A 115343-nucleotide genomic window follows, 5' to 3' on the forward strand; every position below is an offset into this window, starting at 1 on the left:
TAGTGTGACGTAGGTTACCAGCGGGTCACTTGCCCGCGGGAGTCCACGGTCCAACATGCGGTGTGGCGCACACCACATTAGCCACGGGCTGTCACCCCGTGTGTAACCGTCAGTGACAGTTCGAGCGGGGAAACAGCCTCGGATTCCGGGCATTTCAGATACCTGCGGAATGTCGCCGAAAGTCTCGTCATCTCGGCCGACTGCGCGCAGGATGGACCTCTGGACGGGCGGTCCGTCCGCGACGGGAGTGGTCCACGTGACGAACACGGTGGCGGTCGTGACCGGCGGCTCCGGCGGCGTGGGACTGGCCATGGCCAAGCTCCTCGCCCGCGACCACCACGTCGTCCTCAGCGACTGCAGCGGCGAGCGGCTGCACCGTGCCCTGGACGAGCTGGACTCGGCAGGCGTCTCGGCCGAGTCGATCGTCGCGGACGTCACGGACCGGCGCAGCGTCGAGACGCTCATGCGCGCCGCCCGCGAGGCCGGGCCCATCGCCTCGGTCGTGCACGCGCCCTCGGCGACGGCCCGACGCTCCTGCACCGAGTCCATCGTGCGCTCGCGGGTGCTGGGCACGATCCACGTCACGGCGGCGACCCTGGCCGTGGCCGGTCTCGGCACGACCCTGGTCCACGCCTCGGCTCACACCGCCGCCGCGGTGCCGGTGTCGGTGCCGCGCTGGGTCTTCCGGCTCGCGCCGGCCGACCCGGAAGGCGTCGTGACCGCGTTGACCCGCCTGGCCGATCTGGGACCGAGCCGGTGGGGCCCGGCCGCGGCCCACGCGCTCAGCGGCACCTTCATCGACTGGTACACCGCCCGCATGGCCGAGGTCTACATCGCCTGCGGTGCCCGGCTGCGCTCGGTGACCACCGAGTCCGTCCTCGAGCTGTGCCGGGACGGGCTGAGCCCGACGACCGAGCCCGAGGAGCCGGCCGCCTGAGGGTGGTCAGCCGCGCTTCTTCAGGTCGCGCCCGATGACCAGGCGCTGGATCTGGTTGGTGCCCTCGAAGATCTGCATCACCTTCGTCTCGCGCATGTACCGCTCGACGGGGAAGTCCTTGGTGTACCCGGCGCCGCCGAGCACCTGGACGGCGTCGGTGGTGACCTTCATGGCGTTGTCGGTGGCGACCAGCTTGGCGATCGAGGCCTGCCGCGAGAACGGGCGGCCCAGGTCGCGCAGCCGGGCGGCAGCCAGGTAGGTGGCCCGGGCGCTCTCGACCGCCGCGGCCATGTCGGCCAGCACGAAGGTGAGGCCCTGGTGGTCGATGATCGGCACGCCGAACGCCTCGCGCTCCTTGGCGTACCGGACGGCCGTGTCGAGCGCCCCCTGGGCGACACCCGTCGCCACGGCGGCGATGCCGAGCCGACCGGAGTCGAGCCCCGCCAGCGCGATCGCGAGCCCTTGGCCCTCCTCGCCCAGACGGCGCTCCACCGGGACCCGCACGTCGTCGAACAGCATCGTCGCCGTGGTCGAGCTCATCAGGCCCATCTTGTCCTCGGGCACGTCGGCACTGAGGCCCTCGGCGTCGGCGGGCACGAGGAAGCACGTGATGCCGGCCTCGGCGCGCGCCATGACCTTGTAGTAGTCGGCCTGACCGCCGTGGGTGGTCCAGGCCTTCGCGCCGCGGATGACGTACTCGTCGCCGTCACGGCGGGCCGTCGTCCGCATCGCACCGGGATCGGAGCCGGCGTGCGCCTCCGACAGGCAGTAGGCGCCGAGCAGCTCGCCGCCGAGCATGTCGGGCAGCCACCGCTGCTTCTGCTCGGGCGTCCCGGCGTGGTCCAGGCCGAAGCAGCTCAGCGCGTGCACGCTGGTCCCGACGCCGACGGCGGCCCATGCCATCGCGATCTCCTCGACGACCTGCAGGTAGACCTCGTACGGCTGCCCGCCACCCCCGAGCTCCTCGGCGTACGGCAGACCGAGCAGGCCCGCCCGGCCGAGGGTCCTGAAGACGTCGCGGGGGAACGTCGCCGTGCGCTCGGCCTGGTCGACGCGCGGACGCAGCTGGTCGTCGACGATCTGGCGGGTGAGGGCGATCAGGTCGCTCGCCTCGTCGCTGGGCATCAGGCGATCCACGGCCACGGCTGTCCTCCTGGGGTGTGTCGGCCCCACCAGCATGGACCACCGATCGGATGGTTGGATCGGGGCATGGACATCAGTGGAGCATCAGCCATCGTCACCGGCGGCGCCTCGGGCATCGGCGCCGCAGTCGTCCGCCGCCTCGCCGCCGCCGGCGCCCGCGTCGTCGTCGCCGACCTCAACGACGACGCCGGACAGGCCCTCGCCGCCGAGGTGGGCGGCGTCTTCATCCACGTCGACGTCACCGACACCGAGCAGATCGCCACCGCGGTCGGCGCCGCCGAGGAGCTCGCCCCGCTGCGCGTGCTGGTGAACTCGGCCGGCATCGGCTGGGCACAGCGCACGGTCGGCCGCGACGGCAGCTTCGAGTCGGCGCACGACCTCGACGCGTACAAGAAGGTCATCGCGATCAACCTCATCGGCACCTTCGACGCGATCCGGCTGGCCGCCACGGCGATGAGCCGCACCGAGCCGCTGGAGTCCGGCGAGCGCGGAGCGATCTGCAACCTCGCCTCCGTGGCCGCGTTCGACGGCCAGATCGGCCAGGCCGCGTACTCCTCGTCGAAGGGTGGCGTCGTGGGCATGACGCTTCCCGTCGCCCGCGACCTCGCCGCCGTCGGCGTGCGGGTCAACACGGTCGCCCCCGGCCTCATCGACACGCCCATCTACGGCGAGGGCGAGGCCGCCGAGCAGTTCAAGGCCAAGCTGGGTGAGTCGGTCAACTTCCCGAAGCGTCTCGGGCAGCCCGACGAGCTGGCCAGCATGGTCCTGGAGTGCGTGACGAACTCGTACATGAACGGCGAGACGATCCGCGTCGACGGCGCCATCCGGATGCCTCCGCGCTGACCCGAGTCGGCTCGCAGGGGTGGGTGCGGTTCGGCAAGATGGACCCGTGCGTGCTCTCATCGTGATCGACCTGCAGGAAGACTTCCTCAACCCGCCGCCGCTGCGCGAACAACGCTCCGCGATCGTCCGCGCCACGCAGGAGTGGACCGACTGGGCCAGACGCCACGACGTGCCCGTCGTCGAGGTCCGTACCGTCCTGCCGCAGGACAAGCTGACGTGGGCCAGGAACATGCGCGAGGACGACCAGCCGGTCGTCCTCGAGGGCACGCACGGTGCCGAGCTGCTGGCCGAGCTCGACCTGCGTCCCGACGTGACGGTCATCAAGCGCCGCGACGACGCGTTCCACCGCACCGACCTGCTCGAGCGGCTGCACGAGCTGGAGGTCGACGAGCTGGTCATCGCCGGCGTCGTCACCGAGGCCTGCATCGCCATGACGGCGGCGTCGGCCTACGCCCACGACTTCACGGTGTGGATCGCCGAGGGCGCCGTGACGTCGGGCGACGACCAGGCCCACGAGGCGGCACTGCGGTGGCTCAAGGAGCAGTACCGCCAGGAGGTCGTGTCGCCCGAGGAGCTCGAGTCCCGCCCGGGCGACTCGGCCTGATCAGTCGTCGGCCTCGTCCTCACCCGGGCCACCGGTCCCCGGGTCGTCGGTGACGGGCAGGTCGGGCACGCCGTCGGCACCGACACCGGGCACGGTCGACGCGCCGCCGTCGGGATCGCCGCCACCTGGCTCGCCGACCTGCTCGTGCTGGGGGTCGACGGTCAGGTCGTCGGCGTCCGGTGTCTTCTTCTCAAGGTCCGGCTTGGCTTCCATCTGCTCTTCCTTCCGTCGTGCGGCGCAGCAGCAGGACTGCTCCGCCGTCGAACTGCCGACTCTCGGCGATCGTGAGACCGCGCTGTGCCGCGTCGGACACCAACTCACGGCCCTGCTCGACATCGCGCAACTGCAGCAGCGCGGCACCATCGGTGACGAGGTGCCGCACGATGACGTCGAGGCACTCACGGGCGAGGTCCAGGCCGTCGCCACCGCCGTCGATCGCCGTGAGGGGGTCCTCCGGGAACCGGGTCACGTCGCCGGACGGCAGGTACGGCGGATCGGCGAGGATCAGCGCGAAGCGCTCGTCCACCATGACCGCCTCGGACATCGTGCCGTGGCGGATGTCGCTGTCGACACCCCACGCGCGGGCGTTGCGGGACGCCCAGACGCAGGCGTGCAGGTCCGCGTCGACCTGCACGAGCGGCCGGTTCGTCCCGCTGACGGCCAGCAGCCCGATGTGCCCCGCGCCGGAGCAGACCTCGAGCACGGGACCGTCGGGCAGCTCGTCGAGCAGCTCGCGCGCCCACAGCGACTGGGCCTCGGTCCACGGCCGGGGCGTCAGGACCCGCTCGTCGTAGCCGATCCCCCGGCCCCCGAACGTCGCCAGCTGCGCCTGCGGCTCCGATGTCTGCAGCATCAGAAGACGGGCTTTCCGCCGGTGACGCCCAGCACGGTGCCCGAGACGTACCCGGCCTCGCGCTCACTGGCCAGGAACACGAACGCCCCGGCCAGCTCCGCCGGCTGCCCGGCACGACCCAGCGGGGTGTCGGAGCCGAACTGCTCGATCTTCTCCTCGGGCTGGGTGGCGGGCTGCAGCGGCGTCCAGATGGGCCCCGGAGCCACCGCGTTGACGCGGATCCCGCGCGGTCCCAGCTCGGCGGCCAGGTTGACCGTGAGGTTGTTGATCGCGGCCTTCGTGGAGGCGTAGTCCAACAGGCTCGTCGAGGGCTCGTAGGCCTGGATCGACGAGTTGTTGATGATGGACGAGCCGCGGCCCAGGTGCGGCAGTGCCGCGCGGACGAGCCACAGCAGGGCGAACACGTTCGTCGCGTAGGTCCGCTCGATGCGCTCGTCGCTCATCTGCTCGAGGCCCTCGTCGCGCGCCATCTGGAAGCCGGCGTTGTTGACCAGGATGTCGAGCCCGCCGAGCCCGTCATGGGCCTGGCCGACGACCCGCTCGCAGGTCGCGCTGTCCCGCAGGTCGGCCTCGATCGGCAGACTCGTGCGGCCCGCCTCCTCGATCAGCCGGGACGTCTCGCGGGCGTCCTCGGCCTCCTCCGGCAGGTAGGTGAAGGCCACGTCGGCACCCTCGCGGGCGTACGCGATGGCGACGGCACGGCCGATGCCCGAGTCGCCACCGGTGATGAGCGCCTTGCGCCCCTCGAGGCGGCCCGAGCCGACGTAGCTCTCCTCACCGTGATCGGGTCGGGGCACCATGGGCTCGGTCAGACCCGGGGGCTCCTGCTGCTGGGCGGGGAATCCTGCGTCCTCACTCATCTGCGCTTCCTTCCTCGTCGATCTTGGTCTTGAGCGCCTGGTGCGTCGCGTCGCACCACGGCAGCGAGGCCGACTTGCCGCAGCGGCACACGGCGCTGACCGGACGCTCGGTGCGGTGCACCTCACCGTCGGGGGTGCGCACGCCCAGGTCGCCACGGATGAGCAGCGGCCCGTTGGGGCACACCGTCAGGTCCACGCCCCGGCTCACGCCTCGACTCCCCAGCGGCGGAGCATCGCCGCGGCGAAGCGGTCCTCGAGGTCCAGACAGGTGAAGACGCCGAAGGCGACGTCCTCGGCCAGCTCGGGCTCGGCCTCGACCAGCGCCCCGGCGATGAACCGGGCCGCCGTCTGCTCGTGCACGGCGTCGGCCTCGACGTGCTCGTCGTAGTAGGCGGCCATCTCCTCGGGGAAGCCCAGCCGGCGCAGGCCGCGGGACATGCGGCGCGAGGGACCCGAGCTGGACGCCTCGAAGGCGACCAGGTGGCCCACCGCGGCACCGCGCAGCCGGCGCTGCAGGCCGAACATCGTCAGCGTCACGTTCATCTCGAGCACCTCGAGCGGGACGTCGTCGATCGCCGCGTTCTCACGCGTGTCGAGACCACAGGCCCGCATGCCCTCGGCGAACAGGCCGGCGTGCAGGCGCTCGGGGCGGCCGGCGCCGTACTCGTCGTACTGCAGCTCGGCCAGAGCGGCCCGCGACGGCCCGGGCAGTCGCGGCAGGGTCCACGCGGTCGGATCGGCTTCCTTGAGGTGGTAGATCGACCGGTACCAGAGCAGCTCGCGGACCTGTTCGGCCGTGGCCTGCCGCTGGACGTACGCGGCCAGCGAGCGGCCCTCGTCCTCGCGCACGAAGTCCAGCAGCACGTCGGGGTCGGCGGAGGCGGGAAGGCGACCCTCGGCGCGCTCGCGCAGCCGGGCCTCGAGCTCGCGCTCGATCTGCATCCGCACCGCGATCAGCTCGGGCGTCCACTCGGCATCCTGCAGGTCGGGGAAGCCCCGGTGGTGCAGCTCGTGGGCGATCCAGGCCGTCAACAGGGAGTCCTCGAGACTCGAGGCCTCGACCCGGGGGACGCGGTCCCAGGGCAGGGCCCCAGACAACGCGGCGACGGTCGCTGAGCTCAGGTCACCGCGAGGTCGCGGCAGACTGGGCACGGCGGTCCCGGCTCCCACCAGAACGGCTGTTCGCATCCATGTTCCTCTCCTCAAGACGACATCCGGGGGTGTACCCCGGCGGGCTCGTCTCATGCGGCCCTTGCGCCATGGTCTCCCGATGCATGAGGTGGCGCGAGTTGGGTACGCCCCGGGTGTCCGACACCACAGGAGGATCACCATGACCACGCCGCACCCCGAATCGCCCGCCGAGGGCCCCGATCCCGACGACCCGTCGACGAAGCCCGATCAGCCCATCGATCCCGACGAGCCCACGGTCCCCGGTCCCGAGGGCCAGCCCCAGGGAGTCCCGAACATCCCGGACAACCCGACCGACCCCGTCTTCCCGAGCTGAGGTGTCGATGATCGACGACAACCGCCCCGTGTGGGAGGTCCCCGCCGCTGTCGGACCCAGCGACGAGTTGCCCGACGCCTGCGAGGACCTCGTCATCGGGGCGGGGGTCGTCGGCCTGACCACCGCCCTGCTGCTCGCGCGGGCCGGACGGCGCGTCTGCGTGGTGGAGGCCCGCTACGTGGGCGCGGGATCGACCGGACACAGCAGCGCCAAGGTCAGCCTGTTGCAGGGCACGCGACTGTCGAGCCTGCTGAAGGACCACGACCGCGAGACCGTGCGCACCTACGTCGAGGCGAACCGCGTCGGCTTCGACTGGCTGACCGAGTTCGCCGACGAGCACGGCGTGCGGATCGATCGCCGGCCCGCCGCGACCTTCGCTGCCAGCCCCACCCAGGTCTCCTCCGCCCGGTCCGAGTACGTCGCCGCGAAGGCGCTGGGGTTGCCCGTCGAGTGGACCGAGGACGACCTGGACGTCCCCTTCCCCACCCACGGCGCCGTCGTCCTGCCCGGCCAGGCCCAGGTCGACCCGGGTTCGCTGCTGCAGGCGCTCGCCGCCGAGTACCGCGAGAACGGCGGCACCCTCGTCGAGGGCGCCCGGGTCGAGCACGTGAGCAAGGTCGGTCATCCACGCGCGAAGCTGACGGACGGCCGCGAGATCACCGCCGAGTCGATCGTGGTGGCCACGGGCGCCCCGATCCTCGACCGCAGTCTGGCCTTCAGCGACCTCGAGCCCCAGCGCTCCTACGTCGTCGCCTACGAGATGGGCAACCCGCCGCGCCTCATGGCCCTGTCGGCCGGCAGCCCGTCGGTGTCCATCCGCGACGCGTTCACCGACGACGGCCGGTCCGTCCTGCTGGTCGGCGGGTTCGGCCACGGCGTCGGCCGCACCGCCTCCGAGCGCGAGCACGTCGAGGCGATCCGCACCTGGACCACCGAGCACTTCTCCGGCGTCCAGGAGACGGCTGTCTGGTCGGCCCAGGACTACACGACCGGCAACGGTCTGCCGCGCTACGGCCGAATGCCCCGCGGAGGCGGCCGCATGTGGTTCGCCACGGGCTTCGCCAAGTGGGGCTTCACCAACGGCACCGCCGCGGCGATCGCGATCGCCCAGGACATCCTCGGCTCCCCCGTCGCGTGGATGAAGGACGTCGCCGACCACTCGTCGCCCCTCGTGTCGGTCCGTGGCCGCGCCCACATCAACGCCGGGGTCGCCCGCGAGACCGTCACCGGGGTGGCGCGGGCCGTCACCGCGGAGCGCAGGCAGCTCGAGCCCGGCCAGGGCGCGGTGCACCGCGAGGGTGCGCGGATCGTGGCCGAGTCCCGCACCGAGTCGGGAGTCTGCCGGGTCAAGGGCCTGTGCACCCATCTCGGCGGCGTGCTGCGGTGGAACGACGTCGAGCAGTCCTGGGACTGCCCGCTGCACGGCTCGCGGTTCTCGGCCGAGGGCGAGGTGTTGAACGGGCCCGCCACCCGGCCGTTGGCCCGCCTGGCCGACGAGTCGGACGACTGAGGCCGACGGTGGCCGATGCCCGGTACCTGATCGGCGTGAGCGGCTGGAGCTACCCGTCCTGGCGCGGCGACTTCTACCCGAAGGGACTCGTCCAGCGGCGCGAGCTCGAGCACGTGGCGAGTCGGCTGACCTCCGTCGAGGTCAACGGCACCTTCTACTCGCTGCAGCGGCCGACCACGTTCGCCCGCTGGGCCGAGCAGACGCCACCGGGGTTCTCCTTCGCCCTCAAGGGCAGCCGGTACGTCACCCACCTGCTGAAGCTGGTCCGCGTCGAGACCGCGCTGGCCAACTTCTTCGCCTCGGGGGTGCTGGAGCTGGGCGAGCAACTCGGCCCGATCGTGTGGCAGCTGCCGGCGACCTCGGTGTACGACCCCGACGTCCTCGGGGCGTTCCTGCGGCTGCTGCCCCGCACCATGGCCGAAGCGGCGGAGCTCGCCGAGCGGCACGACGACCGACTGGGTCCCGGCCGGGCCGTCACGCAGGCGCGCGCCGACGGTCCGATCCACCACGCACTCGAGGTGCGCCACCCCTCGTTCGCGACGCCCGAGTACGCCGCCCAACTGCGCGACCTCGACGTGGCCGGCGTGTGGACCGACGCGCCCCGCCCCTGGCCGGTGCTCGACCTGCCGTCCTCGACGATCGCCTACGCACGCCTGCACGGACACACCCGCCTGTACGCGAGTCGCTACTCGGACCGGTCCCTGGACGAGTGGGGCCACTGGTGCCGACGCCGCCGCGACGAGGGCCTCGACGTCCACGTCTATTTCGACAACGACTCCGAGGGACATGCGCCCCACGATGCCGAGCGATTGCTGGATCGCCTGCGCGCCGACTGAGCACCGCTCCTGTTGCCGACCCCCGTGGGCCGTGTGAGGCTGGAAAACGGTTGAAGCCACAGCCACTCGGTACCTCCAGCGATGCGGAGTATCCATGACTGCGTTGTACGACCACCCCCCGCTCTCGGCTGCCGACGACCTCGTGCTCGGACACCTCAGCCTCGCCACCGCCCTGGCTCGACGCTTCACCGGGCGCGGTGTCGACCTGGAGGATCTCGAGCAGGTCGCGCGCCTGGCCCTGGTCAAGGCCGCCCGCCGTTACGACTCCGATCAGGGGCCGTTCCCGCCCTTCGCCTCGGCCACGATCCAAGGTGAGCTGAAGCGTCACTTCCGCGACCGCGCCTGGATGGTGCGCCCGCCGCGCCGGGTCCAGGAGATCCAGGCGCTGATCGTGAGCGAGCAGCTCCCCGAGGTCACGTCATCGAACCTCGACCAGCTGGCCGCGCGCATCGGTGTCGAGCCCGAGGACCTGCGCGACGCGGTGGTGGCGCGCGGGTGCTTCCAGCCCGACTCCGTCGACGACATCAGCCACGGCCGTCGCGAGTTCGCGCACGCCGACGACAACCTCGACTTCCTCGTCGAGTGGATGTCCGTGGCCCGTCCGCTGCGCGAGCTCGGTGAGGACGAGCGTCGACTGCTGCACTGGAGGTTCGTCGACGGCCTCACGCAGCAGGTCATCGCCGATCGCCTCGGGATCAGCCAGATGCAGGTCTCGCGTCGGCTCTCGAAGGTGCTGTCGACCCTGCGCCACCATCCCGACCTCGCGGCGGCCTGACGGCCCCACGTCGCAGCACGCGTCCCGCCCTCTCCCACGCCAGGGAGGGGGCGTCGTCGCGCACGGTGCTTGTGGCGGCTCTCACGCCGCTCTACTATGCAACGAGTTGCAGTTGCCGTTTCCCATCGCCCTCGGAGGTCGACCATGTCCCTGCCCGCCGTCCTGCAGAACCGCCTGTCGCTCCCCGTGGTGGCCTCACCCATGTTCATCGCCTCGGGACCGGATCTGGTGATCGCGCAGTGCAAGGCCGGCATCGTCGGCTCCTTCCCCGCGCTGAACGCCCGGCCGGCGTCGCTGCTGGGCGAGTGGCTCGACCGGATCGAGGACGAGTTGGCGGGCACCGACGCCGCACCGTTCGCGGTGAACCAGATCGTGCACCGGTCCAACAACAGGCTCGAGGAGGACATGGCCACGATCGTCGAGCACCGGGTGCCGATCGTGATCACGTCGCTGGGCGCGCGTCCGGAGATCAACGACGCGGTCCACTCCTACGGCGGCATCGTGCTGCACGACATCATCAACGACCGGTTCGCCCGCAAGGCGATCGAGAAGGGCGCCGACGGCCTGATCGCCGTGGCGGCCGGCGCCGGTGGCCACGCGGGGACCCTCTCCCCCTTCGCGCTGCTCCAGGAGATCCGTCAGTGGTTCGACGGCCCCCTGCTGCTCTCGGGCTCCATCGCGCACGGCCGGTCGGTGCTCGCCGCCCAGGCCGCCGGCGCGGACCTGGCCTACGTCGGCTCGGCGTTCCTGGCCACCGACGAGGCGAACGTCGTCGACGACTACAAGCAGATGATCGTCGACAGCTCAGCCGACGACATCGTCTACTCCAGCCTCTTCACCGGCGTGCACGGCAACTACCTGCGCGGCAGCATCGAGGCCGCCGGGCTCGATCCCCGGAACCTCCCGCAGGGCGATCCGACGACGATGGACTTCGGCTCGGGCAGCACGAGCGACGCCAAGGCCTGGAAGGACATCTGGGGCGCCGGCCAGGGCCTGGGCGTGATCGACGCGACCGTCCCCGCCGCCGATCTGGTGGCCCGGCTGCGTCGCGAGTACGAGGAAGCGCGGCGGGAGCTGCTGGCCGCCGTCCCGGTCTGAACCCCGGCCGCCGCCCGGGGCGGGAGTCCTCGCCTCGAGGCGGTAGGGCAGGCTTGATCTGCAAGGACGATATCTGAGCGTAACAATTGAACGTACCGAAGCAGACAGGAATGAAGCCTGGTGAGTTTGCACGAGAAGCTCGGCAAGGTCTACGACGAAGTGCTCCACCGGAACCCCGGCGAGACTGAGTTCCACCAAGCCGTCCACGAGGTCCTCGAGAGCCTCGGGCCAGTGGTGACGAAGCACCCGGCCTACACCGACGCCGCCGTCATCCGGCGGCTGTGTGAGCCGGAGCGTCAGATCATCTTCCGGGTCCCGTGGGTCGACGACCAGGGACACGTGCAGATCAACCGCGGCTTCCGCGTCGAGTTCAACTCGGCCCTCGGCCCGTTCAAGGGTGGCCTGCGGTTCCACCCGAGCGTCTACCTGGGCATCGTCAAGTTCCTCGGGTTCGAGCAGATCTTCAAGAACTCCCTGACCGGGATGCCCATCGGCGGCGGCAAGGGCGGCTCGGACTTCGATCCCAAGGGTCGCTCCGACGGCGAGATCATGCGCTTCTGCCAGGCGTTCATGACCGAGCTGTACCGCCACATCGGCGAGTACACCGACGTCCCCGCGGGCGACATCGGCGTGGGCGGCCGCGAGATCGGCTTCCTGTTCGGCCAGTACAAGCGGATCACCAACCGCTACGAGTCCGGCGTCCTCACGGGCAAGGGCATCACGTGGGGCGGCTCCCTCGTGCGCACCGAGGCGACCGGCTACGGCACGGTCTTCTTCGCCGGCGAGATCCTGCGCACCCGGGGCGACTCCTTCGACGGCAAGCGCGTCGTCGTGTCGGGCTCGGGCAACGTCGCGACGTACGCCATCGAGAAGCTGCAACAGCTCGGTGCCACGGTCGTGGCGTGCTCGGACTCCAGCGGCTACGTCGTGGACGAGAAGGGCATCGACCTCGATCTGCTCAAGGACATCAAGGAGGTGCGCCGGGCGCGGATCAGCGAGTACGCCGACCAGCGCGACGGCGCCCGCTTCGTGAACGACTCCTCGATCTGGAACGTGCCCTGCGACATCGCGCTGCCCTGCGCGACCCAGAACGAGCTCGACGAGGCCGACGCCAAGACGCTGGCCGGTCACGGCTGCACGATCGTCGCGGAGGGCGCGAACATGCCCTGCACCCCCGAGGCGATCCGTCTGTTCGGCGAGGCCGGCATCGTGTTCGCGCCGGGCAAGGCCGCGAACGCCGGCGGCGTCGCGACCAGCGCCCTGGAGATGCAGCAGAACGCGTCCCGCGACCGTTGGTCGTTCGAGTACACCGAGGACCGGCTCGCCGAGACCATGCGCGGCATCCACGACCGCTGCCTGGCCACCGCCGACGAGTACGAGGCGCCGGGCAACTACGTCGCGGGCGCCAACATCGCCGGCTTCACCCAGGTGGCCGACGCGATGCTCGCGCTCGGTGTCATCTGACCCCTCCTCGCGAGACGACAACGCCCCGGATCCTCACGGATCCGGGGCGTTCTCGGTGTGCGCCGGGTCAGACCGACTTGCGGCGGAACTCCGGCTGGTCGATCGGCTTGGCGGCGCCGTGCGACTTCTCACTGCCGTCGTGCTCGGCCCCTTCGGCCGTGGCGTGGTGGCGCTCCTTCTTCTTGTCGAGCGCCTCGCGGAACTTGGCCTTCACATCTTCTGCGTCAGTCATTGCGGCCTCCTCAGGTTGTCTCCAACGTAGCCCCAGCACCGGCCGGAGCGACAGCCGTGTCCCTCAGTGCTGCCACCACGCGTGGTGCCTGCCAGCGGGTTTCCCTGCATCGGGCCTGCGGTAGTCGCAGACACCGCCGGGGAAGACCTGCTGCAACCGGGCGAGCTCCTCGCGGGTCGGCTTCCACGAGCCGTACAGTCCCGATCGCGCCGCCTTCGAGACCGGTTGCAGGGCGCACTTCCAGATGCCGCCCTCGAAGGGCGCGCCGGCGACGCGACGCGAACTCGAGTAGATCGGGAAGCGCTGCGTGCACTCCCCCGCGGACCGCGTGTCGATGATCCCGCTCCACACCCTCGACCCGGCCGCGATGACGTCGCCGGTGGTCGTGAAGCAGGTGTCGACGGCACGGCGCGGCTTGTTGCCCGACACCCCGCGGCGCGGATGCCTCGCGATGTTCGCCATCCACTCGTCGATCACCTCGAACGCGCGCAGGGTGGGGTCGTAGTCCTGCGCGGGACGGGCGTCGGTGAACCAGATCACCTGGTTCGACGCGTCGCCGTCGACGTTGAGCATCCGCTGACGGGTGGCGAACGACTGCTGGGTGTTGTGCATGTCCAGCTCGTCCTCCAGGTACGGACGCAGGTCGATGATCGGGATGTCGATGTCGCCCTGGAACTGCATGCCCGAGGTGTAGGCCGCACGCATCGCCCGCAGGTCCCCCTCGCGGCGAGGAGCCGGCGCGTCGCCGCCGGGACTGAGCTTCATGTTGCGCGAGCTCCACGGATCGAAGTTCTGCGGTGTCGTCGGGCCCGCGAACGGTGCCCCCTCGGTCACCATGTCCCGGGACTCCTTCCAGCTGCCGACCTTCGCGTTGAGGTCGAGGAACTCCGCCGGGGTGATGACACCGTCCTTCAGCGCCTGCAGGCCGTACTGCACGCCCACGTTGTCCCACGGCACGCGGGCGTATCCGTCGGGCCCGGTGCCGTAGACGTTCACGAGGTCGGCGAAGTGCGTCCACTCCACGCCGTCGGTGCCCTGGGCGAGCTGGTCGAGGTCGTCCACGTCGGTGAACGTCGGGTTGAGCGCCAGCGGTGTGAGCCCGAACCAGCCGGGCTTGCACTCCGACAGCGGAGGCGCCGCGGAGCCGGGCGCCCGGTCCATCACCTGGTAGCCGAGCGCCTGCATCGCACCGTACAGCTGGTTCCACTGCGCGATCTCGCCCGCGGAGAGGTTCTTGGGCTCCTTCGTGCCGTTGAGGCCGATGATCGCCTGGCGGACCTCCGGGTCCTTCCACTTCGCGTTGGTCCGGTCGGTCGCGTCGAAGTAGTGCTCCAGCAGCTCGCAGTCGCCCACGTGGATCACCTGCGTGACCATGTCGGGATAGGAGTACTGCGGGATCGCCGCGTCGATGATGCCCGGATGGTTCTGGGCGTAGACGTACTGCTGGATCGCCCCGCCCGACCCGCCCACGGCCACCGTGTAGTCGGGCACCCCGTAGGTCTCGACGGCCCGCTCCTTCAGCATGAGCGCCGTCTCGCCGCCCAACTGGAGGTTGTAGTGCGTGCTGGTCCTGGTGCCGCTGGACCACATCACGCCGTACCCCTGGCCGAGCAGCTCCGCCGGCAGCATCGCATCGTCGCTCGTGGTGCCCTGCGTGTGCCCGATCGCGACGCCGCCCTGGAAGCTGAACACCAGCCGGCGGTTCCACAGCGCCCCGTCGGGGCGCTCCGGATCGGCATCGCCGACCGGCGCCAGCACCGCGATGCTGTAGATGAAGCGGTTGATCGTGCCGCGTTCCCAGCGCACGACGAACGGCACCTGCCGCCCGTCGTCGGTGGTCGTGGTCGCGGTGTCGGCCGGCGCGTTCGCCGGGTCGTCGAGCCAGTGGAACCGATCGTCGGTCGTCGAGCGGTAGACGTACCCGATCCGGCGCTCGGCGGCACAGTTCGCGCTCCAGCCCACCGTCTGGGCCGCGGCGGTGGGATAGCCGCGCGCATCCTGCGGGTAGTCGCCGTTCGCGTCCTGCCGCGCCACCGCGATGCCCTGACGGTCCTGGTTGTCCACGATCGGCTGGCCGAGGATCTTGCGCCCGTCGAATCGACCTCGCGCCGTGGTGCAGACGAAGGGCTGCTGGTGCGGTCCCGAGAAGATGGGCCCGGCGGCCGGGTGGTTCGTGACCCGCACCGAGGCGGGGCGGGCCCCCACCCTGGCACCTCGACGCACGTCGGCACGCAGCGTGGTCCTGCCCTCGCGCAGGCCGCTCACCAGACCGACCAGCGTGCGGTCGGCGGTGAGGTCGAAGGCATCGGTGACGTCGGCCGCGCCGGCTCGGACCACCACGTCCGCGGGCCTGACCCGCCGCGGGACACGCACCTCGACGAGGGCGTCGCCGGCCGACACCTGGTGCGCCGCGCTGGACAGCACCTCGATGCGCAGGGCTTCACCGGGCCGGGCCGCTCCTTCGGCGGCGACACCGGCTCCCGCGACGAGCGCGGTCCCCGCGACCGCGACGAGGACGGGACGGACGAGACGGTGAAGAGCACGCATGCCTGACTCCCAAGGACGGCCCGAGACCACTTCCGGGCACCCTACGGTGACCTACATCACCTTGTCACCCGGGGGGGTCTCCGCCTCGCCCCGCGCGCGGCGAGCCACGCGGTACGCCGGGGCGCGCAGCCGCGTCACCCAGGAGTAGTTCCGCAGCCCGGGCAGCGGACGGCGGATCGGGTCGTACGACGGCTCCTCGTCGATCTCGTGCAGCAGCCGCAGGTGCGCGAAGCCGATCCACTCGCCCGTCCCCTCGGCACGCAGCAGCACGTACTCCTCGGGCTGCGTCTGCACGGCCGCCAGCAGGATCGGTCCGGCCGGACCGCGGTACGGCATCAGGGTCGAGGTCAGGTGCCGGCTGGACGGTCGGACGGGACGCAGCAGGAAGCGGCTGAGTCGGCCCGCGCCCGTGCTGCCCAGCAGCAGGTCGGCCCCCTGCTGATCGGGCAGCCGGATCGCCACACCCTGCAGGTCCGGCCAGCCGTGCGGCAGGCCGATCGCCGCAGACACCCGCACGAGGGCGGAATCGCGGCCCGGCTCGTCCAGCCACGGCACACCGGTGGGCAGCAGGGTGCCGACGCGGACGACCTCGCCCTGCCACACCGACCCGCGCGGGTGCAGCGGCTTCGGCGCCCGGCGCAGCGCCGACCCGACCCGCGTGGCGGCGCCCAGCACCTGACCGGCCGCCGAGGCGGCGACTCCCGTCGCGGACTCCATGACGCGGCCGTTCACGGGTGCAGCGGGGGCATCGTGCTGCCGGCGCGCTGCGGCATGCCTTCCAGCAGGGCGTTGACCGCGTCGCGGCCGGAGTGACGCGGAGACCAGCCCAGTTCGGTCCGGGCGCGGTCGGTGGACATCAGCGGGACGTGCATCAGCGCGTTGAACAGGCTGCCGGGGACCGGCAGGGCGTGCACTCGCCACGCGGCGTCGAGTCCTCGCTGGACCACCGCCGGGGGTACCTCGACGGTCTTCGCGCCCATCAGGTCGCCGATCTCGTCCCGGCGCAGCACGCCCTCCCCCGCCAGGTTGAAGGCGCCCGAGACGGGTCGCTCGACGGCGGCCGCGATGGCCCGCGCGACGTCCCCGGCGTGGACGGCCTGCAGCCTCAGTCCCGAAGGCACCGGGACGATCGGGATCCGCCGGCGATCGAGCAGGCCGGGGCGCGCCAGGGCTCCGCCGAAGATGCGGCGCTGCTCGCTGGCCGCGGAGCGCTGGAACGTGAACGCGGGCCGCAGGCGCACGACGCGGGCGTCCGCGTGCGCGGCCTCGAACGCGTCGAGCGTGCGCTCGACGTAGGCCTTCTCGCGGCAGTACGTCGCCTCGGACGCCCCGTCGGTCAGCCAGGTCTCGTCCACCGGGGTGTCGTGGTCGACCGGTGAGTACGCCGCCACCGAGGAGGCGCACACCACCGCCGGGACGCCCACCTCGGCGACGGCGTCGAGCACGCGGCGCGTACCGACCGCGTTGGTGCGCCACGTGACGTCCTGACGGTGCGTCGGCTGGAACTTCCACGCCAGGTGCACCACGGCATCGGCGCCGGTGAAGATCGTCGAGAGGTCGTCGCGCGAGACGTCGGCGGCGTGCCAGCGCACCGAGGCGGCTCCGGCGTTCTCGACCTCCGGGCGCCGTCGCGCCAGGGCGATCACCTCGTGACGCCCGTCCGCGGACAGCTCGCGCAGGGCTGCGGACCCCATGTTCCCGGACGCGCCGGTGATGACGATCTTCATGCGGGGGACGTACCCGCTCCGGGGCCCCTCACACGCCGGTCGTCCTGACCCAGTCGTCCCCGTGTCGCTCGACGAGGCCGCGCTCGGCGAACGCGTCCAGCCAGCCCTGCATCGGCCACCGGCCCCAGCGGCGCCGGAAGATCGCGCCGTTGCGGAGGATGTCGTCCAGGTGGCGGATCGGCGGACGCTCGACCGGGTGGTGCTGGTGGAAGGCACGGGCCGCCCCGGTCCAGCCGAGCTCGAGGCCCGCGGCGACGGCACACTGGGCGAAGTCGGTGTCCTCGCCGCCGTACCCGACGTACTGCTCGCAGAAGCCGCCGATGCGCGCCCACGTGTCGCGGTGCAGGGCGAAGGACAGCGACCAGAACAGGTCGGGATCGCCGCCGCGGATCCGCTCGCCGGCCGCGGGTGCCGGGCGAGCCGGATGGGGGTCGTCCCAGGACTCGAGGTCGGCCAGCGGGTAGCCGCCGGCCGGCGCCGGCGGCAGGTAGGTCACCGGTCCGCACCACAGCCGCTGCGGCTCGGCCGTGACGGCCTCGGCGTAGTCGGCGACGAGCGTCGGCGCGGCGAGGCAGTCGACGTCGAGGAAGACGAGTACGTCGGCCCCCCGGTCGATCGCCGTCTGCGCACCGAGGTTCCGCGCCGCTGCGAGCGGCAGCCCCTGAGGGCCGACGTCGATCGGCAGGACGCGCGGCGCCGGTGCCCCCGTGGGAGCCCAGTCGTGCAACCGGGGGTCGCCCATCGCCACCACGACCCGGTCGTCGGGGCACCGGGTGCTCGCCGACAGCGACCGGTGCTGGGCCGTCAGGTGCTCGTGACGGCCGTGGACCACCGTGATGACAGCGACGGAGGTCATCGGACCGAGGCCACCTGCGTGACCCGTGCGACGACCTCGGCGAAGCGCTCCGCCGCCCGTCCGTCGCACCAGGGCGCCCAGTCCCGGCCGTCCAGTCCGACGGCCCGGTCGAGCCGCTCGGCCCAGCCGGTCGACGGGAACTCGCGCTCGACCACGACGGGCCACGGGCCTGAGGCCAGGACGCCGGCCGTGGTGCGCTGCTCGTCGTGGGGCCGGGCGCCCGGGACCACGATGGCCGGGCGCCGGGCGGCGGCGACCTCGGCGATCGCGTTCTGGCCCGCGTGGGTCAGCACGACGTCGGCGTCACGGATCGAGGGGAACGGGTCGGCGAGCCACGGGCCGTCGGACCCGCCGAGGATCTCCCACTGCCACCCCGGCGTCTGGCGGCGCGCCTCGTCCAGCTGCGCCGCCGTGGGGCCTCCCCCACCGCGGCCGTTGAGCACGACCACCCGCCGGCTGGACGACGAACGCTGCGGCACCTCGTCAGGCGCGGTGAACCGCGAGAGCGCCCCCAGCGGCCGCAGTCGCTCACCGGCTCCGATCGCCATGCCCTCGGCGCTCGGCGGCCAGAACGAGACCAGCTCGGTGGAGGCGGCGTAACCCAGCTGGTGCGCCCGGTCCGACCGGTCCCCGGGCAGGACCACCGAGATCACGGGCACCCCGTGCAGTCGCGCCAGCAACGCGATCTCGACCGAGACGTCACTGACCACCAGGTCGGGGGCAGCCGCACCGATCCACGACGACACGGCGGCCATCCGGCTGCGCAGCCCGGGCTCGCCGAACGGCGCCCAGTGCAAGAAGCCCTCCGCGGTGTCACCGGCCGTCCGCGCGGTCAGGTCGTCACGGTCGAGCTCGATCCAGTCACCGGTCCACGCCGCGGGACGCGGCAGGGACGACAGCCCCGTGACAGGGACGTCGAGCGCAGCGGCCAGTGCCGTGGCCCGGTGCAGGTGACCGCTGCCGACGTGATGGACGTAGTAGCCGATCATGCCGCCGCTCGCGGGGCCAGTTGGTCGTAGAGCTCCTCGTAGCGGTCGACCATCACCGAGATCGAGCACCGCTCGACCGCGACACGCCGCACGTGCGACCGGTCGAGGCCGGCGGCGTGCTCCATCGCCCGCGCGAGGTCGGCCACGTCGTCCGGCACCGCCAGCGCGCCGACGGTCTCGTCGACGATCTCGGGCAACGCACCACGAGCGAACGCGGCGACGGGCGTGCCGCAGGCCAGCGCCTCCGCGGCGACGAGGCCGTACGGCTCGTCCCACGTCGGGGTGACGACGGCGACCCGGGCGGCGGCCACCTCCGTGCGCAGGTGGTCGTGGTCGAGGTGGCCCAGGTACGTGACGTCCCCGCCGAGCCGCGGGGCGATCTCGGCGTCGAAGTACGCGCGGTCCAGGCTCGGCCCCGCGAGCACGAGCGGCATCCCGGCCAGCCGCGCCGCGTCGATGGCCAGGTGCGGCCCCTTCTCGGGGACGATCCGGCCCGACCAGATCGCCGGTCCTCCGCCCGGGCCCTGCTGCCACCGGTCGACGTCGACACCGTTGAGGATCGTCGTGCTCGTGACGGCATGCGCCCAGGCCAGCGCCGTGAAGCGGCTGACCGAGACGAACGCGCTGTTCGCCGACGCGTAGTGCAGCGCCGACTCGAGCCAGGGCACGGGCGGCGTGTGCAGGGTCGTGACCATGGGCACGGCGAGCGTCGAGGCCATCGCGACCGGCAGGTGGTGCAGGCTGTTGTTGTGGACGACGTCGAACCGCTGTCGTCCCGACGCCGCGAGCTCCAGCATCAGCCCCAGGTAGGCGTGGTGCTCGGCCATCCAGTTCTCGGGCGTGACCGAGATGTCGGGTCGCCCGACGAAGCCCGGCGGGAACGCCTGCACGGGCAGCTGCCGCGTGCCCAGCCGCGGGTCGGAGCCCGGCGCGGCGAAGAGCGTGACCTCGTGCCCGCGCGCCGTCAGCTCATGGGCCAGCGCGTGGGTGTGGGACTCCAGCCCGCCGGCGAACGGCTCGCGGATCGGGAAGCGGCTGGAGGCGATCAGGCAGATCCTCAGGCTGCTCATGCCAGCAGCTCGCGGTACAGCCGGTCGTGGGCCCGAGCCACCTCGATCCGTTGGTCACGTCGCTCGTCCACCGATGCACCGTGAGCGGGCCGGGTCCGGTACGCGTGCCGGACGGCGTCGGCCAGCGAAGCGGCGTCGAACCGCGCCTCGTCGAACCCGAAGGACAACACGGGACCCTGGTCCGCGTAGTACCCGCAGGTCGGGGCGAGGACTGTCGTACCCAGGTCGCGGCAGGCCTCGAGCCAGCCCGAATGGCTGCCGAAACGGTACGGCAGGACCGCCAGGTCCAAACCGGCCAGGTAGTCCCACAGGTCGCGGTCGGGGAGGAAGTCGTGCACCCGCAGGTCGACGCGTCCCTCGGCGCTCGCCTGCTCCAGCCACTGCGCGATGACCGGCTCGCGGCGGGCGCCGTCGGGATCGAGCACGTCGTGGTGCCCGTTCACCTGCAGGACGGCACCGGGCAGGTCCCGGATCGTCTCGTCGAGGACCCGCAGCACCGGAAGGGGGTCCATGCTCTGGCGCAGGCTCTTGATGTGCAGGCCGATGCGGAACTCGCCCGACGTCGACGCCTCGCGCCGGCGGCGCAGGCGCGCCATCGTGTCGAGTTCGACGACGTGCGGATGCGGCAGCACCAGCGCCTCGCGCCCCCACCGGCGGGCGATCTCGGCGGCGGCACCGTCGGTCAGGGTGATGACCGCATCGGCCGCCGCCACCAGGACGCCAAGCTGCTCGTCGTGCAGTTCGCGCGTGGGGTGGTGCGGATTGCGCAGGTCGTGGGCCGTCAGGACGAGCGGCTTGCCCCGCTCACGCAGGACGCCGACGAGCCGGGACAGGTCCTCGGGCGAGCACGCGTCGAAACCGAACTGCACGTGGAACACGTCGAAGTCGGCGGTCGCCGCCCACTCCGGTCGCAGCATGACGGGCGGCCACCACTTCGTGGTGGCGCTGCGCGACGGGTGGTCCGGATCGGGATCGGGCAGGTGCACGAACGGACTCGGCCCCGACGGGGGCCGCAGGTGACGCACGTAGACGTGCGTCGAAGGGACGGAGGCGACACGCACGGTCGCACCGCCCGGCGGGGGGACCGAGCCGGGCCACGGACGATCGTCCGTGGCCCGGCTCTCGAGGGCTGACCTCGTCACGAAGTCTCCATTCAGGAGACCGCGACCGGGAAGCGATCCCAGACGCGGTGCGAGGCCATCAGCTCCTGCACCTGCGTGAACACGGACGCGGCGTCGTCACCGGTGACGACTCCGGGCAACTGACCGGAGTAACCGGCGGCCTCGAGCGCCGCCGTGCCGTCACCCCAGGCGCCGATGACCTTCGCGTGACGCCACACCTCGTCCAGCAGCAGCTGGACGCGCGGGTCGAGCGCGGGGCCGCTCGGGGCACCGCCCTTGTCGTCGCGCGACCCGTGCGAGTCGGGCGCCGGCATCGGGCGGCCGGCCAGCAGCAGGACGTCGAACTCGACCGAGCGAGCCGTCGCGAACGTGCGCTGGACCTCGATGCCACCCACCGTGCCGCCGTGCGGCCCGATGATCAACGGGACCATCCCGGCGGCGAAGATCGTCGACTTCAGGGCCTCGACCCCGCCGAGCTCACCGTCCTCGTCGACGACGATGCCGACCATGCGGCCGTCGGCCGGCCACGTGCCACCGACCTGCGAGAGCGCCGGGCTCGGCACCTCCTCGGTCAGCGGGACCGTCGGCTCCGGGGCCGGCAGGCCCAGCGAGGTCGCGACCTCGCTGCACAGCACCGGATCGATGTTGGCCAGGCACTGCAGCTGACGTGCCTTGATCGTGTTGTCGTAGCACTTGCCGAGCTCGAACGAGTACGCCCGGATGATGTGCTCCTTCTCGACCGGGCTCATGCTGGCCCAGAACAGCCGCACCTGGCTGAAGTGATCGTCGAAGGTGGCCGGGTTCTCGCGTACCTTGGTCGACTCCGCGACCCGCACGGGCAGGTCCTCGAACGCGCGGTCATCGGCACCGGCGAAGAAGGGGCAGCCGCCGTCGAGCGTGTTCGGCTTGTACGGCGCCACACCCGCGTGGTCGGCGTGCTGGTGGTACCCGTCGCGCAACATGTCGTTGACCGGCGCGTGCGGCCGGTTGATCGGAATCTGGTTGTAGTTGGGTCCGCCCAGCCGCGTGAGCTGCGTGTCGATGTACGAGAACAGACGGGCCTGCAACAGCGGGTCGTCCGTGACGTCGATGCCCGGGGGCAGGTGTCCGGGGTGGAACGCGACCTGCTCGACCTCGGCGAAGAAGTTCGTCGGGTTGCCGTTGAGCGTCAGGCGGCCGATCGGCTGCACCGGTGCCAGCTCCTCGGGCACGATCTTCGTCGGGTCGAGCAGATCGATGCCCGCGAACTCCTGCTCCGGGTTGTCCTCGAAGACCTGGATGCCCAGCTCCCACTCGGGGAACGCACCCGACTCGATCGCGTCGAAGAGGTCGCGACGGTGGAAGTCCGGGTCGATGCCGTTGATCAGCTGCGCCTCCTCCCACGTCAGGGAGTGCACACCGAGCTTCGGCTTCCAGTGGAACTTGACCAGGGACGTCGCGCCTTCCGCGTTGATCATGCGGAAGGTGTGGACGCCGAAGCCCTCCATCATGCGGTACGAGCGCGGGATGCCGCGGTCGGACATGTTCCACATGGTGTGGTGCTGTGCCTCGGTGTGCAGCGAGACGAAGTCCCAGAAGGTGTCGTGCGCGCTCTGGGCCTGGGGGATCTCGCGGTCAGGGTGCGGCTTGCCGGCGTGGATCACGTCGGGGAACTTGATGCCGTCCTGGATGAAGAAGACCGGGATGTTGTTCGCGACCAGGTCGAACGTGCCCTCGGGCGTGTAGAACTTCGTGGCGAAGCCACGCGTGTCGCGCACGGTGTCGGCCGAGCCTCGCGAGCCCAGCACGGTCGAGAACCGCGTGAACACCGGTGTGGTGACGCCCTTTTGCAGGAAGCCGGCGTGCGTGACGTCGGCGGCGGTGCCGTAACCCTCGAAGACGCCGTGGACACCCGAACCACGAGCATGCACGACGCGCTCGGGGATGCGCTCGTGGTCGAAGTGCGTGATCTTCTCGCGGAAGTGGTGGTCCTGCATGAGGATCGGCCCGCGCGGACCGGCCTTGAGCGAGTGGTCGCTGTCGCGCACGCGCGCGCCCGTCGACGTGGTCAGGTACGCCCCCTGCTGGGTGCGGGCGTTCTCGTCGGTACCTGCGGGGGCGCCGGTGGCGGTGCGCATGTCCGGGCTGCTCTGGTCGGGCTTCGGCGGCAGCGGCTCACGCGGCTCCGTCGGCTCCTCGAAACTGGCCGGCTCGGCGCCGGGGCGGCCGGGAGGCTCGGGCGTCGCCATCTCGGCGGCCTTGTCCATCGCCTTCTCGGCCGTGCTCTCGACGGCGTCCTTGATGTTCTTTGCTGCCTTGCTGGGATCCATGGACCGATTGCTCCTCAAGATTGGTTGAACCAACCTCAGGTACCCGTTCGGCGGCTATTCATGCGCCCTCGCCCGAATCATCGATCCGTGGCCGGGTACCTCCCTCACAGAAGGAGGGATCACATGACCCACGACCCGAACGATTCCCAGGACAAGGACAAGGACGAGAACGAGGAGTCCGGCACCGTCAGCGAGAGCTCGGCGGATCCCACTCCCCCCGCGACCGATGCCACGACGTCCGAGGACGTCCACGACACCCCGCAGTCGCCGACGCGACCCGACGTCGCCGACCAGTAGGCGGCCGGCGGGCCGGGCGGCTCACGCCAGGGCGAGGAAGAGCTTCTCCATCTTCTTGGCGTCGACGCTGTCCGGTCCGCCCTCGACGAGGCACTTCTGCAGGCCCGTCGCCACGAGCGCGTAGCCGCCACGGCCGATCGCCTTGTTGACCGCCGCCAGCTGGGTCAGGGCGTCCTCGCAATCCGCGCCCTCCTCGAGCATCCGGATCACCGACGCCAGGTGCCCGTTCGCCCGCTTGAGTCGCAGGGTGATGGCCTTGACCTCGTCGGGTTCCAGTTGCATCGGTCGTTCCTTCGTCGCTCGGTTTTGTATCCCCCCGGGGGGTTCTGTTATCGTACAGCACGTATCCCCCCTGGGGGTTGTTTGACACGAATCGAGAGAACCATGACCGACTCACCCACGACGGGCTCCTCCCACGGCAAGGCCGTGCTGCGCGAGCTCTCGCCCCAGCACCGTGCCCTGCGCAAGGCGATCCCCGACGTCTACAAGGGCTTCGCCGAGCTGTCGGGCGCCGCGTTCGCCGACGGCGAGCTGGACCGCAAGACCAAGGAGCTCATCGCGCTGGCCATCGGCGTCGTCGAGGGCTGCGACGGGTGCATCGCCTCGCACGGCCAGTCCGCCGCGCGCGCCGGCGCCACCCGCCAGGAGGCTGCCGAGGCCATCGGGGTCACCTTCCTCATGCACGGAGGTCCCGCGACGGTCCACGGCGCTCGGGCCTACGAGGCGTTCTGCGAGTTCGCGGACGCCATCGACGCGAACGAGGCGACCGTCTGATGTGCCGAGCCACCCCCTGCAAGACGTGCGGCAAGACCACCTGGGCCGGCTGCGGCAACCACGTCGCCGCCGTCAAGGCCACGGTTCCGGCCGCCCAGTGGTGCGGCGGCCACGAGGACCCGAACAACGACTCCTGGCTGCGGCGGCTGTTGGGGCGCTGATCGCAGTGCCGGCCGGGCCGCGCGCGGGTACCTTGGGCCAGTGCAACGCGTAGGTATCGAGGAAGAGCTGTTCGTCGTCGACGCCGAGGGCCGGCTGGTCCCGGAGTCCGACGCAGTGGTGCGAGCGCACCGCCGGCTCGATCCCGGCGAGGAGATGGACCACGAGCTGTTCCTGCAACAGGTCGAGATCCAGACCGACGCCCACGACGATCCCGGCACCCTGCGCGACGACCTGCTCATGCAGCGTTCCTCGGCCGCTGCGGCGGCACGTGCCGCGGGCTTCGGCCTCGCGGCCGTGCCGGTCGACGTGCTCGGCGGCAGTGAACCCCAGCCCACACCCGGCTCCCGGTACGCACGCATGATCGCCCGCTACGGCGAGATCGCGCGCAACGGCATGACGTGCGGCATGCACGTCCACGTCGAGGTGCCCGACCGCGACGCCGTGCGCGTCATCGACAGTCTGCGGCCGTGGACTCCGCTGCTGACGGCCCTGTCCGCGAACGCTCCGTTCTTCCACGGCCGGGACACGTCGCATGCCAGTTGGCGCGGGCACCTGTGGGACACCTGGCCGACCGCGGGCCCGGTCGAGGCGTTCGGCGACCACGAGACGTACCGCGCGATGGTGGACGGCTGGATCGCCTCCGGTGCCGCGATCGACGAGCACATGGTCTACCTGGACGCCCGGCCGGCCGAGAACTTCCCGACGGTCGAGGTGCGCGTGGCCGACGTCTGCACCGAGGTCGAGGACGCGCTCCTGGTCGCGGAGGTGACCCGCGCGCTCGTCACCACGGTCCTGTCGGAGCGCCACGAGCCCGGGACGTGGCGGCTCGAGACGCTCAAGGCGGCTCGCTGGCGGGCCCGCCACGACGGGCTGGGCGGAGCGCTGCTCGATCCCGCCACCGGCACGTTCGTGGCGGCCGAACAGGCGCTCGAGTCGCTGCTCAAGACCCTGGGCGGCGCTCTCGACGAGGCCGGCACGACCGCGGTCGTGACCGACGGCGTCCACCGCCTCCTCACCGAGGGGAACGGGGCCGTCCGCCAGCGCTCCGTCGCCGGTGAGCAACTCGACCTGGTCGCCGTCATGGCCGACCTGGTCCAGCGCACCGACCCGCAGCACTGACGGACGGACGAATCGTCAGGGCTTGAACAGCACCTTGACCGTGTTGTCGGTCTTGGCCTGGAAGTTCTTGTAGACCTCGGGCGCCTGGTCCAGCGGCACGCGATGGGTCGCGAAGTCGCCCAGGCCCAGCGGGTCGGACGAATCCTCGGCGATCGGCTTCACGTCGTCGACCCAGCGCTTCACATTGGCCTGGCCCATCTTCAGCGTCACCTGCTTGTCGAACAGGACCTGCAGCGGGACGGGGTCGACCGTGCCGGCGTAGACGCCGATCAGCGAGATCGTGCCGCCGCGACGGACCGCGTCGACCGCCAGGTTGAAGGCGCTCATCCGGTCGATGCTCGCGGTCGTCATCGCCTTGCGGGCCAGGAAGTCCGGCAGCAGGCCGACGGCGTTCTGCGCGATCGTGGCGACGGGCGAGCCGTGCGCCTCCATGCCGACCGCCTCGATGACGCCGTCGGCGCCCCGGCCGCCGGTGGCCTCGCGCACGACCTGGGCGACGTCGACCTTCGTGACGTCGTAGACCTCGGCCCCGCGGGCGGCGGCGCGCGCCATCCGCTCAGGAACGAGATCCACGGCGATGACGCGGATGCCCTCGAGCAGCGCCAACCGCACGGCCATGTCGCCGATCGGACCGAGGCCGATCACCAGGAGCGTGTCGCCCTCGCCGACCTGGGCGTACCGCAACGACTGGTACGCCGTGGGCAGCACGTCGGACAGGTACACGAAGTGCTCGTCGGTGAGGTCGGACTCGATCTTGATGGGCCCGTAGTCGGCGTGCGGCACGCGCAGGAGCTCGGCCTGGCCGCCCGGGACGGCGCCGTACAGGCTGCTGAAGCCGAACAGGGCCGCGCCCATGCCCTGGTCGCGCACCTGCGTCGTCTCGCACTGCGTCTGCAGGTCGTGGTCACACATCCAGCACGAGCCGCAGGCGATCTGGAAGGGGACGACGACGCGGTCGCCGACCTGCAGGTCGCTCACGCCCTTGCCGACCTCGACGACCCGCCCCATGGGCTCGTGGCCCAGGATGTCGCCCGGTGTCATGAACGGTCCGAGCACCTCGTACAGGTGCAGGTCCGACCCGCACAGCCCCGACGTCGTCACCTCGATGATCGCGTCGGTGTCCTGTTGGATCGTCGGATCCGGCACCTCCTCGACTCGTACGTCGCGCTTGCCCTGCCAGGTCACGGCCTTCATCTATGCACCTTTTTCGTCGAGAACGTCGGTCTCCCGGAGGTACCCATCACCGGCGGGCCTACACGGCGGCTCCCGCCGTGAGGCGTCGGCCCGAGGCGATCGGCAGCAGGCTCACGAGGAGCACTGCACCGATGAGGCCGAGACTGATCGGCCAGTTCACGGCCGGCACGACGGTGCCCAGCAGGCCGTAGGCCGCGCCGACGAGCGACGGCAGGACACAGGCCACCCCGATGACGATCGCGGTGAGCGCCACGACCATCGACTCCGTCGCGATCATCGCCAGCAGCTGCGATCGGGTGGCCCCGGTGCGTCGCAGCAGCCGGAACTCGGCCGCGCGACCGGCGGTGAGCATGACCAACGTGTTCGCCGCGACGAGCCCGCTGAACGCGAGCAGCACCAGCAGCAGCACGTCGGACAGTCGCTGGCCGTCCGCACCGGCCTCCGTGGCGCCCTGGACGTGGTCGTCGACGCTCGTGGCCACGAGGCCCTGCCGTTCCAGCGCGGCGGTGACGTCGCTCCCGGCTCCGTCGACGGACAGCACCGTCACGGGTGAGGCGGCGAGGCCCTCGATCGCGGCCGGGGCCACGATGAAGTCGCCGAAGCCCAGGCCACGGTCGTAGACGGCGACGATCGTCGCCCGCACCTCGTCGCCGGCCATCCGCAGGTCGACGGTGTCCCCCACACCCTTGAGCCCGCCGATCAGCGCGTCGCGGCTGACGGCGATCGTGGCGGCACCCGTCAGGTCGTCCAACGAGCCCTCGCGCACCACCGGGTCGACGAGCTCGGTGTCCCCGCTCAACGCGAGGACGCTCGAGGACTCCCACGCGAGGAATCCCGGCGTGCCCTCGTCGTCGTCGGTCTTCACGTCCACGGGCACGCGCGTCATCGTCGCGACCGCGTCCACGCCCGGAGTCCGGGCGACGGCAGCCGAGTCCTCGGGGCCCGACTGCTCGATCACGAGATCGGCCGAGAGCCCGTCGCGAAGCTGCTCGCCCGCGGCCTGCGTGGCCGTCATCGCGAAGCCGGTCTGCACGCCGCCGAGGGCCACGAGCAGCGCCAGCGGCACGACCGCGGTCGTCAGCCGACGCGAGAAGCCGCGCGCGTTGAGCAGCGCGAGGGTCGGCGCCGCTCCGGCCCGTCCGCCGACGAGGCTCAGGGTGCGGCTCGCGACGGTGTGCACGAGACGCGATCCGGCGACGGCCACCGCGGCGAGGAGCAGCAGTGCCGACGTGGAACCCAGGGCGCTGGCGAGGGTGCCCGCGACCACGAACGGCACGCCGGCCACCACCAGTCCCGAGATGAGCAGGACACCGGCGACGATCCGCCGGGTCCGGCCGAGGCCGGGTGCCTCGACACCGGCCTGACGCACGGCGCTCGCGGCCCCGTCCGCCACCTGACGCGACGCCAGCAGTCCGGCGGCCAACGCCGCGGGAACCAGCAGCAGGACCGTCGCGACGGGTGCCGCCAGGGAGAAGCCCAACTCGAACCCGGCGGGCACGATGCCGCTGGAGACCACCAGGTCGGTCAGCCTCGGAGCGGCCAGCAGGCCGGGAACAGCGCCGACCGGGACCGCGACGGCGGTCACGAGCAACACCTCCGCCACGACCATCGACCGCACCTGACCGGGCGTCGCGCCGATCGTGCGCAGGAGGGCGAACTGGCGGCGCCGTTGCCGCAGCGACTGCCCGAACGTCGACGCCACGAGGAACAGCGCGATCAGGACGGTCGTCCCGGCGAAGGACGTCGCGAGGGCGAGCAGCTCGCCCGCGCCCGGCTCCACCGCGCCCTGACTGCGACGGATCCCCGCCTCCACCCAGGCACCGGTGGCCGTGAGCAACGCTGAGGCCAGCACGACCACGGCGAAGCTGCCGGCGATGCTGGCCCGGTGGACGCGCGCCGCGGCGCGGGCCGAGGACCACACGATGCTCATCGGGCCAGCTCCAGCATGCGAGCCGCGACCTGCTCGGCCGTCGGGGCCACGAGCCGGTCGGTGAACCGCCCGTCGGCCAGGAACAGCACCTGGTCGGCGACCGCCGCGACCTTCGGGTCGTGGGTCACCAGCAGCACCGTCTGGGCCAGCTCGCGCGCCGACGTCACCAGCACGTCCAGCACCTGCTCCGCCGTCCGCGAGTCGAGGGCTCCGGTCGGCTCGTCCGCGCACACGATCGTCGGTCGCGTCACCAGCGCCCGGGCGATGGCCACGCGCTGCGCCTGACCTCCGGACAGCTCACCGGGAAGCCGCCGCTCCATGCCCTCGAGACCGACGGAGGCGATCAGCTCGGCCCGCCACGCAGGGTCGGGTCGACGACCGGCCAGCAGCAGCGGCAGGTCGATGTTCTCGGCGACGGTGAGGTGCTCGATGAGGTTGTACGCCTGGGCGACGAAGCCGATGCGGTCACGGCGCAGACGGGTGACCGCGTCCCTCGACAGCGTTCCCAGGTCGACGCCGCCGACGAGGACGTGGCCGCTGGTGGGCGTGTCCAGTCCGGCAGCGGTGTGCAGGAAGGTCGACTTGCCCGAGCCCGAGGGGCCCATGACCGCGGTGAACGAGCCCGGCGCCAGGGCCACCGAGACCCCCTGCAGGGCCGAGACGGTCGAGTTGCCGTCGGGATAGGTCTTGTCGACGTGGACGAACCGCACGGCGGTGTCCGATGGTGTGGTGAGCGGCGCGGTGGTCATCGCGGTCCCCTTGCGTGTCGCCGGACCCGGGTGGTCCGTGCACGTCTCACGCTAGGAACTCCGGCGCTGCCGATCGAGCCGCTTCGGGAGGTGATCGCGAGGTTGCATCCTTCGATGCAAGCCGGGTCTCAGCCGCCGCGCGGGCCGGACGGATCGACCCTCACGATGCGGTTCTGATAGGCCCAGACCACCGCCTGCAGCCGCGATCGGACCCCGAGCTTGGGCATCATCCGCGCCAGGTGCGACTTCACCGTCGAGACCTCGAGCACGAGCTCGCGGGCGATCTCCTCGTTCGACATCCCCTCGGCCAGCAGCATGAGGATCTCGAGCTCGCGCGGGGTCAGCAGGTCGTCGGCGCGATCGGCCGTCACCGGCTGCAGTCGTCGACGGCTGTTGAACTCGGCGATGATGCGGACCGTGAGCGTCTCGTCGATGGTGCCGTGCCCCTCGGCGACCCGGCGCACCGCGCGCACGATGATCTCGGGCTCGGCGTCCTTGAGCAGGAAGCCGGCTGCGCCCGCCTCGAGCGCCCCGAACACGTAGTCGTCGAGGTCGAAGGTCGTGAGGATGACGACCGGGACCTCCGGGTCGGCGTCGGGACCGGAGAGCTCGCGGGTGACGCTGACGCCGTCGAGGCCGGGCATCCGGATGTCCAGGCAGGCCACGTCGGGACGCAGCGACCGAGCCAGGTCGAGCGCTTCGCGGCCGTCGGACGCGACACCCACGACCTCGATGTCGGGCTCGGCCCCGAGCAGGGCCGACAGTCCCGCCCGCACGAGCGGCTGGTCGTCGGCGATGAGGACCCGGATCATGCGTGCTCCCCTCCGGTCGATGCCGTGCCCGGTTCGCGCGACAACGTCATGCGTACCCGCCAGCCGCCGTCGACGGACGGGCCGTACTCCAACTGCGCCCCGACGAGATCGGCGCGCTCCTGCATCCCGCGCAGGCCGAAGCCACCGCTGGATCCACTCGGGGCCACGGTCGAGGGCGCGTTGTCGACGGTCACGACGAGACGGTCGGCGGCTCGGTCGTCGACCTCGACCCGGCACCGCGCCCCGGGCGCGTGGGACCGTGCGTTCGCGAGCGCCTCCTGCACCATCCGGTAGGCGGCCAACTGGGCCAGAGGGCCGACCCCGGCGGCCGTCGGCAGCTGGTCCGAGCCGCGGAGCGTGACGAACTCGACCCCTCCGGGCGCCGCGCCGGCCTGCTCGACCAACCCGGTGACGCTCTCGATGCACTCGACCGAGGTGCGGGCGACGTCGTCGTCGCGCAGCAGGCCCACGAGGCGACGCAGGTCGTCGAGGACCTCACGGCTCTGTCCGCGGACCTCGCGCACGGCGGCCCGGGCCGCCTGCGGATCGGTCTCGATCTGCCGGTCGACCGCGGCCAGCATCACGGCGATCCCCGAGAGGTGGTGGGCGGCGATGTCGTGCAGCTCGCGGGCCATCCCCGTGCGCTCCCGGGCGATCGCGGCCTCCAGTCGGGCCTCGTGCTCGCGGACGATCGCCTCAGCCTCGTTGCGCTGGGCACGGGCGGCGGCTCGGCGTGAGGACAGGAAGGACGCCACGGCAACGGGCGCACCGACGACGAGGGCAGCCTGCGCGAGACCCTCGACGACCAGGGCCACGGGCGCATCGGCGCCGGCACCTGCGCCGATCACCGCCACCGCCACGAGGGCCGCCGACCCGAGCAGCGGCCACCGCAGCCGGGCCACGGAGCCCACCGAGACGGCGCGGTAGACCGCCACGACGACGGCGAGCGACGTCAGTCCCGGGGCGGTCTCCCCGGCGACCAGGGAGACGCCGCAGCCGATCGCCGCCACCAGCGGCGCCGTGAGGGCCGGCCGTTCCCGCGCCATGAGCAGCGCGGCGGCCTGGGCCGAGAGACCGAGCAGCAGCACCCACCAGCGCGCGTCGTCCGGGCCGGGGACGTCGCCCAGGCCCTCGCTGTCGACGGCCGCCACGACGGGCAGCGCCACCAGACCGGCGACCGCGACCAGCCAGGTGACGCCGGCGACGGCGGCATCGACGGCGCGCGGCGTCAGGCTCTGGTTCACGGGGACATCGTCCCATCGACCTAGCCGTCAAGCCCCGCCGCCGGGTAGGTCAGCCCCTCCCCCGCGATGCGCGCCCCGGCCGAGGGCTCGTGCCGCTGGCGGCGGCCGTCGGGCATCACGTGCTCGACGGGCAGGTCGTGGACCAGCATCGCCACGTCCGAGACGAGTCGCCGGTGGCACCGCCACCAGACGAACTCCGAGCACATGACGGCGACGCGTGATCGTCCGGCGAGATCGACGAGCTCGGTCATCGCGCCCTGGAACTCCGTCGTCCGGGTGTGCGCGGCGTAGGCCCGGAACGCCTCGACCCGCCACCAGGCGTCGCGGTCGTCCCCGCCCGCCGGAACGCGGCGTCGCCCGCCCAGTCGTTCCTGCCAGAGGTAGGCGATCCCCTCGAGGGGCAGGAAGACCTCGAGGGGCAGGAAGACCTCGAGGGACTCGCGCGAGAGCTCGGGGTTGCGCCGACTGCCGGGGAACCGGCGGACGTCGACCAGCGTCTGCACGCCCGCATCGCGCAGTCGATCGGCCAGTTCGGCACGCGTGGACGTGCCATGCCCGATCGTGAGCAACGGGCCCGCAGCGCTGGTCACGCCGCGGGCCCGTCACCGGGGGGAAGATCCACCGAGCTCAGCGACGCGCGGTGCGACCGGGGGTGCGACCGAGCTCACGCGCCTCACGGCTGAGCAGCACGCCCAGGCCGACCATCGCGACGGCCAGCACGAAGTGCAGCCAGTCGTCCGCCGTGTTCAGCGGGACGAAGTTGGCCTCATGGTGCTTGTCGATGAACAGGCCGTAGAGCCACAGCAGCGCGTAGACGACGCCGCCGCCGATGAGGTACGCCCGAGCGGTGCTCCACGCACGTGCCAGAGCCAGTCCGGCGATGCCGAACAGCAGGTGGACGATGTTGTGCAGGATCGACACCTGGAAGATCCCGAGCAGCTTGGCCTCGGACTCGTGGCCTGCGAACTTCATCGTGTCGTAGTCGCTGGTGATGCCCGGGATGAAGCCCAGGATCCCCACCACCAGGAACACGGCGCCGAACACTGTCGCGGCGGTCTGCATCTTGGTGGCGGTCATGGATGAGGGTGTTGCCATGATCTTCCTTCCGTTGTTGGGACGAGTCACGGGTACCCGCGACCCCCGGAATCATGCGGTTTTTTGAACAAGTTCCACCGAGCGAGCGCTCACCTCCACACCCCCGTGTAAAAGGGCGGACGCGGGGTACTCGTGGGGCAGACGAGGAGGCTTCGTGACCGGAGAACGAGTGGACCCCGCGACCCGAGGACGGTCGGCGAACACCCGATCCACCTGGGGAGGCGTGCTGATCGGCCTGGGCCTGGTGGCGTCGATCGACGAGATCGTCTTGCACCAGCTGCTGCGCTGGCACCACTTCTACGACAAGTCGACCTCCGAGGTGGGCCTGATCTCCGACGGCCTGTTGCACGCCGCCACGGTCGTGGCGATGGTGGCCGGCTTCTTCGTCCTGCTCGACGTCCGACGGGCCGGGTCCTTCGTGCCCCGTCAGGCGTGGGCCGGACTGCTGCTCGGCATGGGCGCGTTCCAGCTGTGGGACGGGACGATCAACCACAAGCTGCTGGGTCTCCACGAGATCCGCTACGGGGTCGACCTCCTGCCCTACGACCTGACGTGGCTGGTCTTCGCGATCATCCTCCTGGGCGCAGGGGCGCTGCTGCTGTGGCGCCGGCCCCCGGCGGCTCGGCGGTCGTGACCACCCACGCGGGACACCACGCGGCGACGGGCGCCGACCTCGGCGCCTGGCTCGTGCCGCTGGTCCTCGTGCTGGTGACGGCCGGGATCTACCTCGCCGGCACGTGGCGATGGAGGCTGCGCCGAGGGCGCGCGTGGGACCCCTGGCGCACCGCCGGCTGGGTCGCCGGCACGGTCGTCATCGCGCTGGCGTTGTCGCCGTTGACCGACTCCCCCACGGCCCGAGCCCACATGGTGCAGCACCTGCTCCTCGGCATGCTGGCGCCGATCGGCCTCGTGATGGGGGCTCCCGTGACCCTGCTGTTGGGCGTCCTGCGCCCGGATGCCGCGCGCGTCCTGACCGCCGTCCTGCGCACGCGCGCCTTCCACCTGCTCTCGCACCCGGTCACGGCGGCCGTGCTGAGCGTCGGCGGGATGTTCGTGCTGTACCTGACGCCGCTGTACGCGCTGTCGACCGAGAGCACGACCGTCCACCACCTCGTGCACGCCCATTTCCTCATCGCCGGGTACCTGTTCGCCTGGGCGATCGCCGGCCCGGATCCCGCGCCGCGACGGCCGGGGATGACGACGCGGGTCGTGGTGCTGGTCCTCGCCGGCGCGGCTCACGCCTACCTGGCGAAGGTCCTCTACGCCCGCGCCGGCGAGCTGCCCCCGGGTACCGACTACGCCGTCTCGGACATGCAAGCGGGTGCCCAGTGGATGTACTACGGCGGGGACTTCGTCGACATCCTCCTCGCAACCGCCCTGTTCGCGACGTGGCTCAAGCGGCGCTCCAGATCGCGCGAAGCGGTCGGTGTCGGCTCGAGCAGGGTGGGTACACCACGGACATGACCTCGCTCGCACGTCAGACCCAGGACCAGATGGGCGGCCGCCTGAGTGTGCTGACCCGTCAGAAGAAGGACCACGTCCGACTGGACCGGCTCCTGAACGAGTTGGCGGAGGCATCGCCGGGCCCGGTCGAGGATCGCGTGTTGCGGGAGATCGCCCGGCTGGTGTTCCCGCACGCCTTCGCCGAGGAGTCCGTGCTGTGGCCCGTGATGCGACGCGTGCTGCCCGACGGCGAGACGCTGACGCTCCGGGTCGAGCAGGAGCACCAGGAGGTCAACGAGCTGTGGACCTCCTTGGAGGCGCTGGCCTCCGACGATCCGCGGCGCGAACCCATCCTCGACCGGCTGACCCGCGTGCTGCAGGAGGACGTCCGGGACGAGGAGGACGAGCTCTTCCCGCGCCTGCAGGAGCGCGTCAGCGAACGGCAGCTGCAGGCCCTCGGCATCGCCTGGGAGATCGTGCGCCGGATCTCGCCGACGCGGCCGCACCCGGTGGTGGCGCGACGGCCTCCGGGGAACGCGCTGGCGGCGCTGCCGCTGACGATCACCGACCGCGGGCGCGACAACCTCGACCGGTTGGCTCAGCGATCCGAGCGGTTCCGTGATCCCGCCGAGCGCGCCGGCGCGGCCCTGGCGCGCCTGGCTGGTCGCATCGAGGACCTCCCGCTCATGCGCATCGGCGAGCGGTCGTCGACCAGCCGGCCGCCGGGAACCACGGCGCCGACCACGGCAGCAATGAACGGAGGACGGGCATGAAGGCGATGGTGTACCGAGGCCCCTACCGGGTCCGCGTCGAGGAGAAGCCCCACCCCAGGATCGAGCATCCCAACGACGCGATCGTGCGCGTCACCCGAGCGGCGATCTGCGGCTCGGACCTGCACCTGTTCCACGGGATGATGCCCGACACTCGCGTCGGAACGACGTTCGGCCACGAGTTCATCGGTGTCGTCGACGAGGTCGGCCCGTCGGTGCGCCACCTGCAGGTCGGCGACCGCGTCATGGTGCCGTTCAACGTCTTCTGCGGCACCTGTTACTTCTGCGCCAAGGGCCTGTACTCCAACTGCCACAACGTGAACCCGAACGCCACGGCGGTCGGCGGCATCTACGGGTACTCGCACACCACGGGCGGGTACGACGGTGGTCAGGCCGAGTACGTGCGCGTCCCGTTCGCCGACGTCGGCCCCACCGTGATCCCCGAGTGGATGCACGAGGAGGACGCCTTGATGTGCACCGACGCGCTGCCCACGGGGTACTTCGGTGCTCAGTTGGCCGACATCTCCCAGGGCGACGTCGTGGTCGTCTTCGGCGCCGGTCCGGTGGGCCTGTTCGCGGCGAAGTCGGCGTGGCTCATGGGCGCCGGCCGCGTCATCGTGGTCGACCACCTGAGCGACCGGCTCGAGTTCGCCAGTCGGTTCGCCCACGCCGAGACGGTGCACTTCGGGCAGGTCAACGACGTGGTCGTGCACCTGAAGAAGATCACCGACGACCTCGGCGCCGACGTCGTGATTGAGGCGGTCGGGGCCGAGGCGGACGGCAACCTGCTGCAGCACGTCACCTCGGCGAAGCTCAAGTTGCAGGGTGGGTCGCCCATCGCGCTCAACTGGGCGATCGACGCAGTCCGCAAGGGCGGCACGATCTCGGTGATGGGCGCGTACGGTCCGATGTTCAGCGCCGTGAAGTTCGGCGACGCCCTCAACAAGGGCCTGACGCTGCGGATGAACCAGTGCCCGGTCAAGCGGCAGTGGCCCCGACTCTTCGAGCACATCCGCAACGGCCACATCACCCCGCGCGAGATCATCACGCACCGCATCCCCCTCGACCACGTGGCCGAGGGCTACCACCTGTTCTCGGCCAAGCTCGACGGGTGCATCAAGCCCGTCCTCGTGCCCGCATCGTGAGGAGCTGAACGATGGCGAAGATCCCGTACATCCGTGGCGTCCGACCCGGAATCCCGACGCCTGAGGAACTGCGCGAGCGGATCCCCGGCTGGGGCGTCGACCTCGACCCGGCCGACCGCCCGTCCTACCCGCGTGAGCTGGTCGACGGCGTCCCCGACGGCATCGTGTGGGACTTCCCCGAGGAGCAGCCCGACACGTCCCCGCCGCGTGAGCGCTCGATCGAGCACGCGCGACTGACGCCCGTGTTCGGCACGGTCGCTCCCCTGCACGGCGTCCCCGGGGCCGTGCGGCGGTTCGCCTACGCGAAGTTCAGCGAGGCCCGCGCGGCGCACTGGCTGCTGCTGCTGGCGGCCGACCGGATCGAGTCGAAGCAGGCACTGTGGCAGTCGTTCTCGACCGACCGGCCCGACAGCTTCGTCGAGGAGACCGGCATCCGGGCCGAGCGTCAGTATCACGGCATCCGGTCCCGCTGGGGTCGCGGGCGCGTCGACAAGCACCAGGTGATGGATCCGGTGGTGCTGGCGCTGCCGGCACTCCTCAGCGGCTGGGTGGTCGCCCGGGTGGTGCGGCGGCTCGTCCGAGCCTGATCAACGCGCGTCTCAGGCGAGCCGTTGCGACAGCTGTTCGGCAATCTCGTTCAGGACCTTCAGCTGCGTGGCGTTGAGCTGGGTGGCGCCGTGCTCGTCGATCAGACCCTCGGCGGAGCCGAGATCGAGCGGCGTGGTGAGATCGAGGTCGCCCAGGGCGGCCACCAGCGCCTCGGTCGATTCCGTCACCAGCCGGTCGAGCTCGACGGCCGGCGTCGACTCGTCGATGAGGTCGAACCGCTCGTAGATCGAGCCGAACGCCGCCGTCACCGCGGGTTCGGCGAGACGCTCGTGGAGGTCCTCGAGCAGCCGCGACGCCTCCTCGCCACCGAGGTGCGCGAGCAGCAGCACCTGCTCCCGCTCGAGCTTGGCCATCCGTGGCGGCAGGCCGACCGCGAGCGCGGCATGGGTGGCCAACTCCGGTGGCAGGTCGGGCGAGGCACCGCCCGCGCGCAGCGCCGCGATGACGGCTCGCTGTCGCGTCAGACGGTCGATCTGCGCCGCGAGCTCCGCGTCGAGGGACGCCAACCGCGAGTCGTGGTCGGCGTCGTCGTCGAGCGGCAGGTCCTGCAGGGCGAACCCGAGGTCGGCCAGCCGCTTGATCCGGAGCACGCGGACGAGATGGCCGACGCCGTACTCGCGGTAGCCGTTGAGGCTGCGCGGGGGCTCCTCGAGGATGCCGATCTGGTGATAGTGCCGGATCGTCCGTACCGTCACGCCCGCGAGCTCGGCGAGCTCTCCGCTACGCATCGATGGTCTCCGGTTCGATCGGCCCGAGGTCGCGCAGCGCGGGGCCCACGACTGCGACGACCGATGTCACGCCCCACAGTGCCACGAAGCCGAGCGCGGCCGCAGTGAGGCTGACGTGCTCGATCACGACCGCGGCGAGCAGGATCGCTGCAGGGGCCGCCGCCGTGACGAGAGCGTTCTGGGCGCCCATCACCCGCCCGAGCGCGGTCTCCGGGACGCCGCTGACCGTCAGCAGGCCGAGCAGCGCACCGCACAGCCCGCTGCCGAGACCCAGCACGAAGCCCGCGGCGAAGAGCAGCAAGGTCGGCGGAAGCAGGCCGACGACCGTGAAGCCGAGCGACGACACCAGCAGACCGGTGGCCAGCCAGGTACGCCGCGTGAACCGGTGGGCCAGCACGACGTAGACGGCGCTGCCGACGAGCAGGCCCGCCGCGATCGAGGTCAGCACGAAACCGAGGAGCCCGGGCCGGTCGATGCGGGTGAAGTGCACCGGCAGGATCAGCGCCTGGAACGCGGACAGCACCATGACCGAGAACAGCATCAACCCGGTCACCATCGCGACGACGCGGGTCCGGGTCAGGAGTCGCCACCCCTCGACGAACTCGGCCCACGCCCCGAGCGGCTCGGTGGCGGGCACGTCCTCGGTGCGGCCGACTCGGCGCGGGATGGCGAGGGTCAGCAGCGCGGCGAGCAGCGAGGTGCCGGCGGTGATCCACAGCACCGTCGATCCCTCGAACAGGGTCATCAGCAGGCCCGCGACGGCCGGACCGATCAGCAGCGAGATGCTGCCGAGCGACTCGCGCACCCCGACGAGCCTCTCGAGGGAGAGGCTCGAGTCCCGCGCGATGCCTGGCAGGAGGGCCTCGCGCGCGGTCATCCCCGGGACGTCGCCGAGCGAACCGATGATCCCGAACAGGACGAACCAGGCGACCTCGAGTCCCGCCAGCGCGTCCACGATCGGCAGGGCCGCGATCGACGCGGCCGAGACGAGGTCCGTGAGCACCGAGGAGGTCACGCGGTTGATCCGGTCGATGACCACACCCATGAACAATCCCGCCAGCACCGCGGGCACTGCGGTGGCCGCCGCCACCCAGCCCGCCGAGATCGCACTTCCCGTCAGCTGGAGGACGATCAGCGGCAGGGCGATGGCTGCGATCGAGTTGCCGAGGACCGAGACGAAGTAGGAGCCGAGGTAGAGCACTGGTGTCCGCATGTCCCCCAGTCCAAACCCTGACGTCGCGTCATGGTCAAACCCGCTCCGTGTGGCCTCGACGACGAGGTCGCGGTTCTGTCGGTGGAGCCCACTATGTTGGGTGCATGAGTTCGAATCGTGCGGTCGTGGCCGGTGACGCGGTCCGTCGCGCGCGGGCGGTCGCCGAGTGCGAGGAGTGGGAGTTCGTCGCGTCGTTCCACTGCCAGCAGGTCGCTGAGATCGACCGGAGCGACGAGGTCCTGCTGACCAAGGAGCTGGCCCGGCGCGAGGTGACGTTGGAGTTGGCCCAGGCGCTACGGATCACCGAGCACCGGGCGTGGGCGATGGTCCACGAGGCGGCCACGATCCGCCAGAAGGTCCCCGGCATCTGGTCGTCGTTCCGGGCCGGCGACATCGACGCCGGACGGGTCTCGGCGATCGCCGACACCGCCGAACGACTGGAGACGCCCGAGGCACGTGCGGCGCTGGAAGCCTCCGCACCGGCTTACGCCGCCACCCACACCCTCACCGAGCTCCGGGCGTGGTTGCGGCGCCTGCGCGCACGCCTCGAACCGGACCAGACCCAAGCCGAGATCACCCAGGCGGTCGAGGAACGACGCGTGTCGATCACCCACAACGACGACGGCACCTCCTGGCTCAACGCACTGCTGCCCACCGGCGTCGCCGTCGCCGTCGGCGAACGACTCCGCCGAGCCGCCAAGGCACTGCCCCCGACCGATCCCGACACCGGCGAGCGGGACCGGCGCACCCGCGACCAGAAGCACGCCGCCCTGGTCGGACACTGGCTCACCTCGTGCACCGGCACCGCCACCGACATCCGCGCCGAGATCGCCATCAGCATCCCGGCGACCGACCTCGTCGGACACACCAGCGGACCCGGCATCACCCTCGACGGCGAACCCGTCACGGCCGCCTGGGTTCGCGAACTCGCCACCTCCGAACACACGATCTTGCGCCGACTCGTCCTCGACCCCCTCGGCCACGTCCTGGACACCGAGGTCCTCACCTACCGACCACCGGAGAGACTGCGCCAAGCGCTGCGATGGAGAGACGGCAGCTGTCGCGTCGCCGGGTGCCGAGCGCCCGTCCACGACACCGACCTCGACCACGCCCAGGCTTACGACGCGGGCGGTTCCACCTCCGGATCGAACCTGCGATGCCTGTGCCGCAAACACCACAACATGAAGTCCCACGGCCATCTCGACGACCGCCACCTCGACACGCCCCTGCGGCACGTCGAGCGCTACGCCATGGCCCCGGTCTGACCCGCCGATACGACCGCGCCACGCGCACCCTGCGCGTGCGGTTCCGACCCCTTGACGCACTACTCAGTACTGCTATCTACTGGTACTCAACAACACTGAGTAGTAGGAGTGACGTGGGCAAGCAGATGACCGAGATGCTCAAGGGCACCCTCGAGGGGATCGTCCTGGCGATCCTGTCGGCGCGTCCGGCGTACGGCTACGAGATCACCTCGAGGCTGCGCGACCAGGGTTTCACCGACATCGCCGAGGGCACGGTCTACGCGCTGCTCATCCGGATCGAGAAGCGCGGCCTGGTCGACGTCGAGAAGGTCCCGTCCGAGAAGGGCCCGCCGCGCAAGGTCTACTCGCTCAACGCTCAGGGAAAGCAGTACCTCGACGAGTTCTGGGAGACGTGGGGCTTCCTGGCGCAACGACTCGAACAACTCCACGAAGGAGGAAAGTGACATGACGAACCCGATCACGCGGATGTTCGGCGAGAAGAAGCAGTGGCGGCAGTACAAGACGCGCGTGGCCGCGCTCCCCCAGCCGTACCGCGCGGCGGCGGAGGCGATCGAGCACTACCTCCTGCGGGTGGGCGCGATCTTCGTGAGCGATGCCGACGGGCTGCTGCAGATGTTCGATGATCTCGCCGACCTGTTCGAGCAGAGTGCCGCTGACGGCACCCCGGTCCGCGACATCGTGGGCGACGACCCGGTCGCGTTCGTGGAGGACTTCATCACCAACTACCCCTCCGGCCGCTGGCTCACCAAGGAGCGCGAGCGGCTGAACGAGTCGATCGCGGCCGTCGAGTCATGAGTGCCATCGCCGCACGTGGGCTCCGGAAGTCCTTCGGCGAGGTGGAGGTGTTGCGTGGGGTCGACCTCGAGGTCGCGCCCGGCAGCGTCTTGGCCCTGCTCGGGTCGAACGGGGCGGGCAAGACGACGCTCGTGCGGATCCTGGCCACCCTGCTGCGCGCCGACGCCGGCGAGGTCACGGTGGCCGGATTCGACGTTGCCACCCAGGGGGCCGACGTGCGCGGGGCGATCAGCCTCACGGGCCAGTTCGCAGCCGTGGACGACGTGCTGACCGGGCGCGAGAACCTGGTCCTGGTCGCCCGGCTGCGGCACCTGCCCGACCCGGGGACGGTGGCGGACGAGCTGCTCCGGCGGTTCGACCTCACCGGGGCCGGCGGGCGTCGTGCCTCGACCTACTCCGGCGGCATGCGCCGTCGCCTCGACATCGCCATGAGCCTCATCGGCAGTCCGCCGGTGATCTTCCTCGACGAGCCGACCACGGGCCTGGACCCGCAGGCACGGCTCGAGGTGTGGCAGACGGTCAAGGCGCTCGCCGACGGAGGCACCACGGTGCTGCTCACGACGCAGCACCTCGACGAGGCCGAGCAGTTGGCCGACCGCATCGCGATCCTGCACGAGGGCCGGATCATCGCCGACGGCACGCTGGCCGAGCTCAAGCGGCTGCTGCCACCGGCGAAGGTCGAGTACGTCGAGAAGCAGCCGAGCCTCGAGGACGTGTTCCTCGCGATCACCGGCACGCCCGAGGAGACACCATGACCAAGCACTTCGTCGGCGACACCGCCGCGCTGACCGGCCGCTCGCTGCGCCACGTCCTGCGCAGCCCGGACACGATCATCACCACCACGGTCATGCCGATCATGTTCATGCTGCTGTTCGTCTACGTGTTCGGGGGCGCCATCGACGTCGGCACGGAGGCGTACGTCGACTACCTGCTGCCGGGGATCTTGCTGATCACCGTGGCCTCGGGCATCGCGTACACCGCGTTCCGGCTGTTCATGGACCTGCAGGGCGGGATCTTCGAGAGGTTCCAGTCGATGCCCGTCGCCCGCTCGTCGGTGTTGTGGGCCCACGTGCTGACCTCGCTCGTGGCGAACTTCGTGTCGCTCGCGGTCGTGGTGGCCGTGGCGCTGCTGATGGGGTTCCGCTCCGGTGCAGGCCCGCTCGCCTGGCTCGGCGTGCTGACCCTGCTGGTGCTGTTCACGCTCGCGCTGACCTGGCTGGCGGTCGTCCCCGGTCTCACTGCGAAGACCATCGATGGCGCCAGCGCGTTCGCCTACCCGCTGATCTTCCTGCCGTTCCTGAGCTCCGCGTTCGTGCCGACGGAGACGATGCCCGGCCCGGTCCGTGCCTTCGCGGAGAACCAGCCGGTGACGTCCATCGTCGACGCGATCCGCGGCCTGCTCGACCAGCAGCCGGTCGGCAGCGACTTCGTGGCGGCGGTCGCATGGTGCGTCGCCCTCCTCATCGTCGCGTACGTGCTCGCGATGGCCGTCTACCGCCGCAAGCTCTCCTGAGGATCAGCGACTGAGCCGGACAGGGCCCGGCAGCGACAGCTTGTCGGGGTTCCGCACGATGTGCATCGTCGTGACGACGCCGGCCTCGACCACGGCCGTCGCGATCGCGGTCACCTCGCCCGCCTGGCGGAACACCAGGCCGTTCTCGCCGTTGATCCACACCGTCTCCAGCCGGATGTCCGCCGGCAGCACGGCCGAGAGGAAGCGCAGCACCTTGTCGCGACCGAGGATCGGCCGACGCGCCGCGCTGGCCTTCCCGCCCCCGTCGCTGATCAGCACGACGTCCGGCGAGATCACGTCCAGCAGCTGCTGTAGATCACCCTCGGCGATGGCGCGCTGGAACCGGATCAGCACCTCGGTGCGCTCCTGCGACGTGACCTCCGACCGTGGCCGCCGCGCCGCCACGTGCGCGCGGGCCCGGCGGGCGATCTGGCGCACGTTCTCGGGCGTGCGGTCCACCGCGGCGGCGATCTCGTCGTACGGCACGTCGAAGACCTCGCGCAGGACGAAGACGGCACGCTCGGTGCTGCCCAGCGTCTCGAGGACGAGCAACATCGCGGTCGACACCGACTCGGCCAGGGCGATGTCGTCGGCGACGTCCGGGACCGTCTCGAGTGGCTCGGGCAGCCACGGGCCGACGTACGACTCGCGCTGCCGCGACAGCGTGCGCAGGCGGTTGAGGGCGAGGCGCGTGGCGATCCGGACGAGGTAGGCGCGCGGCTCCCGGACGTCCTCGCGGTCGTCCGCGCTCCAGCGCAGCCATGCCTCCTGCACCACGTCCTCGGCGTCCGCGGCCGAGCCGAGCATCTCGTAGGCCACGGTGAACAGCAGCGGGCGGTGCGCCGTGAACTCGGCGAGGACGTCGGTCACCGCGCGTCCGCCAGGGGCAGCTCGCACACGTCGCTGAAGCCCTGGCTGGCCAGGCCCGCGGCGGAGTTGAAGCGCGATCGTTGGTTCTCCACGGCCACCATCATGGTCAGTTCCACCAGCGCTTTGTCACCCAAAGCGTCGCGCAGGCCCGCGACCTGATCGTCCGTCACGGTCGGCGGCGTGGCCGTCATCGCCTCCGCGTAGGCCATGACCTCGCGCTCGAGGGGTGTGAACACGTCCGAGTCCCGCCAGCGCGGCACCTCACGCACCTTGCCCTCGTCGAGGCCCTCGCCGTGGGCGACGTAGTACCCGAAGTCCAGGCACCAGCTGCACCCGATGCTGGCGGCCGACGCCATCACCGCGAACGTCTTCAGGTGCGGGTCGAGGGCGTTCCACGTGCTCACCCGCCGCTCCCACGCCAGGACGGCGCGCAGCAGCTTCGTGTGGTGCCACATCACGGGAACGATGTCGGGGACGCGTCCGTACATGCGCCGGGTGGCCGCCGCGACGGCACGGGCCGCCGGCGAGGTCATGGGCGCGGCGGGGATGCGGAACGAGCTGGTCATGACGTCTCCTTCGTCGGACCTCGGGCGAGGTCGTTTCGACATGGAGACACCGGCCGTGCCCGTTCCGTGACACGTGACGCAGGATGGCCCCATGACGTCCTCGCCCCAGCCGCGCTGGTTCACCGACACCCAGCCCGGCCACTCGCAGTGGTTCATCGAGCGCTTCCGCACCCTCGAGGCCGAGGGGGCCGACCTGCTCGGCGAGGCCCGGTTCGCCGACATGATGGCCCAACGGGGATCGCGCATCCTCGACGCGGGCTGTGGCGCGGGACGGATGGCCGCGGCGCTGCACGCCGCCGGCCACCAGGCCTACGGGGTCGACGTCGACCCCGAGCTGATCGCCGCCGCCGAGACCGACCACCCGGGCCCGACCTACGGCGTCGTCGACCTGAGCGAGCTGACCCTCGCGGACGTCGGCGGAGCACCGATGGACCTCGTGATCTCCGCCGGGAACGTCATGGTCTTCCTCGCGCCCGGGACGGAGCTGCGGGTCCTCGAGCGGCTCTGCGCCGTCACCCGCGAGGGCGGTCGCGTGGTCCTGGGCTTCCGGCGCGAGGCGTCCTACCCCTTCGAGCAGTACGACGCCCACCTCGCCGACCTCGCCGAGCGCGGGGTCGCCCGGGTCGAGCACCGCTTCTCGACGTGGCACCTCGATCCGTTCGAGGAGGGCTCCGACTTCGCCGTCACCGTCCTGAGGCGCGGGTCGGCGCCATTGGACGTAGCGTGAGGGAAACCCACCTCGAAGGAGTCACCTGATGAAGCTGAGCCACGTCCCGCTGCGACTCGCCACCGGCGCATTCATCCTCAACAGCGGACTGTCCAAGCGGAACCTGCCTCCCGAGGCGGCCGAGGGACTCCAGGGCATGGCCGCCAACGGCGTTCCGCAGGTGAAGAGCATGGACCCGCAGACGTTCGGCAAGGCGCTCAGCGCCGGCGAGATCGCCCTCGGCGCCGCCCTGCTCACCCCGTTCGTCCCCGCGACCATGGCCGGTGCCGCGCTGACCGCGTTCGGTGGCGGCCTCGTCAAGATGTACCTGAACACCCCGGGCATGACCGCCGAGGGCTCGAGCTTCCGCCCGAGCCAGGACGGCACCGCCCTGGCGAAGGACATCTGGCTCGTCGGCGCGGGTCTGAGCCTGCTGATCAGCGGCCTGACGTCGCGCAAGTCCATCAAGATCTGAGCCGAGTCAACGCCCCTGGGAGCGCGAGAACGTCACGTGGACGACTCCGCTCTCGGGGGCGGTCTCCGTGTGCGACGCGTGGGTCACCTCGAGTCCGCGCAGGTCGTCCCACAGCCGGATGCCGTCGCCGAGGATCATCGGCGTGATGCCGACGTGGAGGTCGTCCACGAGTCCGGCCCTGAGGAAGTCCCGGGCGACGGTGGGCCCACCACCGACCCGCACGTCGCCGTCGTCCGCCACCGCCACGGCCCGCTCGAGCGCCTCCTGGGGCGTGGCCTCGATGAAGTGGAAGGTCGTCCCGTTGTCGAACCGGAGGTCGGGGAGCGACTGGTGCGTGAGGACGAACACGGGGCACCGGAACGGCGGCTCGTCTCCCCACCAGCCGCGCCAGTCGGGGTCGTCGGGGAACGTGTGCAGCCCGAACATGCCGGCGCCCATGATCTCGGCGCCGACCTGGTCGAAGTAGGCGGAGGCGTACTTCTCGTCGACGCCGGTCGTCCCGGCGCCACTGGTGTCGCCGAGGACGCGCTCACGGAAGGTGCGCGTGGCGGTGTACGCCGCGACGAGTCGCATCCAGTCCTCCCCGATCGGGTTCTCCGGTGTCCCGTCGGTCGTCGTGGCGAACCCGTCGAGCGAGATGTTCAGATCGACGCGCACCCGCATGGTCGTCTCCTCAGGTCGGTGTGCGCCCCAGTGTGAACTCCTCGGCGCCCGGTGACCAGACCTCAGCGTGGGCCGAGCAATCGCTCGGCCAGCTCTCGCGCGCGCCATGAGCGCGTCCCCGTCGTCGATGCCCCGGTGCGCGATCGCGCCCTCCAGCGGTCTGCCAGCAGGCGGCGCACCGCTCGCTTGTGGGCGCGGACCATGTCCTGCGCCGGATGGTCCGACGGCAATTCACCTGCCGCGTTGAGGAAGGCGCAACCACGATCGGTGGACACCGCGTCGTCGACGTAGGCGTCGAAGACGGCCAACGCGCGAGGGTCCGGTGCCGTCGAGAGTCGCTCCTCCACGGCGTGGATGCCCCGCCGATACAGCTCGGAGGCGTCGCTCATCCACCCACGACCCTGAGGAGGGCAGACGAAGAGCGGCCCCGGTGCGTCGGGGCCGCTCTCCGGTCAGCTCAGAAGCGCGAGAGCGGCTTCGGCGTGGCGTAGCCGAAGGTCGCGTTCTCGGCGAAGGCGTTGACCCCGAACGTGGCGTTCAGTGCATCCGCCGCGGTCTTGGTCAGCGTCAGCTTGACGGCACCGAGGTCACGGCGATCCGAGGCCCGCACCTTGAACAGGTCGACACGGCCGACGTTGCCGACGGTCCCGTTGACCCTGCCGCTCACCCGCAGGCGGGCGAGATCGATGTTGAAGCGCGACACGGTGATCGTCGCGGAGCCGGCGCTCAGGTTCAGGCCGCCGCTGTGCTTGATCCGCAGGCCCCGCAGGCGGTACCCGGTGATCGGGAACTTCGCGGCCAGCGTGCCCTTGAAGGCCCCCGCCTTCGCACCCTGGACCGGAGCAGGCGTGATGCCGGCGGTACCGATGAGGTCGTACACGGCGGGCGCGACGACCACCCGCGTGTACCCGACCTTCGTGCTGGATCGCTGGGCCGTGGCGGCCTCGGCCGGCGACCCCACGAGACCGGTCATGCCTGCTGTCAACACCAGTGCCAGCAGGGCAAGGATTGTCTTCTTCATGATTTCCCCATTTCAGCGGCCGGGACCTCCGACCTCCTATGCGTGGTTCGGTGCGGTCACCGAACCGGATGGGACAAATCCGAAGAAAAATGTGCGACAGGTCACTCTGTTTTTGGGATGAGCAGGAACGGCGTTCCGCCCACGGACCTCAGCAAGAAAAGGTCGACGAAGGTCATGCCGACGACAGTGCCGTCGGAGCCTGCACGGAGCTCGTCGCGGACCCAGCGCCACGGCCGGGGCGCGTCGGCCGCGTACTCGACCACGAGGGCGGGCTTCCCGTCGGCCAACGAGACCCCCGAAGTCAGCGTCATCGGCAGCGTCTCGGCCACGCTGCCTCCACGCCACACGAGGTTCATGCCCGCGGCGCCACCACCCGCGCGAACGAACCGCTTCCCGTACCAGTGCCGCAACCCGATCAGGCCGAGACCGACGGGCGCGATCCGGGTCAGCGGAGGGACGAACGTGGCGGCCAGGTCGCCCGCCGTGACGTGGAGGACCTCATCCACCTCGAGGTGCCGCAGCGACGACCACTCGCGCCGCAGGGACAAGGCGTTCTGCTTCATGGGCTCTCCGAGAGGACGGGACCGTCCGCCGACGGGAACCGGGACGCGAAGCGCTCGGCCAGGGCGGTGATGGTCAGGGAAGGGTTCACGCCGAGATTGGCGGGGATGACGGAGGCGTCGGCGACGTAGAGGCCGGGGTGGCCGTGGACCTCGTGGTTCGTGTCCACGACCCCGTCGGCCGCTGTCGCGCCCATCACGGCGCCACCGAGGATGTGCGCGGTGACCGACAGCCCGCCGACCGACTCGCCCAGCAGGTTCAGCGGCCGCCCACCGGAGGCCTCGGCGAAGGCGCGAGTGACCTCGTTCGCGACGGGCAGGTTGCTGGGCGGGCGCGCTCCACCGGTCAGCCTGGACCGCAGCACCCGGCGCCACGGTCGCAACGGTGAGCGGCGGTGGTCGAGGGCGAACTCGCTGTCGAGGCGCTGCATCGTCGTGAGGACGGTCAGCCGATTCAGGAAGCGGTGGGCGGTCATCAGCCGCAGCTGTCGCAACGGCGACCCGAGGATCGAGAGCACGACGCGGCGGGCGCGACGGCCGGGATCGTCGTCGTCGACCATCGGACCCAGCTGGGCGCGCATGTGCCAACCGCCCATGTAGCGGTTCTGCGTCGTGTGGGTGCGCTCGTCGGGATGGAAGTCGCTCGAGATCGTCGGTCCGCGCGAGAGGTCGTCGCCGCGGGGCTGCAGGACGGCGGTGAGCGCCTCGGAGTTCGTCCGTACGTGCTGACCCAGCTGGTCCGAGATCCGCGACAGGGCTCCGGTCTCGCGGCAGCGGTGGAGCAGCTCGACGGTGCCCAGGACGCCCGCGGCGAGGACGACCCGGCGAGCCCGGACGGTCGACTCGCGCCCGCGCTCCCACGGGTGGCGTGTCACGAGCTCGTACCCGCCGTCGACGGGTCGCACCGAGACGACCTCGGTCTCGGGGCGCACCTCGACGCCGCGCTTCTCGGCCAGGAAGAGGTAGTTGAGGGTCAGCTGGTTCTTGGCGCCGTAGGGGCAACCGAGCAGGCACTCGCCGCAGAGCCGGCAGCCCGTCCGGTCGGGGCCTTCGCCGTCGAAGTACGGGTCCGGCTCGGTGACGCCGGGGCGGCCGAAGAAGATCGCCGACGGCACCGGGCCGAACGTCGCCTCCGCGCCGACCGCCTTCGCCGCGGAGTGGAGGTGGTCGTCCATCTCGCCGTGGTGCGGGTTGGTGACCCGGCCGAGCATCCGCGCGGCGCGGTCGAGATGGGGCGCGAGCTCGGTCTTCCAGTCGACACCGAGGGCCGACAGAGCGGGCTCGCCGTAGAACTCGTCACCGGGTTCGAGCAGGACACCGGCCCAGACGATCGAGCCACCCCCGACGCCGGACCCGCCGATGATCGCCATGTGGCGGAAGATGCGCTGCCAGAAGAACCCGCGCATCCCGGCCCGCGGCGCCCAGAGATACGCGCGCGGGTCGCGCCGGGCCGCGAGCAGGTCGGCATCGCTGAGCCGGCGGCCCTTCTCGAGCACCAGCACCGAGTGCCCGGCCTCGGTCAGACGCAGCGCGGAGACCGCTCCCCCGAAGCCACTCCCGACCACGACGACATCGGCGTCCCAGCGCCCGAGAGGATCCACGCGCTCAACCTAGTGTGAGCGCGGTCACCTCGATGCCCATTCAGGCGGTCGCCAGCGCGCGAGCCTCGGCGTGGGCCTCGTCCGAGTGGTCGTGCAGTGCCGCGAAGTCGCGCAGCTCGTCACGCCCGGCCCGGGTCGCCCGCAGCGCGTTGGCGATCGCCACCAGGTCGACGACCTCCTGCAGCAGCGCGCCGACGATCGCCGGGATGACGCCGAACGCGGCGACGAGCATCAGCACGACCGAGAGGGCGATGCCGACCCAGATCGACTCCTTCGCGACCCGCAGGGTGCGCTGGCCGACCGACACCGCGACCGCCGCGCGCGAGATGTCGTCCCGGACGATGACGACGTCGGCGGACTGGGAGGCGGCGGTCGAGCCACGCGCACCCATCGCGACACCGACGTCGGCCACCGCGAGGACGGGCGCGTCGTTGACGCCGTCACCGACCATCATCACCGGGCCAGGCTCGGCGTCGCGGACGATCCGGACCTTGTCCTCGGGCAGCAGCTCGGCCTCGACGCGGGTGACGCCAACTTGGGCGGCAATGTGAGACGCGGTGAGGGCCGCGTCGCCGGTGAGGATCATCCGCTGGCGGACCCCGAGTCGGTCCAGCTCGTCGAGGGTCGCCCGGGCGTTGGCCCGGAGCCGGTCGGAGATGAGCAGGACGCCGGCGAAGACACCGTCGACGCCCACGTAGACGGCGGACTCCCCCGGTTCGAGGTCGGCGACCTCGAACCCGGTCGTGTGGTCGCGGACGAACGAGCCCTTGCCGACGACGACCTCGCGACCCTCCAACACCGCCGTCACGCCGTGGGTCGCTATCTCGCGGGCCTCCGTTGCGGGGACCAGGCGCAGTCCGCGTGCCTCGGCCGCCTCCCGGATGGAGTCGGCCAGGACGTGACCGGAGTACTGCTCGGCCGAGCCGGTGATCCGCAGCAGCTCGTCCTCGTCGAGGACCGGCCGCCCGTCCGCTCCTCGTGCCGGCCGGACCTCTAGCAGCTCGGGACGGCCGTACGTCAGGGTGCCGGTCTTGTCGAAGGCTGCGGTGCGGACCCGACCGAGAGTCTCGATCGTGCCACCGGACTTGACGATGACGCCGTTCTTGGCGGCACGGGACATGCCCGCCAGGAAGGCCACGGGAGCCGCGATCAGCAGCGGGCACGGGGTGGCGACGACGAGCACCTCGGCGAAGCGGACGGGATCGCCCGAGAGCCACCAGGCGAGGCCGCCGATCAGGTACGCGACGATCGTGAACGGCACGGCGTAGCGGTCGGCCAGCCGCACCATCGGCGCGCGAGACTCGGAGGCTTCCCGCACCAGGGAAAGAATGCGGGAGTACTGCGAGTCCTGGGCGGTCGCCGTCGCCTCGAGCACCACGGCGCGTTGGCCGTTGAGCACGCCGGAGAGGATCTCGTCGCCGGTCCGCCGGCTGACGGGAAGCGGCTCGCCGGTCAGCGACGACTCGTCGAAGCCGGCCTCGATCGCCCGCCCGTCCGAGTCGGTGGAGAGGATGCCGTCGACGGGCACCACCTCGGCAGGCCGCACCAGCAGCCGATCGCCGACGGAGATGCTCTCCATCGCGACGTCGCGCGGCGTGCCGTCGGGCAACAGCAGGTGGGCGACCTGCGGCGCGCGTTCCAGGAGAGCCGACAGACTCCGCTTCGCCCGCCCGGCCGCGTAGTCCTCGAGTGCCTCGCCGCCGGTGAGCATCAGGCACACGACCAGCGCTGCGAGGTACTCCCCGACGAGCAGGGTCGAGGCGATGGCCGTCACGGCCAGGATGTCGATGCCCCAGTGCCCGTGCAGGAGGTCCTTGACCATCCCGATCGAGACCTTGACCAGGACGACTGCGCCGAACACCGAGGCCAGCCACTGGGCGGCGTCAGGGGCTCCGAAGAGCTCGAGTGCCAGGGTGCCTGCCAATGCCGCCAGAGTGGCGACCACCCACGGATGAGCCTTGGCCAACTCCCAGGTCCTCATGCTTGTCGCCTCGCCCCCGCGCGTTCTCGGATCGGATCACCCAACATTCCAGCAGATCCACGCATCGCGGCGGTCGCCGGTCAGTTCCAAAAGGGATATTTGTCGGCGCATCTGCGTAGGTTTCCACCCGAGGTCAAGAGAGCCACCCACGCCTCCGGACAGTGGTGGCCGGCAACCGCGTCGCCCGACACGGTGCCCTCCGGAGAAGACCAGGGCCGTCCCGACCGGGACGACCAAGTCGGGCACATCCGTGCCCTCGAGAGAGGAGCCACAATGGCCGAACACCGCACCCGCGACGAACTGAACGAGTTGTTGCGCCACGCGCACTTCATCGCCGTCGGCAAGGGGCACACCGCGAGGTACGTCGAGAAGAACTACCCCGGCTGGCACTGGAACGAGCTGATCGCGATCCTTCGCATCGGCGGGGTGCTGCACAAGGACGAGAACGAGCGACTCCGGTGCGACCCGAAGGTCATCAGCATCCGGTTCGGACGTGGCTCGACGTTCCACGTCGAGTGGGACTGGATGATCCCGGATCGTCCGAGGCCCAGCTGACCCCGTGGCCGGTGCGTTCGACGCCGTCCTTCAAGTCGACCGAGGATGGAACGCGCGGCGCCCATCGCGACGTCCGTCGAACGGCATTCGGCGAAGGCTCAGGATGACAACTCGAGGATCCGCGCGCCGAGCGCCACGAGGTCCGGGTGGAGGTTTGCGGATCGAGCAGCTCGCATCGTCGCCATCTCGATGGCTTCGTCTACCAAATGGGCGTCGTCGGGTAGGAAACCCTTTCCTCGCAGCCACTTCTTGATGTTCCTCGGCGGCTGAGGAGCGGCGTCCCTTCGCCACTGGTCCAGGAGTCTGTCCCAACTCTCATCCTCACTCAGTACCGATGCCGGCTCGAGGTAGCAGATGATGTCCGGCTGGGACAGGCCGAAGAACTCGACACGGTCGAGGATCCCCAGCTCGACTGCACGCAGGGCGAACTGATGGATGAAGAGGAACGAGTCATTGGAATTGCCGAGTGAGCGGAGTTCCGCCAATACAGCAGCGCGGCTCTCCGGGTTCCCCCCTGCGACGGCCTCTTGAAGGCGTCCGAACACGTCTGTGACCAGTTCATGGTCGAGTTCGTCCAGGACGACGAGAAGCTTCGCATCGGAGTAGTCGATCAATGCCCTCGCCTCGGCAAGAGACCGAAGGCGGGTCCCGCCGTGCATCGGCAGGATCACGGCTGATCCGGAACTCAGCTCATCACTGAGGCAACCGTTGAGAACCCATTCATCGTGGATACCCTCCACGACCACCGTGACTCGAGACAGGGACCATAGATCGCCCACGTTGAGCCCGAGCCCGTCGGCCGTCGCTCGGGCAACTGTCCCGTCCGCCATGTTCAGTCGTACGGGACGCGTCACCATCGCATTCGCGCTGTCACGAGTGACGAAGCTCACCGACACGTGCGGAGACCGGAGGAGCGCCGGCGAATGCGTCGCCACCAACGCACTCGCGCCGACGTCTCGGCACATATTGTCCAATGCGGTGCCCAGGTTGGCCTCCATCGACCGGTGCAGGCCGGCCTCCGGCTCGTCACACACCAGGAGTACGGGAGTGTGACCGAATTCCTTACCGTGAGGCGGTCGGGGTCGCAGGTCCGATTGCAAGCCATCCATGTACTCGGCTAATTCTGTCGCGAAGAACGCCCAGCGCCGTTGCGCATGGGAGGCAACGGTCAAGGCGTGACCCGCCATAGTCCACCGCGCAAGGCGCCCGCTGAACCAATCGCTCGGCTCACCCCAGGCGAACGCCAACTCGAGGTCCTCCGGGAGTAGACGGTGCAACAGCGTGTTGGCACCATCGACGTACGTGTTGAAGGCATCGAGCAGATCCGGATCGATGTCGGTGGTTCCCCAGTCGAGAAGTTCACCTGTAGCGATCACGTCCTTCAACCAGTCGATGAGCTCACGCGCTCGCTCATCCATCCGGTCTGGTGAACTCACAAGATCGCCGGCGAGGTGAACCAATGAGGCGTCGACTTCGCCCAGATCGATGTCGACGGGAACCGGCAACTCCGAAGAAGGTTCCTCGATGACCGAATCAAGGGAAGACGCAGCGAGGTAGCTCGCGTCGAAGAGCTTTTGATCCGGTGAGATCGGCCGACCCGATCGCACGAGGGATGCCTCGTGCCGCCAGGCTTCCCGTTCCTCCCTGAGCGCGCGGCGCGCGTCCGGGTTGGACATCGGACACGCCAGTTTCGCCCGCCACTTACCCCGCCCCATGGCGCGCAGGGTTAACGTGCGAGCACGCACAGCCATCTCGACGAGGTCCTTGTGCGGCGCATACACCGATCCCAGATCCTGCCTCGTATGACCGGGATTGACGCGAGCGAAGTCATCAGCCTCGAGGAGATCGGCAGCCATGCTCGCCGCTAGGGCATTCACCACCAAGTCCTCGTTCGGATCGAGTTCCGGGTACGGAAGTGCGTGGTCTCGCAGACCTCGGACGACGTCCTGTTGATGCCGAAGCAGTGAGCCGGCCAAGTGGTGGACACTTGTCGACTCCCAATCGGCGAAGGTGCTGCGCAGCGGTCGCAATTCGATATGGACGTCCATGACAGAGCCCTCGAGGTCCGGGGCGTTTCCCGTCAGAGCATCGACAACCAGACCCAGGAGGTGGGTCTTTCCCGCACCGTTGAGACCGTAGAGCGCATTGACGCCGTCGCGAAACACGAAGTGCACCGGATCCTTGACACCCCCGACGTTCCCGATGGTCACGCCTAGAATGTCGTAGTAGGTACCTCGAATCGGCATCCGCCGAGTCTAGAAGCACGGGGGCCCCGCAGAGCCCCGAACGCCGCACATTCACGGAGGCGAGGGTGCCGCGCCGAGCGACGCGCCCCGCTCTCGGCGCGATGAACTCGCACCGGAAGAAGATGCGCGTCTCTCGAGAATCGCGTCGTCGACGAACCTCAGGACCGAGGGAGCATGTCGCTGGGCTCCCCTGCCCACAAGACGACGAGCTCGTCGCGTGCACGGGTGGCGGAGACGTACAACAGGGATCGCTCGCGCTGCAGAAGCTCACCGCGGTCCGTGTCAGAGAGCCCCTTCAGGAGGTACCGTGCCGGGAGTTCGTCATCGCTGATTCCGAACAACAGCACGCATGAGAACTCCATGCCTTTGGCTCGGTGCATCGTCATCACCGACGGCGCTCCCGCTCCCGCGGCCTTGTGGTCGACGGCGCGCACGTCGACACCTCTCTCGCCGAGCGCTGATACGACCCGGGCCATCTGTCGCTTGTCGCGGACCAGGATCCCGATGGTCTCCGGCGCCTTGTCGTCGTCGAGCCACGCTCGGACGACGACGGCGGCCTGGTCCAGCTCGTCCTCCAGGGACGACGTCGCGACGAGTCGGGGTGCCGGCCCGCGTCGAGCCGACCGGTAGTGGTTCGATTCCTCCTGCTCGCCTTCGGCGTCGAGGAAGGTCTCGCCTGTCAGCGTCTCCACCGCGTAGCGAAGATTCTCCGCCGTCGTGCGGTAGTTCAACGTCAACCGGCGCGATCGGCCGACGATGCCGATTCCGACCCGCCCCAGAACGACGTGCTGCCCGTAGATCCGCTGGTGTGCGTCTTCGGCAAGGAACAGGTCGTTCTTCCCCGCGCGTGCAGCGGCGCGAAGGAACTGCCAGTGGCTCGGCGTCAGGTCCTGGCCTTCGTCCACGAGGATGTGATCGAAGATGGGGCCGGTCTGCTCGAGGATCGCCGCCGCGACGGCCGCCTTCTCCGGGAAGTCGAGACTGCCGTCGATGCCCGTCCAGAATCGGTACGCCTCGACCAACGACCAGACAGCAGCACGCTTCGACCGGTTCAGTGCGGTGCCTCGCCCCGGACGTCGCGCCTTGAAATAGCCATCACGGTCCGTGATGCGCTGCGGCAGCACGACGGTCGCGTACTCGGCTTGCAGGAAAGTCGAAGTACGCAGCGTCGCGTCGAGGTCGACAGGATTGTTCTCGATGACCTCGGACCAAGCTCGGGTTGAATCCGTCACGTTCGAGATATCGCCGCTGCGCGGGCCCAGGACCCTCTCGATGGCGATCGCCCGGGTCTCGGGAACGGCCGAGGAGATGACCGCGTGGACCACCGCATCGATCCCGTTCACGTGGATCCCGCGATCTCCGGGCTTCGCCGCGAATCGCGTCTGCGGCTCGAGAGACTTGACGTCGGAGCGCAACGACTCCGCCAGGGTCTTCGTGAACGTGGTCAATAGGATCGCCGCCGACGGATCCTTCGCCTGTAGCGCCGTCGCACGGTGCACCAGCACGACCGTCTTACCCGTGCCCGCACCGCCGGAGAGTCGGAACGGACCGTTGTAATCGGACTCAACATACCGACGCTGCTCCGGATGGAGAAACGTCCGCCAGGCCGCGAAGTCACCCTCCTCGATGACCCGCCGCAGGTCGTCCTCGCCTTCGATGAAGGAGAACTGGGCGCGAGCGGCCGGGTGCTTCATCGCCTCGAGAAGATCGTCGTCCGAAACGTGTTCCTCGGCGGCGGCTTCCTCGACCGGCTCGTGAACCGTGATCGAGTACTTCTCGCGAACGGTATCGATCGCCTCGCCGGACATGAGGTCGATGAGCGCCAGTCCCTGCCACTCGACCGCCATTCCGGCGATGTCGATCAGCTCGTCCTCGGTCACGGCGGCCATCGCCCGATGCGCCACATGCCGGTCGATGCCGATCCCCTCGACGAGGTCGTCCAGGGTGTAACCCCACATGACCAGAACCGGAACCTTGTCGGGGTCCGCCACCTTCGGGGCCGCCGCATCTGCCGCATCACGGGCCTCGGCAGGCATCGTCGCTTCGATCACCTCGGCGATTCCGTTGACAGGGTTGACCTTGAGCTTCACCTTCTTCGCGCGCTCGATGGCATCGTCGTGAGGCCAGATGCCCGTGAAGACGTAGTGCGCCTCCTGGCCGCTGCCCTGCACTTTGAACAGGACCGCGCGGAATTGGATGTTCACGCGCCCCGTTCGCACTCGTGGGTCGGCGGAGTTCATGATCGGTTCGATGTGCAGGCTCGGGTTCGAGTCGTCCTGGGCGAGCTTCTCCAGGAACGAGAACGCCTGCGACTTCAACGAGCCGTCGATGTTGTACGCCCCCGGCGTCGTCACGATCTGCGGCATCAGGAAACCCCTCCTTCGACCGCCAACGCGGCGAGAACGTCATCGACGACGGCGTCGACGATCGTCCATCCCTCTTCGGACAGCTGCACGCGTTCATCGTCCGCCAGATCGACGGCGACCCCGACCCCTCGGTCGGGCCAGGCGATATCGAGCGGGATTCCGGCCTGGGTCTCGACGCCCAGCTCGGGCTTCGCGACGCCTGCCACGGCCAGCAGTCCGAGGAGCTTCTTCTCCGCCTCGGTCGCGGTGGCGTAGAGATCCTCCCATCCGGCAGGGACGTCGACGTCAGACCTGGACACGCTGGACTCGCCCGCTTCCACGAGGGATCGCGTCGTGACCGTCGTCGCGCGGGTGCGCAGGTTGACCAGGTTCGCGAACCGCAGCCACTCCCGCCAGGCGTCCTTGCGATCGATTCCGAGCATCTCTTCCCGGTCGTCGAGGACGACCGCGAGTTCGATGTCGTCCATGGCGTCGCTCGCGTGGCGCGCGACGAACGACACCGTTCCCGACGTCCAGTGCCACGTTCGGGCTCCCGTGCCCCGGGTCCCACGGCCGTCGAGCAGATCGACAGCGAGATCGGACAGGTCGTCGGTGAGTGCCGACGTCCCCTCGACCGCCGTGCCGAACGAGAACATGGGCATCCAGTTCGCCAGTCGCTCGATCCTCTCGACGTCGGGTTCGGCGATCCAGGCGACCAGAAGGTCGAGCGGTCCCTTCTCGAGTAGCTCGACCGAACTCGGGTGGAGCCTCGCCGGGGGATATGCCTTGAGCATGTCCCTCGACGCGGAGTTCCACCATGGCGGCCGCTCGCTCTCGCCTTCGAGGTCGGCCCACGAGATGCCGAGCACGATGTAGCCCGCGTCGCGCAGGTCTCGACGCTTGAGGGCGTCGTCGGCGAGCCGGTTGTTTCGGGGCGATGCGTGGTAGGTCCATCCGTCGCAGAAGATCGCGACGTCGGGCACGGGCTGGTCGCATCGCAGGAGGAAGTCCGGCTTCGAGCCCAGAACGTTCACCTGAGGTTCGAGCGTCCAGGTGCGCCCGGCGAACCTGATGATGAGCCGGTTGCCGTGAGGTCCGGGCTTCTCCGTCACATGGGCGTTCAGTGCCGACAGTCGTTCCTGCAGCACCGCGCGGAATCGCTGTTCGATCTTCGTCTCCGGGTCGAAAGCCTCCACCGGCTCCTCGGTCAGAACCCAGGAGGACGTCTCGTCCAGATCGTCGTCGGCGCTGCCGAACAGGATCTCGCGCAGGTGCCGCTCGGCGGCGACCCGCGAGACGAGCCCGCTTCGTCCCGCCGGCGCGAACGGGAGTAGACACCTGTGGCACGCGAGTCGTCCTTCGTCCGCGCACGGGCAGTCACGGACGACCGCCCACGCACGGTGCAGGACGTTCCGGAGGCCGTCGGGGTCGGCCAGATCCGCCAGGTACCCGGTACCGCCCGGGACGACGTCGTGGAGCAGCAAGGCATCGTGGTTCGCGGTCTCGGAGCCGGGAGTCGGGTCGACGATCGTCTCGACGGCGATGTGGTCCGGCGCTCCTCCGATGAGCTCTCTGAGCCCCAACAGCAGCGAGGCACTCAGGCTCGGCACCGCGTACCGGTCTCCGAGCGCGACGAGGTGGGGCAACCGAACGACGAGCCCTTCGGTGACCAGCTCCCTCGTGAGCGCGATCGCTCGCGTCCTCTCCTCCACGGCTCGTCGGTTCGGGCACCACGGCCGGTGCTCCGAGGCGGAGTTGCGCTGGGTCGAGGTGTCCAGGCGTCCGCACGACGCGCAGACGCGGAACAACCCGGCGACATAGTCGCTCCCCGCCAAGGTGCGCTGCGTGCCCTGACTCGCCGACTTGCCGACGTTGATCCATCGGATCGTCATGTCGCGCACGTGGCGCGCCCCGAACCCCGAGCTTTCGACGAACCACTGGCGGGACACCTTCTGCGGGTCGACGTCGGCGGCGACGACGACCGTGAATCTCTCGCGCACCCGCTCGTCGCGCGCGTCGTCGATGATCGCTTCGTCGCGCTTCATCTCCGAGGAGACCTTGGTCAGCTCGACGGTCTCCAGCCGCTGCTTGACGTCGGCGAATCCGACGCTTCCACAGCGCGGACACGACCCGGGCTGGTGTTCGTCCGCCTCGCTCGAATGGCCGCAGGCCGGGCACAGCACCAGGGTCCGCACCGCCTCACCGTCGTGTCCGAGATCCACGGCGTCGACCTTGATCCGGTGGCCGCGGGCGTAGAACGTGGCTCCCGGCGCGAACTCCCGCAGCGCTAGGGCCGCTCCACGGTTGAACGTCTGCGGCTCCTCTTCCCACTCACCGGTCTCGGGGTCGACCCAGCTGAGGGCCACGTCGAGAGCAACCGAGTCGTCGAACAGGGTGTAATTGGGCAGCACCCCCTGCTCCTCGAGCACGGAGATCCAGTAGATGCCACGCAGGTGCGCCAGGTTCGACCGCGCCATCTTCGAGGCCGCGCGAGCGGACCGGAACGCCGCCTTGTCGTCGCTGCTCGCGGCCGGACTCTCTGCCCTCTGCTGCAGATCGGGGAGGACCTTCTGCAGTTCGGCCGCGCGGTAGGTGAGGGTCTCGATCTCGTGCTCCCACCGGTGAGCCGCCTCGAGGAGTCGTCGGACGAGGCCACTCGTACCGGGCCCCGACGTCGGCGTCGCCCATGCGCGAAGTCCGTCAGCTGCTTCCTTCCGCAGTTCGAAGCCTGCGAGGAACGCGTCGAGGTACTGCTCGGCGTGCTCTTCGGCACGATTCATCAGCACTGCGAGGAATCCGTCCGGGTCGGCCGCGTTCATCGCCTCGACGGCCCTTGTCGGATGCGGCGCCGCCGAATCGCGCGCCAGCCGATCGGCGACGGAAGCGATGTACTGACGTCGCAGGATCTCCTCGGCGTCGAGATAGGTGGCCGGAGGACGCACATCGCCGTTGACGACCGAGAGCGGATCGCCGATCCGCGGCAGCTGGTCCCCCCGGCCGGTGACGAACGCCAGGTCGAGCGCATTGCCCGTCAGGCGCCCCGCGCGTCCGACACGCTGAAGGTACGAGGCGACGCTGCGCGGCAGGCCAGCCAGCATCACGGTCGACAGATCGCCGATGTCGATGCCCATCTCCAGGGTGGGCGTGGCGACCAGCACGTTCGGCGCGTCGGGATCGGAGTCCGACTCCTTGAATCCTTCTTCGTACCGCAGCCGGGTCTCGTCGTCGAGCTGACCGGTGTGCTCGCGCGCCACCACCCGCTGGATGTCGGCGGATTCGTACATCCGCCGATAGAAGTTGTCGCTCACCGCGACCCGCTGCAAAGAACCGAGGCACCGCGCGACCATGCACGGCGCACCGTCGAGTTGGTCGATGGTCGTCGGCGAACCCGGGACGACCGACCTGCAGGTGTCGCACACGAGCCGGATACGGCCCTGTGTCAGATCGTCGAGAACGGGCGTCGACACAACGACGGACGGCGACGAAAGCTGGAACACCTTCACCCCGGCGCCGTAGGTGTTCATCTGTACCGCGCCGTTCCTGGCGAGTCGCTCCATCAACAGCCGCCCGTACACGGAGGCTTCGGACGGCGACACCTCGAGGCACTTCGCCGCCCACCTGGCGTACCAGCTCTGAACACCGGTGACGGGATCGAGGTCCGATCCCTTCGCGGCCGTCGCCGAGCCGATCCGCGGGTAGCCGGGGGCGGCCCGGCCCGCCGGGAAGGCCGGCATGCCTCCGGCCCGGTCACGTCCGCCCCAGATGCTGTAGCGCCCTCCGTCGTCCTCCTGGTAGCGCCGGAACCACTCGTGCTCAATCGCCCCACGCTCGCGCATCCGCTCGAGGACGCCCCGCGCCCAGGCGACGAGCACGTCGTCGGGTCGCGGCTGGCCGAGTGCCTGCTGCTCCGCCTCGTCGACCGCCCACCGGGCTGCCGCCAGCAGGGTCGCCTGCGGGACGTCCACGCGCGCGGCGGCCGCCCCGGTCAGTTCGAGGGTGCGTCCGACCCTCGATTGCAGTCCGAACTCGAGCTGAACGTCGAGCAGGAGCCGACGCCGCACCCTCGACCTCACCCTCGCCGGCACATCGGCCAGCGTCGGCGCGTTCCAGAACTCCCAGAACTCCTCACGATCGGCGAGTTCGGGCGGGAGGATCCGGTAGCGACGACGCGGGTCGTCTCCGCTGCGTTCGATGATGCGGTCGACCAGCTCGTCCAGGGTCAGCTCGCCCTCGCCGACAGCATCGCGAATGACCGCGCGCATGGTCAGGCTGTGGGAGCGGCTCTGGACGAACCCCGCCCGATGGGCGGCGTCCTGAACACTGTCGGTGAAGACCAGCGCCTTCTTCTCACGCTGATCGAGTCCCGACGTGCCGAACAACGTCGACAACGTCACCGAGAGCATCGTCGCGATCGCCGACCCGAGGAACCGGATACCGTCGGCGCGCTGGCACGACGGGCAGACGTCGCCGCGCGACAGCTCGCCCGCGTCCTCCCCGCGATGGGTGAGCACCGGGAGGACGAGGCCTTCGCGCACGTCGGCTTCCTCGTCCGGCAGGGTCGCGGTCAGCCGACGCTTCGTCGAGGACAACCACATGAGGTTGTCGGCCGTGTCGGATCCCGAGATCGCCGCCTCGCCCTCGGCGGGCGCATGGATCAGTGGCCTGAAGCGCTCGTCGCCGGCGGCTTTGCGCCCGCGGATGGCTTCGTCCCCGGTCTCCAGATCGAGCCCGACCGGCGCCAGAACCACTCCCCACCCGGACCGGCCGCAGTGCCGGCAGTAGATCGCGGGAAGCACGGTGCGGTCGCCCTCGAACTCACCGTCGTCGGACCAACTGAAATGCGGAACGACCGAGACGTCTCGATCGATGCGGGTCAACTCCCGCACCCACAGGTGCAGCTCGACGGAGAGTGCCTCGCGGCCGAGAACGGCTCGCACGTGACTCAGTGCGGCGACGAACGCCAGCAGGAAGTTCTCGGCCTGCTCCCGGGTGCCGGGCAGGTCGGCGGCCAGATCACTCAGGGCGACGGCTTCGGCACTTCGCGCGGCGAGCCACCGTGTCAGCGGCAACCGACGCAGCACGGCGAGCATATGCTCCTCGGTGCCGGGCTCGAACGTGCCCGCGTCGACTTCAGGGGCTCCGAGCACGCCGAGGACGGCCTGCGCCATCGCGTACCCGTCGCCGTGATCGACGTCGCTGACGGCGTCGAGCGTCGCCTCGAGCTCACGGAGGGTCACCGGCGCGCCCGCCGCCTCGTGGCGTCCGGTCCACTCGTCGAGGGACAGTCTCGACTCGGTGACGACCGCGGCGCCGTCGAAGTCTTCGCCGAAGACCGTTCGGGCGAACTCCAGCATCGTTCCGGGATCGCCTTGATCGCCCAACGTCGCCGAGGTGGCGACCGGTGTGATCCGGCCCAGCGGACGACTGCGATCGGCTTCGCTGATCGAAGGATCACCGTCGCCCCAGTGGCTCTTGAGCGCCAGACCCAGCCGCCGCAGCAGCATCGACACGTCGGTGCCCTGCGCTCCGTCGTAGGTGTGGAACTCGTCCAGCACGAGGTACTGCAGGCTGGTAGCGCTCTGTTCCCAGATCCGCGCGTCGGCTTCGCGCAGGAGCATCTGATCGAGCATCTTGTAGTTCGTCAGCACGATGTCCGGGACGGCCGAACGGATGACGTCGCGGTCGGTGATCAACCCCTTGGCCGACACCTTGGTGCGGCGCGGGCCTTCCTGCCCGGTGTAGAGCGCGGCGGTCACGCCTTCGAGTTCGGGGTGGGACGAGATCATCGTCGCCAGTCGCCCCGCCTGGTCGTTGGCCAGGGCGTTCATCGGATAGAGAATCAGCGCCTTCATCCCGGTGACGCCGTCCCGCTTCGCCCGCAGGACGTGGTCGAGGATCGGATAGAGGAACGACTCGGTCTTACCTGACCCGGTTCCGGTCGTCACGAGTGTCGGTTCCGGTCGCGGTCGCTCCGCGCCGAGTCCGAGGCTCGTCAGTCGACGGAACGCCGCAGCCTGGTGTCCGTAGGGCGGGAAGCCCTCGTACCACTCGAGGCTGTCGCGCCAGCCGTCCTCGGCCGGCCGGAACGGCAACCGGAGACGCAGGTACGGGCCCTTGAAGATCCCGTTCGACTGATCCTCGAGGAACTCCTGCAGCGCGCGACCGGCGTCGTCGTCCGCCAGCGCGAAGGTGGTGCGCAGGTAGTCGACGAGGCCGTCGCGGACGCGGGCCGCCTGGGTGCTGGGCAGAAGCTCGCTCACGAACGCTCCTGCAGGATCTTCTCGAAGTGGGCGTAGGCCTGCCGCATGTCGGCCTCGCGGTCCAGCGTCGCGAACGGCAACTCGTAGGTGTACGTGTTGCCCGCCTGGTTCGTCGCCGTGCGCTCCTCCTCGTTGATCGCGTCGCCCTTCTTCCGCCACACGGTCAGCACCGAGTTGGGGACGAGGCGTCCGTTGCGGTCGTAGAAATACGTGTTCCGGTCGTAGCCGTAGAGCACCGAGAACTGTGTCCGGTAGATCGTGCACAGCTCATCGGCGGTCAGGCCGAGCATCAGCGCCACGATCGCGTCGATTTCGACCTGCGCCTGGCGTCGGTCCGATGCGAGTCGCAACGGCGCGCTCGTCGTCCAGTTTCTCCCGTAAGCAAGCGGGGGGCGCCCTTCGTACTCGAACCCACCGGCCCACGCATCGGTTATCCAACCCTCGTTCCACGCCCCCACCCACAAAGGCTCCCACGCGTTGGCCACACAGGTCATCCGTGCCGCTCGAAGCGTCAGGCAGTCGAGGAGTGGGTGGGTACTCACGAATGGAAGACGGCCGATCACTCCAGCTCGGATGTTCGACTTCGGCGCGACCCGGACCGCAAAGTCGAGGACAAGTGAAGACAACTTCGCCGCAATTCCCAACAAGGTCCGAACGGAACTATCGGGCACTCGAAACGAATACACGCCGTCAATATGCGCAGAACCCGGCGGGATGATTGCGGAGATGAGCGTGCGTTCCCCTGTGTTCGCCGCCATCTTTCTCCACGCAAGGCGGTAGTGGGCGCGGGCGGGGTCGCGAGCGTCGTCACCCCAGTGGGTGTAGCTCGCGTCGTAGCGTGCACGGTCGCCGCGCGGCTTGTACGAGGTGATCGGGATGGCGTCGGCGGGCAGCGTCTCGAAGTCGGTGGCCGACCAGTCCTGGTTGTGGAGCATGGTGCGGTTGGGCGACTTGTACATCGGAGTGTTCACGAACAGGTGGGGCCCTTGCAGGATGACGTCGTCCCACGAGTCAGGCCGGCCCCACTCGGAGTCGAAGAACCCCTTCGTGCGGTCGTTCTTCTCGTGCCATCCAGCGGAGAACTCGAGCCCGAGCTCTCCAAGTCGCGGCGCGGATGCCAACTTCGCGAGTACCTCTGCTGTCGATCGGTTGACGGCGTACACCATGCGCGAGCGTCGAACGGGAACGTCGTCGTTCTCGAGGACGGCGTGCCACGTCGCGAGGACGTCGTCGGTGACCGTGATGATGCGGTCGGCGTGCGGACGCAGATCCCAGTTGCCTTCCGGGTCCTTGAGCCCCGGCTCCTCACCCGAGCCATCATGCGCGTACGAGCGCGTCACGACGTCGGGGTGGTAGATGTACGTTGCCAACTCAAAACCGGGTTTGTCCTTCAACGTCCCGTACACGTGCACGCCGAAGAACGCCTTGTCGTCAATCTCGAACAACATCTGTTCATTCAGGAAGTGCCAGTGTCGACGAAGTCTCAAGTAGGTCGGCTCGCGAAGCAGCCCGGCCTTCTCATCCGTGAAGTGGGTTTCCGGGTGAATCAGCGCAATCGTTCCGATTCCCGACTGGTGGCGCCACGTCTGCTCCATGAAGCAGCGGTACAGGTCGGGCTGCAGACCCTTCAAATGCGGGTACTCGAGCGGTGAACCGACGAAGGCGGCGGTGCAGGCGACGTCCGTCGTTCCGTTGACCACCAGCTGCTCGATACCAGGGAGCGCCAACGTCTGCTCACGCTTCTCGGACACCTGGGCCTGGGTGGGCTTGACCGCCAATTGCCACCACGGGTCACCCTCTGCCAGGAGCGCGTCCACGTCCGAGCGCGGACGGACCCACGGCGGATTTCCGACCTGCAGGTCGAACCCGCCGCCGTGGAACACCGGTGCGAAGTCCAACTCCCAGTGGAAGAAGCCATGCTGCTCTGCGATGCGCTCGCAGACGACGAGCCACGGGTGATCTGCCAGGACCTTCTCGATCGGGCGGGCCTGGGCGAAGTCGAGGTCCAGCTCCTCGACCTGCCCGAGCGACGACCAGTCGCCACCGGTCTCGAGACCGAGTTGCCCCTCACCCGGGGCGCGCTTGCCCCTCGCGCTGGAGGGCGGAGTCGTACCGACGATCGCGACCAGAGCGTCGAGCCACTGGTCGAAGGTCGGCGGATCCACTCGTCGAAGCTCGCCGGCGAGCTCGACGGTGGTCAACTCGTCGGTGAGCGGCCAGAACCACAGCGCGTTCCAGGCGTCCATCACACGGCGCAGGCGCCGATAGGCACCGTCGGCGTCGGCGAGCTTCCGCTCGATCTCCTCACGAGTCACCGCACCGGTCGTCGCCTCGGCCTCCCACCCCCAGACGTCGATCGATCGGCGCACTTCACGCTCGGCGATCCGCAAACGCTCCAGCGCGATCTCCCAGAGCGTCTCCACCCGGCGCGCGACGTCCAGGAGTGCGGTCACTTCCTTCTTCGTCGGCTTGCGGAACACCGACTTGCGCCACGCCTTGAGCTCGGCGAGTGCATCGGGGGTGAGGGACTTCGCCTCCTTGGCCTCGACGGCCGAACCCCACCCCTCGGCGGGCAGGAGGAAGTGGTGGACCGATCCGGAGGTGATGTCCGAGAACGAGACGTCGCGAGGAACGTCCTTCAGCCAGGTCTTCTTCTCGACCTGACCGACGGAGTACACCGCGCGCCGCGCCCCGATGAGCGAGTTCCCGCGCCGCAGATGCAGGCCGAACCACGGCGCCTCGAGCCCTTCGACCATGGTGTCGAGCCACAGCGAGATCTCGGCGAGCTCGACGGCCGTGGAGTTGAGGTCGACGCCGTACACGTTGTGCAGCGCGATGTACGCCTTCACCCGCTGCAACTCCCGCGGATAGTCGTCCGGATCGATCCGTTCGCCGAGCTCCTCCTGACGTCGCGTCAGGTAGTGCTCGGCCAGCTGCCGAACCGCCTCGATCGCGAAGGCGCCCGAACCGAGAGCCGGCTCGCAGACGGTCAGACCGAGGATCTCTTCGGCGGTGGTTCGGTGCCCGCCCTGATCGAGCAGTTCCTCGAGAGCCTGCGAGACGGTGAACCGGGTCAACACCTCCGGCGTGTAGTACGACGCGGACTGCTGCCGTTCCCGCCCCGCCAGCCGGTAGACGAAGGTCCCTGCCCGGTGGAGCACCCGCTTCGTCTCACCCGTGTACTCGTCGGTGGTCATCACGAAGTCGGCTGCCGCGATGTCATCGGCTCGATGGACCGGTACGACCCACGAACCCTTGGAGGCGTCGCCGCCCTTGGCGACCTCGTAGAGGTCGGTCTCGGCGAAGAAGCCCGTGTAGGACATCAGGCCCTCATAGACCGCGCCCAGTTGGTTGATACCGAGCTCGGCGTAGGAGATGAACCCGCGATCGCGACCCTTGCTCTCCTTGCTCAGGAGCAGATGCCGCAGCACCTGCTGTAGGGCGTGGTTGCCGAGCTTCGTCGAGCGGATCAGATCGACGGCCGACGGCAGGAAGAGGTCCGCCCGCAGGCTCTGGAACTCCAGCCCGCTGAGTACGGAATCGTCGTCCTGCGGCACCGCATGACCCTGGTCGACCAGCGAGAACAGCACGTCGAGCGAGTCGTAGAGATGCGTTCCGTTCTGCGACCGCGGTGTGGTGAGCTCCACGAGGGTCAAGTCGCGCAACCGATCGAGGCTGTAGCCGCGGTCGTACTCGGGTGCACCGACGGGCAGCACGCCGAGCTCGGGCGACGCCTCCGCGTACAGCAGGAAGAGGACCCGGTAGAGGAAGCGCAGCGACTGCCGTGCCAGCATCTGTGCCTGGTCGGCGGGCAGCGGCTCGAGCCCTTGTTCGCGACGTCGCGCCACGACGTCGTTCGCGATGATCTCGATCGACAGGCGCACCCCCTCGCGCAGGTCCTTGGACACGCCCACGGTGTGACGTACCGACTCCTCGAGCGGTCCGGTCCACCAGATCTCGCCGTCGGCGTCCGGTGCCAGCGATGCGGCATCCAGGCAGGTCAGCGCGCGATCGACTTCGCCGCCTCGCTTGTCGTCGTTCCGCTCACAGACGAGCTGAAGATCGACCAGCAGGTAACGGCCTTCGGCCCATCGCTCCCGCTCGGCGATCAACGCCAGACGGCCCGCGAGCACCAAGACGAACTCCGGGTGGTCGGCCGAGGTGAACAGGTGCGACACCGTACGGGCGACCGACTTCAGCGACGTCGAGTCGTCGGGTTCGTAGGCCTCGAGCAGCGTCGTCTTGTCCTTGTTCAGCAGATCCTCGACCGAATCGACGGCGACGGCGTGAACGATCGCCAACGGAGCGTCGCCGGTGAGCCCTGCGGCGTGGATCCGCGATACCGGCCCGACACGGTCGCGGGTCAAGCCGGCGCGGTCGTATCCCAGGATCGACTCGATCGTCCGGTAAAGCTCGGGAAGCCGCTCGTCACGGGGCTGCAGCGTGGCGAACGTGCCGAGAAGCTGAGACCGCCGGGACGTGAAGCGGGTCCGCGTCGTGCCGTGGTCCTTGTCCTGGTCCCACAACTTCCGACGCTCGAGCACCCGCGCCTGGAAGGATTGGTTCTTGGCGTCGGTCGTGAAGTAGTGCTCGCTGATCCACGCCTCACCGACCACGAGTGCGTCGCTGACGGCCATCAGTGATCCTCTCCCACGACGACGAGCAACGGCCGGATGAGTCGCTGCTCGGGCAGCATCTCCTCGATCATGCGGCGCTCGATGGTGACGTCTTCGCGCCGACGACGCAGCGTGTCACGTTGGAACAACGTCTCGGCCTGCGCCTGCCAGGTCTGCAGGCGAGCGCTCCACGCCTTGACGCGCGAACGCGTCTCCTCGGCCGCGGCGTCGGCCATCTGGCCGATGGCGCTCTCGGCCGAGTGCACGGCCGGCCGCACCAGATCGGTCAGCGCCTCCGCGTCGCTCACCGCTCCGGTGTTGACGGTGGCGATCCGCAGCCGGTCCAGCGCGTCGGACATCGACGCCAAGGGCGTCGCGGTCGCGAAGGTGGGGTGGCCGGGGTCCGGGAACTCGACGATGACGAACGACGCGGCCACGACCTGCCCGCGACGGTTGGTCAAGCTGCCGTGGACGAGGACCGACGGGTGATCGACGTGACCACGGACGGCGAAGATCTCGTTGCGGCCGAGCGAACCGAGCGCACGGTCGCTGATCCAATCGAGGACCGGATGCAGCGGGGCGAGATAGCTCGCCTCGGGCCACAGGGACGACGAGTCGTCGGACATCGCGTCGGCCAGCACCGCGCGACCCTTCGACTGCGTGGTCGCCACCACGAAGCGCTCGACGACCTTGCGGTCGCGCAGGTACGACTGCGGCAGTACCTGCAATCTCGCTGCGAGGTCGCGCGGGGGCCGGAGCTCGGCGAGTCCGTGCTCCGGGTGCTGCTTCCACGAGACGCCGTTCGGAGCGTCGTGACCGGGGGTCTGGAACACCTCGTCGAGTGCATCGGCGAGGTAGCTCGACGCGTCCGGGTAGATCGTCGACCGTCGTTCTTCAGCCGGCGGAGCGGAGGCCGTCTGCGCGGACTGCGCGCTCAACAGTCGGGCGAAGAGATCCTCGATACCGTCACCGGCGCCGATCTCGTCGATCGACCTGACCTCGTCGTCGAGGTCGCGCTCGCGTGCGAGCACCTGGCGGATCGTCTCCTCCTCGGCCGCCTCGCTGTACTTGCCCATCAGCGATGCGGCGTCGCCCAGCGCCCGGTGCGCCTCGTGCTCCTTCTCCATCAGCTTCTTCAGGATCCGCACGTCCCCGGCGAAGTTCTCGCTGTCCGGGTCGAGCAGCAGCGTCGTGATCTGCGGACGGTGGCGCTGCCCGTACCGGTCGATACGACCGTTGCGCTGCTCGATCCGGATCAGGCTCCAGGGGATGTCGAAGTGGATCAGGTGGTGGCACTGCAGATGCAGGTTCACGCCTTCGGACGCCACGTCCCCGGTCACCAGGACGCGGATCGCCGACGACTCCTGCTTGAACGACTCGACGACCTCCTGCTGACTCTCGTCGCTGAGCCCGCCGTGCAGAACGACGACCTCGTCGGCCTTCATCCTCAGGTCGGTCGTCAGTCGGCGTTGGAGCCACTCCAGCGTGGCGACACGCTCGGCGAAGACCACAGCGCGCGTCGTCTTGCCGCGGCCGACCCCGATCTCCTTGAGATGGCGCACGAGCTCCTCGTACTTCGACGACGGCTCGACGTCCGCACGATCGGCGAGATCCGCCAAGCGCTGCAGCGCTTCGATCTCGCGGGCGGTGTCGCGAGTCGGCTCCCCCAAGCGCGCGATGCGATCGCGCACCGTGGCCTTCAGCGCGGCGGGCGACGACAGGAACGCCTTGGCTAGGGTCCACGGGAAGAGCTTCGCGTTCTTGCCCGAGTAGGGGTTCGACCCCGACTTCGGGTGAAGCCAAACCTCGTCCAACTCGACGGCGATCTCGTTCTCGATCGGCGATGCGGGGACGAGCACGTTGCGCGGCTCCATCCGTTCGGCCCACATGTCGCCGACGACGTTGGCAACCTCCGGGCTGTGCCGATGACGACGGATCACCAGACGGGCGACTTCGTCCTCGACGAGCTCGCCGTCGGGCGTCACCGCACTCGGCTCGAGCATGCGAACGAGCTCGGCGAAGGACTCGGCCTTGCCGTTGTGGGGCGTCGCCGACGCCAGGATCAGAGCGTCGCATTTGCGGGCGAGCAGACGCGCGAGGCGGTTGTTCTGCGCACTCGAGTTCGTCACGTTGTGCGACTCGTCGATGACGACCGCGTCCCACTGCTGCTTCTCCAGGTGCGCCAGGTAACGGTCGCTCTTGAGCGTGTCGATCGACACGATGACGCGCTTGTAGAACGCGAAGGGATTGCGGTTGGCGGGGAGCTTCTGGCGGATCCGCTGGATGCCGACGGAGTCGAGGCGCACGAATGGCAGCGCGAAGCGCGTCCACATCTCGTATTGCATCTGCTCGAGCACGTGTTTGGGCGTGACGATCAGGATCCGCTCGCCGCGGCCGCGGCGCGCGAGCTCGCTGAGGATCATGCCGATCTCGAGCGTCTTGCCCAGGCCCACCGCATCGGCGAGCAGGATTCGAGGTCGGATCTTTTCCGGGTCCAGCGCCTTCCTCACGGCGGCGAGCTGATAGTCGAGGGTGTCGGCGAGGCCTTCGGTCGACACCGTCAGCGCAGGTTCGGTCAACGGGACCGACGACCGGCGCATCGTGGCCTCGAGCCACAACCGAGCGCGCCGGTACTCCGGAGAATCGTCGGCGACCACACGCGCGTTCGCCGGGTCCAGGATCTCGATCGACTCCTGAGCGATGCCGGTCGCGAACACCGCCTCGGTCTCGCGCACCAGCTCGCTCAGGCCCTGAACGTGGATGAACGATCCGTCGTTCGTCGGCTCGACCTGGGTGACCAGCCATTCCTCGTCGCGCACCAGCACGACCGAACCCGGCGCGATCGTCGGGGTGCCCTCGTCTGTGACGGTCATCACGCAACGCCTGAAATCGTCGGAACCGTCTTCATGGTGCCGTTTCTATCATCGCCACCGAATCGCGAAAGACCCGCGGGCCGACGAGCGATCGCCTCATCCGCCTCCCCCGTCCCTGCCCGAAAAGAAGCCTCCCTCGTACCCGGACTCGGGCGTCCCGACCAACAGCGCCCGATCCAGGTACGTGTTGGCGAGCTCGCAACTTGTTTCGGGTACGAGGAGACACGCGTGGCACGCGGCCAGGTTCAGCGCGTCCTTACCCGACTCGGTCGACTCGATACACACGGGGTCCGTCGAGCACCACGAAGCGCGCGCGATACCCGACCTCACCACGTTCCAGAGTCGCTCGCCGTCGGCCTGGGCGGACAGGCCGCCGAGGCTTCCGGCGGAGTCGGCGGAGGCGGTGTAGATCAAGATCCCCGCCTGGTCGTCGTTCGTGTAGAGCCGCTCGCGCAGGGACGCCGCCGGGTACCCCGCGTCGAGCGCCAGCTCCTGGATCAGGACATGCGCCAGCGTGTGCAGGAGCACCCGCTTGGCCGACGCCTCAACAGCCGGCGTTCCCGTTTCTGCGGCCTTGAGGTTCAGCGCGTTCTGAAGCACCCCGACACGCTCGACGACGAAGTCGGACTCGGCCCACTGCGCGATCTCGTCCTCGTCGAAGTTCATGAAGACGCCCTCGCCGTGCACCTCGACGGCCGGCAGCCAGTTGGTCCGGTGGAGCGCCAAGGGCGCAACCGCCGAGACCGCTCCCGAGCCCTCGCCGTCGCTCGGCGCCACCCGCGAGAAGCCGTGCAGCGCTCGCACCTCGCGGAGCCGGCTGACCTGGCAGACACGTTCGAAGACGCCCCGGGCGTCCTCGGGCACGTCGGTCACGGGTAGCGACACGAACTGCTGGTGGGACGACGACTCGGGGAACCCGTCGTAGAGCGCCTTGAACTCGTCGTCGCGCAGATCCTGCTCGGTGATCTTCTCGTCTCCGAGCAGGCCCTTACGTTGAAGGACGGCCGCGACCAGATCATCCATGCCGGGTCCAGGAGGCGTCGGTTGAGCGAGCCCCACTAGAGCGGGTCGGAGGTCCTCGACCGGAATGCGCTCCAGGATCGGCCAGTACTTCCCGATGAGCTTGTGCACCTTGTCCGACCACGGCGGAATCGAGATCGCCGAACGGACCGCCGGGAACCAGACGCTCGACGAACCGCGCTGCATCGTGCGTGGCACCTCCGAGCAGGTCTCGGATTCGGACCCGTTCAGCCACGGACGGCGTCCCGTGCACTTCGTCAGCCCGAGGAGCGCCTTCCGCCCGAAAGACCCGGCCATCGTGCGCGACTTCACCCCACAGCTGCACGAGATCACGATGTCACTGAGCGACGAACTCTCGCCGCGGGTCCTCAGGCTGAGCCGATGCTTCTTGCTCACATCGAAATCGCCCTGGTGCAACCAGCGTGAGTAGGGGAACTCGTCGATGTGCCCGTTTACGCAGCTCACCACGAAACGCGAGGGGGTGAGCTGGCGGGAACAGTCCTCACAGACGTTCGCATCCCACGAGCAGAACGTGTTGTGGAAGTCCAGACGTCGACAGCTCGGGCAGTAGTGCATCTCCGGAAACCGGATGACCGGAACGTCACGGCTCTTGTACGAGCCGGACGGCGGGAGCTTGAAGGTCTGAACGCCCAGCGAGCGCGCGAGACGCGGCTCCGGGATCTCCTTGCAAAGGTCCTCTTTCCAGTCGTCGAGCCCCAGGATCATGAAGCTCTCGTCCCGCGCAGGGAAGAGTGCACCCACCCCGTAAGTCGACACCAACTGCGTGCGCCGGGACTCGGCCACGTTGTTAGCCACGGTTCGCCTTCTTCCGCTTGGAGGGCACGAGGTAGAGGAAGGACGTCGCGTCGACGTCCCGGAGGCTGGTCATCGTCGGCCAGGGGGGTTCGTCGACCGGGTAATCGAACTGGTCGTCGTCGACCACCACGCTCGCGTCCTTGAGGAGCGCGTGGGTGAAGTCCTGGCGCCACCCCGGATAACGGGTGATCTCTCCGGCCCCGGCGGCGTCGACCCACGAGCCGATGAGCTCGTCCAACTGCGTTTCCAATGCCTCGGCTTCCTCCGGGGCGATGCGGCGAGCACGCTCCAGAACGATCCTCTTGACCTTGGCGATGTCCTCGGTCCACGAGGCGATGTTGCCTGCCGCCTTGTCCTCCCCCGCGCCCGGGACGATCTGACGTACGAGCGAGACGAGCATGCCGTGCAGGCCTCGGTCGCGCGCACGAGCGGCGAACGGGGTGGCGCCCGTCGCCTCGACCTGGCGGTAGAGGGCCTGGTGATACGAGGTGAACAGCTCGTAGTGCGAAAGGTCCCGTGATCGGGCGGAGTTGTAGATCGTGAGCACGAGACCGGGGTACTTACGGCCCACGCGGCTCGTCGCCTGGATGTACTCAGCCGTTGCCTGAGGTTGACCCATGACCGCCATGAGGCCCAGACGGTCCACGTCGACGCCGACGGAGATCATGTTCGTCGCCAGGACGACGTCGGGCGAGTCCGGATCCGGGAAGCTCGTGCCGAGGCGTTCCAGAGCTGCCGGCACCTGAGTGGAGTCGATGCGTGAGGTGAGTTCGAGCGTGGTTCCCTCGAGCTCCCTCCGGTCGTGCTCGAGACGGTTCGCGATCAGCTTCAGGCGGTCGGGAACGTCGTCCTGCACCTGCATGAAGGCACCACCGAGCACGCGGAGGCTGTTGAAGTAGCCCAGAAGCGTCCAGTAGGCGTCGCGCACCGACTCGTCCGCCTCGAGCGCCTTCGCGGCATCGAGGATGGCTGCATAGACACGCACCATCAGCGTCGTGTGACTCACACTCGGCGACATCAAGCCGACGTAGAGCCGGTTACCCTTCTTCTCGGGCGAGGCCTCCACCGAGAAGTGCGAGTCGGACGCCTTCAGGCCAGACGCCGGGAACTGCCGGCTTCCGCGGTCGAACACCGCCCGGACCTGCTTCTCGGCCCGGCGGATCGTCGCGGTCGACGCCACCACCTTCGGGCGCGCGATGCGCGAGCATGCCGCATCCACGGCCGTCTCGTACAGTCCGACCATCGTGCCGAGAGGGCCACTGATCAGGTGAAGTTCGTCCTGCACGATCAGGTCGGGCGGGAGACTCGCGCCGTCCGAACCGAAGATCGACCGCGCCTGCTCCTTCCACGCCATCATCGCGAACTTGTCGACCGTCCCGATCACGAGCGACGGGCGCTCGCGGTAGACGTCGTCGTCGATCAGATGCACCGGCAGTCCGCCGTGGAAGTCGCAGTCACCGTTCGGACAGCGGACCCCGAGGCGATCCGGACCCGACAGCACGGAGTACGCGGACAGCGGCAGGTGCTCTCCACAGCTGGGACACGACAACAGCTGCCGCGGGTTGCCCTTCGACGCGAACTCCCCGCGTTCGAGGGCCTTGAGCCCGGATCGTGCGTCCTTCGCGTTGTTCGGTGTCGCCCCCTGGCCGACCCACAGGCCGAGCGACACCGGAACCGCATCGGGCATCCTCTGGCGTCGGATCGACTCCATCGCACAGATCAAGCCCGCCGCGCGTTCGAACTGCTGGATCGTCAGCAGCCGCAGGGTGTACCGCATGATGACCGAGACTCCACCCGCATACGGATCGCGCAGTCGGCGCAGGAAGATCGCGTACGCGATCAGACCGAGGTAGGCCTCGGTCTTGCCGCCGCCCGTGGGGAACCAGAGCAGGTCGACGTGGTCCCGCCCTTCCGACTCCGGATCCGTGAGGTCGGGAAGGTTCATCAGGATGAACGCCATCTGGAAGGGACGCCATTCCTGGACCGCAGCGTCGGCGGCCTCGCGACCGTTCCGTGCGACGTCCTGGCGGTAGCGCTGCAGGCGCATCGCCTCGTTCATCAGCGCGAAGGCCTCGCAGGCGGTCTCGTCCCGCAGGATCAGGGCGATGCCCGCACGCATGCGCTCGGCGGACTCGCGGGCCTCACGCAGGTGCTTCTTCGCTGCGTCGAGCAGCTCGCCCTGGAGCTCTGCCGAGTCCTGCTCCCGCTCGGCGATCCAGTCCGCGTACCCGGCCACCATCTCCTCGAGCGGCCCGACGCCGGCCTTCGCGGCCAGATCCTTCATAAGGATCGGCTGCTGTTGCGATCCGCTCGGCTCCGCCAGCGCCACCGCATAGCGTGGGACGAACGTCGTCGACACTTCGAGGACGCGTTTCGCCCCGGTGTCCCACTCGACGGCGCACCCGTGGCCGACGGCGAGATCGTGGGCGTCCCGGTAGAGCAGCGCGTACGAACCGGCCTCGTCGTCGGTCCCCTGCCCTCGTGCGACGTTCCGGTCACGGAACGCACCCTGGGGAACGCGGAGCGCGATCCGGGGCTGGAACCAGCACAGGCCGTCCTTCCTCCCCTTCGCGGGCTCCTTCGCAGTGTTGATCAGAGCGACCGTCACCGGCACGGTCCCCTCGTGCGGTCTCCGCACGAAGACCTGGAGTTCCAGCGAGTCCGCCACCTCGAACCTCGTCCGTCCCGGCTCGTCGGTCAGGATGCTGAATGTGCGCTGAACGTCGGAAGCCCTCTCCCAACGGCCGCCCTCAGACTCTCCGTATCGGGAGGCGACGACGTCGATCTCCAACTCCGGCGTCTCACGTGGATCGAGCGCGACCGTGAGTCCCATCGACGAGGGGTACTGACGACGCGCCAGCGCCACCGCAGGGTCGTAGACCGCGTCGGGACCCGTCCCCGAGGCCGTTTCGGGGGTGTCGGCTTCGACCTCCATCGTGCCCACGGACTGCGGGTGCAGGATCCCCATCACGAAACGGTCCAGCGGTGCCTCCTCGAGGACGACGTCATCGGGTCCACCGACCAGGTCGGCGACCAGGGCGTCGACGAGGCGAGCTCGCAGGTCGTACCAGGGGTCGAGTTTCGACATCATTCGTCCTCCACGTTCCAGTTCAGTCGTGCCATCCCCGTGACGACGACGCCCCGCCACAGAGACGCGACGCCCGGGGCCGAGTATTCCGGTCCACAACCGCGTGTCTCGAAACCGTCGATCCGCAGATCTTCGAGGATCGGCCAGCGACGTGTCTTGTACCCGAGGCGCGCCTTGAGGTCGAACCCGAAGTCCTCGGTCGTGACACCGATGCGCCAACCATCGTGAAAGACGTCGTAAACCGGGCGGATCAGGTCGCTCAGTGCCCTGTTGAGCGACAGCGTCAGCTCGTCACCGACGGCGATACGCTCGCGGATGTAGTCCGCGGTCGCTTCGATCCGCGCAGGGTCTGTCATGGAACGCGTGTCGGCCGGCCTGAGCTCGAACCCGTGGGTCTGGAAGTGCTTGAAGCCCTTCACGACCCAGCGGCCCGACTTCTCATCCTTGCGCAGGCCCTTCGGGACTTCGGCATCCGCGGCGAAGATGCGATCGCGCGCTCGCGTGAGCGCGACGTAGGCGGCGGACGTCTTGTCGTCACCGGCATCGCCGGGCAACCATGCCCGGGAGTCCACCAGCACGACATTGTCGAACTCGAGGCCCTTACTTCTGTGGATCGTCGACACGATCACCTCGGCGACAGGCGGTTCGAGGAGCTCGGCCGGCACGTCGCGGCGCGCCACCGCCGCCGCGACTCGGGTGGTCTCCACGACGTCCGGCGATGTGAAGCCGCGCTCCATCCGCTTCACGAGGCGCCAGGCCTCCGCGGCCGAAAGGCGTGCGTCGCCTTCCTCTTCCCAGCGATCGAAGAAGTCCGATCGGCGGGTCCTGCCTCGCTCGCGGTCGAGCGTGTCCGCCACCCACCGAGTCACTCCTCGTTGATCGGCAGAGCTTTGCAGGGCCGCCTGCACCCCGAGCTCACGCAGTCGGTCGCGGACGGTCATGGCGACTCCGTTGGTGTCGCAGAGGAACGCCGTCGTCTGCCCCTCCCAGCGCCCGAGAAACGGCACCAGATCTTCGATCGCGCCCATCGCAGGAACAGAGGCGAGCTCGTCTCGCACCGTCGACGTTCGCGTCGTGGACGTCATTCCGTCGAGCCGCGCCCCCAGCTGAGCGAATCTGCGCGCATCGTCCGATACAGCCCGGTAATTCGTCTCCAGAGCACGACGAACGGGCGCGAATCGCTGATCCAGCATCGCCAGGAACCTCGCCGACGTAACATCCGCGTCGTCGCGCAGCTGGAAGTCGTAGATCGCCTGCTGCGGATCACCGAGAACCGTGAACCCCGCGTCGACCGCTTTCAAGATCTCGAGGACGAACAGGGCACGGACGCCCACGACATCCTGAACCTCGTCGACGACGACGTGCTCGACGATCTCCAACTCGTCCGAGACCTGCCCGTCCCGCAGCAGACGCGTCGCCTGTTCGATACGCGTGTCGAACGAACCCCCTGGCTCGATGTCGAGTTCGGCGCTCGCGATGATCCGCGCCGCCAGAGCGTCCAGGGTCCTCACATTCAGCCCGCGAAGTGCGCGATCCCCGGCGGCGAACCGTCGCCGAAGCGCACTCACCGCGGCGCGGGAGAAGCTCAACACGAGGATCTCCTGCGACGCGTCGACGCCCTCCTCGTCCACGAGATGCTCGACGAGCGCCGCGACCGTCTCCGTCTTTCCGGTACCGGCGGGAGCGATGACCACCTGGCGGGTCCCGGCGTCGACTTCTGCGACGAGCTGCTGAGACGCGTCGAGACTGACCTGCCTCATCACGGACGACCAGCCCCGTTCCCGTCCTTGCGCCAGAGGTACTCGAACTCCGTGAACGCCAGGTCGGCCCCGTACTGCTCGACGTTGTCCTGCACGTTCACGATCTTGACCTTGCTCGAGCCCCCGTTGAGCGGACCGCGAAGGCCGCGACCGATCATCTGCTGATACAGGTTCGCACTGTAGGTCGGACGCGTCACGTAGACCGCCCGCACCGCAGGCGCGTCGAAGCCCTGGGCGAGAACGTTGTAGTTGGTGATGACCCGGATGCGCCCGGCCCTGAACTCGTCGATGTAGTGCCTCCGAGCGGCCATGTCGGTATCGCTCGAGATGGCCACAGCCGGGATCCCCCGGAACGTGAGGAGGGAAGCCAGGACCCGTGCGTTGTCGACCGACGTCGCGAACAGCAGAACCGTCCAGTCATCCGGCAATGACGTCACAGACCGCAAGATCGTCTCGTTGCGTTGCACGTTCGTGCCGAGCTTGACGAGAGCGCTCTTCGGGATGTCCTTGAACTTCTCGGCATCCGCGAGCTCGGAAGCACTGAGCTCGATCTCCACCCCCGGGAGGATCTCCTGCTCGACCTGCGCCAGGACGTCCATCCGCTGGAGATGTTCGTACGGGTCACCCTCGAAGGCTCCTGCATCAAGCCTGTTGTGGTCGTACCGGGCCGCAAGCTGCCGCGTCTCGGCGACATTGGTGTTCCTGAACGGCGTCGCGGTCAAGCCGATCATGGCTCGTCGATTCTTTCGCGAGCGGCCCAAACCCAGCCACCTCAGAACTTCGGTGTACATCGGCGCGACCGAGGTATGCGCCTCGTCCACGACCACCACGGTGTTGTCTGTCAGCCACTCGTACTCGGACCGCCGCTTCACGCTCAGCAGCTTCTGCGGAGTCGCGACGACGAGCTGGATCCCGATACCCGTACCCATTTCCTCGACTTCATTGGTACCCCAGAGACGCCCGATGTGGAGCGGCCTCGCCGAACCTTTGGCTCGCCAGATGAAGGACCACGTCTCCACGGCCTGGTCACAAAGCTCGTTGGTCTGCGCGATCCAGACGATCGGCCCGTCGAGGCGACCTTCGGCGATCTCCTCGACCAACGCCTGTACCGCGACTCGAGTCTTGCCGGCGCCAGTGGGCAGCGACACCAGGCCACGCGCGTCGGTGCTCTCGCCGCGAAGCATGGACCTGATGCGCTCCGTCACATGTTCCTGATAGTCGTGCAGCGGATCGAGATCCGCCGGACCGTCCACCGCGAACATCGCGGGCTTCGCGTCCTCGACGAACCCCGCATACTCCGGTGGAAAGCCGAGATCGGCCACCCATCGCCGGGTCGCCGAACCGCCGACCCATTGGGTAGGAGGCTCGAGGCCCTTCTCGTCGAGGTCGCTCTTGTAGGCAGGCAGACACCGGACGCCATGCACGGCCAGCACGAGCCGGGCGATCTCTTCGCCAGTCGGCTCTCGCCCCAGATCCGCTCGAACCGCCTCCACGGCTGCCGCGGGAATCTGTCGGACGAGTTGTTCCTCACCGATGAGCAGCGCCAGCTTCTTCTCGACCGTATCCGCGGATCGCACTCGGGCGATCGTCGCCTCGAGCTTTTGGGAGCGGATCTGATCAAGCACCGACTGGATCTCCTCGGCGGTCATGCCGAGCTGAAGCTGTTCCGAGACGCTCCGCAGGATGTCCCTGTGCTCCGTGCACGTCGTCAGGAGCGTGTCCTCGTTGAGGTAGCTCCTGACCGGTCTCGTCCTCGTGCCGTGGTTCGTGACGGTCACGAGCTCGATGGATTCGCAGATGAGCAGTTTGATCGACGCCGGCACATCCCAGAGACGCAGCTTCGGGAAGGCGTCGATCAGAACCTGAGGCTCGCCGCTCGCCTCGAACACGAGTTCCTGCTCCAGAAGCAGCTTGCCGTCTTCGAGGCCCCAGGCATCGATGAGCTGCGCGAGGTCGTCCGGATCCTCGACGAGAATGACAGGGCTGCGCTGCTCTTGAAGCGAGCGCAGATCCTCCTTCCTGCCGACCACGGCGACTTCGTCGATCGGCACCTCGCGGTCGCGATCCCCCACGGTCGCCACGAGTTTCTCCGGAGGCTCGGTCTTCCAAGCGCCCCATGCGTACAGAAGGTTTCTCCGTGTCGCCTCCCAGCCGCGAGCAACGTCGAACAGGTGATGCCAGTCCGTGAACGTCATCGAGTCGAGGTCGGGAAGGACGCCGAGCGCACCGGCGGTGCTCGGGTCCAGGTCCACGACGGGGAACACGTCACGTGGAACCTGATCACCGTCATCGGCGAGGACGCAGGATCGCGGCTGGAATGCGCCCACCCGGGTTTCGAGTCTTCCGTGCTGCCTGATCCACCAGTAGGTGGGATCCATGTACGTCTTCGGCGGGTACTGCGCCGCGGTCTGGTGTCGGACCTTCCACGGTTGACCCGAGGCGAGGCCGAGCGCGACGTTCGTCATCGCGACTCTCGACCGTTCGGACAGTCCTCGCAACGTGTCGAGTGGCCACGGGACGGGCGGTCCTTCGACGATCAACTTCTCCGGGTCCGGCTTCGGTCCCGTGAGTGACGCGATGTAGCTCTCCTTGAACTTATCCTTATAAGTCCGCATCCAGAGCTCTTCGGGAGTGTCCGAACGGAGCGTCGGCTGCGAGACCAACCCGAGGCTCTTGAGTTTCTCAAGGTCGTCTCGGTGGTACTCGATGTCCAACGTGAAGCTCTCGTCACCGCGCGACACGTGATCGATGACGCCCCCCGGCTCGAACACGGCAGCCAACGGGACGAAGGCTCCCGCACGGTTGCGCACGCGGACGCTGAGCTCCAGGGGCTGCGGAAGCTCCTCGCGGAAGATCGAGAAAACCGTCTCGTCGGAGCAGTCGCGGGACATCGCCCAGACTCGCCGCCACTCGATCTTCGTCGGCAGCTGCCCCGAGACCGCGTTCCGCAACTCGCCCGCACGATCCAGGAGCTTGATCCCGAGTTCGTCCAGTGCCTCCACCGCCGCCGGCAACGCAGCGAGCTCGGGGTGGAGGAAATTGAACCCCTCTTCGTCGCCGCTAGAGCGGACGAAGATCCGGCCTGGCCGCGCCGGGGCGAGCATCCCATCCTCGAGCATGACGACCTTCGCCGCTCTCGCCTGCTGCTTGAACTCATTCTTTCGGCTGAGGACCCGGACCAGTTCGATCGCGACCGCGGAACCGGCGAGAGTCGGCGGTTCGAGCAGTGCCTCGACCCACTCGGTGACACCGGCGATACGGGTCGAGTCCGACGACGAGATATCCGTCAGAAGTCGCTGAGCCTTCGCGCGCCGCTCGCGATTGTTGTCCACCGAATGGTGCACCCAACCGGACGGCGCGGGGTCGAGCATCGCCCACGTCGCGAGCTCGGTCTCCGTCAAACCATCGGTTTCCGTCCGCGTAGCGACACTCGGATGGATCCGCAGTGCACTCGGCACACGGAGAACACCCGACATGTCAGGCAAGGACGGGACCTCGCGCAACCGGTCGAACACCGGCCGATTGAGCACACCGTCTGCCCAGCTGCGCTCTTCGCGTCCGCGGGCGGGGAGCAGATCGAGCGCCCAGGACGGGTCGGACGAACGCTGCAGGTGAGGCCACTCGGAGGCGACGACCTCCGGCAGCACCTCGGTCAGGATCTCTTCGTTGAACGCGCCAGGTAGGAGGTGGCGACGGTCGTCCGTGAGTTTCCATGGGGCGTTGACGATCCCCGAGAGCGTCGTTCTCTCCTCCGTCGGGAAGAACGCCCAGAACCGCCCGACATGATCGCGTCCCCCGAGCGGCACGGCCCACGCGACGCTGATCGTCTCCCGGTGCGCGAGATCGCCCGCGTCCTCGAGGGCCGCTCGGCTCGGACGGTGTTCGCGCCGAGCAACCCGCCACCTGACGCTCTTGTCCTTATCCTCCGCAGCGGTGTCCGACAGGGTCAGGACGCCGTCGGCCTCCTGAGACACCGTCAGCACGCGATCGAGGACGTCGACCCGGTCACTCAACGACACCCGGCGTGCGTGCGGCGAGAACAGGAGGAACGACGCGGGGAAGCTCCGAAGATCCTCCGCGAGCGCTCCGCGACCCTCCTTCAAGGGAACCTTCACCACGGTCGTCGCCCATCGCATGAGTTCAGCGAGGACCGCGTCCTTGCGAGCGTCCGCGTCGGCGTCGAGCACCCTGGCGAGTCGCATCATCGGATACGACGGGGCGCCCGGGACGACCGTCTCGATCTCCTTCTCGGCCATCGCCCGATCGAAACCGAAGGACCCGGAGCGACTGTAGAGCGCGGGTGAGTCGGAGATCGCCACAACGGACTTGAACCCGAGCCCGAAGCGACCGATCTCGTCGCCGCGCTTCCGCGAAAGGTGCGAAGCCATCAGCGCGTGGACGCCCTCGACCGTCATCGGTCGACCCTCGTTGGCAACGTACAGCGTGTCCCGTGTCAGTACGATCTCGATCGCGCCCGGCTGGCCGAGCATCGCGTCGGCACCATTCTGGATCAACTCGTAGAGCTGCTTACGCCCGTAGCCACCCTGTGCGATGTTCGACTCGATCGCTGCGTCTTGCTCGACTCGGAGCCGATCCTCCCGGTACGTGGCCAGGCACCTGGACACCTGCTCAACGACCTCTCGCGCAACCGGCCCCTCGACCCCTGCCCACTCCCCCACGCCACAACCTTCCCCGAGTCAACACATTCCCTTTACTTCTTATCCCGTCGCGGGGGCGGTTTTGGGCGAATGCGCAAGTTTGTGACGGAAATGGTCCGGTCAGGCTAGTTGTCCAAGTGCGCGAGGATCGCGCGTGCGATCGCGCCGGCGAGCGGCGGCGGGACGGCGTTGCCGATCTGCTTGGCGATCGAGACCTTCGTGCCACACCACTCGAACTCCTCGTCGAATCCCTGCAGGAGTGCCGCCTCGGCATGGGTGATCGGGCGGTGCGCCGTGGGATGGAGGTATCTGCCCTTCTCCGGCTTGAAGAACTCGGTCCGGATGGTCACACTCGGGCGGTCGGCGTGGAGCCGGCCCATCACGTCACCGGAGCCGGAGTCGTGCTTTCGCCAGCACGGCGCTTTCAGGTCGTCGGGCAGATTCCGGCGGTTCCCGCCGGGCGGGATCTCCCGATACCGCCGCTGAGACAGTTCGGTGGGATTCCGCGTGACGTGAATGTCCTCGAGCTTGAACGGACCGGGAACCGGCCGTCCGTTCACGATCGTCGAGCACGCTGGCAGGTTCGTCTCGGTCACGTCCGTCGCCAAGCCCTGCCAAGCGTCGGCGACTGTTCGCGGAAGACTCCCATCCGGCGCGAGGAGCACCGGCTGCTCATCACGGGCCCCAAGGACGACGGCTCGTCTGCGGTTCTGAGCTGCGCCGTAGTCCGCCGCATTGACCAGGTAGGTCGCGACCCGGTACCCATCGAGGCGACCGCCCTCGGCTGTTTCCGCGATGAACTGCGCATACTCGGCGGACTTCAGAAACTGCGGGACGTTCTCCATGACGAAGTAACGCGGACGGATCTTGTCCAACGCGGTGACGTAGTGGTGCCACATCGAGTTGCGCGGGTCCTCGGGGTCTCGCTTCCCAAGTTGCGAGAACCCTTGGCACGGCGGGCCTCCGACGACGACGTCCGCCTCGGGCAGCTCGCCCTGCGCCCAGTCTGCGATGTCGCCGACATGGACGTGCTCACCGAAGTTGTGGGCGTACGTCGCCGCCGCATCGGGATCCCACTCGACCGCCGCGACCGATTCGAACCGACCTGTCGCCATGAAACCCGACGTGAGTCCGCCGCAACCAGCGAAGAGGTCGATCATCCTGAGTCGGCGCATGATGATCGCAGTCTAAGGACCGAGCCGCCGCTGGAAGCGGGAGACTCACCGGCGCCACCCCAAGCGGTCACTGGAGGAGCCGAAGGCAGCCGCTCGTCCACCGAGGAGCATCAACCGGTAGCTTCCGCTCGTGACCACTCGCCTCATGCGCCCAGGCAGCTCCATCCGTTACACCAAGGCGCTCGATACCGTCAGTCCCCTGATCGACGGTTACCCCAACTTCCACTGGCTGATGAACGACCCAGAGCGTCCCCAGGGAGCGCTACCCCGCCTCGAAAAGGGGATCGACGCTCCGGCGGCCGTTGTGGATGCCTACGACGAGGTGCGACGCCCGCTCGTCAGCTGCAGGACGAGTACCCACAAGGCTGGGACAGAGACGACGCCGTGGCACGACCGGTATGACCCCGAGACGGGGACGATCACCTACTTCGGGGACAACAAGCCAGGCTCGATGAAGCCGGCAGCCGATGCGCCGGGCAATCGGCGCCTGATCGAGACTGCGGAACTGCACGCCTCGGACTTCGAAAGCGACCGAGCCGTTGCGCCTCCGGTCCTCGCGTTCTCCTTCGGCCGTAAGGGCGTCGGAACGTTCCTCGGAGTGTGCGTGATCGACAACATCACCCTGGTACGTCAGACCGCCGGCGACGGAGGACTGTTCTCGAACTTCAAGTTCGAGCTGGCCGTGCTCGATACCGGGATCGTCGACCCGCGTTGGTTCGACGACCGACGTGACCCGTGGACGAGTACGGAGGAGTGCATGCGCCACGCGCCGATGGCCTGGCGCCTTTGGGTCGAGGCCGGTTCGGAAGCGCTGGAGGAGCTGCGCGCCGGCTACTGACTAGGTTCCCGCCGGGACGCGACGGCTCTCATGACGCGGTCGGCGATCTTGGTGGGATCGTCATGTTCCCAGGCCCTCACAACGCACCAGCCCGCATCGTCGAGGAGTCGGTTCGTCTCCTCGTCTCGGGATCGGTTGGTCGCCACCTTCGTCGCCCAGAACTCGGCGTTGGCCTTTGCCTTCGTGTGGTGCACCGGACATCCGTGCCAGAAACAACCGTCGATGAAAACGGCCACCTTCACTCGCGTGAACACCAAGTCCGCTCGACGATTCAACTGAGGCAACGGCCGAGCATCGACCCGATATCGCAAACCCTGCGCATGGACGATTCGACGAACGGCCAACTCGGGTTGCGTGTCCCGGCCACGGTTGCTTTGCATGCTGCGACGCGTCCCGGGGGACGATGCCCAGGATCGAACTTCCATGCCTCCCTGCTTACCGCAACGAGTGCATACCTGCTCCTACCCCACCCCGCCGAAACTCGTTGTGAGAGGAACGATCGAGCCTCCTAGGCCCGGTGGACCTTCCAGATGCCCATCATAAAGAGGCTGATCGCCGAGAGGATGCCCAAGGCGGTCCAGCCGACGACGGTGGCGGACTCGGTGCCGAACTCGACCGGGCCCAAGCTCAGAAGCGCGACGACGGAGCTCACCCAGGCGGCGAGGGCCACGAGCATGCCGATCGTGAGGACGATGCCGCCGAACTTCGACGGCTTGGTCTTCTGCTGGTGGGCTTGGTCCTGCGCTGATCCGACGTGCGGGACGTGCAGATGAGGCACGTGCAGTGAGAGGGCCATGATGCACTCCGATCGGTAGAGGTCGCATCGACGAGCCGATCACTTGACTGTACGCCCGCGTCCGGGCGACGCCAACAGATAAGTGGCCCGCTCCACGGTCCGATACCGGGGCCGATCCGGCTTACATTCCGGGCTCGAACACCACGTTCGTCCAGCCAGACTCGCGGGGGTCGAACGTGGCATAGGCGTCGCTCGCGGGGTGATCGCCTCGGGCGCGCGCTCCCGCTCGGACTGCTCGGCCGGCCCGTGCGTCGGCTCGGCGGACGGACCATGTTTGGGCACCGCGAGTGAAGGCCTACAGCGTGGATGACGCGATCGACACCGATGCTCTTCTGAGCCTGACGCCCACGCGCCCGGGACCAGGTGTTCACTATCACATCAGCCCCACTGTTGCCTCGATTCGGGCCCGGCGAAGGCCCCCCCGCGGATACGCTCACTTGACTCGGCTACGAGTGCAGATCATCGAAAGGTAGGTACGTCCGTGTTGGCGAACCTCGCGGAGAACTTGTCCGCCAGCTCTGACAGGGCGTTGCTTCTCGGCCTCACTGCTGTCGTGTTCGGCTTCGCCGCCTTCAAGGCGTATCGCGGTTACCAGTTGTACGGGACTCTCACCTTCGTCAGCGCCGTGACGAAGTGGACCGCGGTGGTCTCGGCGCTTCTCCTGGTCCTTCAGGTGCAGCAGGCGAGCCGGCCGTACACGCCGCCGCCGTCAAACGAGTTCGCCATCGTCCTGGGCCACACCCAGAACTCACCGCGACCGACGCTCGGTCGGGATACCTCCGAGCTCATCGAAGAAAGCCTTCTTCTGCATAAGGGCGAGACCGCCGAGGACATCCTGAGTTCCATAGCGTTCGTCTCCGCCGCCGCTCCCCCGACGGTGCTGTCCGTCGACGCGAAGGCGCTGGCCCTGAAGAGCATCGGCACCAACGCCACACGCGCGAAGCGCGACGTCCGCGACAACGCGCGTGCACTCGAGACGTTCCTCGAGACACAGAAGCCCGCCAGCAACGGCGCCGACTACCTCGGGGCTGTCATCGAGGCTTCCCGCAACCTCAGCAGCGGCGCGACCATCACCGTGATCGGCTCCGGCCTGTCGGACAGCGGGGACCTCGACTTCGCCAATGACAACCTGCTCACCTCTGCCAAGAAGCGCGAGGCGAAGGTCGAGCAACTCGCCGAGAAGTACGGTCGCGACTACCTGAGCGGGTACTCGCTGCACTTCGTTGGACTCGGCGACACCACGAAGCCTCAGGAGCGCCTGTCGCCGAAGCAGAAGGACATCGTCCGGGGCCTGTACAAAGACGTCGCCACCGCTCTCGGCGGACGCGTCCATGTCAGCACGCGCACTCAGAGTTCGACCGCCGTCGACACCGCCTTCACGGTCAGCACGACCGATACCGGGTGTGGCAACGTCGACTTCACGCTGGGCGAAGGCAAGCTCGAGTTCGTCAGCGACCAGGCGGACTTCACCAGCCCCACGAAGGCCAAGAAGGCGCTCAGGAAGGTGGTCACGGTGTACCAGGACGACCCCGCACGAGTGCGCCAGATCACCGTGGACGGCTACATCTATCTGACGTCGACGCAGCGCAAGCTCGCCGGCGCGAAGGACGCTCCGCTGTCCAGAGAGCGGGCCATCGCTGTCAAGAAGCTGTTGGTCCGCGAGGGCGTCCCCGCAAACCTGATCCGCGCTTCGGGCAAGGGCGCCGGCCCTCACAACAACGCTGATAAGCCCGGCCTCGACCGCATGGTCAAGATCAAGATCGCCCGCACCGAAAACCCGGATTGCTGACGGGCCAGGAGGAGTATTCATGTCAAGGTCGAACGTGCTCACCGATGCTGTGATCCGCAAGCGGTTGCGCCGCATTGGCAAGAGGTGCGCCAAGGACGTCAAGAAGAAAGTGCGCCGAGGTGAGCTGAGCGCCGAGTCGCTTGAGCTGCACCTTCCGATCATGGGCACCGAGTATGAGCATCTTCGGGCCGAGATCCGCAGCGCGCTGGACGGCTCGCTGACCGATCAGCGGCACGAGCGTGCGAAGCTCGCGGGACAGATCGAGAACGAGCTGAACACGCTCGGCAACGATGCGCACCGTCTGCAGCAGTCGTTCCAGACGCTGCAGAAGCTGGCGCTCGAGGCCGAGCTGGCGGATGTCGACATGCCGGCCGAGAACAAGATCACGATCGAGCCGCTGCGGAAGCGGTTCAAGGACGCGGAAAACAGGAGCGACGCATGACACCGGTCGAACCCCGTACTGATCAGGAGAGCGCCGAGGCGGCGCAGCCTGCTACCCAGACCAAGGCTTCGTCCTCCAGGACCGCCGAAATGCCGTTCTTCGCGCCAGTTGCAATCCTCGTTGCGTGTGCCGCGCTCAGCATCGCTGACCTGGCGTTCTTGAACGACGTCATCGGTCAGGTCCTCGATCTCGAGCAGCGCCCTTCGATCATCATTTCGGGGGCACTCGGCCTCGCCGGACTCCTGTTCATGATTCACCTCGGTTACAGCGAGGCGGAAGCACACCATCCGCCAGGCAAGGCCAGCAAAGTCGTCCACATCGGGATCTGGATCGCCCTGGGCGTGGCCATCTCCGCTGCTCGACTCTTCTCCGGGAAGATCCTCGAGCTCGGCAGTGAAGACGGAGTCATCCAGATGATCGGGCTAGAGGTCCGGCAGCAGGACGTCGTGTTCGCACCGATCATGCTGCTGATGTACCTCATCGCTGGCCTCGGGGCGCGGGACGCCACCAAGTCCATCTTCCTCAACACCGGGTTCCACAAGTTCAGGGAGTCACGCGCCGACAAGAAGCGAGCCGAAGAAGTCCACAAGCAGCGAGCGATGGACAAGCAGCGTGAGCGCATCGCGACCGTCCAGGAGGAGCGCGAGGCGAAGCGTCGCGAGATGGTCGCCAAGCAGGCAGAGCGCAAGACAGCCAAGTCCGCCGACGCAGAGCGCCAGCAGGAGTTGAAGCGCGAACGCGAGGCCGCTGTCCATCAGGAGAAGTTGGAGACGCTTAAGAAGCGCGAGGAGCTCGAGCGCGAGCGTCTCGAACTGCAGAAGCAGAACGTCAGCACCGAGCAGCGTGCCCTCGAGATTCAGAAGGAGCGCGCTGAGAAGCGTCGCGTCTACCACAACGCTCAGCAGAGTTACCTTCAGTTGAAGTCGGGTTTCCAAGCCCGGACGCAGCTGATCACCGAGCAGATCGCATTGATCGAAAAGCTGGACGCGGAGATCGCTGCCGTGAATTCCACGCTGGCCAACACAGTGAAGATCATCGACGAGTCGGAGAACTCTGCTCAGAACGCCGCCGCGCTGAAGATCCACGCGAAGACGAAGGAACCCGTCGCCCAGCTGAAGACGGTCATCGCGAACTTCAACGCCGAGCGGTCGCACGACTGACACCGGTGAGACAACGACGCCAGACATACCAGCGGACGACCTACGTCCCCGGCACGTCCCGGCCGCCCGTGCTCTTTTGGGCGGTCGGGGCAGTACTGGCTCTGGGTGCCGTCGCGGGAGCGGTCCTGGTGTTTGCGGACGAGGATCAGGCTGAGTCTCCCCGACCCGTTGCGGCCTCATCCCCCGCCACTTCGCCCCCCACCAGCGCGCCGATCACAACCGCCTCTGTCGTTCCCCCGCGGACAGTCCCGACACCCACACCCACTCCCACGCAGAGCAAGGCACCGACACCGACGCGACCGCCCGTCGACCTCGGTAAGCCGTACGAGGTTCTCTCCGTCACCGACGGCGACACGATCCGAGTGCTCTATGGCGGAGTGAGTGAGCCGGTTCGGTTCATCGGGATCGACACACCCGAGACGAGGAATCCGAACACTCCGGTCGAGTGCTTCGGCCCCGAAGCGTCTGACTTCGCCTCCCGCATGCTTGAGGGGAAGCGGGTGTTCCTCGTTCGAGACGGTGCGCAAGACGACCGGGACCAGTACGGCCGGCTGATGCGGTTCGTGTTCACGGCTGATGGCACGAACGTCAACGCGTTGCTCGTTCGCAAGGGATACGCCACGTTCGAGGATCGCTTCCCGATCCGGCGCGCTTTCCGTGATGAGCTGGCGCGAGCCGAAGCCAGTGCCCGGGCGAACGACCGCGGCCTCTGGGCCGCCTGCTGAGCGACAGACCACTTCCGCGCTTCGGCGCGTCCACGGTCGGCAGACTCCGGACGGTCCCGCAGCCTGAGCGAGTCTCGCGTGGGACACCCCATGGCGCGCCCGGGACCGGCATGCTTGCGCCATGACGAATCTGCACGACAACCGCTATGTCGCGTTGGCCCGCCTGGTTCGCCGCTATGGACGCTCCGACCTGCTGTCCGGAACCCAGCTCGACGAGTTCGACATCGACGACGAGACGCCGCTCGGCGACGCCGAGCGCGCGCAGGCGTTCGCGGACGACCTGGAGAAGATGGGGCCGACCTTCATCAAGCTCGGCCAGCTGCTCTCGACGCGGTTCGACCTGCTGCCGGCGTCGTACACGACCGCGCTGGAGCGGCTGCAGGACGAGGTCGAGCCGATCGACTTCGACACCGTGCGTGAGGTCGTCGAGACCGAGCTCGGCGCCACGCTCAAGGAGCGGTTCAGCGACTTCGACGTCAAGCCCCTCGCCGCGGCGTCGCTCGGCCAGGTCCACCGCGCGGTCCTGCGCAACGGGCGCGAGGTCGTCGTGAAGGTGCAGCGACCTCACGTTCGCGAGCTCGTGCGCGAGGACATGAAGGTGCTGGGTCGCCTGGCGCGCCTGGCCGACCGCCGGACCGAAATCGGGCGCAGCTTCGGCTTCGGTCAGCTGCTCGACCAGTTCCGCCGCTCGCTGGCCGGCGAGCTGGACTACCGCCGCGAGGCCCGCAACCTGGTCACCTTCGGCGAGCTGACCGCCCCGTACGACCTGCTCGTGGTGCCGCAGCCGGTCGAGCCGTACACGACCTCGAAGATCCTGACGATGGACTTCGTCGAGGGCCGCAAGGTCACCGACATCGGCCCACTGGGACTCACCGACGTCGACGCGCGCCCGATCGTCGAGCAGCTGTTCAGCGCCTACCTGCACATGATCCTCGACGCCGGGGTGCTGCACGCCGACCCGCACCCGGGCAACCTGCTGCTCACCCCCGACGGACGTCTGGCCCTGCTCGACCTCGGCATGACGGCCTCGGTCCCCCCACGCATCCAGCACGACATCATCAAGCTGCTGCTGGCCATCAGCGACGGGGACGGCGAAGAGACCTCGTCGATCCTGGCCGCCATGGGCCACCCGCTCGACTCGTTCGAGGCCGGCCCGTTCCGCAGCGACGTCGCCCACCTGGTCTCCGAGGCGATCGCCAGCGGCGCGGACGTCGCGGTCGGCGCCGTGCTGGTCGATCTCAGCCGGGTGTCCGGCGCGCACGGGCTGCGCCCGCCGGCCGAGATGTCGATGGTGGGCAAGGCGTTGCTGAACCTCGACCAGGCCACCTCACACCTGGATCCCGGCTTCTCGCCCACCGACGCCATCCGCGAGAACGCGACCGACATCTCGGCCGCCGGCCTGAAGATGTCGCCCGGCGGCATCGTGGCCGCCGCCATCGAGTCGAAGAACTTCGTGGAGCACCTGCCCGAGCGCGCGAACCGCATCATGGACTCGCTCGCCGACGGCGAGTTCCGGGTCAAGGTCGACGCGATCGACGAGCAGCGACTCCACACCGTGATCCAGCGGGTCGCCAACCGCGTCACGCTCGGCATCATCATCGCGGCCACCATCTTGGGTGCCGCCCTGATGATGCGCGTGCCGTCGAGCTGGACGGTGCTGGGCTACCCGGGCCTCGCGATGCTCTTCTTCCTGTTCGCCGTCTGCGGCGGCATCGCCATGGCGGCCTGGATCGTCATGACGGACCGCAAGGTCGCCCGCACGGACCGCACGGCCGGACCCCCGCGGCCGAGCTGATCGCGCGGAGCGCGGGAACCTGATTGACTGGCCGTGAACAAACGTTCACGCCCCAGCCCCGAACGGATCCCGTGACTGTCTCGACGTCCTCCCCGACCACCACCGCCCAGCCGCCGGAAGCCCCGAGGCGCAGCGCCGCGCTCATCGTGGCGACCCTGTCGCTGTGCGGCATCGTCGTCTCGTTGCAGCAGACGCTCCTGCTGCCGCTGCTGCCGATGCTTCCCGACCTCCTGGACGCCTCGGCGGACAGCACCTCGTGGCTGGTGACCGCCACCCTCCTGACGGGCGCGATCGCCACCCCGACCGTGACGCGCCTGGCCGACATGTACGGCAAGCGCCGGATGATGGTCCTGACCCTGGCGATCTCGGTCCTCGGATCGATCCTCGGTGCCTTCAGCGAGGACCTGGTGCTGCTCATCGTCGCTCGGGCACTGCAGGGCGTCGGCATGGCGGTCGTCCCGGTCGGCATCGCGATCATGCGTGACGAGCTGCCGCGTGAACGCATCCCGCTCGGTGTGGCGCTCATGAGTGCCACGCTCGCGATCGGCGCCGGCGTGGGACTCCCCCTGTCCGGCCTCATCTCCGAGCACCTGGACTGGCACGCGATCTTCTGGGCGACCGGCGCGGTCGGGATCGTCCTGCTCATCGCGGCCATGGTGGTGCTGCCCGAGTCCCCCGTCCGCACCCGAGGCAGCTTCGACTTCCGCGGAGCCCTGCTGCTGTCGGCCGCCCTCACCGCCCTCATGCTGGCGCTCTCCAAGGGCTCGCACTGGGGCTGGGGCTCGCCGACGACGCTGGGTCTGGTCGCCGGCGGCGGCGTGCTGCTCGCGATCTGGGTCCCGGTCGAGCTGCGGACGCCGAGCCCCCTGGTCGACCTGCGCGTCTCCTCCCGACGTTCCGTCGTCCTGGTGAACTCCGCCTCCGTGCTCGTCGGGTTCGCGATGTTCGCCAACATGCTGCTCACGACCCAGCTGCTGCAGATGCCCGAGGCCAGCGGCTACGGGCTGGGACTCGGGATCCTCGAGACCGGTTGGTGGATGGTCCCCAACGCGGCCGCCTTTGGCCTCATGGCACCCGTCTCGGCCTGGCTCACGCGGCGCTTCGGGCCGCAGGTGACGGCGTTGTCCGGCGCGCTCCTCATGGGTGTCGCCTATGCCGCACGCGTGTTCCTCAGCGACGACCTCGCCCAGGTCGTGATCGGATCGGTCGCCGTCGGCGTCGGCACCGCGATGGTGTACGGCGCGTTGCCGACGATGATCATGCGCGCCGTGCCGGTCACCGAGACGGCTTCGGCCAACGGACTCAACGTGTTGCTGCGGTCGATCGGCACCACGAGCGCCAGCGCCATCGTCGCCGCGGTCACCTCCGCGTCCGTCGTGACGATCGCCGGCGAGGAGGCGACGAGCGAAGGCGCGATCAGGCTGCTGTTCTGGCTCGCCGCGGCTGCGGCGCTGGTCGGCGCGGCCGTCCTCTTCCCGACCCTGGGGATGCAGGACTTCGCACCCGAGGCGGATCGTTCCGGGACCGCGACCTCCAGCCGTCCCAACTGCGTGGTGCACGGCAAGGTCGTCGACGCGAACGCCCGCCCCGTGCGCAACGCCGTCGTGACGGTCCTGACCATGGAGGGTGCGGCCGTCGACTGGGGCCATGCCGATTCGGACGGGCAGGTCGCGGTGGCCGTGCCCGGCCACGGTGACTACTTCATCGTGACGTCCGCCGATGGCTGGCAGCCGCGCTCGCGCATCGTCACCGTCGACGTGGAGACCGGATTGCCGCCCCTGGTGCTGCGCGATCGGCTCACCCTCGAGGGCACGATCACCGACGCGGACGGCGTCCCGATCGAGGGGGTGCTCGTGATCCTGACCCATCACGCGGGCGAGGTCGTGACCTCGACCCGCACCGACCACGAGGGGCGGTACGCGGTGCCACGGCCGCCGAACGGGCGCTACGTGCTCAGCGCCATCTGCGACACCGGAGCGACCGGCGCTCGCCCGGTCACCGTCTGGGAGGCCAACCGCACCGCGGACCTCACGTTGGGGACTCCCCTCGCATGACCGCTCCCACCGATCCGGCCGAGCTGAGGGCCGCGGTCTGGCGCGCGGCGGGCGACCTCTTCGCGCGCAAGGGCTTCGGCGAGGTGACGATCCGCGAGATCGCGGCGCTGGCCGGCACCTCTCCCTCGCTCGTCATGAAGGTGGCCGGCAGCAAGGAGCAGCTGTTCCACCGCACGGCGACGATCGCCGCACCGGAGTTGCCGGACGTTCCCGTCTCCGCACTCGGGACGGCGCTCGTCGCCGAACTGGTCGACCGCCAGCGGCGCGGAGATCTGGAGCACCTCGGCCGGGCCATCATGCTGCGCGTGAACGCCCCCGATCCCCAGTCCGTACGGACGCAGTTCCTGCACGGCTACGTCACGCCGCTCTCGGAGGTTCTCGACGGCCCACGACCGGAGCTGCGTGCCGAGCTCGCCGTCGCCGCCCTGATGGGCTTGGCGACGACCCTGCGGTTCTTCGAGTCACCCGTCCTGCTCGCCGAGCTCGACGCCGTCGAGGCCGTCTACGGTCCGGTCGTCCAACGCCTTCTCGACGGCGCGTAGCCCTCCGTCGTCAGGCGTTCGCGCGAGGTCGGCGGCGCGCGGCGCGGCGGATGACCGAGCCGGGCTTCGAGGCCAGCAGCGGGTCCCAGTCCTCGGTGATCTCGGTCAGCTTCGCCTCGTCGACGAAGACCGCGCCGTCCTTGACCTCTCGCTCGAGGTCGCGGCCCAGGATCACTCCGGCCGTCTTCATGCCGCCCCAGATCGTGGCGTTGATGCCGAACATGAACTCGGTGCTGGCCCCGCCCAGGAACAGGCCCGGGATGTGGGTCGTGACCTTCGGCCGGAACGGGCCGAGGTTCTTGAGCAGCGGCGCGATCCCGTAGCAGGAGCCGTCCGAGGTCAGGGTGAAGCGCTCCTGCGTCATCGGGGTGGACGCCTCGCAGAAGACCATCCGCTCGCGCAGGTCCGGGATCATCAGCGACGCCGTGTCCAGCACGCGCTCGGTGAGCTCGTCCTTGAGCCGGCGGTACTCCTCGTCGCGCCCGTACTCGGCGCCGCCCATCGGGTCGGCGTCGACGTTCCAGAACGCGTGCTCCTTGGGTGCCCAGCTGACCAGCTCGAGCGTCGAGTAACCGGGCGGCGCCGAGTGCGTGCCCTCCGGATCCTTCGCCGTCGGGCAGCTGATGCCGACGGGCATCTGCTCGGGGCAGCGGCCCGCCTCGACCTCGCGGTAGTAACCGTCGACGTCGTTGTTCGGCCACACCCACGCCAGCGGAGGGGTGTCGCGCTCGCGCAGGTCGACGTCGAGCGCGACGTAGACCGCGAACATCGGCTGCGTCATCTCCAGGTTCGCCAGGCGCTTGCGGAGCTTCCGCGTCAGGTGCTCGTCACCGACCAGCTCGGTCCAGGTCAGCTTGTAGTCGCCCGCTGCCACGACGACGTCGGAGCGGAACTCCTCGCCGCCGCGCAGGCGGACTCCGACGGCTCGGCCGTCCTCGATGAGGATGCGCTCGGCGCGCGACTTGGTGCGGACCGTCCCGCCGTAGGACTGGATCACGTCGGTCAGGTGCGCGCCGATCACCTGTCCGCCGCCGCGCGGGTAGTAGGCGCCGTCCTGCAGGTAGTGGTGCAGCAGGCCGCCGTGCATGACCGCGGGCGTGCGGTACGGCGGCCACGTGTAGTCGCCGTTCTCCGCGAGGATCACGGCCTGGGCGTCGGCGCTGAGCCCGCAGGCGTCCATCAGCTTGGTGATCGGGCGCAGTCCCCAGCGCAGCAGCATCCACGGCTTCAGCCGCGGCTCCTCCCCCGCCGAGATGATCCGCAGGATCCGCACGCACCGGCGCAGACCCTTCTCCTCCTCGGGGAACGCCGCGATCAGCCGCTCGAGGTACGTGTCCCACCCCGTCGGCGTGTGGAACGTCGTGCCCGGAACCATGATCCGGCAGTGGCCCTCGGGGTTCTGGCGCAGCCACTTGATGCGCTCGGTCAGCGCCAGACCGGACAACGCCGTCTGCATCCGACCGCCGGGACCGCACTCCCCCACGTAGTGGGTACCGACGTCGAACTCGAACTTGTTGCCCGCGCGACGGAAGACCTGCGTGCTGCCTCCGACGACCTGGTTCGCCTCCAGCACCAGCACCTTCGTGCCGTTCGCCGCGAGGTACGCCGCGGTCGTCAGGCCTCCGGGCCCCGCGCCCACGACGATCGCGTCCCAGGTCTCGGGACCGGACTCGGGAGTCTCGGTCGAGGGCGTGGCGGTCTGCGTCATGGGTGAATCGCTTTCGAGGGGTGATCTGGAGTCGGACTCCAGTTAACCACGTCTCACGCGTCCGACGGCTGCACGATGAGGCCCTCGAGCAGGACGAGTCCGGCCTCGATCACGGCGGTCTCCACGCGCTCGGGCGCCAACACCAACGCGTCGCGGCGCAGCGCCAGCGCGGCGACACCGTTCCATGAGCCGAACAGGAAGAACGACATCAACTCGGGATCGACGCGGCGGATCGCTCCGCTCTCGACGGCTTCGCGGATGCTCTGCTCGAACTCACGCCGGAGCTCGCCGAACCGCTCGACGACCTGGGTCTCGACGGCCGTCGTCGGACCGCGCTCCCCCGTGGCAGTCAGGTACTTCACGACCACCGGGTGGTCGAGCAGCAGCCGCAGGTAGGCCACGCCGACACCGGCGAACCGCTCGAGCGGGGACGTGTCGGCCGCGTAGGCCGCACGCAGGGCATCCGTCGCGACGCCCAGGACCCGCTCCGTCACTGCGGCCAACAGCCCGTCCTTCGTCCCGAAGTGCACGTACACCGAGGCCGGCGAGACCCCCGCCTGCGCGGCGACGTCCTCGATCCGGATCTCCTCGGGTGCGCGCTGCGAGACCAGGAGCTCGGCCGCGTCGAGCAGCAGGGCGCGCGTGCGCTCCCTGCGGCGCAATCCCCGCGCCGCGGCGGACTGCTCGGGCTCGCTCACGCCACCACCCTAGGACCGCGGCTCGTTTGTCAGCGGGGATACCGGGTACAGGACGGGAACCACGTCCGACGGAGAGGGAGAACCATGGAGCGACTGGTCGCAGATCTGGTGGTCGAGCGGCTGCGCGCCTGGGGCGTGCACCGCACGTTCGGGTACTCCGGCGACGGGATCAACGGCCTCATGGGCGCCCTGCGCCGCGCCGGAGGCGATCCGGCATTCGTCCAGGCGCGGCACGAGGAGAACGCCGCGCTCATGGCGGTCGGCCACGCGAAGTACACCGGCGGCGTGGGCGTCATGATCAGCACCCAGGGTCCGGGTGCCGTGCACCTGCTCAACGGGTTGTACGACGCCAAGCTCGATCACCAGCCCGTCGTCGCCATCGTCGGCCAGCAGCCCACCACCGCGCTCGGTGCGGAGTACCAGCAGGAGATCGACCTGAGCGCGCTGTTCAAGGACGTCGCGGCGCAGTACGTCCAGGCTGTGCTCGCGCCCGAGCAGGCGGCCATGGTCGTGGACCGGGCCTTCCGGACCGCGCTCGCGACCAGATCGCCGTGCGTGGTCATCCTGCCGCACGACGTGCAGGTCGCACCGGCCCCCGAGGTCCCCCCGCACGAGCACGGGGTCGTGCCCACCACGCCGCAATGGCGACCGCCTCGCGTGATCCCGGCGGACAGCGATCTGGCCGAGGCCGCCGAGGTGCTGAACTCCGGCGAGCGGGTCGCCCTCCTCGTGGGTCAGGGCGCCCGCGACGCGGGTGACCTCGTGCGCACCGTGGCCGAGCGGCTCGGCGCCGGCGTCACGACGAGCCTGCTGGGCAAGCCGTGGTGGGACGAGACCCTGCCGATCAGTTGCGGCGTCATGGGCCATCTCGGCACCACCGCCTCCGGATGGCTGATGGACCAGTGCGACACGCTGCTGATGATCGGCACCAACGACCCGTGGACCGAGTTCTATCCCGCGCCCGGCCAGGCTCGAGCCGTCCAGATCGACATCGACGGGCGCCACCTGGGCAACCGCTACCCCGTCGACGTGGGCCTGGTCGGCGACACCACCGAGACGCTCACCGCGCTGTTGCCGTTGCTGAAGGAGAAGCCGGACACCACGTGGCGGACCGAGGTGGTCGAGCAGGTCGAACGCTGGCACCGCATCGCCGAGGAGCGGGCCCACACCGACGCCGCACCCCTCAGCCCCGAGCTCGTGGTCCGCGCCCTCACGCCCCGGCTGCCGTCCGACGCGCAGGTCAGCGTCGACGTGGGTTCGGTCGTCTACTGGTACGCCCGGCACCTGACCCTGCCCCCGGGAGTCCAGGCGCACCTGTCGTCCACCCTGGCCTCCATGGGCTCAGGCCTGCCCTACGGCCTGGCCGCCAAGCTGTCCGCTCCCGACCGGCCCGTCGTCGCGCTCGTCGGCGACGGCGCGATGCAGATGAACGGCATCGCCGAGCTCGTCACCGTCGCCTCGCGCTGGCGGGACTGGACCGACCCCCGCTTCGTCGTCCTGGTGCTCAACAACGGCGACCTCGCCGAGGTGACGTGGGAGCAGCGCGAGACCGAGGGCGACCCCCGCTACGACGTCAGCCAGTCACTGCCGGACTTCCCCTACGCGGGCTACGCCGACCTGCTGGGCCTCACCGGGATCCGGGTCGAGCGCCCCGAGGACGTCGACGCGGCGTGGGACCGGGCCCTCTCGGCGGACCGGCCGGTCGTGATCGAGGCGATCGTCGACCCCGACGTGCCGTTGCTGCCCCCTTTCCCCGCCGGCGAGGAGAAACTCGAGAGCTTCCACCGCGCCCTCGACCAGGAGGAGGACGCCGCGCACGCGCGGGCCCTGCTGGACCAGCAGGCCGCGCAGGAGGCGGACTGAGGCCGGTGACTCATGGCTCGCTGACGTTGTCCTCGAGCAGGCGCAGGCTCGTCATGAGGTCCTCGCGCGGCCACGATGCCCTACGTAGACCGTCGCAGCGGGCGGGCCTGTCGGCCCGGCGTCGGGTCAGAGAAGCCACATCTGCTTGAGCTGACGGCGGGAGGTGATGCCGAGCTTGCGGAAGATGTTGCGCAGATGAGCCTCGATCGTGCGCGGGCTGAGGAACAGCGCCGCACCGACCTCCTTCGAGGTCGCACCCGTGGCCACGAGTCGGGCGACCTGAAGCTCCTGCTCGGTGAGCGCATCCGCCGCCTGGGCGTCGCGCCGGCGCGGGTGCTCGCCCGTGGCCCGCAACTCGCGCGCGGCCCGCTCGGCGAACCCCGCGGCACCCATCTCCGCGAGCATCCTGTGAGCCGTGCGCAGCTGCTCGCGCGCGTCCTGACGGCGACCCTCCCGACGCAGCCACTCCCCGTAGAGCAGATGGGCGCGAGCGAGGTGGCCGGCCGTCCGCGGCTTGGCCAGGTGCTCGATCGCCTCTCGATAGAGCGCCTCGGCCTCCGACCCACTGCTGACGAGCGCCCGCGAGCGAGCCGCCAACCCCAGGCCCCACGAGGTGCCGCTGGCCTGAGCGCGCGCGGTGAGCTCAGCCAGCGCCTCGGCGGCGAGCTCTGGCCGGCCCTGGCGGCACGCGGCCTCGACGAGCTCGGTGTGGGGCAGACTGCCGTGGGACAGCTCGGAGGCCTGGAAGGACTGCAATGCCACCTCGAGTGCCGCCGCATAGTCTCCGTGGCCGTTGTGCAGTACCGACATGGCGTACGTGGTCATGAGGCGCTCGGTGCGCTGGGCGGGGCCTTCGGACCCTCGCTCCACGCTCGCTCGGAGCTCGGACGCCTCCTCGGTGGCCCCGCGCCACGCGGCGAGGATCAGATGGGCGTGCAGCTGCGGCAGAGCTCGCGACGGCGCCAGGATCGAGGTCTGGCCCGCCACCAGTTCGGCGCGGGCCAGATCACCGGAGAGCACCGCCATGAGCGACTGGATGAGCAGGGCAGTCGGCAACGTCGCCAGCGCGCCCGCCTCGCGGGCGAGCGCCACGTGCCGGTCGGCCAGCGCGTTGACGAGGTCGTCGTCGAACAACGCTATGGCCGTCCGGCTGGCCAACCCCAGCCAGCGGCGGCTGCCGTCCAGATCGGCACACGGCTCGAGCGCGACCATCGCATCCAGTGCCCTGCGGAGCTCGGGGACGCTGGCTTCGTAGCCTTGCGTGTACATGGTCGTCAGCCCGTCGAGCAGCAGGTCCGCCGGCTGCGGTGGCGTCGGCGCAGGTGGAGCATTCAACGCCGCCTCGGCCGCGACCCGCGGGCCCCATCCCGGTTCCACACCACCGGTGACGATCGCTCCGTCCAACGCGTCGAGGTACGTCTCGCGGGAGAGCACCGGGTCGAGAGGAGCCAGCCCCGCGGCGACCGCCAACAACGCCTTGGGCGGGCTGCTGTGCCGGGCCTCCTGGTAGTCCATCCGGGTGCGCAGAAGAACGGCGCGAGCGCCGTCGAGAGGTTCCAGGTTGACGCCGACGGCAACCTCGATCAGTCGCCGGGCCTCGTCGAACGATCCGGCCTCGTACTTGGCGAGTGCCGCGGCGAGCGAACGCTTCGCGCGCAGCACAGGATCCGGCGTCAGCTCGGCCGCGCCCTGCAAGAACGCCGCGGCCGCCGCCAAGCCACCCCGGGATCGAGCGCGAACGGCCGACACCTCGAGCTCGGCCGCGACCTGCTCGTCGACCCCCTGCACCGCCTGCGCACGGTGCCAGGCGCGGCGATCGGGATCGGACGCCACGGTGGCCTCGGCCAACGCGCGATGCACCCGTCGATGGTCCTGGGGGTTCGCCGCCTGGTACACGGCCGATCGAACGAGCGGATGGGCGAATCGCACCCGGGCCGGGCCGATCTCCAACAGTCCGGCCGATTCGGCTGCCACCGCTGCCTGGACGTCGAGATCCAACCGGGCCGCGGCGCGCTCCAGCAGCGCCGGATCGCCGGTGGGCTCGGCCGCCGCGATCAGCAGCAGCTCCTGCGTGTCGGGAGGAAGGTCCCGGGAGCGTCTCCGGAAGCTGTCCTCGATGCGCCGCGGGACACCCGCGACGTACGGCAAGGCATAGCCTCCGGCCAGCCGCTCGGGTCGCGCGCTGCGGGGCAGCTCCAGCAGGGCCAGCGGATTGCCGCGCGCCTCCGCGATGATCTGATCGCGCACGCTCTTGTCCATCGTCACGTTGGTGACCGTCTCCAGGAGCTGGCGCGACTCCGGATCGGAGAGCCGTCCCACGTGGATCTCCGCCAGACCCCGGAAGGGATCGTGATGGTCCCCTTCGGTCTCGCGGCGGCCGAACAGCAACGCCACTCGCTCGGCGGACAACCGACGCGCCACGAAGGCCAGGACCTGGGCCGAGGCCTGGTCGAACCACTGCACGTCGTCGACGACGCACAGCAGCGGCTGCTCGTCCGCGGCATCGGACCAGAGGTTGAGGACGGCGAGACCGACCAGGAACAGGTCGGGGGCGGGGCCGGTCTGCCGCCCGAGGGCCACGAGGAGCGCCTCGCGCTGCGGGTCGGAGAGGATGTCCGCGTGGTGCAGCAGTGGAGCACACATCTGGTGCAACCCCGCGAACGCGAACTCGGTCTCGGACTCCACACCGCTCGCGGACACCACCTGGAACTGCGCAGCGCCGAGGTCGCGGGCCAGCTCGAGGATCGCGGTCTTGCCGATGCCGGCCTCCCCGCACACCACGAGGCTGCCGCTGCGTCCGGCCCGCGCGTGCACCAGGAGCTGCTCGACCGCGTCGCGCTCTCCTCGTCTCCCCAGGAGATCAGTCAGTGTCGTCACCTCAGTTCTCGGTGCCCATCGACCAGGTGGCGCGCTCCGCCGTGGTGGTGGTGAACATAGCGGACAGCGGTGGGGCATGGTGGGCATCACCGGCATTCGCGATCACCAGGGCAGTACTCCGGACTCGTCTCGCAGGGTCCCGGTGGGGCCGTCGGCGCCGATGGTCGCCACCGTCACGACCACCGCGTGGGTGGACCTGCGCAACAGCGGCAGGGCGGCCTCCGTCACCCGCACGATGCCGACGGCGTTGGTGTCGAAGACCCGCAGCGCCGACGGGCAGCCGCGATGAGTTGATCGCCGACCTGCGGCGCGCGGAGCGCGTCGTCAGCTGAGTTCGTGGACGTTCCCCCGCACCGCTTCTGGAATCGGCGTCGGACCGGTGTTCAGCTCAAGGATCTGCCGGTTGATCCGGGGCTCGAGGATCACTTCGACGAGGGTGTCCGCGACGTCCTCGCGCGGGATCTCGTCGTGGAGCTCGGCCGGTCCGAGCGAGACGGTGCCGCGTCCCGGCTCGTCCAGCAGGAGCGAGGGCCGGATGATGACCCAGTCGCTACTGGCGCGGCTCACGGCGACGTCCGTCTCCTTCTTCACCGCGAAGTAGTGCTCGACCTCCGCGTCGAGGTCGCGCTCGCGCCATGACTCGGGAAGCACCGACACCAGCACGAACCGCGCATCCACCTCGCCGGCAGCAGCCAGCGCCTTCACCACCCCGGCACCGTCGATGGCATCGGTGACCTCGGTGGCCCCGGCGTTAGACCCGGCGGTGTAGACCACGACGTCCGACTCCGCGAGCATCGTCGCCAGTTGGTCCTCCGACAGATCGGCGAGGTCGCCGACCTCCGTGTCCACCGATCGGGAAGCCAGTCGCTCGCGCTGTTCCTCTCGACGCACGAGACCGGCGACGGTGACTCCGCGCGCCACCAACCGTTCCGCCACGAGTACCCCGACGGCTCCGGTCACTCCGATGATGAAGACCTTCATGCGGCCAGCTCCTCCCGATGCGGTGGTGCTCTTGACTCTCACTCTCTCACCCCGAATACTTGCTTGTGCAAGCACATTGCGGGGACGGGGGCGACGATGGACCACCGCGAGTCACGGCCGAGCGACCGGCCCCCGCGCTCGGCGCCGGCCCGTCGAGTCGACCGCGGGCTCGGCGATCTGCTCCATCGCGGTGGCGAACGCCTCCAGGTCCACGCCCTGCAGATGGTCCATCACCCGCCGGCGGACGCTGGCGAGATGGACGGGCCACGCCGCCTCCAGGCATCGCATTCCGGCCGGCGTGATGCGGGCGACCTGACCCCGACCGTCATCGGCGGAGCGCGACCGCTCCACGAGGCGTTCGCGCTCGAGGCGACCCACGACCCGACTGAGGCCGCTCACCGAGATCGCGACGTGACTGGCCAGCTGGCTCATGCGCATCGAGCCCTCCGGGGCCTCCGAGAGCGTCATCAGGACCACGTACTCCGTGCCGCCGATGCCCTGGTCCTGCATGAGGTCAGCATCGATCACCCGCGGGATCACCAGGACGGCCCGCGTCAGCGCGCGCCACGCCGCCTCCTCCTGTGCCGAGAGAGGAACGACTTCACCGGACCCATGTGGTTCGACCATGAATGACGACGCTAGCCGGTACTTGCTTGACAAAGCAACCGGACAGGAAGGACACCGCATGAACGACACCGAAGCCATCGTCACGACCCACCTCGACACCTGGAACTCCCCCGCGGGCCCGGAACGGCTCACGGCGATCGCCTCGGTGTACGCCCCCGACGTGGTCATCGGCGAGCCTCAGGGCACCCTGACCGGACACGAGGGCATGGAGCAGGCGATCGCCGCCCTGCAGTCCCAGGTGCCCGGCACGGAGCTCCGCCGGTCCGGACCGATCCAGGTGGCGCAGGACCTGGTCACCTACCCCTGGTCGCTCGGTACACCCGACGGTCCTGTCGTGGCCAGCGGCCGAGACGTCCTGTTCATCCGCGATCACGACGTGGCCGCCCTGTACGTGGTCATCGACACCCCATGAGCACCCCACCGAGAAGGACGAGCGCATGACCGAGATCCACGTGGTCCATGACCCCGCCAGACTGCGCTACGAGGCGAGCACCGGTGGCGAGGCCGCCGGCTTCGCCGAGTACATCCGCACCGACGATCTGATCGTCTTCACGCACACCGAGGTCGACCCGCGGTTCGAGGGCCTGGGCGTCGGGTCGGCGCTGGCCCGGTTCGCGATGGACGACGTCCGCGCCGACGGACAGCGCAAGGTGATGCCGCTGTGCCCGTTCTTCAAGGGGTGGCTCGGACGTCATCGCGAGTACGTGCCGATGGTGTACGGCGTCCCCGAGCCGACGGCGGGGGGACTGACATGACCCGCAAGACGTACGACGGTCCGATCGTCGAGGTCTCGTTCGACGGGGACCTGTGCCGCCACGCCGCCGAGTGCGTCCGCGGCATGCCGGAGGTCTTCGACGTGGCGAGCCGGCCCTGGATCGATCCCGGGCGCGCCGACACCGAGGACCGCGCCGAGACCCTGCGTCGCGTCGTCGGGCGTTGCCCGTCCGGGGCCTTGCGCATCCAGGACTCTCCCACGCCAGGAAGGACGACCCCATGACCACGACACGGACGGACACGACGGGCACACCCGTGCAGATCACGCTCGAGAACGGCGACCCCATCGGCTCGTACACAGTGCGCCTCGAGGGCGGCTCGGCCGTCGGCCGGGCCGACTTCGTCGATGCCCCCGGCGCGGGCCACCCCCGGATCTTCTTCCACACCGAGGTCGACGAGAGGTTCGGCGGGCGCGGGCTGGCCGGGCTGCTCGTGCGCGAGGCGCTGGACGACAGCATCCGCAAGAGCATCACGGTCGTGCCCGTGTGCCCGGTCTTCGCCAGGCACCTGCAGAACCACGGCAGCGAGTACAGCGCCCGCGGTGGGGTCTTCCGCTCGCCGCGTCCCGACGACATCGCGCTCGTCACCCACGCCGTCCGCGGCGACGCGTGAGGACCGGCGGCATGCGCTCGCTGATCCCCGACTACCTGGCCGAGGCGCTCGCCGACGTCGAGGCCGACGTCTCAGGAGAGCCCGCGGGGTACATCCCCGAGCTCGCGGCAGCCGATCCCGACCGCCTCGGCGCGGTCTTCGCCACGCTCGACGGCACGATCTACGGTGCCGGCGACATCGACACCGAGTTCACGATCCAGTCGATCTCCAAGCCGTTCGCCTACGCGCTGGCCCTGGCCGACCGCGGCTTCGACGCGGTGCTGGCCAAGGTCGGCGTGGAGCCGTCCGGCGAGGCGTTCAACGAGATCTCCCTCGAGGACGAGACCGGGCGCCCGCGCAATCCGATGATCAACGCCGGCGCGATCACGACGCACTCGCTGGTCGGCTCGCCCGACCTGGACCCGGCACGGCGGGTGACGCGGGTGGTCGAGGGCCTGTCCGCCTTCGCCGGCCGGCCCCTGTCGGTCGACGAGGCGGTGTGCGCGTCGGAGATGGAGGAGGCCTGGCGCAATCTGGCGATCGCGAACATGCTGCGCAGTCACCGCATCCTCACCGAGGATCCCCGAGCCGTGGTCGACGGGTACGTCCGCCAGTGCTCCGTGCTCGTCACCGCGCGGGACCTGGGCATCATGGCCGCCACGTTGGCCAACCGCGGCGTGAACCCGCTGTCGGGCGAGCAGGTGGTCGCCGAGCCCGTCGTGCGCCAGGTGCTGAGCGTCATGGCCACCTGCGGGATGTACGACGCGGCGGGCGACTGGGCCACCCAGGTGGGCATCCCGGCCAAGAGCGGTGTGGCCGGAGGCCTGATCGGCGCCCTGCCCGGCCAACTCGGGATCGCGACCTTCTCCCCCCGGCTGGACGTCCATGGCAACAGCGTGCGCGGGGTGTCGCTGTTCGAGCGCTTCTCGTCCGACGCCGGCATGCACGTGATGGCGGCGCCGCCGTCCGCTCCGTCGGTCGTGCGCTCCCATCGCGCCATGGGCACCGGCGCCGATGCCGTTCGCGTGATCCAGCTGCAGGGCGGGATCCGCTTCGCCGGTGCCGAGCGGATCGTGCGCGAAGTGGCGGACCAGGTGTTCCCCGAGACCACCGTCGCACTGGACCTCACGCTGGTCCATTCGATCGACGACGTGGCACGGCGCATGATCCTGGAGGTCGCGCGGCGCCTCACGCTGGACGGTCACGACGTCCACCTCGTCGACCCCGACTCGATCCTGCCGGACCCCGACCCGGGCGAGGGCGGCCGTGTCACGGTGACGGACGCCCTCGCCGGCCCGATCAGCCCAGGAAGGACACCAGCGCGGCGTTGACCTCGTCGGCGTGGGTCCAGAGCAGCCCGTGGGGCGCGCCCTCGATCTCGAGGTACTCGGCGTCCGGGAGCAGCTGGCGGAACCGGCGCGCCGTCGCGTCGATGGGCAGGATGTTGTCCGCGGTGCCGTGCAGGATCAGCGCCGGCAGGCCGCTGCGCCTGACCGCGTCGACGTCCTCCCGGAAGTCCTCGATCCACGACGACACGACCGCGTACGAGGCCACCGGGGCGCTCGAGACGGCGACGTTCCAGCTGGCGGTCACGGCCTCCTGGCTGATCCGGCTGCCGAAGGTCTCGGCGAGGTTGTAGAAGTCGGAGAAGAACTCCGTGTACCAGGCGTAGCGGTCGCTCTTCGCGGCCAGCTCGATCTCGTCGAAGACCTTGCGGGGCACGCCCCCGGCGTTGTCGTCGGCCTCGACCAGGTAGGGCTCCAAGGAGGCGAGGAAGGCGAGCTTCGCGACCCGGTCGGGCCCGTACGTCGACACGTAGCGGGCCAGTTCGCCCGTACCCATCGAGAAGCCGACCAGGACGACGTCGCGCAGGTCGAGTGCTCGCAGGACGACGTGCAGGTCGGCGGCGAAGGTGTCGTAGTCATAGCCCGATCCGACCTTGGACGACTGCCCGAAGCCGCGGCGGTCGTAGGTGATGACCCGGTACCCCGCCTCGAGCAGCACCCGGGTCTGGCGCTCCCAGCTGTGCCCGTTCAGCGGGTAGCCGTGGATGAGCACGACGGGCTGCCCCGTCCCCTGGTCCTCGTAGTAGAGCTCGATCGGCGTGCTGTTCTCGGTGCCGACGGTGATGAATCCCATGATCTGTTCCTTCATTCGGTGAACTGCGGTGCGGTGGTGGCCAGCAGGGCGTCGCGGAACGCTCGCGCGCTCGGGAATCGATCCCCGCGGGTCTTGGCCAGTGCCCTCGCGAGCACGGCATCGAGGCCGGGGACGGACGTGCCGGCCGCCGGTGGCTCCTCGTGGACGTGTTGGTAGGCGACCGAGATCGGATCACCGGTGAAGGGCGGCCGACCGGTCAGCAGCTCGTGGAGCAGGCATCCCGCCGAATACAGGTCGCTGGCGGCGTCCAAGGGCTCGCCCCGGACCTGCTCCGGCGACAGGTAGCCGGGCGTTCCGAGGAACTGCAAGGTCTGGGTGATCGCATCGGCCCGTTCCCCACTGGCCCGCGCGATCCCGAAGTCCACGAGCTTGACGGCGCCTTCGGGCGTGACCATCACGTTGGCCGGCTTGATGTCGCAGTGGACGACACCGGCCCGATGGCTGAACTCCAAGGCCGTGAGGACCCCGACCAGGTACTCGATCGCCTGCTCGACGGTCACGCCGCCGGCCCGCATCAGTTCGCGCAGGGACCGGCCGGCGACGTGCTCCATGACGATGAACGGCACTCGTGCCGCGTCCGCCGCGTCCTCACCTCCGTCGTAGCCGGTGCCCACGATCGAGACGATCGCAGGATGGTCCAGCCCGGCCATGGTCTCGGCCTCGCTGCGGAACCGGGAACGGAAGCGCGGATCCTCGGCGAGGTCCGGACGGAGCACCTTGATGGCGACGCAGTCGCCCGAGGGGATGTCACGACCGCAGTGGACGGCTGCCATGCCACCGTGACCGATGACGCCCCCCATCTCGTAGCGGCCGTCGAGGACGCGGGTGGGACTCATCGCCGCGGCTCCCAGCGGAAGAACCGGCCCGCCGCGACGACGGCCACGACCACCCAGCCCACGCTCCGGAGCAACAGCTGCAGTGCGTCGGTCAGCGGGAGACCACCGTTCCAGGCGCCCATGACCAACTCGGTGACCGCGCCGCCCGGGAGCAGTTGCTTGATCGTGGTCAATTCGCTCGTGCCCGTCAGGCCGACCCAACTGGCGACCCCGATCAGCAGCAGGCTGATCGGCAGGGTGGTCACCTGCGCGTGCTCCGGCGAGTTCGTCAGTCCGGTGGTCGCCAGCGCGAGGGCGATCATCATGGCGGTCAGGACCAGGATCGCCACGGCGAGGACCGCGACGTCGGCCGGCGGACCGGCCACCGCGGCGAGCACCGCCAGGATCACGACCGTCTGGACCAGTGCGATGGCGGTGAGCGGCAGGAGCAACCCGATGAGGATCTCGACGTCACCGACGGCGGTGGAGCGCAGCCGCTTGAGGAACAGGTTCTGTCGCCGCGACGCCAACGTCGTCACCGCGGTCGTGTAGAGCCCGAAGGCCATCACGATGAACAGCATGATCGCGGCGATGTACCCGAGGCTGGCCTGGTCGGCGAGGGTCTCGTGCTGGTAGACGAACGTGGCGCTCACCGCCACCGGGATGACCAGGCCCGAGACCAGGACCAGCCGGTTCCGGAAGACCTGGACCAACTCACTGCGGGCGATCCCCACCACGCCCGTGGTCCGGTTCATGGCACCGTGCCGGGTCGTGTCAGTCATGGCTGATCACCCGGAACACGTCGTCGAGGCGCGTCGGCGCGGCCTGCAGGTCCTGCAGCTCCACACCGGCGTCTTCGGCCCAGGCGAGCAGGAGGTACAGGTCCTTCTGCAGGGCGAAGGTCTCGACGTGGAACCCACCGCCGACCCGCACGGTGTCGATCGGTGGCTCGGGTATGCCGGGTGGGAGCGAGAAGCTGATCACCGACGGCAGGGCCTGGGTCAACTCGGCGACCGTTCCCTCCTCGCGCAACGTGCCTTGGTGCATGATGCCGATGCGGTCGGCGCGTTGCTGTGCCTCCTCCAGGTAATGGGTGGTGAGCACGATCGTGGATCCCCGGTCGCGCAATCGATCCACCGCGTCCCAGAGTGCGTCACGCGACTGGATGTCCAGACCCGTCGTCGGCTCGTCCAGGATGACCAGCTCGGGTCCCCCGTACACGGCGGTGGCGAAGTCCAGCCGGCGCTTCTCGCCGCCCGAGAGCTGGGACACCCGGGTGGCGGCCCGGTGCGCGAGACCGGAGATGTCCAGGACCCGTGCGACGTCGTCACGCCGACCACTCAGCGAGCCGATCAGCCCCACCGACTCCCGCACGGACAGGTCGGGCGAGAAGCCGCTCTCCTGGAGCATGATCCCGGTTCGCGGGCGCACCTCTCGCCGGTTCGTCGGGCTCTCACCGAAGATCCGCACGCTGCCGGACGACGGCTGGCGGTGGCCTTCCATGACCTCGAGGGTCGAGGTCTTCCCTGCCCCGTTGGTGCCGAGAAGGGCGTAGAACTCGCCCCGCTCGACCTGCAACGAGAGGCTCTTGACGGCGGGGAAGTCGTCGTAGGTGACGGACAGGTCGTCGACGACGACTACTGGGCTGATGGCCATGGCGCATCTCTTCGTGTGGAGGGTCCCGACAGCGGGCGTGCCCTCAGGCTCACACCGTCGGGTGCGCGGTCGCGTCGGTAGAAGTCCCTGATGGGGTCACGGTCGTCACCGCGTCCCGACCTACGTAGGTGGTCAGGACAGTCGCATCTCGCGCAGCTGGCGGCGCGAGGTGATGCCGAACTTGCGGTAGATGCTGCGCAGATGGGCCTCGATCGTGCGCGGGCTCAGGAACAGCTGCGCACCGACCTCGCGGGACGTCGCGCCGGTCGCCACGAGCCGCGCGACGTGCAGCTCCTGGGCCGTGAGCGCATCGGTCGGCTGGGCGGTCCGGCTGCGGGGGTGCTCACCGGTGGTCCGCAGTTCGCGGGCCGCGCGTTCGGCGAACGCCTCGGCACCGATGTCGGTGAGCATCTCGTGGGCGATCCGCAGCTGCTGGCGTGCGTCCTGTCGTCGGCCCTCGCGGCGGAGCCACTCACCGTAGACGAGGTGAGCCCGCGCCAGGTGACTGGCCAGCCGGCCACCCCCGAGATGCTCGATCGCCTCGAGGTAGTGCTTCTCGGCCGCCGCGCCGTCGGTCACCAACGCACGGGAGCGCGCCGCCAGCCCGAGTCCCCAGGGGGCGCCGCTCGCGGCAGCGCGCGAGCAGAGCTCCTCCAGCACATCGGCCACGCGCTCTGGCTGACCGGCCCGGCAGGCGGCCTCGATGAGCTCGGAGTGAGCGAGGTTGTTGTACGCCCACGCAGCGGATCCGATCGCCCGCGTGCCCGCCTCCTGCGCCCGGGAGTAGTTGCCGAGACCGTTGTGCAGGACCGCCATGGCGTACTGGGAAAGGACGGTCTCGGTGCGCTTCCCGGTCCCGACGGACTCTCGTTCGAGGGTCGCGGCGATCTCCAGGGTCTCGTCGGGACGGCCGCGCCAGGCCGCCAGCACGAGCTGGGCGTGGCGCAGGGGCGCAGCGGTGATGGACGTCGTGATCGCGGTCTGCTGGGTCGCGAGCTCGGCGCGGGCGAGCTCGCCCGAGAGCACCAGGCCGATCAACTGGACGAACAGGGCACCGGGGAGGGCGGCCAGCGCCCCGGACTCACGGGCGAATCGCACGTGACGTTCCGCCAGCTTGTGGAGCAGCTCGTCGTCGAAGAGCGACACCGCGGTCCGACCCGCGAGCCAGAGCCACCGGTGGTCGTCCGCCACGTACTCCGTATGTGGCTCGTGCTCCCGGAACGCCTCCAGCGCCCGACGCAGCATCGGCACACTGGCGTCGTACCCCGTCGTGAACCGCGTCACCAACCCGTCGAGCAGCAGGTCGGCCGGGCGAGGCGGCGCCGGCGAGGGCGGCGCGGCCAGGGCCGCCTCGGCCACCTCCCGCACTCCCCCGCCGGAGCCGTGGACCCCCGCGACGATCGCCGCATCCATCGCGTCCAGGTAGGTCTCGCGCGACATGGCAGGGTCGAGTGGAGCGAGCGTCCTGGCGGCGTCCAGGAGCATCGCGGCCATGTCGCTGCCACGCTTCAGGTGGAAGCCGATCTGGGCACGCATCAACTGGGCCCGGGCGCACTGCAGCGTGTCGAGGAGTCCGGCCTCGGCGATGTCCAACAGCTGCAGAGCGGCGGAGGACATCCCCGCCTCGTGCATGGCCAGGGCGGCGTCCAGTGCGCGTCTCGCGCGGAATGCGGGGTCCGGCGTCAGCTCGACCGCCCGCTGCAGGAACGCGGCGGCAGCGGCGAGCCCGCCACGGGCGCGCGCCCGGCCGGCCGAGGCCTCGAGCTCGGCCGCGACGCTCTCGTCGACACCCATCACCGACTGCGCACGGTGCCAGGCGCGGCGATCGGGGTCGGAGCGATCGGTGGCGGTGGCCAGCGCACGGTGGACCCGCCGGTGTTCTGGCGGCGCCGCAGCCTGGTAGACGGCCGATCGCACCAGCGGATGGGAGAACCGCACCCGCGTGTCGATCTCCAGCAGCCCGGCGGCCTCCGCGGCGTCGGCCGCTCCGCAGTCGATGTCCAGCTGCGCGGCGGCGCGCTCCAGCAGTGCGACGTCGCCCGTAGGCTCGGCCGCCGCGATCAGCAGGAGCTCCTGCGTCGCCGCGGGCAGATCCCTCGAGCGCCGCCGGAAGCTGTCCTCGATCCGCCGCGGCACGCTCAGCGCGTGCGGCAGCCCGAACCCTCCGGCCAGCCCCTCGGGTCGCGCACTGCGGGGAAGCTCCATCAGCGCCAGAGGATTGCCCCGCGCCTCGGCGATGATCTGGTCGCGGACGCGGGTGTCCAGCGCCGCATGGCCGGACCTGGCCAGGAGAATCCGGGCTTCCTCCTCGTCGAGCCCCTCGAGACGCCGTTCCGGCAAGCCGGTGAACGGGTCGTCACCGTCGTGGGGCTCCCTGCGCGCGAAGAGCAATGCCACCCGCTCGGCGGCCAGCCTTCGCGCCACGAAGGCCAGGACCTGCGCCGACGCCTGGTCCAGCCACTGGGTGTCGTCGACGATGCACAACAGTGGCCCCGCATCGGCGACCTCGGACAGCAGGTTCAGGGCGGCCAGTCCGACGAGGAACCGGTCGGGAGCGGCACCGCCTCGCACGCCGAGCGCGACGTGGAGCGCTTCCTGCTGGGGCGGCGACAGGACACCCGCGAACTCCAGCAGCGGCGCGCAGAGCTGGTGCAGCCCGGCGAACGCGAACTGGGCCTCGGACTCGGCCGCGGCCGCGAACACCACGCGGACGTCGGGCTCCGCGGTGTCTCGGGCCCGTTTCAGGATCGTCGTCTTGCCGATCCCGGCCTCTCCCCGCAGCACGAGCGTGCGGCTCCGCCCGGCTCGTGCCTCGGACAACAGCTGCTCGATCGCCTCACATTCGGCGCGTCTGCTCAGGAGGTCGATCAGTGTCGTCTCCCTCCATCAGGTGGAGCAGTCGGCCCTCGTTCCGGGCAGTGTAGCGTCGGTCGGCCGGCGTGTGTCGAGGTCGGCGAGCGCTGACGCGGCCCCTCGGCGACCTTCGGCGTAGCGTGTGGTTTGAGTCACATGACGACGAAAGGCCGCGGCCGTGAAGATCGGTGTTCCTCAAGAGATCAAGAACCACGAGTACCGGGTGGCGATCACCCCGCTGGGCGTGCGCGAGCTCACGAGCCGAGGGCACGAGGTGGTCGTCCAGGCCGGTGCCGGCGCCGGATCGACGATCAGCGACGACGACTTCGTCGCGGCCGGCGCCACGATCGTCCCCGACGCGGAGTCGGCGTGGGGCACCGATGGCGGCGTCGACCTGGTGCTGAAGGTCAAGGAGCCCGTGCCCGAGGAGTACCACCGCATCCGCGAGGGCCAGGCGCTCTTCACCTACCTGCATCTGGCTGCCGACCGGCTGTTGACCGAGGAGCTGCTCGCACGGCGGGTCACCGCCGTGGCCTACGAGACGGTCACGGACGCCGCCGGCCGCCTGCCGTTGCTCTACCCCATGAGCGAGGTGGCGGGCTGCCTCGCGCCGCAGGTCGGAGCCCACTCACTGATGAAGGCCCAAGGCGGCCGGGGAGTCCTGCTCGGCGGGGTCGGCGGAGTGGCCAATGCGAAGGTCGTCATCATCGGAGCCGGGGTCTCGGGCCAGAACGCCGCCAACATCGCCCTCGGAATGGGCGCCGACGTGACCATCCTCGACACCGATCTGGACAAGCTGCGGATGAGCTTCTGGCGCTATGACAACCGCGTGCACGGCCTCGCCTCGTCCGAGCTGGCGATCGAGCAACAGGTGCTCGAGGCCGACCTCGTGATCGGCGCGGTGCTGGTGCCCGGCGCCGCCGCCCCGAAGCTGGTCGGCAACGAGCTGGTGTCGCGGATGAAGCCCGGATCGGTCCTCGTCGACATCGCGATCGACCAGGGCGGGTGCTTCGAGGACTCACGGCCGACCACCCACGCGCACCCGACCTTCCCGGTCCACGACTCGACGTTCTATTGCGTCGCGAACATGCCCGGAGCCGTCCCGAACACCTCGACCTACGCCCTGACCAACGCGACCCTGCCCTACACGATCGCGCTGGCCGGCCACGGCTGGGTCGACGCGATGCGCGCCGATGCCGGCCTGGCCCAAGGACTCAACACGTACGCCGGCGAGCTGACCAACGCCGCCGTGGCCGCAGCCGTCGGGCTGACGTCGACGGACGTCGACACGGTGCTTGCCTCCGCCTGAGAGTCAGCGCAGCGCCGCCTCGGTCAGTTGGTCGGCCGCCTTCTCGAAGAGATCCTGCATCTCCCCGGCGGGGTAGCTCGCGGCCAGCTCGGCCGCTGCCAGCGCCCCACCGAGCAGCACCGACGGATCGAGCTCCTGGCGCGGGTCCGGGAACGGCCCGGGCTTGGGACGCGGCCACCGCCGGGGCCAGCCGGTGCCGCACCAGTCCTCGATGTCCTCGAGGAAAGCACGCTGGGCTCCCTCGTCACGGCCGCTGACGATGATGATGCCGCGCGCCATCAGCGCCAGCAGGAGCCGGCCGGACTCGGCGGGCGGGAGGGGCTGGGGGTTGAGAGCGACGCGGCTGAGACGTCCCGTGCGCAGACCTTGGGGTCCGCCCCCGATGAGCTCGAACACGCGCTCGTCGAGGGTGGCGATGAACTCGAGCCTGTCGAAGTCCGACAAGGAGACGCGACCGCGGGCAAGGGCCCGGACGAGGTCGGATGCAGTGGCCATGGGAGATCCTCCTGGAGTACGAGGCGGTCCGTCGGGGACCGGCAGTACCGGGGAGGCGCGAGTCGTGCGCACGGATACACGGGGGGAAAGCGTCAGGCCCGGAATCCAGTGGATTCCGGGCCTGATCTTCGTGGTAGCGGGGGCAGGATTTGAACCTGCGACCTCTGGGTTATGAGCCCAGCGAGCTACCGAACTGCTCCACCCCGCGTTGCCTGACCAACGTTACCGGAGGGGGTGGGAGGAACCCAAATCGGGGTCCCCCACCCCCTCCTCACGGCCTCAGATCAGGGCGTCGGTGAGGTGGTTCGGCGTGCCGAACCGGTGCGCGGTGATGCTGACGGCCTGCTCGTGGACGAACGGCAGCAGCTCGACCTGCCCGGCCTCGGTCGGGCGGTGCGCCCAGATGGCGAGGTCCGGCTTGCCGCCCGTCTGCTCGGCGAGGGCCGAGCGACTGCCACCGACCAGGCGCACGCGCCCATCGGTCAGGCACGACGCCACCGCGGCCCACGTGGCGTCGTCCTCGACCATCACGGAGACACCGAAGCCGCGCAGTGCGGTCCGGACCGCATCGGGCACCTCGAAGGCCGAGGAGACCTGCAGCGGCCCACCCGCAGCCAGCCCCGCACCGATGACGCGCAGGCCCTCGGACAGGGAGGCGTCGGACGCCAGCCGGATGTGCACGCGCGTCGGGACGTACCGCAGGATGTTGCGCTCGGCGAAGATCGCCGAGACGTCGCGCGCCGTGCCGAACTCCTCACGCCAGGCGGCGGCATCGCTGCGGAACGACCGCTCGAGGTAGCTCACCTCGTCGGCCGGGACGTGCGCCTCACGCGCGGCCTGCAGCAGCCGCTCGACACGGGGATCGATGCTGTCGTCCGCGGTCGATCGCGCCGGGGCCCACTCGCCCAGACCGAACAGGTAGTGCGGGCCGCCGGCCTTCGTGCCGGCGCCGATCGCCGACTTCTTCCAGCCGCCGAACGGCTGGCGCCGCACGATGGCGCCGGTGGTGCCGCGGTTCACGTAGAGGTTGCCCGCCTGGACCCCGTCCAGCCACACGGCGATCTCCGCCGGGTCGAGCGCGTGCAGGCCCGCGGTCAGGCCGTAGTCGACCTGATTCTGGATCTCGAGCGCCTCCTCGATCGTCTCGGCGGTCATGATGCCCATCACCGGTCCGAAGTACTCGGTCAGGTGGGTCGTCGAGCCACGCTTCACGCCCGTCCGGATGCCCGGGGACCACAGCTGCCCCGCGTCGTCCAGCTTCCGCGGCTCCACGAGCCAGGACTCCCCCGCGTCGAGCGTCGTCAGTCCGCGCAGCAGCTTGCCGGAAGCCGGCTCGATCAACGGGCCCATCTGCGTCTGCGGGTCGGACGGCCAACCGACCGTCAGCGACGTCACCGCGTCGACCAGCTGCTCGCGGAACCGCTTCGACGTGGCGACGGAGCCGACGAGGATCACCAGCGACGATGCCGAGCACTTCTGGCCCGCGTGTCCGAAGCCCGAGGCCGCGATGTCCTTGGCGGCCAGGTCGAAGTCCGCCGAGGGCGTGACGACGATGGCGTTCTTCCCGCTCGTCTCGGCCAACAGCGGCAGGTCGGGACGGAAGCTGCGGAACAGCTCGGCCGTCTCGTACGCACCGGTCAGGATCAAGCGGTCGACACGGGGGTCCGAGACCAGCCGCCGGCCGAGGTCGGACTCCTCCACGTGGACCAGCTGCAGCGCTTCGCGCGGGACACCGGCCTCCCACAGCGCCTCGACCATGACCGAGCCGCAGCGCGCGGCCTGCGGCGCCGGCTTGATCACCACCGCGGAGCCCGCGGCCAGCGCGGCCAGCGTCGAGCCCGCAGGGATCGCCACCGGGAAGTTCCACGGCGGCGTCACGACGGTGAGGCGCGAGGGCACGAACGTGGCGCCGTCGACGTCGTCGAGACCACGGGCGAGGTGGGCGTAGTAGCGCGCGAAGTCGATCGCCTCCGACACCTCCGGATCGCCCTGGTCGAGGGTCTTGCCCGCCTCGGACGCCATGACCTCCAGCAGGTCGGCGCGGCGCTCCTCCAGGCGCAGGGCGGCCCGCTCGAGGATCTCGGCGCGCTCGGCCGCGGGGCGACGGCCCCAGGCGTCACCCGCGACGACCGTCGAGGCGACGACCGACTCCAGCGCGTCGGCGTCGGTCAGGGTGTGCTCCTTGACGAGGTCCTCACCGAGGGCCGAGCCCTCCACCCGCGACAGGATCCGGCGACCCCACGCGCGGTTGGCCGGCAGCGACGGATCGGTGTCGGGGGTGTTCTCGAACGGCGCACCCGCCGGCGGCTCCTGCACGGGCGCCGAGCGGTCCTGCGTCCGGTTGGGCGCGGGCACGGAGTCGTCCAGCGCGGCCAACGACGCGAGGAAGCGGTTCTTCTCGCGCTCGAACAGCTCGTGGTTCTCGTTCAGCTCGAAGACCGCCGACATGAAGTTGTCGTGGCTTGCGCCCTCCTCGAGTCGACGGATCAGGTACGCGATCGCGACGTCGAAGTCCTTCGGGTGCACCACCGGCGTGTACAGCAGCAGGCCGCCGACGTCACGACGCACGACCTCGGCCTGGCTCTGGGCCATGCCCAGCAGCATCTCGATCTCGACGCCGTCGCGGACCCCGCGCTGACCGGCCAGCAGCCACGCGTGCGCCAGGTCGAAGAGGTTGTGGCCGGCCACGCCGATCCGCACGTTGGCGATGCGCTCGGGGTGCATCGCGTAGTCCAGGACGCGCTTGTAGTTGGTGTCCGACTCCTGCTTGCTCGACCACGTGGCCAGCGGCCAACCGTGCACCGCGGCGTCGACGCGCTCCATGGGCAGGTTGGCGCCCTTCACGACGCGCACCTTGATGCCCGCTCCCCCGCGCGCCCGGCGAGCGGCCGACCACTCCTGCAGGTGGATCATGGCGCGCATCGAGTCCGGCAGGTACGCCTGGAGCACGATGCCGGCCTCGAGGTGCTCCAGCCCCGGCGTGTCGAGGATCTTGGTGAAGACCGCGATCGTCAGGTCGAGGTCGTGGTACTCCTCCATGTCCAGGTTGATGAACTTCGGCGACGGCGCGTCGGCGGCCTGGCGGTACAGCGGCATGAGGTTCTCCGCGACGTGCTCGACGGCCTCGTCGAACGCCCACGGCGAGTGCGGCGGCACCGTCGCGGAGACCTTGATCGACACGTAGTCGACGTCCGGCCGGGCCAGCAGGTCGTGGGTGCCCTTCAGTCGTCGCGCGGCCTCGCGCTCGCCCAGGACGGCCTCGCCGAGCAGGTTGATGTTCAGGCCCACACCGTCGCGGCGGATCTTCGCGATGCTGCGGCCCAGCCTCGCGTCGGTCGCGTCGACGATCAGGTGCCCCACGAGCGACCGCAGCGCCCGCTGCACGATCGGGATGACCAGCCGCGGCACGAAGCGGCCGGCGAGCGCGCCCAGACGCACGGCGTTGCGCAGGTACCAGGGCAGGAACGCCGGCACGTCCGACGCCAGCGAGGCGAAGTTCCGCGCGGCGATCCGCGGGTCCTCGGGCCGGATGACCCCGTCGATGAATCCGACCGTGAAGTCCAGGCCCTTCGGGTCCTTGAGCAGGCCCGCCAACTGGGCGCCGGCCTTGTCCGCGGGCACGTCGGCGGACTCCGCCAGCCAGCGCCTCACGAGCTCGACCGACTCCTGCGCCAGCGGGTCGGGCGCGCTCGGGGATGGGTGCTGGGTCACGTCGTCGATCACGGTGCTGCCTTCCGGACTTCGGGGGGAACAAGGTCTGCTGCCCAGTGTGAGATCCGCGCCAGTTAAGGTAAAGCGATCTTTT

General features: G+C 69.6%; 99 protein-coding genes, 1 tRNA gene and 1 riboswitch. Of the genes, 42 read left to right on the plus strand and 58 right to left on the minus strand.

The annotated features are described in order from the left end of the window. Positions 1-256: 256 nt before the first annotated feature. Positions 257-937 carry an SDR family NAD(P)-dependent oxidoreductase gene (locus H9L21_RS10935; protein ID WP_187411461.1) on the plus strand — a complete coding sequence of 227 codons (681 nt, stop codon included), beginning with the start codon at positions 257-259 and terminating at the stop codon, positions 935-937. Between the two features lie 6 nt (positions 938-943). On the opposite strand, the gene H9L21_RS10940 is transcribed toward H9L21_RS10935, so the two are convergent. After that, entirely contained in the window at positions 944-2080 is a 1137-nt protein-coding gene (locus H9L21_RS10940) for an acyl-CoA dehydrogenase family protein (RefSeq protein ID WP_187411462.1), read from the minus strand. Between the two features lie 66 nt (positions 2081-2146). Between H9L21_RS10940 and H9L21_RS10945 the strand changes: the two genes are divergently transcribed. Together H9L21_RS10945 and H9L21_RS10950 are read left to right on the plus strand one after the other, a co-directional pair. Then, positions 2147-2923: an SDR family NAD(P)-dependent oxidoreductase gene (locus tag H9L21_RS10945; RefSeq protein WP_154596867.1), complete on the plus strand. Its 777-nt coding sequence runs from the start codon at positions 2147-2149 to the stop codon at positions 2921-2923. Between the two features lie 46 nt (positions 2924-2969). Beyond that, on the plus strand, positions 2970-3527 hold the full coding sequence (locus tag H9L21_RS10950; protein ID WP_154596866.1) for a cysteine hydrolase family protein: 558 nt from the start codon (positions 2970-2972) through the stop codon (positions 3525-3527). On the opposite strand, the gene H9L21_RS10955 is transcribed toward H9L21_RS10950, so the two are convergent. The 5 genes from H9L21_RS10955 to H9L21_RS10975 are packed head-to-tail and all read right to left on the minus strand — an operon-like array spanning position 3528 to position 6428. Then, entirely contained in the window at positions 3528-3740 is a 213-nt protein-coding gene (locus H9L21_RS10955; protein ID WP_154596865.1) for a hypothetical protein, read from the minus strand. After that, positions 3718-4380 (minus strand): methyltransferase, encoded by a 663-nt coding sequence (locus tag H9L21_RS10960; protein ID WP_154596864.1) that lies wholly within the window; start codon positions 4378-4380, stop codon positions 3718-3720. Before H9L21_RS10960 ends, H9L21_RS10955 begins: the two co-directional genes overlap by 23 nt. Next, positions 4380-5240 carry an SDR family oxidoreductase gene (locus tag H9L21_RS10965; RefSeq protein ID WP_154596863.1) on the minus strand — a complete coding sequence of 287 codons (861 nt, stop codon included), beginning with the start codon at positions 5238-5240 and terminating at the stop codon, positions 4380-4382. Before H9L21_RS10965 ends, H9L21_RS10960 begins: the two co-directional genes overlap by 1 nt. Next, entirely contained in the window at positions 5233-5448 is a 216-nt protein-coding gene (locus H9L21_RS10970; RefSeq protein WP_232418817.1) for a CDGSH iron-sulfur domain-containing protein, read from the minus strand. The genes H9L21_RS10965 and H9L21_RS10970 overlap by 8 nt, the downstream gene beginning before the upstream one ends. Beyond that, entirely contained in the window at positions 5445-6428 is a 984-nt protein-coding gene (locus H9L21_RS10975; RefSeq protein ID WP_154596861.1) for an iron-containing redox enzyme family protein, read from the minus strand. Before H9L21_RS10975 ends, H9L21_RS10970 begins: the two co-directional genes overlap by 4 nt. A 142-nt stretch (positions 6429-6570) precedes the next feature. Here H9L21_RS10975 and H9L21_RS10980 point away from each other — a divergent pair, with 142 nt between their 5' ends. The 6 genes from H9L21_RS10980 (at position 6571) to gdhA (ending at position 12427) form a co-directional block, all read left to right on the plus strand. Beyond that, positions 6571-6744: a hypothetical protein gene (locus tag H9L21_RS10980; RefSeq protein WP_154596860.1), complete on the plus strand. Its 174-nt coding sequence runs from the start codon at positions 6571-6573 to the stop codon at positions 6742-6744. Between the two features lie 7 nt (positions 6745-6751). Further along, the gene (locus H9L21_RS10985) at positions 6752-8254 is read left to right on the plus strand and encodes an FAD-dependent oxidoreductase (protein WP_154596859.1); all 1503 of its coding nucleotides are present in this window, start codon (positions 6752-6754) and stop codon (positions 8252-8254) included. Positions 8255-8262: 8 nt separating this feature from the next. Next, on the plus strand, positions 8263-9090 hold the full coding sequence (locus tag H9L21_RS10990) for a DUF72 domain-containing protein (protein ID WP_187411463.1): 828 nt from the start codon (positions 8263-8265) through the stop codon (positions 9088-9090). A 94-nt stretch (positions 9091-9184) separates the two neighbouring features. Next, positions 9185-9865: a sigma-70 family RNA polymerase sigma factor gene (locus H9L21_RS10995; protein WP_154596858.1), complete on the plus strand. Its 681-nt coding sequence runs from the start codon at positions 9185-9187 to the stop codon at positions 9863-9865. Positions 9866-10009: 144 nt separating this feature from the next. Continuing rightward, positions 10010-10963 (plus strand): NAD(P)H-dependent flavin oxidoreductase, encoded by a 954-nt coding sequence (locus H9L21_RS11000; protein ID WP_154596857.1) that lies wholly within the window; start codon positions 10010-10012, stop codon positions 10961-10963. A 126-nt stretch (positions 10964-11089) separates the two neighbouring features. Beyond that, a complete protein-coding gene (gene gdhA, locus H9L21_RS11005; protein ID WP_222865925.1) occupies positions 11090-12427 on the plus strand; it encodes an NADP-specific glutamate dehydrogenase in 1338 nt (445 codons plus the stop codon). Positions 12428-12494: 67 nt separating this feature from the next. Here gdhA and H9L21_RS11010 read toward each other — a convergent pair whose 3' ends face one another. The 9 genes from H9L21_RS11010 to H9L21_RS11050 all read right to left on the minus strand — a co-directional run bounded on the left by H9L21_RS11010 (position 12495) and on the right by H9L21_RS11050 (position 23278). Further along, complete coding sequence (locus tag H9L21_RS11010) at positions 12495-12659, minus strand: DUF5302 domain-containing protein (RefSeq protein ID WP_187411464.1); 165 nt, start codon at positions 12657-12659, stop codon at positions 12495-12497. Positions 12660-12722: 63 nt separating this feature from the next. Continuing rightward, on the minus strand, positions 12723-15206 hold the full coding sequence (locus H9L21_RS11015) for a DUF6351 family protein (RefSeq protein ID WP_154596855.1): 2484 nt from the start codon (positions 15204-15206) through the stop codon (positions 12723-12725). Between the two features lie 51 nt (positions 15207-15257). Further along, on the minus strand, positions 15258-15938 hold the full coding sequence (locus H9L21_RS11020) for a hypothetical protein (RefSeq protein WP_154596854.1): 681 nt from the start codon (positions 15936-15938) through the stop codon (positions 15258-15260). Further along, positions 15935-16933: an NAD-dependent epimerase/dehydratase family protein gene (locus H9L21_RS11025; protein WP_154596853.1), complete on the minus strand. Its 999-nt coding sequence runs from the start codon at positions 16931-16933 to the stop codon at positions 15935-15937. Before H9L21_RS11025 ends, H9L21_RS11020 begins: the two co-directional genes overlap by 4 nt. A gap of 28 nt (positions 16934-16961) precedes the next feature. Further along, the gene (locus tag H9L21_RS11030) at positions 16962-17789 is read right to left on the minus strand and encodes a glycosyltransferase family 2 protein (RefSeq protein ID WP_154596852.1); all 828 of its coding nucleotides are present in this window, start codon (positions 17787-17789) and stop codon (positions 16962-16964) included. After that, positions 17786-18778 carry a glycosyltransferase gene (locus H9L21_RS11035; protein ID WP_154596851.1) on the minus strand — a complete coding sequence of 331 codons (993 nt, stop codon included), beginning with the start codon at positions 18776-18778 and terminating at the stop codon, positions 17786-17788. The genes H9L21_RS11030 and H9L21_RS11035 overlap by 4 nt, the downstream gene beginning before the upstream one ends. After that, positions 18775-19848: a glycosyltransferase family 4 protein gene (locus H9L21_RS11040; protein WP_154596850.1), complete on the minus strand. Its 1074-nt coding sequence runs from the start codon at positions 19846-19848 to the stop codon at positions 18775-18777. Before H9L21_RS11040 ends, H9L21_RS11035 begins: the two co-directional genes overlap by 4 nt. Beyond that, positions 19845-20990 (minus strand): glycosyltransferase family protein, encoded by a 1146-nt coding sequence (locus tag H9L21_RS11045; RefSeq protein WP_255467037.1) that lies wholly within the window; start codon positions 20988-20990, stop codon positions 19845-19847. Before H9L21_RS11045 ends, H9L21_RS11040 begins: the two co-directional genes overlap by 4 nt. An 11-nt stretch (positions 20991-21001) precedes the next feature. After that, positions 21002-23278, minus strand: coding sequence for a catalase (locus H9L21_RS11050; protein ID WP_154596848.1), 2277 nt, complete (start codon positions 23276-23278; stop codon positions 21002-21004). 123 nt (positions 23279-23401) lie between these two features. Between H9L21_RS11050 and H9L21_RS11055 the strand changes: the two genes are divergently transcribed. Beyond that, entirely contained in the window at positions 23402-23575 is a 174-nt protein-coding gene (locus H9L21_RS11055) for a hypothetical protein (protein WP_154596847.1), read from the plus strand. Positions 23576-23596: 21 nt separating this feature from the next. Here H9L21_RS11055 and H9L21_RS11060 read toward each other — a convergent pair whose 3' ends face one another. After that, positions 23597-23857: a metal-sensitive transcriptional regulator gene (locus H9L21_RS11060; protein ID WP_154596846.1), complete on the minus strand. Its 261-nt coding sequence runs from the start codon at positions 23855-23857 to the stop codon at positions 23597-23599. A 102-nt stretch (positions 23858-23959) separates the two neighbouring features. Between H9L21_RS11060 and H9L21_RS11065 the strand changes: the two genes are divergently transcribed. From H9L21_RS11065 to H9L21_RS11075, 3 genes are read left to right on the plus strand one after another with little or no spacing between them, the layout of a single operon-like run. Continuing rightward, positions 23960-24349, plus strand: a complete 390-nt coding sequence (locus H9L21_RS11065) for a carboxymuconolactone decarboxylase family protein (RefSeq protein ID WP_154596845.1) — start codon at positions 23960-23962, stop codon at positions 24347-24349. Then, a complete protein-coding gene (locus H9L21_RS11070) occupies positions 24349-24510 on the plus strand; it encodes a DUF8730 family Cys-rich protein (protein WP_187411465.1) in 162 nt (53 codons plus the stop codon). The genes H9L21_RS11065 and H9L21_RS11070 overlap by 1 nt, the downstream gene beginning before the upstream one ends. 40 nt (positions 24511-24550) lie before the next feature. Continuing rightward, the gene (locus tag H9L21_RS11075) at positions 24551-25630 is read left to right on the plus strand and encodes a carboxylate-amine ligase (protein WP_154596844.1); all 1080 of its coding nucleotides are present in this window, start codon (positions 24551-24553) and stop codon (positions 25628-25630) included. Between the two features lie 15 nt (positions 25631-25645). On the opposite strand, the gene H9L21_RS11080 is transcribed toward H9L21_RS11075, so the two are convergent. The 7 genes from H9L21_RS11080 to H9L21_RS11110 all read right to left on the minus strand — a co-directional run bounded on the left by H9L21_RS11080 (position 25646) and on the right by H9L21_RS11110 (position 32636). Next, positions 25646-26824, minus strand: coding sequence for an alcohol dehydrogenase catalytic domain-containing protein (locus H9L21_RS11080; protein ID WP_154596843.1), 1179 nt, complete (start codon positions 26822-26824; stop codon positions 25646-25648). A gap of 58 nt (positions 26825-26882) precedes the next feature. Beyond that, positions 26883-28754, minus strand: coding sequence for an FtsX-like permease family protein (locus H9L21_RS11085; RefSeq protein WP_154596842.1), 1872 nt, complete (start codon positions 28752-28754; stop codon positions 26883-26885). Beyond that, positions 28751-29503 (minus strand): ABC transporter ATP-binding protein, encoded by a 753-nt coding sequence (locus H9L21_RS11090; RefSeq protein WP_154596841.1) that lies wholly within the window; start codon positions 29501-29503, stop codon positions 28751-28753. The genes H9L21_RS11085 and H9L21_RS11090 overlap by 4 nt, the downstream gene beginning before the upstream one ends. 128 nt (positions 29504-29631) lie before the next feature. Then, a complete protein-coding gene (locus H9L21_RS11095; RefSeq protein WP_154596840.1) occupies positions 29632-30315 on the minus strand; it encodes a response regulator in 684 nt (227 codons plus the stop codon). Then, positions 30312-31559 carry a sensor histidine kinase gene (locus tag H9L21_RS11100; RefSeq protein ID WP_154596839.1) on the minus strand — a complete coding sequence of 416 codons (1248 nt, stop codon included), beginning with the start codon at positions 31557-31559 and terminating at the stop codon, positions 30312-30314. Before H9L21_RS11100 ends, H9L21_RS11095 begins: the two co-directional genes overlap by 4 nt. Before the next feature lie 20 nt (positions 31560-31579). Next, complete coding sequence (locus H9L21_RS11105; protein ID WP_255467038.1) at positions 31580-32149, minus strand: DUF488 domain-containing protein; 570 nt, start codon at positions 32147-32149, stop codon at positions 31580-31582. A gap of 37 nt (positions 32150-32186) precedes the next feature. Then, on the minus strand, positions 32187-32636 hold the full coding sequence (locus H9L21_RS11110) for a DUF4383 domain-containing protein (protein ID WP_154596838.1): 450 nt from the start codon (positions 32634-32636) through the stop codon (positions 32187-32189). A 172-nt stretch (positions 32637-32808) separates the two neighbouring features. Here H9L21_RS11110 and H9L21_RS11115 point away from each other — a divergent pair, with 172 nt between their 5' ends. The 5 genes from H9L21_RS11115 to H9L21_RS11135 are packed head-to-tail and all read left to right on the plus strand — an operon-like array spanning position 32809 to position 36599. Beyond that, on the plus strand, positions 32809-33288 hold the full coding sequence (locus tag H9L21_RS11115; RefSeq protein WP_222865768.1) for a DUF2243 domain-containing protein: 480 nt from the start codon (positions 32809-32811) through the stop codon (positions 33286-33288). After that, positions 33285-34118 (plus strand): cytochrome c oxidase assembly protein, encoded by an 834-nt coding sequence (locus H9L21_RS11120; RefSeq protein ID WP_187411466.1) that lies wholly within the window; start codon positions 33285-33287, stop codon positions 34116-34118. The genes H9L21_RS11115 and H9L21_RS11120 overlap by 4 nt, the downstream gene beginning before the upstream one ends. Further along, positions 34115-34870 carry a hemerythrin domain-containing protein gene (locus tag H9L21_RS11125; protein WP_154596837.1) on the plus strand — a complete coding sequence of 252 codons (756 nt, stop codon included), beginning with the start codon at positions 34115-34117 and terminating at the stop codon, positions 34868-34870. Before H9L21_RS11120 ends, H9L21_RS11125 begins: the two co-directional genes overlap by 4 nt. Beyond that, on the plus strand, positions 34867-36012 hold the full coding sequence (locus tag H9L21_RS11130; protein WP_154596836.1) for a zinc-dependent alcohol dehydrogenase: 1146 nt from the start codon (positions 34867-34869) through the stop codon (positions 36010-36012). The genes H9L21_RS11125 and H9L21_RS11130 overlap by 4 nt, the downstream gene beginning before the upstream one ends. Positions 36013-36023: 11 nt before the next feature. After that, positions 36024-36599, plus strand: a complete 576-nt coding sequence (locus H9L21_RS11135) for a hypothetical protein (RefSeq protein ID WP_154596835.1) — start codon at positions 36024-36026, stop codon at positions 36597-36599. A gap of 12 nt (positions 36600-36611) precedes the next feature. Here H9L21_RS11135 and H9L21_RS11140 read toward each other — a convergent pair whose 3' ends face one another. Together H9L21_RS11140 and H9L21_RS11145 are read right to left on the minus strand one after the other, a co-directional pair. Then, the gene (locus H9L21_RS11140) at positions 36612-37349 is read right to left on the minus strand and encodes a MerR family transcriptional regulator (RefSeq protein WP_154596834.1); all 738 of its coding nucleotides are present in this window, start codon (positions 37347-37349) and stop codon (positions 36612-36614) included. Beyond that, entirely contained in the window at positions 37342-38562 is a 1221-nt protein-coding gene (locus H9L21_RS11145; RefSeq protein ID WP_154596833.1) for an MFS transporter, read from the minus strand. The genes H9L21_RS11140 and H9L21_RS11145 overlap by 8 nt, the downstream gene beginning before the upstream one ends. A gap of 104 nt (positions 38563-38666) precedes the next feature. On the opposite strand from H9L21_RS11145, the gene H9L21_RS11150 reads away from it, so the two are divergent. The 5 genes from H9L21_RS11150 to H9L21_RS11170 all read left to right on the plus strand — a co-directional run bounded on the left by H9L21_RS11150 (position 38667) and on the right by H9L21_RS11170 (position 42135). Beyond that, positions 38667-39827 carry an HNH endonuclease signature motif containing protein gene (locus tag H9L21_RS11150; RefSeq protein WP_154596832.1) on the plus strand — a complete coding sequence of 387 codons (1161 nt, stop codon included), beginning with the start codon at positions 38667-38669 and terminating at the stop codon, positions 39825-39827. 113 nt (positions 39828-39940) lie between these two features. After that, positions 39941-40270 carry a PadR family transcriptional regulator gene (locus H9L21_RS11155; RefSeq protein WP_187411467.1) on the plus strand — a complete coding sequence of 110 codons (330 nt, stop codon included), beginning with the start codon at positions 39941-39943 and terminating at the stop codon, positions 40268-40270. A gap of 1 nt (position 40271) precedes the next feature. Continuing rightward, positions 40272-40622 carry a DUF1048 domain-containing protein gene (locus H9L21_RS11160; RefSeq protein ID WP_154596831.1) on the plus strand — a complete coding sequence of 117 codons (351 nt, stop codon included), beginning with the start codon at positions 40272-40274 and terminating at the stop codon, positions 40620-40622. Beyond that, positions 40619-41377, plus strand: a complete 759-nt coding sequence (locus H9L21_RS11165; protein ID WP_154596830.1) for an ABC transporter ATP-binding protein — start codon at positions 40619-40621, stop codon at positions 41375-41377. The genes H9L21_RS11160 and H9L21_RS11165 overlap by 4 nt, the downstream gene beginning before the upstream one ends. Further along, the gene (locus H9L21_RS11170; RefSeq protein WP_154596829.1) at positions 41374-42135 is read left to right on the plus strand and encodes an ABC transporter permease; all 762 of its coding nucleotides are present in this window, start codon (positions 41374-41376) and stop codon (positions 42133-42135) included. The genes H9L21_RS11165 and H9L21_RS11170 overlap by 4 nt, the downstream gene beginning before the upstream one ends. A gap of 3 nt (positions 42136-42138) precedes the next feature. Here H9L21_RS11170 and H9L21_RS11175 read toward each other — a convergent pair whose 3' ends face one another. Both H9L21_RS11175 and H9L21_RS11180 read right to left on the minus strand, forming a co-directional pair. Continuing rightward, complete coding sequence (locus H9L21_RS11175; protein ID WP_222865769.1) at positions 42139-43005, minus strand: RNA polymerase sigma-70 factor; 867 nt, start codon at positions 43003-43005, stop codon at positions 42139-42141. After that, a complete protein-coding gene (locus H9L21_RS11180; protein ID WP_154596828.1) occupies positions 43002-43571 on the minus strand; it encodes a carboxymuconolactone decarboxylase family protein in 570 nt (189 codons plus the stop codon). The genes H9L21_RS11175 and H9L21_RS11180 overlap by 4 nt, the downstream gene beginning before the upstream one ends. A 91-nt stretch (positions 43572-43662) precedes the next feature. Here H9L21_RS11180 and H9L21_RS11185 point away from each other — a divergent pair, with 91 nt between their 5' ends. Both H9L21_RS11185 and H9L21_RS11190 read left to right on the plus strand, forming a co-directional pair. Further along, positions 43663-44298, plus strand: coding sequence for a class I SAM-dependent methyltransferase (locus H9L21_RS11185; RefSeq protein WP_154596827.1), 636 nt, complete (start codon positions 43663-43665; stop codon positions 44296-44298). Positions 44299-44326: 28 nt separating this feature from the next. Then, positions 44327-44752, plus strand: coding sequence for a hypothetical protein (locus H9L21_RS11190; RefSeq protein ID WP_154596826.1), 426 nt, complete (start codon positions 44327-44329; stop codon positions 44750-44752). 6 nt (positions 44753-44758) lie between these two features. Here the strand turns inward: H9L21_RS11190 and H9L21_RS11195 are convergent, their stop codons facing one another. The 6 genes from H9L21_RS11195 to H9L21_RS11220 form a co-directional block, all read right to left on the minus strand. After that, on the minus strand, positions 44759-45415 hold the full coding sequence (locus tag H9L21_RS11195; RefSeq protein ID WP_154596825.1) for a dihydrofolate reductase family protein: 657 nt from the start codon (positions 45413-45415) through the stop codon (positions 44759-44761). Between the two features lie 62 nt (positions 45416-45477). Next, the gene (locus H9L21_RS11200; RefSeq protein ID WP_154596824.1) at positions 45478-45804 is read right to left on the minus strand and encodes a hypothetical protein; all 327 of its coding nucleotides are present in this window, start codon (positions 45802-45804) and stop codon (positions 45478-45480) included. Positions 45805-45872: 68 nt separating this feature from the next. Further along, positions 45873-46436, minus strand: coding sequence for a hypothetical protein (locus H9L21_RS11205; protein WP_154596823.1), 564 nt, complete (start codon positions 46434-46436; stop codon positions 45873-45875). 101 nt (positions 46437-46537) lie between these two features. Next, the gene (locus H9L21_RS11210; RefSeq protein WP_154596822.1) at positions 46538-46999 is read right to left on the minus strand and encodes a hypothetical protein; all 462 of its coding nucleotides are present in this window, start codon (positions 46997-46999) and stop codon (positions 46538-46540) included. Continuing rightward, entirely contained in the window at positions 46996-48597 is a 1602-nt protein-coding gene (locus H9L21_RS11215) for a GMC oxidoreductase (protein ID WP_187411469.1), read from the minus strand. The genes H9L21_RS11210 and H9L21_RS11215 overlap by 4 nt, the downstream gene beginning before the upstream one ends. Before the next feature lie 40 nt (positions 48598-48637). After that, complete coding sequence (locus H9L21_RS11220) at positions 48638-50578, minus strand: heavy metal translocating P-type ATPase (protein ID WP_154596821.1); 1941 nt, start codon at positions 50576-50578, stop codon at positions 48638-48640. A gap of 131 nt (positions 50579-50709) precedes the next feature. Continuing rightward, positions 50710-50824: riboswitch (SAM riboswitch) on the plus strand. Between the two features lie 27 nt (positions 50825-50851). Between H9L21_RS11220 and H9L21_RS11225 the strand changes: the two genes are divergently transcribed. After that, positions 50852-51133, plus strand: coding sequence for a hypothetical protein (locus tag H9L21_RS11225; RefSeq protein WP_154596820.1), 282 nt, complete (start codon positions 50852-50854; stop codon positions 51131-51133). Positions 51134-51231: 98 nt separating this feature from the next. Here H9L21_RS11225 and H9L21_RS11230 read toward each other — a convergent pair whose 3' ends face one another. From H9L21_RS11230 to H9L21_RS11275, 10 genes are all read right to left on the minus strand, one after another. After that, complete coding sequence (locus tag H9L21_RS11230; protein WP_154596819.1) at positions 51232-53379, minus strand: hypothetical protein; 2148 nt, start codon at positions 53377-53379, stop codon at positions 51232-51234. Between the two features lie 158 nt (positions 53380-53537). Beyond that, complete coding sequence (locus H9L21_RS11235) at positions 53538-55745, minus strand: 3'-5' exonuclease (protein ID WP_154596818.1); 2208 nt, start codon at positions 55743-55745, stop codon at positions 53538-53540. Then, positions 55745-61984: a DEAD/DEAH box helicase gene (locus tag H9L21_RS11240; protein ID WP_187411470.1), complete on the minus strand. Its 6240-nt coding sequence runs from the start codon at positions 61982-61984 to the stop codon at positions 55745-55747. Before H9L21_RS11240 ends, H9L21_RS11235 begins: the two co-directional genes overlap by 1 nt. Beyond that, positions 61981-66621, minus strand: a complete 4641-nt coding sequence (locus H9L21_RS11245; protein WP_154596817.1) for a class I SAM-dependent DNA methyltransferase — start codon at positions 66619-66621, stop codon at positions 61981-61983. The genes H9L21_RS11240 and H9L21_RS11245 overlap by 4 nt, the downstream gene beginning before the upstream one ends. Beyond that, positions 66621-69473, minus strand: a complete 2853-nt coding sequence (locus H9L21_RS15615) for a helicase-related protein (RefSeq protein WP_154596816.1) — start codon at positions 69471-69473, stop codon at positions 66621-66623. Before H9L21_RS15615 ends, H9L21_RS11245 begins: the two co-directional genes overlap by 1 nt. A 96-nt stretch (positions 69474-69569) precedes the next feature. After that, a complete protein-coding gene (drmB, locus tag H9L21_RS11255) occupies positions 69570-71309 on the minus strand; it encodes a DUF1998 domain-containing protein (protein ID WP_154596815.1) in 1740 nt (579 codons plus the stop codon). Continuing rightward, a complete protein-coding gene (locus H9L21_RS11260) occupies positions 71302-74400 on the minus strand; it encodes a helicase-related protein (protein WP_222865770.1) in 3099 nt (1032 codons plus the stop codon). The genes drmB and H9L21_RS11260 overlap by 8 nt, the downstream gene beginning before the upstream one ends. Next, entirely contained in the window at positions 74397-76157 is a 1761-nt protein-coding gene (locus tag H9L21_RS11265) for a UvrD-helicase domain-containing protein (protein WP_230081651.1), read from the minus strand. Before H9L21_RS11265 ends, H9L21_RS11260 begins: the two co-directional genes overlap by 4 nt. After that, positions 76157-80836, minus strand: coding sequence for a sacsin N-terminal ATP-binding-like domain-containing protein (locus H9L21_RS11270; RefSeq protein ID WP_154596812.1), 4680 nt, complete (start codon positions 80834-80836; stop codon positions 76157-76159). Before H9L21_RS11270 ends, H9L21_RS11265 begins: the two co-directional genes overlap by 1 nt. 104 nt (positions 80837-80940) lie before the next feature. After that, positions 80941-81975 (minus strand): DNA cytosine methyltransferase, encoded by a 1035-nt coding sequence (locus H9L21_RS11275; protein ID WP_222865771.1) that lies wholly within the window; start codon positions 81973-81975, stop codon positions 80941-80943. A gap of 145 nt (positions 81976-82120) precedes the next feature. Here H9L21_RS11275 and H9L21_RS11280 point away from each other — a divergent pair, with 145 nt between their 5' ends. Next, complete coding sequence (locus H9L21_RS11280) at positions 82121-82828, plus strand: hypothetical protein (RefSeq protein WP_154596810.1); 708 nt, start codon at positions 82121-82123, stop codon at positions 82826-82828. Here the strand turns inward: H9L21_RS11280 and H9L21_RS11285 are convergent. Both H9L21_RS11285 and H9L21_RS11290 read right to left on the minus strand, forming a co-directional pair. After that, positions 82822-83253: a very short patch repair endonuclease gene (locus H9L21_RS11285; RefSeq protein WP_222865772.1), complete on the minus strand. Its 432-nt coding sequence runs from the start codon at positions 83251-83253 to the stop codon at positions 82822-82824. The genes H9L21_RS11280 and H9L21_RS11285 overlap by 7 nt on opposite strands. An 83-nt stretch (positions 83254-83336) precedes the next feature. After that, positions 83337-83624, minus strand: coding sequence for a hypothetical protein (locus H9L21_RS11290; RefSeq protein ID WP_154596809.1), 288 nt, complete (start codon positions 83622-83624; stop codon positions 83337-83339). 481 nt (positions 83625-84105) lie between these two features. Between H9L21_RS11290 and H9L21_RS15645 the strand changes: the two genes are divergently transcribed. From H9L21_RS15645 to H9L21_RS11325, 7 genes are all read left to right on the plus strand, one after another. After that, complete coding sequence (locus H9L21_RS15645; protein WP_154596808.1) at positions 84106-85413, plus strand: OmpA family protein; 1308 nt, start codon at positions 84106-84108, stop codon at positions 85411-85413. A 34-nt stretch (positions 85414-85447) separates the two neighbouring features. Further along, positions 85448-85855, plus strand: a complete 408-nt coding sequence (locus tag H9L21_RS11300) for a hypothetical protein (protein WP_154596807.1) — start codon at positions 85448-85450, stop codon at positions 85853-85855. Then, entirely contained in the window at positions 85852-87015 is a 1164-nt protein-coding gene (locus H9L21_RS11305; RefSeq protein WP_154596806.1) for a hypothetical protein, read from the plus strand. Before H9L21_RS11300 ends, H9L21_RS11305 begins: the two co-directional genes overlap by 4 nt. A 5-nt stretch (positions 87016-87020) precedes the next feature. Further along, complete coding sequence (locus tag H9L21_RS11310; RefSeq protein ID WP_154596805.1) at positions 87021-87740, plus strand: thermonuclease family protein; 720 nt, start codon at positions 87021-87023, stop codon at positions 87738-87740. 121 nt (positions 87741-87861) lie between these two features. Further along, positions 87862-89535, plus strand: a complete 1674-nt coding sequence (locus tag H9L21_RS11315; RefSeq protein ID WP_154596804.1) for an ABC1 kinase family protein — start codon at positions 87862-87864, stop codon at positions 89533-89535. Positions 89536-89606: 71 nt separating this feature from the next. Further along, positions 89607-91589, plus strand: coding sequence for an MFS transporter (locus H9L21_RS11320; protein WP_187411471.1), 1983 nt, complete (start codon positions 89607-89609; stop codon positions 91587-91589). Continuing rightward, positions 91586-92131, plus strand: a complete 546-nt coding sequence (locus H9L21_RS11325; RefSeq protein WP_154596802.1) for a TetR/AcrR family transcriptional regulator — start codon at positions 91586-91588, stop codon at positions 92129-92131. Before H9L21_RS11320 ends, H9L21_RS11325 begins: the two co-directional genes overlap by 4 nt. 10 nt (positions 92132-92141) lie before the next feature. Here H9L21_RS11325 and H9L21_RS11330 read toward each other — a convergent pair whose 3' ends face one another. Then, on the minus strand, positions 92142-93839 hold the full coding sequence (locus tag H9L21_RS11330; protein ID WP_154596801.1) for a phytoene desaturase family protein: 1698 nt from the start codon (positions 93837-93839) through the stop codon (positions 92142-92144). 53 nt (positions 93840-93892) lie between these two features. Beyond that, positions 93893-94537, minus strand: coding sequence for a TetR/AcrR family transcriptional regulator (locus H9L21_RS11335; RefSeq protein ID WP_154596800.1), 645 nt, complete (start codon positions 94535-94537; stop codon positions 93893-93895). Positions 94538-94621: 84 nt separating this feature from the next. Here H9L21_RS11335 and H9L21_RS11340 point away from each other — a divergent pair, with 84 nt between their 5' ends. Next, the gene (locus H9L21_RS11340) at positions 94622-96400 is read left to right on the plus strand and encodes a thiamine pyrophosphate-requiring protein (protein WP_154596799.1); all 1779 of its coding nucleotides are present in this window, start codon (positions 94622-94624) and stop codon (positions 96398-96400) included. A gap of 126 nt (positions 96401-96526) precedes the next feature. On the opposite strand, the gene H9L21_RS11345 is transcribed toward H9L21_RS11340, so the two are convergent. Then, complete coding sequence (locus H9L21_RS11345) at positions 96527-99277, minus strand: helix-turn-helix transcriptional regulator (protein WP_222865773.1); 2751 nt, start codon at positions 99275-99277, stop codon at positions 96527-96529. A 160-nt stretch (positions 99278-99437) separates the two neighbouring features. Between H9L21_RS11345 and H9L21_RS15505 the strand changes: the two genes are divergently transcribed. Next, positions 99438-99566 carry a hypothetical protein gene (locus H9L21_RS15505; RefSeq protein WP_255467039.1) on the plus strand — a complete coding sequence of 43 codons (129 nt, stop codon included), beginning with the start codon at positions 99438-99440 and terminating at the stop codon, positions 99564-99566. A gap of 35 nt (positions 99567-99601) precedes the next feature. On the opposite strand, the gene H9L21_RS11350 is transcribed toward H9L21_RS15505, so the two are convergent. Together H9L21_RS11350 and H9L21_RS11355 are read right to left on the minus strand one after the other, a co-directional pair. Next, the gene (locus H9L21_RS11350; protein WP_154596797.1) at positions 99602-100258 is read right to left on the minus strand and encodes an NAD(P)H-binding protein; all 657 of its coding nucleotides are present in this window, start codon (positions 100256-100258) and stop codon (positions 99602-99604) included. Positions 100259-100369: 111 nt separating this feature from the next. After that, positions 100370-100885 carry a MarR family winged helix-turn-helix transcriptional regulator gene (locus tag H9L21_RS11355; RefSeq protein ID WP_154596796.1) on the minus strand — a complete coding sequence of 172 codons (516 nt, stop codon included), beginning with the start codon at positions 100883-100885 and terminating at the stop codon, positions 100370-100372. 58 nt (positions 100886-100943) lie between these two features. Between H9L21_RS11355 and H9L21_RS11360 the strand changes: the two genes are divergently transcribed. From H9L21_RS11360 to H9L21_RS11380, 5 genes are read left to right on the plus strand one after another with little or no spacing between them, the layout of a single operon-like run. Continuing rightward, positions 100944-101297, plus strand: a complete 354-nt coding sequence (locus H9L21_RS11360; protein WP_187411472.1) for a nuclear transport factor 2 family protein — start codon at positions 100944-100946, stop codon at positions 101295-101297. A gap of 25 nt (positions 101298-101322) precedes the next feature. Next, complete coding sequence (locus H9L21_RS11365; RefSeq protein ID WP_154596794.1) at positions 101323-101640, plus strand: GNAT family N-acetyltransferase; 318 nt, start codon at positions 101323-101325, stop codon at positions 101638-101640. Beyond that, entirely contained in the window at positions 101637-101882 is a 246-nt protein-coding gene (locus H9L21_RS11370) for a (4Fe-4S)-binding protein (protein WP_154596793.1), read from the plus strand. The genes H9L21_RS11365 and H9L21_RS11370 overlap by 4 nt, the downstream gene beginning before the upstream one ends. Further along, positions 101879-102271 (plus strand): GNAT family N-acetyltransferase, encoded by a 393-nt coding sequence (locus tag H9L21_RS11375; protein WP_154596792.1) that lies wholly within the window; start codon positions 101879-101881, stop codon positions 102269-102271. The genes H9L21_RS11370 and H9L21_RS11375 overlap by 4 nt, the downstream gene beginning before the upstream one ends. 11 nt (positions 102272-102282) lie before the next feature. Next, the gene (locus H9L21_RS11380; RefSeq protein WP_154596791.1) at positions 102283-103581 is read left to right on the plus strand and encodes a glutaminase; all 1299 of its coding nucleotides are present in this window, start codon (positions 102283-102285) and stop codon (positions 103579-103581) included. Here H9L21_RS11380 and H9L21_RS11385 read toward each other — a convergent pair. The 5 genes from H9L21_RS11385 to H9L21_RS11405 all read right to left on the minus strand — a co-directional run bounded on the left by H9L21_RS11385 (position 103550) and on the right by H9L21_RS11405 (position 109752). Continuing rightward, a complete protein-coding gene (locus H9L21_RS11385) occupies positions 103550-104389 on the minus strand; it encodes an alpha/beta fold hydrolase (RefSeq protein ID WP_154596790.1) in 840 nt (279 codons plus the stop codon). The genes H9L21_RS11380 and H9L21_RS11385 overlap by 32 nt on opposite strands. Before the next feature lie 11 nt (positions 104390-104400). Then, on the minus strand, positions 104401-105246 hold the full coding sequence (locus tag H9L21_RS11390) for a protein kinase domain-containing protein (protein WP_154596789.1): 846 nt from the start codon (positions 105244-105246) through the stop codon (positions 104401-104403). Beyond that, positions 105243-106007: an ABC transporter permease gene (locus H9L21_RS11395; protein WP_230081559.1), complete on the minus strand. Its 765-nt coding sequence runs from the start codon at positions 106005-106007 to the stop codon at positions 105243-105245. The genes H9L21_RS11390 and H9L21_RS11395 overlap by 4 nt, the downstream gene beginning before the upstream one ends. Beyond that, complete coding sequence (locus tag H9L21_RS11400) at positions 106000-106881, minus strand: ABC transporter ATP-binding protein (protein ID WP_154596788.1); 882 nt, start codon at positions 106879-106881, stop codon at positions 106000-106002. Before H9L21_RS11400 ends, H9L21_RS11395 begins: the two co-directional genes overlap by 8 nt. 132 nt (positions 106882-107013) lie before the next feature. Continuing rightward, positions 107014-109752, minus strand: coding sequence for an ATP-binding protein (locus tag H9L21_RS11405; protein ID WP_369412460.1), 2739 nt, complete (start codon positions 109750-109752; stop codon positions 107014-107016). A 160-nt stretch (positions 109753-109912) separates the two neighbouring features. Here H9L21_RS11405 and ald point away from each other — a divergent pair, with 160 nt between their 5' ends. Then, positions 109913-111043 (plus strand): alanine dehydrogenase, encoded by a 1131-nt coding sequence (ald, locus tag H9L21_RS11410; RefSeq protein WP_187411473.1) that lies wholly within the window; start codon positions 109913-109915, stop codon positions 111041-111043. Between the two features lie 3 nt (positions 111044-111046). On the opposite strand, the gene H9L21_RS11415 is transcribed toward ald, so the two are convergent. The 3 genes from H9L21_RS11415 to H9L21_RS11425 form a co-directional block, all read right to left on the minus strand. Continuing rightward, positions 111047-111538 carry a hypothetical protein gene (locus H9L21_RS11415; protein WP_154596786.1) on the minus strand — a complete coding sequence of 164 codons (492 nt, stop codon included), beginning with the start codon at positions 111536-111538 and terminating at the stop codon, positions 111047-111049. A gap of 131 nt (positions 111539-111669) precedes the next feature. Beyond that, positions 111670-111746, minus strand: a tRNA-Met gene (locus H9L21_RS11420). A gap of 71 nt (positions 111747-111817) precedes the next feature. Then, a complete protein-coding gene (locus H9L21_RS11425) occupies positions 111818-115261 on the minus strand; it encodes a proline dehydrogenase family protein (RefSeq protein WP_187411474.1) in 3444 nt (1147 codons plus the stop codon). Positions 115262-115343: the final 82 nt, after the last annotated feature.

Origin of the sequence: Aeromicrobium senzhongii (assembly GCF_014334735.1) — a bacterium.
Classification (GTDB): domain Bacteria; phylum Actinomycetota; class Actinomycetes; order Propionibacteriales; family Nocardioidaceae; genus Aeromicrobium; species Aeromicrobium senzhongii.

Coding starts and splice junctions, on each gene's coding strand:
- H9L21_RS11135 (WP_154596835.1), top strand. CDS start 36,024: ATGGCGAAGATCCCGTACATCCGTGGCGTCCGACCCGGAATCCCGACG.
- H9L21_RS11290 (WP_154596809.1), bottom strand. CDS start 83,624: ATGGCCCTCTCACTGCACGTGCCTCATCTGCACGTCCCGCACGTCGGA.
- H9L21_RS11245 (WP_154596817.1), bottom strand. CDS start 66,621: ATGGCCGTCAGCGACGCACTCGTGGTCGGTGAGGCGTGGATCAGCGAG.
- H9L21_RS11085 (WP_154596842.1), bottom strand. CDS start 28,754: ATGAGCATCGTGTGGTCCTCGGCCCGCGCCGCGGCGCGCGTCCACCGG.
- H9L21_RS11350 (WP_154596797.1), bottom strand. CDS start 100,258: ATGAAGGTCTTCATCATCGGAGTGACCGGAGCCGTCGGGGTACTCGTG.
- H9L21_RS11365 (WP_154596794.1), top strand. CDS start 101,323: ATGACCGAGATCCACGTGGTCCATGACCCCGCCAGACTGCGCTACGAG.
- H9L21_RS11090 (WP_154596841.1), bottom strand. CDS start 29,503: ATGACCACCGCGCCGCTCACCACACCATCGGACACCGCCGTGCGGTTC.
- H9L21_RS11220 (WP_154596821.1), bottom strand. CDS start 50,578: ATGAGGACCTGGGAGTTGGCCAAGGCTCATCCGTGGGTGGTCGCCACT.
- H9L21_RS11000 (WP_154596857.1), top strand. CDS start 10,010: ATGTCCCTGCCCGCCGTCCTGCAGAACCGCCTGTCGCTCCCCGTGGTG.
- H9L21_RS11380 (WP_154596791.1), top strand. CDS start 102,283: ATGCGCTCGCTGATCCCCGACTACCTGGCCGAGGCGCTCGCCGACGTC.
- H9L21_RS11145 (WP_154596833.1), bottom strand. CDS start 38,562: ATGCGGACACCAGTGCTCTACCTCGGCTCCTACTTCGTCTCGGTCCTC.
- H9L21_RS11170 (WP_154596829.1), top strand. CDS start 41,374: ATGACCAAGCACTTCGTCGGCGACACCGCCGCGCTGACCGGCCGCTCG.
- H9L21_RS11285 (WP_222865772.1), bottom strand. CDS start 83,253: ATGGAAGTTCGATCCTGGGCATCGTCCCCCGGGACGCGTCGCAGCATG.
- H9L21_RS11355 (WP_154596796.1), bottom strand. CDS start 100,885: ATGGTCGAACCACATGGGTCCGGTGAAGTCGTTCCTCTCTCGGCACAG.
- H9L21_RS11040 (WP_154596850.1), bottom strand. CDS start 19,848: ATGAGCAGCCTGAGGATCTGCCTGATCGCCTCCAGCCGCTTCCCGATC.
- H9L21_RS15615 (WP_154596816.1), bottom strand. CDS start 69,473: ATGACCGTCACAGACGAGGGCACCCCGACGATCGCGCCGGGTTCGGTC.
- H9L21_RS10965 (WP_154596863.1), bottom strand. CDS start 5,240: ATGAGTGAGGACGCAGGATTCCCCGCCCAGCAGCAGGAGCCCCCGGGT.
- H9L21_RS10985 (WP_154596859.1), top strand. CDS start 6,752: ATGATCGACGACAACCGCCCCGTGTGGGAGGTCCCCGCCGCTGTCGGA.
- H9L21_RS11070 (WP_187411465.1), top strand. CDS start 24,349: ATGTGCCGAGCCACCCCCTGCAAGACGTGCGGCAAGACCACCTGGGCC.
- H9L21_RS11080 (WP_154596843.1), bottom strand. CDS start 26,824: ATGAAGGCCGTGACCTGGCAGGGCAAGCGCGACGTACGAGTCGAGGAG.
- H9L21_RS11200 (WP_154596824.1), bottom strand. CDS start 45,804: ATGAGCGACGCCTCCGAGCTGTATCGGCGGGGCATCCACGCCGTGGAG.
- H9L21_RS11060 (WP_154596846.1), bottom strand. CDS start 23,857: ATGCAACTGGAACCCGACGAGGTCAAGGCCATCACCCTGCGACTCAAG.
- H9L21_RS11330 (WP_154596801.1), bottom strand. CDS start 93,839: ATGACGCAGACCGCCACGCCCTCGACCGAGACTCCCGAGTCCGGTCCC.
- H9L21_RS11035 (WP_154596851.1), bottom strand. CDS start 18,778: ATGATCGGCTACTACGTCCATCACGTCGGCAGCGGTCACCTGCACCGG.
- H9L21_RS10955 (WP_154596865.1), bottom strand. CDS start 3,740: ATGGAAGCCAAGCCGGACCTTGAGAAGAAGACACCGGACGCCGACGAC.
- H9L21_RS11370 (WP_154596793.1), top strand. CDS start 101,637: ATGACCCGCAAGACGTACGACGGTCCGATCGTCGAGGTCTCGTTCGAC.
- H9L21_RS11375 (WP_154596792.1), top strand. CDS start 101,879: ATGACCACGACACGGACGGACACGACGGGCACACCCGTGCAGATCACG.
- H9L21_RS11265 (WP_230081651.1), bottom strand. CDS start 76,157: ATGAGGCAGGTCAGTCTCGACGCGTCTCAGCAGCTCGTCGCAGAAGTC.
- H9L21_RS11195 (WP_154596825.1), bottom strand. CDS start 45,415: ATGCGGGTGCGCGTCGATCTGAACATCTCGCTCGACGGGTTCGCCACG.
- H9L21_RS11395 (WP_230081559.1), bottom strand. CDS start 106,007: ATGACTGACACGACCCGGCACGGTGCCATGAACCGGACCACGGGCGTG.
- H9L21_RS11390 (WP_154596789.1), bottom strand. CDS start 105,246: ATGAGTCCCACCCGCGTCCTCGACGGCCGCTACGAGATGGGGGGCGTC.
- H9L21_RS11010 (WP_187411464.1), bottom strand. CDS start 12,659: ATGACTGACGCAGAAGATGTGAAGGCCAAGTTCCGCGAGGCGCTCGAC.
- H9L21_RS11400 (WP_154596788.1), bottom strand. CDS start 106,881: ATGGCCATCAGCCCAGTAGTCGTCGTCGACGACCTGTCCGTCACCTAC.
- H9L21_RS11275 (WP_222865771.1), bottom strand. CDS start 81,975: ATGATCGACCTCTTCGCTGGTTGCGGCGGACTCACGTCGGGTTTCATG.
- H9L21_RS11130 (WP_154596836.1), top strand. CDS start 34,867: ATGAAGGCGATGGTGTACCGAGGCCCCTACCGGGTCCGCGTCGAGGAG.
- H9L21_RS11065 (WP_154596845.1), top strand. CDS start 23,960: ATGACCGACTCACCCACGACGGGCTCCTCCCACGGCAAGGCCGTGCTG.
- H9L21_RS11095 (WP_154596840.1), bottom strand. CDS start 30,315: ATGATCCGGGTCCTCATCGCCGACGACCAGCCGCTCGTGCGGGCGGGA.
- H9L21_RS10945 (WP_154596867.1), top strand. CDS start 2,147: ATGGACATCAGTGGAGCATCAGCCATCGTCACCGGCGGCGCCTCGGGC.
- H9L21_RS10975 (WP_154596861.1), bottom strand. CDS start 6,428: ATGCGAACAGCCGTTCTGGTGGGAGCCGGGACCGCCGTGCCCAGTCTG.
- H9L21_RS11025 (WP_154596853.1), bottom strand. CDS start 16,933: ATGAAGATCGTCATCACCGGCGCGTCCGGGAACATGGGGTCCGCAGCC.
- H9L21_RS11385 (WP_154596790.1), bottom strand. CDS start 104,389: ATGGGATTCATCACCGTCGGCACCGAGAACAGCACGCCGATCGAGCTC.
- H9L21_RS11360 (WP_187411472.1), top strand. CDS start 100,944: ATGAACGACACCGAAGCCATCGTCACGACCCACCTCGACACCTGGAAC.
- H9L21_RS11125 (WP_154596837.1), top strand. CDS start 34,115: ATGACCTCGCTCGCACGTCAGACCCAGGACCAGATGGGCGGCCGCCTG.
- H9L21_RS11165 (WP_154596830.1), top strand. CDS start 40,619: ATGAGTGCCATCGCCGCACGTGGGCTCCGGAAGTCCTTCGGCGAGGTG.
- H9L21_RS10980 (WP_154596860.1), top strand. CDS start 6,571: ATGACCACGCCGCACCCCGAATCGCCCGCCGAGGGCCCCGATCCCGAC.
- H9L21_RS11210 (WP_154596822.1), bottom strand. CDS start 46,999: ATGAAGCAGAACGCCTTGTCCCTGCGGCGCGAGTGGTCGTCGCTGCGG.
- H9L21_RS15505 (WP_255467039.1), top strand. CDS start 99,438: ATGGTCGCCACCGTCACGACCACCGCGTGGGTGGACCTGCGCAACAGC.
- H9L21_RS11180 (WP_154596828.1), bottom strand. CDS start 43,571: ATGACCAGCTCGTTCCGCATCCCCGCCGCGCCCATGACCTCGCCGGCG.
- H9L21_RS11415 (WP_154596786.1), bottom strand. CDS start 111,538: ATGGCCACTGCATCCGACCTCGTCCGGGCCCTTGCCCGCGGTCGCGTC.
- H9L21_RS11140 (WP_154596834.1), bottom strand. CDS start 37,349: ATGCGTAGCGGAGAGCTCGCCGAGCTCGCGGGCGTGACGGTACGGACG.
- H9L21_RS11315 (WP_154596804.1), top strand. CDS start 87,862: ATGACGAATCTGCACGACAACCGCTATGTCGCGTTGGCCCGCCTGGTT.
- H9L21_RS11305 (WP_154596806.1), top strand. CDS start 85,852: ATGACACCGGTCGAACCCCGTACTGATCAGGAGAGCGCCGAGGCGGCG.
- H9L21_RS11340 (WP_154596799.1), top strand. CDS start 94,622: ATGGAGCGACTGGTCGCAGATCTGGTGGTCGAGCGGCTGCGCGCCTGG.
- H9L21_RS11050 (WP_154596848.1), bottom strand. CDS start 23,278: ATGGATCCCAGCAAGGCAGCAAAGAACATCAAGGACGCCGTCGAGAGC.
- H9L21_RS11055 (WP_154596847.1), top strand. CDS start 23,402: ATGACCCACGACCCGAACGATTCCCAGGACAAGGACAAGGACGAGAAC.
- H9L21_RS11235 (WP_154596818.1), bottom strand. CDS start 55,745: ATGCCGCAGATCGTGACGACGCCGGGGGCGTACAACATCGACGGCTCG.
- H9L21_RS11185 (WP_154596827.1), top strand. CDS start 43,663: ATGACGTCCTCGCCCCAGCCGCGCTGGTTCACCGACACCCAGCCCGGC.
- H9L21_RS11325 (WP_154596802.1), top strand. CDS start 91,586: ATGACCGCTCCCACCGATCCGGCCGAGCTGAGGGCCGCGGTCTGGCGC.
- H9L21_RS10995 (WP_154596858.1), top strand. CDS start 9,185: ATGACTGCGTTGTACGACCACCCCCCGCTCTCGGCTGCCGACGACCTC.
- H9L21_RS11150 (WP_154596832.1), top strand. CDS start 38,667: ATGAGTTCGAATCGTGCGGTCGTGGCCGGTGACGCGGTCCGTCGCGCG.
- H9L21_RS11205 (WP_154596823.1), bottom strand. CDS start 46,436: ATGAAGAAGACAATCCTTGCCCTGCTGGCACTGGTGTTGACAGCAGGC.
- H9L21_RS11110 (WP_154596838.1), bottom strand. CDS start 32,636: ATGACCGCCACCAAGATGCAGACCGCCGCGACAGTGTTCGGCGCCGTG.
- H9L21_RS11015 (WP_154596855.1), bottom strand. CDS start 15,206: ATGCGTGCTCTTCACCGTCTCGTCCGTCCCGTCCTCGTCGCGGTCGCG.
- H9L21_RS11190 (WP_154596826.1), top strand. CDS start 44,327: ATGAAGCTGAGCCACGTCCCGCTGCGACTCGCCACCGGCGCATTCATC.
- H9L21_RS11030 (WP_154596852.1), bottom strand. CDS start 17,789: ATGACCTCCGTCGCTGTCATCACGGTGGTCCACGGCCGTCACGAGCAC.
- H9L21_RS11225 (WP_154596820.1), top strand. CDS start 50,852: ATGGCCGAACACCGCACCCGCGACGAACTGAACGAGTTGTTGCGCCAC.
- H9L21_RS11260 (WP_222865770.1), bottom strand. CDS start 74,400: ATGATGTCGAAACTCGACCCCTGGTACGACCTGCGAGCTCGCCTCGTC.
- H9L21_RS11230 (WP_154596819.1), bottom strand. CDS start 53,379: ATGCCGATTCGAGGTACCTACTACGACATTCTAGGCGTGACCATCGGG.
- H9L21_RS10960 (WP_154596864.1), bottom strand. CDS start 4,380: ATGCTGCAGACATCGGAGCCGCAGGCGCAGCTGGCGACGTTCGGGGGC.
- H9L21_RS11160 (WP_154596831.1), top strand. CDS start 40,272: ATGACGAACCCGATCACGCGGATGTTCGGCGAGAAGAAGCAGTGGCGG.